At 64.4% G+C, this 115,343-nt stretch carries 87 protein-coding genes, 2 tRNA genes and 1 pseudogene (2 of these 90 running past the window's edge); 67 read left to right on the top strand and 23 right to left on the bottom strand.

Features of this window, described 5'->3' with window-relative positions; all coding sequences use genetic code 11:
* On the top strand, positions 1 to 50 hold the end of the coding sequence (locus GFD25_RS00855) for a ubiquitin-like protein Pup (RefSeq protein ID WP_163228996.1). It extends 148 nt beyond the left edge of the window; only the last 50 of its 198 coding nucleotides appear in the window; its start codon lies beyond the left edge, outside the window; the stop codon is at positions 48 to 50.
* Entirely contained in the window at positions 50 to 1,507 is a 1,458-nt protein-coding gene (gene pafA, locus GFD25_RS00850) for a Pup--protein ligase (protein ID WP_163228994.1), read from the top strand. The genes GFD25_RS00855 and pafA overlap by 1 nt, the downstream gene beginning before the upstream one ends.
* Before the next feature lie 94 nt (positions 1,508 to 1,601).
* On the opposite strand, the gene GFD25_RS00845 is transcribed toward pafA, so the two are convergent.
* The 3 genes from GFD25_RS00845 to purB all read right to left on the bottom strand — a co-directional run bounded on the left by GFD25_RS00845 (position 1,602) and on the right by purB (position 6,084).
* Positions 1,602 to 1,883: an HU family DNA-binding protein gene (locus GFD25_RS00845; protein ID WP_163228992.1), complete on the bottom strand. Its 282-nt coding sequence runs from the start codon at positions 1,881 to 1,883 to the stop codon at positions 1,602 to 1,604.
* 157 nt (positions 1,884 to 2,040) lie between these two features.
* A complete protein-coding gene (locus GFD25_RS00840; protein ID WP_163228990.1) occupies positions 2,041 to 4,569 on the bottom strand; it encodes a lysylphosphatidylglycerol synthase transmembrane domain-containing protein in 2,529 nt (842 codons plus the stop codon).
* A gap of 78 nt (positions 4,570 to 4,647) precedes the next feature.
* Positions 4,648 to 6,084 (bottom strand): adenylosuccinate lyase, encoded by a 1,437-nt coding sequence (gene purB / locus GFD25_RS00835; protein ID WP_163228988.1) that lies wholly within the window; start codon positions 6,082 to 6,084, stop codon positions 4,648 to 4,650.
* 54 nt (positions 6,085 to 6,138) lie between these two features.
* Here purB and GFD25_RS00830 point away from each other — a divergent pair, with 54 nt between their 5' ends.
* The 15 genes from GFD25_RS00830 to GFD25_RS00760 all read left to right on the top strand — a co-directional run bounded on the left by GFD25_RS00830 (position 6,139) and on the right by GFD25_RS00760 (position 20,641).
* Positions 6,139 to 6,978: a winged helix-turn-helix domain-containing protein gene (locus GFD25_RS00830; RefSeq protein ID WP_163228986.1), complete on the top strand. Its 840-nt coding sequence runs from the start codon at positions 6,139 to 6,141 to the stop codon at positions 6,976 to 6,978.
* A gap of 286 nt (positions 6,979 to 7,264) precedes the next feature.
* Entirely contained in the window at positions 7,265 to 8,212 is a 948-nt protein-coding gene (locus tag GFD25_RS00825; RefSeq protein ID WP_163228984.1) for an ATP-binding cassette domain-containing protein, read from the top strand.
* Positions 8,212 to 9,084 (top strand): ABC transporter permease subunit, encoded by an 873-nt coding sequence (locus tag GFD25_RS00820; RefSeq protein ID WP_163228982.1) that lies wholly within the window; start codon positions 8,212 to 8,214, stop codon positions 9,082 to 9,084. Before GFD25_RS00825 ends, GFD25_RS00820 begins: the two co-directional genes overlap by 1 nt.
* A 359-nt stretch (positions 9,085 to 9,443) precedes the next feature.
* Positions 9,444 to 10,406: a sensor histidine kinase gene (locus GFD25_RS00815; protein ID WP_163228980.1), complete on the top strand. Its 963-nt coding sequence runs from the start codon at positions 9,444 to 9,446 to the stop codon at positions 10,404 to 10,406.
* Positions 10,407 to 10,612: 206 nt separating this feature from the next.
* Positions 10,613 to 11,632: a carbohydrate kinase family protein gene (locus GFD25_RS00810; RefSeq protein ID WP_163228978.1), complete on the top strand. Its 1,020-nt coding sequence runs from the start codon at positions 10,613 to 10,615 to the stop codon at positions 11,630 to 11,632.
* Positions 11,629 to 12,714 carry an ADP-ribosylglycohydrolase family protein gene (locus GFD25_RS00805; RefSeq protein ID WP_163228976.1) on the top strand — a complete coding sequence of 362 codons (1,086 nt, stop codon included), beginning with the start codon at positions 11,629 to 11,631 and terminating at the stop codon, positions 12,712 to 12,714. The genes GFD25_RS00810 and GFD25_RS00805 overlap by 4 nt, the downstream gene beginning before the upstream one ends.
* A complete protein-coding gene (locus tag GFD25_RS00800) occupies positions 12,711 to 13,316 on the top strand; it encodes an ECF transporter S component (protein WP_163228974.1) in 606 nt (201 codons plus the stop codon). Before GFD25_RS00805 ends, GFD25_RS00800 begins: the two co-directional genes overlap by 4 nt.
* Entirely contained in the window at positions 13,313 to 14,053 is a 741-nt protein-coding gene (locus tag GFD25_RS00795; RefSeq protein WP_163228972.1) for an energy-coupling factor transporter transmembrane component T, read from the top strand. The genes GFD25_RS00800 and GFD25_RS00795 overlap by 4 nt, the downstream gene beginning before the upstream one ends.
* Positions 14,050 to 14,892 carry an energy-coupling factor ABC transporter ATP-binding protein gene (locus tag GFD25_RS00790; protein ID WP_163228970.1) on the top strand — a complete coding sequence of 281 codons (843 nt, stop codon included), beginning with the start codon at positions 14,050 to 14,052 and terminating at the stop codon, positions 14,890 to 14,892. The genes GFD25_RS00795 and GFD25_RS00790 overlap by 4 nt, the downstream gene beginning before the upstream one ends.
* A 1-nt stretch (position 14,893) precedes the next feature.
* Positions 14,894 to 15,748, top strand: a complete 855-nt coding sequence (locus GFD25_RS00785; RefSeq protein ID WP_163228968.1) for an energy-coupling factor ABC transporter ATP-binding protein — start codon at positions 14,894 to 14,896, stop codon at positions 15,746 to 15,748.
* 1 nt (position 15,749) lies between these two features.
* On the top strand, positions 15,750 to 16,688 hold the full coding sequence (locus tag GFD25_RS00780; RefSeq protein WP_163228966.1) for a nucleoside hydrolase: 939 nt from the start codon (positions 15,750 to 15,752) through the stop codon (positions 16,686 to 16,688).
* A gap of 172 nt (positions 16,689 to 16,860) precedes the next feature.
* Positions 16,861 to 17,949 (top strand): substrate-binding domain-containing protein, encoded by a 1,089-nt coding sequence (locus tag GFD25_RS00775; RefSeq protein ID WP_163228964.1) that lies wholly within the window; start codon positions 16,861 to 16,863, stop codon positions 17,947 to 17,949.
* Between the two features lie 62 nt (positions 17,950 to 18,011).
* On the top strand, positions 18,012 to 19,028 hold the full coding sequence (locus GFD25_RS00770; RefSeq protein ID WP_163228962.1) for a ribokinase: 1,017 nt from the start codon (positions 18,012 to 18,014) through the stop codon (positions 19,026 to 19,028).
* Between the two features lie 131 nt (positions 19,029 to 19,159).
* A complete protein-coding gene (locus GFD25_RS00765) occupies positions 19,160 to 20,113 on the top strand; it encodes a nucleoside hydrolase (protein ID WP_163228960.1) in 954 nt (317 codons plus the stop codon).
* Between the two features lie 138 nt (positions 20,114 to 20,251).
* Positions 20,252 to 20,641, top strand: a complete 390-nt coding sequence (locus GFD25_RS00760) for a Fur family transcriptional regulator (RefSeq protein ID WP_163228959.1) — start codon at positions 20,252 to 20,254, stop codon at positions 20,639 to 20,641.
* Positions 20,642 to 20,830: 189 nt separating this feature from the next.
* On the opposite strand, the gene GFD25_RS00755 is transcribed toward GFD25_RS00760, so the two are convergent.
* Positions 20,831 to 24,034: an exo-alpha-sialidase gene (locus tag GFD25_RS00755; RefSeq protein WP_163228957.1), complete on the bottom strand. Its 3,204-nt coding sequence runs from the start codon at positions 24,032 to 24,034 to the stop codon at positions 20,831 to 20,833.
* A 386-nt stretch (positions 24,035 to 24,420) separates the two neighbouring features.
* Here GFD25_RS00755 and GFD25_RS00750 point away from each other — a divergent pair, with 386 nt between their 5' ends.
* Complete coding sequence (locus GFD25_RS00750; RefSeq protein WP_163228955.1) at positions 24,421 to 25,347, top strand: metal ABC transporter solute-binding protein, Zn/Mn family; 927 nt, start codon at positions 24,421 to 24,423, stop codon at positions 25,345 to 25,347.
* A 152-nt stretch (positions 25,348 to 25,499) separates the two neighbouring features.
* Here GFD25_RS00750 and GFD25_RS00745 read toward each other — a convergent pair whose 3' ends face one another.
* The 4 genes from GFD25_RS00745 to purC form a co-directional block, all read right to left on the bottom strand.
* Complete coding sequence (locus GFD25_RS00745; protein ID WP_163228953.1) at positions 25,500 to 26,477, bottom strand: aldo/keto reductase family protein; 978 nt, start codon at positions 26,475 to 26,477, stop codon at positions 25,500 to 25,502.
* 321 nt (positions 26,478 to 26,798) lie between these two features.
* Complete coding sequence (locus GFD25_RS00740; RefSeq protein ID WP_163228951.1) at positions 26,799 to 29,357, bottom strand: Ig-like domain-containing protein; 2,559 nt, start codon at positions 29,355 to 29,357, stop codon at positions 26,799 to 26,801.
* Positions 29,358 to 29,590: 233 nt separating this feature from the next.
* Entirely contained in the window at positions 29,591 to 33,331 is a 3,741-nt protein-coding gene (locus GFD25_RS00735) for a phosphoribosylformylglycinamidine synthase (RefSeq protein ID WP_163228949.1), read from the bottom strand.
* Between the two features lie 87 nt (positions 33,332 to 33,418).
* Positions 33,419 to 34,168: a phosphoribosylaminoimidazolesuccinocarboxamide synthase gene (gene purC / locus GFD25_RS00730; RefSeq protein ID WP_163228947.1), complete on the bottom strand. Its 750-nt coding sequence runs from the start codon at positions 34,166 to 34,168 to the stop codon at positions 33,419 to 33,421.
* Between the two features lie 236 nt (positions 34,169 to 34,404).
* On the opposite strand from purC, the gene GFD25_RS00725 reads away from it, so the two are divergent.
* A complete protein-coding gene (locus tag GFD25_RS00725; protein ID WP_163229041.1) occupies positions 34,405 to 34,770 on the top strand; it encodes a VOC family protein in 366 nt (121 codons plus the stop codon).
* Between the two features lie 106 nt (positions 34,771 to 34,876).
* On the opposite strand, the gene purT is transcribed toward GFD25_RS00725, so the two are convergent.
* Complete coding sequence (gene purT / locus GFD25_RS00720; protein ID WP_163228945.1) at positions 34,877 to 36,175, bottom strand: formate-dependent phosphoribosylglycinamide formyltransferase; 1,299 nt, start codon at positions 36,173 to 36,175, stop codon at positions 34,877 to 34,879.
* A 157-nt stretch (positions 36,176 to 36,332) separates the two neighbouring features.
* Here purT and GFD25_RS00715 point away from each other — a divergent pair, with 157 nt between their 5' ends.
* From GFD25_RS00715 to GFD25_RS00705, 3 genes are all read left to right on the top strand, one after another.
* The gene (locus GFD25_RS00715; protein WP_163228943.1) at positions 36,333 to 37,760 is read left to right on the top strand and encodes an APC family permease; all 1,428 of its coding nucleotides are present in this window, start codon (positions 36,333 to 36,335) and stop codon (positions 37,758 to 37,760) included.
* Positions 37,761 to 37,885: 125 nt separating this feature from the next.
* Positions 37,886 to 38,692: an SDR family oxidoreductase UcpA gene (gene ucpA / locus GFD25_RS00710; protein ID WP_163228942.1), complete on the top strand. Its 807-nt coding sequence runs from the start codon at positions 37,886 to 37,888 to the stop codon at positions 38,690 to 38,692.
* 125 nt (positions 38,693 to 38,817) lie between these two features.
* Entirely contained in the window at positions 38,818 to 40,014 is a 1,197-nt protein-coding gene (locus GFD25_RS00705; RefSeq protein ID WP_163228940.1) for a glycosyltransferase, read from the top strand.
* Between the two features lie 289 nt (positions 40,015 to 40,303).
* Here the strand turns inward: GFD25_RS00705 and GFD25_RS00700 are convergent, their stop codons facing one another.
* Complete coding sequence (locus GFD25_RS00700; protein WP_163228938.1) at positions 40,304 to 41,341, bottom strand: threonine aldolase family protein; 1,038 nt, start codon at positions 41,339 to 41,341, stop codon at positions 40,304 to 40,306.
* Between the two features lie 646 nt (positions 41,342 to 41,987).
* On the opposite strand from GFD25_RS00700, the gene GFD25_RS00695 reads away from it, so the two are divergent.
* From GFD25_RS00695 to gmk, 11 genes and pseudogenes are all read left to right on the top strand, one after another.
* A tRNA-His gene (locus GFD25_RS00695) sits at positions 41,988 to 42,063 on the top strand.
* 316 nt (positions 42,064 to 42,379) lie between these two features.
* A complete protein-coding gene (gene rpsL / locus GFD25_RS00690) occupies positions 42,380 to 42,751 on the top strand; it encodes a 30S ribosomal protein S12 (protein WP_003825774.1) in 372 nt (123 codons plus the stop codon).
* Positions 42,752 to 42,756: 5 nt separating this feature from the next.
* On the top strand, positions 42,757 to 43,227 hold the full coding sequence (gene rpsG, locus GFD25_RS00685) for a 30S ribosomal protein S7 (RefSeq protein WP_163228936.1): 471 nt from the start codon (positions 42,757 to 42,759) through the stop codon (positions 43,225 to 43,227).
* A gap of 29 nt (positions 43,228 to 43,256) precedes the next feature.
* Positions 43,257 to 45,386, top strand: coding sequence for an elongation factor G (fusA, locus tag GFD25_RS00680; protein WP_163228934.1), 2,130 nt, complete (start codon positions 43,257 to 43,259; stop codon positions 45,384 to 45,386).
* A gap of 176 nt (positions 45,387 to 45,562) precedes the next feature.
* Positions 45,563 to 46,762 (top strand): elongation factor Tu, encoded by a 1,200-nt coding sequence (gene tuf / locus GFD25_RS00675; protein ID WP_163228932.1) that lies wholly within the window; start codon positions 45,563 to 45,565, stop codon positions 46,760 to 46,762.
* A 194-nt stretch (positions 46,763 to 46,956) separates the two neighbouring features.
* Positions 46,957 to 47,523 carry an elongation factor P gene (efp, locus tag GFD25_RS00670; RefSeq protein WP_163228930.1) on the top strand — a complete coding sequence of 189 codons (567 nt, stop codon included), beginning with the start codon at positions 46,957 to 46,959 and terminating at the stop codon, positions 47,521 to 47,523.
* A 56-nt stretch (positions 47,524 to 47,579) separates the two neighbouring features.
* Positions 47,580 to 48,098 (top strand): transcription antitermination factor NusB, encoded by a 519-nt coding sequence (gene nusB, locus GFD25_RS00665; protein ID WP_163228928.1) that lies wholly within the window; start codon positions 47,580 to 47,582, stop codon positions 48,096 to 48,098.
* A 94-nt stretch (positions 48,099 to 48,192) separates the two neighbouring features.
* The gene (carA, locus tag GFD25_RS00660) at positions 48,193 to 49,419 is read left to right on the top strand and encodes a glutamine-hydrolyzing carbamoyl-phosphate synthase small subunit (protein WP_163228926.1); all 1,227 of its coding nucleotides are present in this window, start codon (positions 48,193 to 48,195) and stop codon (positions 49,417 to 49,419) included.
* Entirely contained in the window at positions 49,412 to 52,798 is a 3,387-nt protein-coding gene (carB, locus tag GFD25_RS00655; RefSeq protein ID WP_163228924.1) for a carbamoyl-phosphate synthase large subunit, read from the top strand. The genes carA and carB overlap by 8 nt, the downstream gene beginning before the upstream one ends.
* Positions 52,795 to 53,712, top strand: a pseudogene (pyrF, locus tag GFD25_RS12085) (orotidine-5'-phosphate decarboxylase); the annotation flags it as partial. The gene carB and the pseudogene pyrF, both read left to right, overlap by 4 nt.
* 114 nt (positions 53,713 to 53,826) lie before the next feature.
* On the top strand, positions 53,827 to 54,432 hold the full coding sequence (gmk, locus tag GFD25_RS12080) for a guanylate kinase (RefSeq protein ID WP_239512327.1): 606 nt from the start codon (positions 53,827 to 53,829) through the stop codon (positions 54,430 to 54,432).
* 343 nt (positions 54,433 to 54,775) lie between these two features.
* On the opposite strand, the gene GFD25_RS00645 is transcribed toward gmk, so the two are convergent.
* Positions 54,776 to 57,661: a CAP domain-containing protein gene (locus tag GFD25_RS00645; RefSeq protein ID WP_163228920.1), complete on the bottom strand. Its 2,886-nt coding sequence runs from the start codon at positions 57,659 to 57,661 to the stop codon at positions 54,776 to 54,778.
* Between the two features lie 345 nt (positions 57,662 to 58,006).
* On the opposite strand from GFD25_RS00645, the gene GFD25_RS00640 reads away from it, so the two are divergent.
* Entirely contained in the window at positions 58,007 to 58,570 is a 564-nt protein-coding gene (locus GFD25_RS00640) for a TetR/AcrR family transcriptional regulator (RefSeq protein WP_163228918.1), read from the top strand.
* Positions 58,571 to 58,752: 182 nt separating this feature from the next.
* Entirely contained in the window at positions 58,753 to 59,760 is a 1,008-nt protein-coding gene (locus tag GFD25_RS00635; RefSeq protein WP_163228917.1) for a hydroxyacid dehydrogenase, read from the top strand.
* 191 nt (positions 59,761 to 59,951) lie between these two features.
* On the opposite strand, the gene GFD25_RS00630 is transcribed toward GFD25_RS00635, so the two are convergent.
* On the bottom strand, positions 59,952 to 61,049 hold the full coding sequence (locus GFD25_RS00630; RefSeq protein ID WP_338024592.1) for a LacI family DNA-binding transcriptional regulator: 1,098 nt from the start codon (positions 61,047 to 61,049) through the stop codon (positions 59,952 to 59,954).
* 152 nt (positions 61,050 to 61,201) lie between these two features.
* Here GFD25_RS00630 and GFD25_RS00625 point away from each other — a divergent pair, with 152 nt between their 5' ends.
* The 5 genes from GFD25_RS00625 (at position 61,202) to GFD25_RS00605 (ending at position 68,804) form a co-directional block, all read left to right on the top strand.
* Positions 61,202 to 62,338, top strand: coding sequence for a glycerate kinase family protein (locus GFD25_RS00625; protein WP_163228915.1), 1,137 nt, complete (start codon positions 61,202 to 61,204; stop codon positions 62,336 to 62,338).
* 53 nt (positions 62,339 to 62,391) lie between these two features.
* A complete protein-coding gene (locus tag GFD25_RS00620) occupies positions 62,392 to 64,527 on the top strand; it encodes a glycoside hydrolase family 36 protein (RefSeq protein WP_163228913.1) in 2,136 nt (711 codons plus the stop codon).
* A gap of 20 nt (positions 64,528 to 64,547) precedes the next feature.
* Positions 64,548 to 66,209 carry a glycoside hydrolase family 43 protein gene (locus GFD25_RS00615; protein WP_204314717.1) on the top strand — a complete coding sequence of 554 codons (1,662 nt, stop codon included), beginning with the start codon at positions 64,548 to 64,550 and terminating at the stop codon, positions 66,207 to 66,209.
* A 14-nt stretch (positions 66,210 to 66,223) separates the two neighbouring features.
* Positions 66,224 to 67,111, top strand: a complete 888-nt coding sequence (locus GFD25_RS00610; RefSeq protein ID WP_163228911.1) for a sugar phosphate isomerase/epimerase family protein — start codon at positions 66,224 to 66,226, stop codon at positions 67,109 to 67,111.
* A 439-nt stretch (positions 67,112 to 67,550) separates the two neighbouring features.
* Positions 67,551 to 68,804 carry an ATP-binding protein gene (locus tag GFD25_RS00605; protein WP_163228909.1) on the top strand — a complete coding sequence of 418 codons (1,254 nt, stop codon included), beginning with the start codon at positions 67,551 to 67,553 and terminating at the stop codon, positions 68,802 to 68,804.
* Here GFD25_RS00605 and GFD25_RS00600 read toward each other — a convergent pair.
* Positions 68,771 to 69,847 carry a VanZ family protein gene (locus tag GFD25_RS00600; RefSeq protein WP_163228907.1) on the bottom strand — a complete coding sequence of 359 codons (1,077 nt, stop codon included), beginning with the start codon at positions 69,845 to 69,847 and terminating at the stop codon, positions 68,771 to 68,773. The genes GFD25_RS00605 and GFD25_RS00600 overlap by 34 nt on opposite strands.
* A gap of 347 nt (positions 69,848 to 70,194) precedes the next feature.
* Between GFD25_RS00600 and GFD25_RS00595 the strand changes: the two genes are divergently transcribed.
* Positions 70,195 to 71,016, top strand: a complete 822-nt coding sequence (locus GFD25_RS00595; protein ID WP_163228904.1) for an alpha/beta fold hydrolase — start codon at positions 70,195 to 70,197, stop codon at positions 71,014 to 71,016.
* 297 nt (positions 71,017 to 71,313) lie between these two features.
* On the opposite strand, the gene GFD25_RS00590 is transcribed toward GFD25_RS00595, so the two are convergent.
* Positions 71,314 to 72,399 (bottom strand): LacI family DNA-binding transcriptional regulator, encoded by a 1,086-nt coding sequence (locus tag GFD25_RS00590; RefSeq protein WP_163228902.1) that lies wholly within the window; start codon positions 72,397 to 72,399, stop codon positions 71,314 to 71,316.
* 387 nt (positions 72,400 to 72,786) lie between these two features.
* Here GFD25_RS00590 and GFD25_RS00585 point away from each other — a divergent pair, with 387 nt between their 5' ends.
* Positions 72,787 to 74,055 carry an MFS transporter gene (locus tag GFD25_RS00585; protein WP_163228900.1) on the top strand — a complete coding sequence of 423 codons (1,269 nt, stop codon included), beginning with the start codon at positions 72,787 to 72,789 and terminating at the stop codon, positions 74,053 to 74,055.
* A gap of 147 nt (positions 74,056 to 74,202) precedes the next feature.
* Entirely contained in the window at positions 74,203 to 75,600 is a 1,398-nt protein-coding gene (locus tag GFD25_RS00580; protein WP_163228898.1) for a glycoside hydrolase family 28 protein, read from the top strand.
* Positions 75,601 to 75,705: 105 nt separating this feature from the next.
* Here GFD25_RS00580 and GFD25_RS00575 read toward each other — a convergent pair whose 3' ends face one another.
* Together GFD25_RS00575 and GFD25_RS12355 are read right to left on the bottom strand one after the other, a co-directional pair.
* Positions 75,706 to 77,064, bottom strand: coding sequence for an ATP-binding protein (locus GFD25_RS00575; RefSeq protein WP_163228896.1), 1,359 nt, complete (start codon positions 77,062 to 77,064; stop codon positions 75,706 to 75,708).
* 357 nt (positions 77,065 to 77,421) lie between these two features.
* Positions 77,422 to 77,550 carry a hypothetical protein gene (locus GFD25_RS12355; RefSeq protein WP_275575567.1) on the bottom strand — a complete coding sequence of 43 codons (129 nt, stop codon included), beginning with the start codon at positions 77,548 to 77,550 and terminating at the stop codon, positions 77,422 to 77,424.
* A gap of 252 nt (positions 77,551 to 77,802) precedes the next feature.
* Here GFD25_RS12355 and GFD25_RS00570 point away from each other — a divergent pair, with 252 nt between their 5' ends.
* The 4 genes from GFD25_RS00570 to GFD25_RS00555 all read left to right on the top strand — a co-directional run bounded on the left by GFD25_RS00570 (position 77,803) and on the right by GFD25_RS00555 (position 81,269).
* Positions 77,803 to 78,837 carry a LacI family DNA-binding transcriptional regulator gene (locus GFD25_RS00570; protein WP_163228893.1) on the top strand — a complete coding sequence of 345 codons (1,035 nt, stop codon included), beginning with the start codon at positions 77,803 to 77,805 and terminating at the stop codon, positions 78,835 to 78,837.
* 171 nt (positions 78,838 to 79,008) lie between these two features.
* Positions 79,009 to 79,662: a YczE/YyaS/YitT family protein gene (locus GFD25_RS00565; protein WP_163228891.1), complete on the top strand. Its 654-nt coding sequence runs from the start codon at positions 79,009 to 79,011 to the stop codon at positions 79,660 to 79,662.
* A gap of 142 nt (positions 79,663 to 79,804) precedes the next feature.
* Positions 79,805 to 80,989 carry a hypothetical protein gene (locus tag GFD25_RS00560; RefSeq protein WP_163228889.1) on the top strand — a complete coding sequence of 395 codons (1,185 nt, stop codon included), beginning with the start codon at positions 79,805 to 79,807 and terminating at the stop codon, positions 80,987 to 80,989.
* 207 nt (positions 80,990 to 81,196) lie between these two features.
* Positions 81,197 to 81,269: transfer RNA gene (locus GFD25_RS00555), tRNA-Ala, on the top strand.
* A gap of 153 nt (positions 81,270 to 81,422) precedes the next feature.
* Here the strand turns inward: GFD25_RS00555 and GFD25_RS00550 are convergent.
* The gene (locus GFD25_RS00550; RefSeq protein ID WP_163228887.1) at positions 81,423 to 82,118 is read right to left on the bottom strand and encodes a nitroreductase family protein; all 696 of its coding nucleotides are present in this window, start codon (positions 82,116 to 82,118) and stop codon (positions 81,423 to 81,425) included.
* Between the two features lie 178 nt (positions 82,119 to 82,296).
* Here GFD25_RS00550 and GFD25_RS00545 point away from each other — a divergent pair, with 178 nt between their 5' ends.
* Positions 82,297 to 82,701, top strand: coding sequence for a pyridoxamine 5'-phosphate oxidase family protein (locus tag GFD25_RS00545; RefSeq protein WP_163228884.1), 405 nt, complete (start codon positions 82,297 to 82,299; stop codon positions 82,699 to 82,701).
* Between the two features lie 146 nt (positions 82,702 to 82,847).
* On the opposite strand, the gene GFD25_RS00540 is transcribed toward GFD25_RS00545, so the two are convergent.
* Together GFD25_RS00540 and GFD25_RS00535 are read right to left on the bottom strand one after the other, a co-directional pair.
* Entirely contained in the window at positions 82,848 to 83,390 is a 543-nt protein-coding gene (locus GFD25_RS00540; protein ID WP_163229035.1) for a DNA-deoxyinosine glycosylase, read from the bottom strand.
* A 27-nt stretch (positions 83,391 to 83,417) separates the two neighbouring features.
* Positions 83,418 to 84,167 (bottom strand): response regulator transcription factor, encoded by a 750-nt coding sequence (locus GFD25_RS00535; RefSeq protein WP_163228882.1) that lies wholly within the window; start codon positions 84,165 to 84,167, stop codon positions 83,418 to 83,420.
* A gap of 130 nt (positions 84,168 to 84,297) precedes the next feature.
* Between GFD25_RS00535 and GFD25_RS00530 the strand changes: the two genes are divergently transcribed.
* From GFD25_RS00530 to GFD25_RS00505, 6 genes are all read left to right on the top strand, one after another.
* Entirely contained in the window at positions 84,298 to 85,104 is an 807-nt protein-coding gene (locus GFD25_RS00530) for a histidine phosphatase family protein (protein ID WP_163228880.1), read from the top strand.
* 87 nt (positions 85,105 to 85,191) lie between these two features.
* Positions 85,192 to 86,142, top strand: coding sequence for a magnesium transporter CorA family protein (locus GFD25_RS00525; protein ID WP_163228878.1), 951 nt, complete (start codon positions 85,192 to 85,194; stop codon positions 86,140 to 86,142).
* The gene (locus tag GFD25_RS00520) at positions 86,139 to 87,059 is read left to right on the top strand and encodes a transporter substrate-binding domain-containing protein (RefSeq protein WP_163228876.1); all 921 of its coding nucleotides are present in this window, start codon (positions 86,139 to 86,141) and stop codon (positions 87,057 to 87,059) included. The genes GFD25_RS00525 and GFD25_RS00520 overlap by 4 nt, the downstream gene beginning before the upstream one ends.
* A 46-nt stretch (positions 87,060 to 87,105) precedes the next feature.
* Complete coding sequence (gene leuS, locus GFD25_RS00515; protein ID WP_420837533.1) at positions 87,106 to 90,093, top strand: leucine--tRNA ligase; 2,988 nt, start codon at positions 87,106 to 87,108, stop codon at positions 90,091 to 90,093.
* Positions 90,094 to 90,514: 421 nt separating this feature from the next.
* Positions 90,515 to 91,147 (top strand): ComEA family DNA-binding protein, encoded by a 633-nt coding sequence (locus GFD25_RS00510; RefSeq protein ID WP_163228872.1) that lies wholly within the window; start codon positions 90,515 to 90,517, stop codon positions 91,145 to 91,147.
* 140 nt (positions 91,148 to 91,287) lie between these two features.
* Positions 91,288 to 93,069 (top strand): ComEC/Rec2 family competence protein, encoded by a 1,782-nt coding sequence (locus GFD25_RS00505; protein ID WP_163228870.1) that lies wholly within the window; start codon positions 91,288 to 91,290, stop codon positions 93,067 to 93,069.
* Positions 93,070 to 93,176: 107 nt separating this feature from the next.
* Here the strand turns inward: GFD25_RS00505 and GFD25_RS00500 are convergent, their stop codons facing one another.
* Entirely contained in the window at positions 93,177 to 93,632 is a 456-nt protein-coding gene (locus GFD25_RS00500; RefSeq protein ID WP_163228864.1) for a Panacea domain-containing protein, read from the bottom strand.
* A 146-nt stretch (positions 93,633 to 93,778) separates the two neighbouring features.
* On the opposite strand from GFD25_RS00500, the gene GFD25_RS00495 reads away from it, so the two are divergent.
* From GFD25_RS00495 to GFD25_RS00470, 6 genes are all read left to right on the top strand, one after another.
* Entirely contained in the window at positions 93,779 to 94,759 is a 981-nt protein-coding gene (locus GFD25_RS00495) for a RelA/SpoT domain-containing protein (protein ID WP_163228862.1), read from the top strand.
* Positions 94,760 to 95,132: 373 nt separating this feature from the next.
* Positions 95,133 to 96,197: a LacI family DNA-binding transcriptional regulator gene (locus GFD25_RS00490; protein ID WP_163228860.1), complete on the top strand. Its 1,065-nt coding sequence runs from the start codon at positions 95,133 to 95,135 to the stop codon at positions 96,195 to 96,197.
* A gap of 236 nt (positions 96,198 to 96,433) precedes the next feature.
* On the top strand, positions 96,434 to 97,822 hold the full coding sequence (locus GFD25_RS00485) for an ABC transporter substrate-binding protein (RefSeq protein ID WP_163228858.1): 1,389 nt from the start codon (positions 96,434 to 96,436) through the stop codon (positions 97,820 to 97,822).
* A 72-nt stretch (positions 97,823 to 97,894) separates the two neighbouring features.
* Entirely contained in the window at positions 97,895 to 98,812 is a 918-nt protein-coding gene (locus GFD25_RS00480) for a carbohydrate ABC transporter permease (protein ID WP_163228856.1), read from the top strand.
* Complete coding sequence (locus GFD25_RS00475) at positions 98,812 to 99,789, top strand: carbohydrate ABC transporter permease (protein ID WP_163228854.1); 978 nt, start codon at positions 98,812 to 98,814, stop codon at positions 99,787 to 99,789. Before GFD25_RS00480 ends, GFD25_RS00475 begins: the two co-directional genes overlap by 1 nt.
* Positions 99,790 to 99,933: 144 nt before the next feature.
* Positions 99,934 to 100,830 (top strand): family 43 glycosylhydrolase, encoded by an 897-nt coding sequence (locus tag GFD25_RS00470; protein WP_163228852.1) that lies wholly within the window; start codon positions 99,934 to 99,936, stop codon positions 100,828 to 100,830.
* Between the two features lie 116 nt (positions 100,831 to 100,946).
* Here the strand turns inward: GFD25_RS00470 and GFD25_RS12350 are convergent, their stop codons facing one another.
* Positions 100,947 to 103,808, bottom strand: coding sequence for a transglutaminase domain-containing protein (locus GFD25_RS12350; RefSeq protein ID WP_163228850.1), 2,862 nt, complete (start codon positions 103,806 to 103,808; stop codon positions 100,947 to 100,949).
* 123 nt (positions 103,809 to 103,931) lie between these two features.
* Positions 103,932 to 104,966: a LacI family DNA-binding transcriptional regulator gene (locus tag GFD25_RS00460; RefSeq protein WP_163228848.1), complete on the bottom strand. Its 1,035-nt coding sequence runs from the start codon at positions 104,964 to 104,966 to the stop codon at positions 103,932 to 103,934.
* Positions 104,967 to 105,312: 346 nt separating this feature from the next.
* On the opposite strand from GFD25_RS00460, the gene GFD25_RS00455 reads away from it, so the two are divergent.
* From GFD25_RS00455 to GFD25_RS00440, 4 genes are all read left to right on the top strand, one after another.
* Positions 105,313 to 106,650: an ABC transporter substrate-binding protein gene (locus tag GFD25_RS00455; RefSeq protein WP_163228846.1), complete on the top strand. Its 1,338-nt coding sequence runs from the start codon at positions 105,313 to 105,315 to the stop codon at positions 106,648 to 106,650.
* 153 nt (positions 106,651 to 106,803) lie between these two features.
* Positions 106,804 to 107,748: a carbohydrate ABC transporter permease gene (locus GFD25_RS00450; protein ID WP_163228844.1), complete on the top strand. Its 945-nt coding sequence runs from the start codon at positions 106,804 to 106,806 to the stop codon at positions 107,746 to 107,748.
* A 1-nt stretch (position 107,749) separates the two neighbouring features.
* Entirely contained in the window at positions 107,750 to 108,694 is a 945-nt protein-coding gene (locus GFD25_RS00445) for a carbohydrate ABC transporter permease (protein ID WP_163228842.1), read from the top strand.
* Between the two features lie 100 nt (positions 108,695 to 108,794).
* Positions 108,795 to 110,321, top strand: a complete 1,527-nt coding sequence (locus tag GFD25_RS00440; protein ID WP_163228840.1) for a glycosyl hydrolase family 28 protein — start codon at positions 108,795 to 108,797, stop codon at positions 110,319 to 110,321.
* A gap of 44 nt (positions 110,322 to 110,365) precedes the next feature.
* On the opposite strand, the gene GFD25_RS00435 is transcribed toward GFD25_RS00440, so the two are convergent.
* Entirely contained in the window at positions 110,366 to 112,036 is a 1,671-nt protein-coding gene (locus GFD25_RS00435) for a GH39 family glycosyl hydrolase (RefSeq protein ID WP_163228838.1), read from the bottom strand.
* 407 nt (positions 112,037 to 112,443) lie between these two features.
* Here GFD25_RS00435 and GFD25_RS00430 point away from each other — a divergent pair, with 407 nt between their 5' ends.
* The 3 genes in view from GFD25_RS00430 to GFD25_RS00420 are tightly spaced (at most 57 nt apart) and all read left to right on the top strand, a layout consistent with a single transcriptional unit that may run on beyond the window.
* The gene (locus GFD25_RS00430) at positions 112,444 to 113,595 is read left to right on the top strand and encodes a Gfo/Idh/MocA family protein (RefSeq protein WP_163228836.1); all 1,152 of its coding nucleotides are present in this window, start codon (positions 112,444 to 112,446) and stop codon (positions 113,593 to 113,595) included.
* Between the two features lie 57 nt (positions 113,596 to 113,652).
* Complete coding sequence (locus GFD25_RS00425; RefSeq protein WP_163228834.1) at positions 113,653 to 114,873, top strand: DUF993 family protein; 1,221 nt, start codon at positions 113,653 to 113,655, stop codon at positions 114,871 to 114,873.
* A 22-nt stretch (positions 114,874 to 114,895) separates the two neighbouring features.
* Positions 114,896 to 115,343, top strand: the 5' portion of a protein-coding gene (locus GFD25_RS00420) for a sugar phosphate isomerase/epimerase family protein (protein WP_163228832.1). It continues 398 nt past the right edge of the window; the window shows 448 of its 846 coding nt (coding positions 1–448); the start codon lies at positions 114,896 to 114,898; its stop codon lies off the right edge, out of view.

Here is a 115,343-nt window from a genome sequence, read left to right as displayed (position 1 = left end):
CCAACGCCGAGGAGTACGTGAACAGCTTCGTGCAAAAAGGCGGCGAGTGATGCCGCAGCTGCGCGACAGCGGCAACAGCGGCCGTGAGGCGGCCGTGGCGCAATCCCCGCAGTTCGAGGGATTCGCGCGCATCTTCGGCGTGGAGACCGAATACGGCGTTTCCGTGACCGGTGCCGACCGGCCGATCGACGCCGGTCAGGTCGCGATGATGATGTTCCGCCCGATCGTGTCGCGTTCACGTTCCACGAACACGTATCTGACCAACGGTTCGCGGCTATACCTCGACGTCGGCTCGCATCCCGAATACGCGACCGCCGAGGCACGATGCCCGACGGATGCGCTTGCGCAGGACCTGGCCGGCGAACTCGTGATGCGCAGGCTTGCCGCCCAAGCCCAGGAACGGTTGCGCGAATCCGGCCACGGCGAGGCGTTGCGCGTGCACGTGTTCAAGAACAACGCCGACTCGGCCGGCCACTCGTTCGGATGCCACGAAAACTATCTCGTGCGCCGGTTCGTCTCGCTCGAACAGGTCGAGCACGAGTTGCTGCCGTTCCTCATCACCCGGCAGATGTATACGGGCGCCGGGCGCGTGACCGGCGACGGGTTCGAGATCACGCAGCGCGCAGACTATCTGGACGAGGCCATCTCCTCGGCGACCACGCGTTCGCGGCCGATGGTCAACACGCGCGACGAGCCGCACGCCGATCCGGAGGAGTTCCGCCGACTGCACGTGATCATCGGGGACTCCAACCGTTCGCAATGGGCGACATGGATGAAACTCGCCGTGACGCATCTCGTGCTGTGCGTGATCGAGGAATCGGCCCGACTTGGCAAGCCCAGCGGTTTCGAGGCGTTCGCGCTGGCCGATCCCGGCGAGGCCAACCGTGCGGTCAGCGGCGACCTGACCTGTCGCACGGCCCGTCTGGCATTGGCCGACGGACGCGAGATGGGCGCGCTCGACATCCAACGCGGCTATCTGCGGATCGTGGAACGGTTCATGGCCGATCATGCTCGGGCAATGGATGAGGCGATGCCGCGGGACGGCGCGGGGCATGCGCTCGAACAATGGCGGGACGTGCTCGGACTGCTCGCCGACGGGCGCGGCGACGAACTGGCCGACCGCGTCGACTGGGCCGCGAAACTGCGCCTGTTCGACGCCCTGCACGCCCGTCACGGACGGATCGCGCAGTCGAAGCTCGAACAGCTTGACATGGACTATCACGACATCGCGAACGGTTCGCTGTACGAGTCGATGCTGCGTCGCGGCGCCATCCGGCGCCTGTTGGACGAATCGGAGGCGCAACGGGCGCTGACCGAGCCGCCGTCCGACACCCGCGCCGCGCTGCGAGGCCGGTTCGTCGCCGCGGCGCTGGATGCCGGCGCGCAGTTCTCCTGCGACTGGACGCGGCTGACGCTGGCCGGTTCCTCGCATCACGAGGCCGTAATCCTCGACCCGTTCCGCGCCGAGCCGACCGAGGACTACGAACGGCTCATGCGGGCCCTGTAGGCCTTGTGCCCTGCCCATAATGCAAAAGCCCCGACCTCCATGGTCGGGGCTTATTCTCGTCTGCCATTGCCGAGAAGCGGCAGTGCCGGAAAACTTACTCGGTCACGGCCTTCTTCAGCAGGGAGCCGGCGGAGATGCGCACGCCGTAGGTGGCCGGGATTTCGATGGTCTCGCCGGTGCGCGGGTTGCGACCGGTGCGGGCGGCGCGCTTGACGCGCTCAGCGGAGAACAGACCGGTCAGCTTCAGGCCTTCGCCGGACTGCATGGCCTCGATGAACACGTCCTGGAAAGCGTTGACAGCCGCCTCGGCCTGGGCCTTGGTCAGGTTGGACTTCTGGGCGATCTTCGAGACGAGATCAGACTTGTTGTATGCCATAAAGCATCCTTCTTGAGTCAGGGGATGGTCCTCCTAGGTCGAACCATCCACACGTTCATACTGAATAATAGCGCACGATCGTGTCAAATGCCGCCATTTTCAAGGGTTTTCGCGTGAATTTGCCCCGAAGGGGGCACATTTGCGCTCCGACAGGGCATCAGATGAGATTGCGCCGGTCAAGCCAGCGCATCGCGGCCGCGCCGAGCGGAATACGCACCCAGAAGAACACCACGCGGTACAGCAGCGTCGCCGACAACGCCACGCCCGCAGGCACTCCCATCGCGCCGAACGACACCGTCAGCGCCGCCTCGACGCCGCCCAGGCCGCCCGGGGTCGGCACCGACGAGCCGACCGCATTGGCGATCATGAAGATGAAGAACGTCTCGATCGGATTGGTCATCTGACCGAACGCGAGCAACGCCACCCAGAATCCCAGGCCGGTGGCGATGTTGAGCACCAGCATGCCCGCGATGCTCGGCAGCAGCTTCGCCGGATCCGACAGCGTATCGGCCAGCTGGCGCGCGTACGTGCGGACCAGCGGCAGCACGGTTCCGGCGACGAAACGGCGTACCGGCGGTATCATCATCGCCACGGCGAACGCCATCAGCACGATGCCGAGCACCACGATCAGCGTATTGGTCGGGATCATGCTGCTCAGCGCGTCGCTGCCAGTGAACAGGCCGACGATCACCGTCAGCAGCACGGTACCCGCGTAATACACCACGAGCACCGCGCCCATCAGCGCCGTCGCCGTCGTATTGCGATACCCGCTTTTGCGCAGGAACTGCAGGTTCACGAACGCCGGCCCCACACCGGCCGGCATCGACACCATCGCGAAGCTCTGCGCGACCTGCGACATGAACACGCCCACCGGGTCGCGTCGGTCGCGCTCCATGAACGCGCCGAGCTCCAACGACGAACCGAGCCAGGCGACCAGGCCGAACAGCAGACAGATGGCGGCCATCGCCGGATTCGCGTTGCGCACCGCATGGATCACCTCGTCGGGCTTGAGCTGCGTGAACACCACCGATACGGCCACGACCAGCAACGCCATGCCGATGAACGAACGCAGGCTGAACCGTGACAGCGTGACCGGTTCGACCGTCTCGGCCGTATCCTGCGGCGCGAGATCGCGCAGCCGGGCACGCAGGTCGTCGAGCAGACGGGAATCCCAGCCGTCCAGAGCGCGCGTCGCCTTCGGCACCGCCGCCTTCTGCACGAACGGAATAAGTTCGGCAAGCGTGTCGACGCCCCATACGTGGCGACCGGCGGCGACCGCGCGTTCGGGGCCGATCAGTGCCGCCAGCAGCGACAGCAGCTGCACTTGGTCAAGCGCCACGTTCGCCGGCGTGCTCGCGTCGTCGCCGTTCTGCCAGCCGGCGATGATCGGCGTGCCGGACTCCAGCCGCGCCAACGTGTCCGGTGTGATGCGCCGATGCGTGTACCCGCGACGGTTCGCCACCGACAGGAACCGCATGAGCGCGACCGCGTCCTCGTCGCTGATCGTGTTGCGATTGCATTCGTGGATCGCATCGCTGCCCTGCAGCACCAGGATCGAGGATTCGCCGGTGTCGGCCACGCCGTAGACGCGCGGCGTGGGCAGACCGCAGTTCTTGAGTCCCAGAAGCATCGCCATATGGTGCTGCGTCGCCTCGCGCGGGGAACGGTCGCGCCTGGTGGATACGCCCGTGAACCGGATCCACCGCCACAGCTGGCGCATGTAGCCGGCGGTATGCAGTTGGCTGTCCAGCACCGAGATCACGAAATGCCGGCCGCGATCGTCCTCGGCGTCATACCGACGCGAGCGTTCGACCAGATCGTCGTCCAACGACACCCGGGACACGCCGCCCGCCGCCGGATCATCGCTGTCGATATGCCGCGACAGGCGGACCAGATGCAGGTCGATGCCGGACAGGGTCTGCGCCAGCTCCGCGCCCCACACGCCCTGGTTCTTCGTGCCGACCGTGAACCGCAGCAGCATGCCGATCAGACGGCCCGCGGCGAACGACACCAGCACTCCGGCCACGGAATTGACCGACAGCAGGACCAGCAACGCCGCCACGGTGTACAGGATGTTCCAGCCCCATTTGACGGTGGAGCGCGTGCGCCGGGGACCCGCCGAGGTCAGCAATGCCGCGGCGCCGGCGTAGAAATCCGGCAGCAGGCTCGAACCGGTCCAGCTGTTCGGCGAACTGAGCGCCGCGACCAGCGTGCCGTCGCCGAAACGGGACACGGCAAGGGAGATGCCCCACGCCGCACCCAGACCGCCGAACAACGCCAGCACCGACAGCGCCGCCTGCATCCACGCGCGGCCGATCAGCAGCTGCGCGACCACCATCACGACGATCGAGACGATCGCCAGCTGCTGCAGCAGCGTGGTCGGCAGGTCGACCATCCAGTTGAGCGCCTGTCCGGCGGTATGCGCGTCCGATTCGACGCCCATGGTGATGCCGCGCAGGTACATGGCCGACAGCATCGCCACGGCGGCGAGCAGCACGGAGGCGCCGGCGCGCAGCAGATCGCCGAAATCGTGGATGCGTTTCGGCGGCACGTCCTCGATGAGCGGAGCATCGGGCGTGTCGCCCTCAGGTGATGTTGCGGATGATGCAATGTGCGCAAAACGCGATTCCGCCGGCGAGACGGTGATCTCGTCGGCGGAATCGGTCGCTTGTTTCTGATCGGTCATCAGAGCCCTTCGCGATTGGCTGTATGTTGTGGTGGGCCGGCCGCGGCCGTCGAATCAGGCCCGGCCGGACCGGGATGGTCAGCGGTCGAACGCGACCAGCTTGCTCGCCACACCCGTGTACGTGGCCGGGGTGAGCGCCTTGAGACGCGCGGCGGTTTCGGGGTCGAAGGACTGCTGGTCGATGAACTGCTCGACCTGTTCCTTGTTGATCTCGTGGCCGCGCATGAGCTCCTTGACCTTCTCGTACGGCTTGTCCATGCCGGGCAGGCCGCGCAGCTCGCAGGCGCGCATCGCGGTCTGGATCGGCTCGCCCAGCACCTCCCAGTTCTCGTCCAGCTCGCGCGAGATCACATGGTCGTTCGGGTGGATGGACTTCAGGCCGCCCATCAGGTTGTACAGGGCCAGCTGCGAGTAGCCGAGCGCGGAGCCGATGTTGCGCTGCGTGGTCGAATCGGTCAGATCGCGCTGCCAACGGGACTCCACGAGCGTGGCCGACAGGGTGTCGAGCAGCGAGCAGGAGATCTCGAAGTTCGCCTCGGCGTTCTCGAAACGGATCGGGTTGACCTTGTGCGGCATCGTGGACGAGCCGGTCGCGCCCTTGACCGGCACCTGAGCGAACACGCCGCGCGAGATGTACATCCACACGTCCACGCACAGGTTGTGCATGATACGGTTCGCATGGGAGACGGTCGAGTACAGTTCGGCCTGCCAGTCGTGGGATTCGATCTGCGTGGTCAGCGGGTTCCAGGTCAGGCCCATGCGGTTCGTGACGAACTCGCGGGAGACGGCGATCCAGTCGACGTCCGGGCAGGCGGCCAGATGCGCGCCGAACGTGCCGGTCGCGCCGTTGATCTTGCCCAGGTACTCCTGGTTTTCGATGTGCCTGAGCTGGCGGTTCAGGCGGTAGACGTAGACCGCAAGCTCCTTGCCGAGCGTGGTCGGCGTGGCCGGCTGGCCGTGGGTGAGGGACAGCAGCGCCTTGTCCTTGTACTCCTCGGCCTTGTCGGCGAGGTGGTCGATGATCTCCTTGAACGCCGGGGTCCACACGTTCTCCATCGCGTTCTTCACGCAGCGGGCGATGGACAGGTTGTTGATGTCCTCGGACGTGCACGCGAAGTGCACGAGGGTCTTCAGGGCGTCGTTGATGTTGACGAGTTCTTCCGGGGCCTTGTCGATCTGGTCGTCGATGTAGTACTCCACGGCCTTCACGTCGTGATGGGTGACGGCCTCGTGCTCGGCGTGCTGCCTGATGCCCTCGGCGCCGAAGTCCTCGGGGATCGCGCGCAGGAACGCCTTCTCGGCTTCGGTGAACGGCTTGACGCCGTCGATGATCGGCTGGTTGCCGTTGCCGTCGAAGCCGTTCGCCAGCAGGATCATCCATTCGACCTCGACGCGCATGCGTTCGCGGTTGAGGGCCGGCTCGCTCAGGTATTCGACGAGCGGGGCGGTGGCGTTGTGGTAGCGACCGTCAAGCGGGGTCAGTGCGATTGCGGGGGAAATGTCAGTAAGCTTCATGGATTCTAGGGTACTTCCAGCCGTGAACCGGGCGGTGTCGTATGCTGATTGACTGTGAACGAAGCGCGAATACTGGTGATCGAGGATGATGCGGACATCAACGAGGTGGCCTGCACGCGTCTGGAGCGTGCCGGATACGACTGCACGGCCGCGTACTCCGGATCGGAGGCGCGACTGCTGCTGGATCGTGCGGGATCGTCGGCTGATCGTCCTGACGCCGGCAACGTTGCCGACTGCGGGTTCGACTGCATCGTCACCGATCTCATGCTGCCCGGATTGAGCGGGGAGAAGCTGGTGACGATGCTGCGCGAGCGTGGCGCGGGCGTGCCGATCATCGTGATCTCCGCGCGTGACACCGTCGCCGATCGTGTGGCGTTGCTGAAACTCGGCGCCGACGACTATCTCGTCAAACCGTTCGATCTGGACGAGCTCGTCGTGCGGGTGCAGGCCCAGCTACGCGGGCGCGGCTACGGGTATGGCGGCTCACCCACCGCGGCTCGATCCGATCTCGACACTGCCCGGTCTGCCCTGACGAAGGGATCATCGGCGCAACCGGCCGTGGGAGCGAGCGGTTCCGCAACCGCGGACGACCGCGCACGGCTTCTCGCCGCCGGCCGCTGGACGCTCGACCCCGCCGCCCGCACCTTCGTCGTCGACGGGCAGCCGGTGGCGCTCACCAACACCGAGTTCAACATCATCGAACTGCTCATGGCGCATCCCAACACGGTCTTCACCAAACAGCAGGTGTACGAGCTGTGCTGGAAAGAGCCGTACATGGTCGACGACAACACCGTCACCGCACATGTGAGTAAGATCCGCGCCAAGCTCAAGCCCTCCGGCACCGAGTCATACATCAGGACCGTCTGGGGACTCGGCTTCAAGCTTGACGTGTGAGCGCGCGACGTGAGGTATGCGACGAACCTTCACTATGTTCGAGCTATCGACGCATCGATGCGAACATAGTGAGGATTTTGGCGGTCCAATCGTCACTATGTTCGAAGTGGTGTCGTGATCGATGCGAACATAGTGAAAGTTTCCGGGGAGGCAAGCGTCGAGCCGTGGATCGTCATACTTTCGCAAGACTTTCGTGAGACTCTCGCATGAGGCGCGTGGCGATTGCGCAAGATCCGTTCCGTACAGTGAGGGGCATCATCCGGAACACTGAGGGAAAGGAACGGCGATGGACGCGATACGCATACGATCGCTTGCCAAACAGTACGCCGGCAAACGCGTGATCGACCATTTCGACATGACCGTGCCGCAGGGCGCGATCTACGGATTCGTCGGCAAGAACGGCGCCGGCAAGTCCACCGTCATGAAGATGACCGCCGGACTGGCCATGCCGAACGACGGCGAGATCACGGTATTCGGCCACGCGGGCCACGGAACCGCCCACGCGTCCGGCGGCGTGCGGCGCGTCGGCGCACTGATCGAAAACCCCGGCCTGCTGCCGCACATGAGCGCCTTCGACACGATGATGGCGCAGGCGCTCGCGCTTGGCGTGGCCGACCCGAAACCCGTCTGCCGTGACCTGCTCGATCAGGTCGGCCTCGGCAACACCGGCCGCAAGAAGACCGGCGGATTCTCGCTCGGCATGAAGCAGCGTCTCGGACTCGCGCTCGCCCTTGTCGGCGGCCCCGATCTGCTGCTGCTCGACGAGCCGCTCAACGGGCTCGACCCCGAAGGCGCGCGCAGCATGCGCAACTATCTCGTGCGACTCAACCAGCAGCGGGGCATCACCATCGTCGTCAGCTCGCACGTGCTCGACCAGTTGGAGCGCATGTGCACCCACTACGGCGTCATCGCGAACGGCCATATGGTGCGTGAAATGACCGCCGAACAGGTTCAGGCCGAATGCGGAGACAGCCTCACCGTACGCACCGCCGACACCGCGACCGCGCTCGCGATCCTCGAGGAACGTCTGCCGAACAATCCCGCCGCCCCGGTGCGCTTCGCGGCCGAACCCGACGGTTCGATCACCATCTGCGGCGGCTTCGATGCGGCCGAAGTCTCGCGCCTGCTGCATGACGCGAACCAGACCGTCCTCGAACTGTCCGCGAAGTCGCGCGACATGGAGGATTATTTCGTCGCCCTCATGGACGACGCCCGCACGGAAGGGAGCCGATGATGTTCAACCTGTTGCGTTCCGACCTGTATCGTCTCATTCACGGCCGCAAGTTCTGGGTCGTCACCGTACTGGTCGTCCTGCTGACCGCAGGCCTGCTCACCACGCTGATGCTGCTCGGCGCCGGTGCCGGAGCCGAGCAGACCGACACCGACGGCATTTCGGTCACGACCAATGCCGTCTCCGGATTGGCGGCATCCGCCCGCATGATGGATTCGCATACCGCGATGCTGTCCAGTTCGGGACTGGGCAACGGTTCCGTGCTGTCCATGATCGTCGCGGTGCTAGCCGTGCTGGCGGTGATGGATGACTGGGATGCCGGTTTCGTCAAGAACCTCATCGCCGGGCGTCGTGGCCGCACGCCGTACATTGCCGGCCGGCTGCTGCTGTCCGCACTGCTGGCCGTGTGGAACATGGTCGTGACGATCGTCTCTCTGGAGTTGTCATGCCTCGCGCTCGGCGTCCGGTATCGCCATGCGGAAAGCATCGGCGTCTACCTGGGATTCTGCGGGCTGAGGATGCTGGGCGTGGTCACATTCGTGCTGATCGTCGTCGCGTTGGCGATGATCGTGCGCAGCAAGGCGTTCGGCGTCGCCGCCGCGGTGCTCGTCGGCGCGGGCATCATGGGATCGATGCTGAACATCGTCCTGTCGGCGGTCGCCATGTACGCGCCGTGGGTCGGGCGGCTGGCGCAATGGCTGCCGTCGAACAACGTGAAACTGTATGTCGACGGTGCGGGTCTGTTCGCCACGACGGCCGGCGGCATGTCGCTCGGCATGCCGGTCTGGGCGCACGCGCTGATCTGCTTCGCCGGCTGGATCGTTCTGTCCGTCGGTGCGACGATCCTCGTCAACCGCCGTCGCGACGTGTGCTGAGCTTCGGCTTGGTCTTAAAACGTACTCGCATCTGCTGAAGTTCCAGCGGTGGCCGCGGCCGACAGACATATCCTATTCCCGACACGCTCCGGGCCGCTCGGCCAAGTCATACGGTCGTGAACAGGATATGTCTGTCGGCCGCTCGGTAACGTTGATAAGTCACGTGGGCCGAACTCCGGTTGAGTTTCGCAAAACGCAAGGGTTGTTCGCAAGAGAGCGTGGGACGGCGGGATGCATATTGTGACCGTAAAGACTTGGCCAGAGCGGCCTGGAGCGTGTCGCAATATGCATCCCGCCGCCCCACGCGGTTACCGCTGGGGATTGAACATGCGATGAGCGGTACAACGTAGGATGAAGACATGGTGATTGTGGGGCTGCTGGTCGGGCTGATCGCAGGGATCGCGATCGGGGCGGCGGTGTATGGACGCGAGATGCGGCGAATGGCCGGGTTCCTGCGCGATCGGCCAGCGGGGAGCAACGCGCGGCTGGGCGTGGAGTTGCCGGGCGGGGCGAGCCGTGAGCTGGCTCGGGCGATCAACGCGCAGCTGGATGAGATACAGGCCGAACGCATCGCCGCGATGTCCAAGACGCAGGAGTTCCAACGTGACCTGTCGTCGTTGGCCCATGACGTGCGTACGCCGCTGATGGGCGCGCAGGGTCATATCCAGCTGGCTATGGGGGATGCCGGCGTTTCCGAAGACGCGGCGACGGATGGTGCCGCAGGAATGCGGTCATCCGGGGACGACGGTCGCGAACGGCACCTGAAAGCGGCATTGCAGCGGTTGGACGACATGCGCGGCCTGCTCGACCAGTTGTTCGCCTATGCGCGGGCGAACGATCCCGACCGCACGTTCGACTTGGAGTCGGTCGCCGTGCAGCCGCTGGTGGCGGAAGTGCTCGTCGGTCATTATCCCGAATTCGAGGAACGCGGGTGGGAGCCGACGGTTGCGTTCGATGACGAACGATTCGTGTTGGAAGCCGACCGGACGGCGTTGCGACGCATCGTCGACAACCTTGTCACCAATGCGCTGCGTCATGGCAGCGGGGCGCCGACGGTCGCACAACACGGGGATGCCGTCACGTTCTCCAATCCGATCAGCGACGAGGCCGCCGCCGACATCGACCCCGACCGTCTGTTCGATCGGTTCTATCAGGCCGACGATTCGCGCGGCAAACGCGGCTCCGGTCTGGGACTCGCCGTCGCGCAGTCGCTCGCCCGATCCATGCGGCTGAATCTGGCCGCCGACATCGTCCGTGGCCACGACGGGGAAGCGGCCGAGCTCGTCATCGCCGTTGAACCGATGCCGGGGCGACAGGGATAAAAGGCGACCGTTCGCCATGACCTGTCCCATTCCGCATAGGTTGCAGCGCGGCCGGCATGTCGTTGATCATTGCTGCAGTGCGTGACGGGATCGTATGGTGAATTGACGGAATTGCTAAAACGTTATATCATCGTGCTTAACAATGATGTAACGTTTTAGCAACGGTGAAGTCATAGCATATTCATCTCACTGGAGAGAGGGAAGATATGAACGAAGCGAAACCGAACGCGACGATGCCGGCCGCGGCTCATACGGACATCCTCGCCGTATGCGGCATCGCCCTCGACGTCGTGGCGAAGGTGGACCATCTGCCGGTTCTGGACGGCTTCTGCTCGGTGCTGTCCACGCAGCGCCAGTACGGCGGCGGTGGCATGAACGTGCTCATGCAGGCCAGCCGGATCGGTGTGCGCACGGGCATCGTCACGAAACTCGCGAACGACGCCGACAGCGACTTCCTCATCGCCAACATGGACAAACTCGGCATCGACCATCGCGGGGTCGTGCGCCGGCCCGGCGACTACAAGGCGCCGACCTGCCTGATCTACGTCGATCCCGAAGGCCGCAAGATGATGGTCGGCGATATGGAACGTCTGCCCGGACCGATCGTCGAATCCGAATTCCCGTTCGACCTGATCGCGCAGACCGACGTCGTCTATCTCGACTTCAACCCCGCGCCGCTCACCCCGATGATCGCCGAAACCGCCAAACGACAAGGCAAAACCGTCGTGCTCAACTTCCAGGACGGTCTCGACTCGGTGACCGGCCGCGGCATCACGGCACAGCAAACGCTGGACATGCTGCGGTATGTGGACGTGTTCGCGCCCTGCCAGGAGGCGATCCGCGCGCTGAGCGGCACCGACGACGTGGACGGCCAGTTGGCGTTCATCCGGCAATACCACCGCGGCCTGGTCGTGCTGACGCTCGGCGAGCGCGGCGTGGTCGCCTTCGACGAACAGGATCGCCGGACCGAAATCCCCGCATACGGCATCGACCCGGTCGACACCACCGGCGCCGGCGATTCGTTCATTGGCGCGTTCATGACCGAATATCTCGTCCGCAGGCATCCGCTGGCGCAATCCCTGCGCTATGCCACCGCCTGCGCCGCGTTGACCTGCACGAAGCTCGGCGCGCAGTCGTCCCCGACGGCCGGCCAGGTCGACGCGTTCATCGCGGAACGAGGCCTGCCCGGCGTTGCGGAACCGTCCCGGGAGGAGGCCCGCGCATGACCGGAACCACGACCGCATCGGCACGGCAGGCCGTAAGCCGGCATGAAGCCGCCCGTCGCATCCTCGTCGGCGTCGCCTACGGCGATGCGATGGGCATGCCCACCGAAACCCTCACGCAATCGCAGATCCGCTCGCGGTTCGGCCGCGTCACCGGCTTCCTGCCCAGTCCGCACGGCGACGACATCCCGTTCGACCGCGATTTCGCCGCCGGGCAGGTCACCGACGACACCGACAACACGCTGATGCTGTGCCGCATGCTCACCAGGACCGGCGGCAGGATCGACGCCGACCTGTTCGTCGCGGAACTGACCGACTGGCTCGACCGCGACCCGACCAGCGCGTTCGCCGTCGGGCCAAGCACCAGGCGGGCGCTTGAGGCGATCAAGGCCGGCGTCCCGCTCGATCAGGCCGGACGCATGGGCACCACCAACGGCGCCGCCATGAAAATCGCGCCCATCGGCATCATCGACGCCCATCGCGGCCTGCCGCGGCTCGTCTCGGACGTGACCGCCGTGTGCATCCCCACGCACAACACGACCGTCGCCATCCAAGGCGCGGCCGTTGCGGCCGCCTGCGTCGGATACGGCATGCGCATCGCGACGGGCGACGGAACCGTCGACTGGGACGAATGGTACGGCCTGATCGACGACGCGTTGCGCGAGGCGGCGCGCTACGGTCACGCCTATCCGAGCGCCGACCTGGCGTGCCGCATCGCCTACGGTCGCGAGCTTGCCGACGGCGAGCGCGACGACGCGCGGTTCGAGGAGAGGCTGTACTCGTTCATGGGCACCGGCCTGGAAACGAGCGAGACGATCCCCGCCGCGGTCAGCATCGCGTACCGGTACCGCGGCGACCTGCGGCGAGCCGTCGAATGCGCGGCCAACGCGGGCGGCGACACCGACACGATCGGCGCGATCTGCGGCGCGATGTGCGCCGGACTAGGCTTCGACCTGCCGGACGACGCGGTCCGCACGCTCGAAGAAGTCAACCAGGTGGATTTCGACGCCGTGGCGACATCGCTCGTCGACGCGTGCGGCGCCGGGGAAGAAGAACACAACCATACAGAAAGGAGCGCGCAATGAAACGAGGGATTCGCTACGATTTCTCGCTGCTTGCCCTGCTGCTCATACCGGTGGGAGTCTCGATGAGCGTGGTCGGCTACCAGCTGTCCACGATTCTCAAGTTCCCGATCTTCATCGACCAGATCGGCACGGTGTTCGTGTCGATGATCGGCGGCCCGTGGGTCGGCCTGGTGACCGGCCTGATGGGCAACGTGGTCAACGGCATGCTCAATCCGGTTTCGTTCGCCTACGCGTTCGTGTCCATGATCATCGGCCTGGTCTCCGGATTCCTGTCGCGCTGGAAGTGGTACACCAACATCTTCGGTACGATCGCGGCCTGCTTCGTGCTCAACGAGTGCTCCGCGACCGTCGCGGCAGTCGTGACGATCTTCGTGTTCGGCGGCGTCACCGGCGCCGGCTCCGACCTGGTCACCGCGGCATTCCTGGCCGCCGGCGGCGCGCTCGTGCAGTCCGTCCTGTCGACCAACCTCATCACCGGCATGGCCGCCATGATCATCGACGTCGGCGTCAGCTGGATCATCCTGCGCCGCCTGCCCGACCGTTTCCTGGTCAAACTCAACTACGGCATGCCGTACGTGCGCAACAGGAAGGCCCTCGCATGAACAGCGCAATCGGCAAACTCTACCCGTCCACCAAGTTCTGCTTCATCCTGCTGGTGATCATCGCCAGCATCTTCACTCCCGGCCACTGGTTCCAGTACGCGATGTTCCCGCTGTTCGCGGTGCTCAGCCTGTTCAGCGGCACGTTCGTCAAGTACCTCAAGGCGTACCTGTCGTCCATCCTGCTCATCGTCGTGCTGATCTTCGCCGTGCAGGTGTTCATCGTGCGCTACGACGACACCACCCCGATCTGGGCGTTCATCGGCTTCTCGCAGACCGGCCTGACCGCCAGCCTCGGCATTACGTCGAGGATCGCGGCCATCTGCGCGGCCATCATGTGGTTCTTCCAGGTCACGTCCACCAAGGACATGGTCTACGCGATGGAACGCGCCAACTTCCCGAAGAAGATGACGTTCGTGATCATCTCCACCATCCAGATGGTGCCGCAGATGTCCGCGCTGTCGGCCACGATCCTCGACGCGCAACGCTCGCGCGGCATCGAGACCGAAGGCAGCCTGATGACCCGCATGAAGGCGTTCGTGCCGATGCTCGGCCCCCTCGTGCTCTCGCTGATCCAGCAGACCGAGGAACGCGCCCTCGCCCTGCAGTCGCGCGCCTTCCTGTTCAAGGCCCGCAAAACCTCGTTGTACCAGATCGACAAGCGCCCGGTCGACACGGTCATCCAGATCGTGTGCCTGGCGGCGTTCGTCGCCTATGTGGTGTGGATGGTGATCGCATGACCAGTATTTCGCTCAAGCACGTCAGCTACCGGTACCCGCTCGATACGAACAACGTGATCGACGACATGTCGTTCGACATCGAACAGGGCCGCACGTACGCGCTCATCGGAGCCAACGACTCCGGCAAGACCACGGTGTGCAACATCATCCGCGGATTCATCCCGCGCTTCTACCGCGGCGACCTGACCGGTTCGGTCGAGATCGACGGCAAGCCGGTCACCGACTTCGACGACGCGCAGCTGACCACCATGATCGGCTACTCCTTCCAGAACCCGTTCACGCAGATGAGCGGCGTCAAGGACAACGTGCGCGAGGAGATCGCCTACGCGCTCGAAAATCTCGGCGTGCCCCGCGACGAGATGATCGAACGCGTCGACGCCATGATCGAACTGCTGCACCTGGAGGCGCTCGCCGACAAGAACCCGTTCGAACTGTCCGGCGGCCAGAAGCAGCGCGTCGCGCTCGCCGCGGTGCTGGTCACCGACCCGGGCATCGTGATCCTCGACGAGCCGACCTCGCAGCTCGACCCGAAGGGCACCGAGGACATCTTCGACATCGTCGAACTGCTCAAGAGCCAGGGCAAGACCGTCATCCTCGTCGAACACAAGATCGACCTGATCGCCCGCTACTGCGACCAGGTGCTGCTGCTCGACGGCGGCCGGCTCGTCATGAACGGCCCCGTGCACGAGGTGCTCACGGATCCGGCGGTGCTCGACCACGGCGGACAGCTGCCGCAGGTGGCCCGCTACTACCTCGAACGCAACCGGCGGTTCGGACGGCACGATCCCATCCCGCTGACCGTCGAGGAAGCGGCCGCACAGGAACGGAAAGGACGCTGACATGGCATACCTCGAACTGAACGACGTGACGTTTGCCTACCCGAACGGGTTCACCGCCATCGAACACGTGTCGATGAGCTTCGAACTCGGCGAGGCCGTGGCCATCATCGGCCAGAACGGCGCCGGCAAGACCACCACGGTCAAGCTCATGAACGGCCTGCTCAAGCCCACGCAGGGCACCGTGACCGTCGACGGCGAGCCGACCGAAGGCCGGTCCACCGCCTCGATCGCCGCCAAGGTCGGCTACGTGTTCCAGAACCCCAACGACCAGATCTTCCAGGACAGCGTGCGCAAGGAGATCGCCTACGGCCTGGTCAAGCGTGCCGGCAGGAACGCCGACCGCGCGGCCATCGACGCCAAGGTCCGCGACGCCGCCGAATGGTGCGGCCTGACGGACGAGCTCGACACGCACCCCTACGACCTGCCGTTCTCCATGCGCAAGTTCGTCACCATCGCCGCGACCATGGTCATGGACCCGCAGGTGCTGATCCTCGACGAGCCCACCGCCGGACAGGACCGCACCGGCACCGAACGCCTCGGCCGTCTCATCGAGCATGTCCGTGGCCAGGGACGCACGGTCATCACCATCACGCACGACATGGAGTTCGTCGCCCGCGAGTTCAGGCGCGGCATCGTCATGGCCAACAAGCACATGCTGATGGACGCGCCGGTCGCCGACATCTTCTGGAACGACGAGGTGCTCGCCCAGGCCAACCTGCAACGCCCGTACATCGCCCAGCTCGCCGAGACCCGCGGCCTGCGCGGCGTGCTCACCATCGACGACCTGCTGGCGCGCGACGCGCAGGCGTTCGCCGGTGCGCCCGGCGCGTCCGTTCCGTCGGCTGCGGAGGCGTGACATGCGGCAGGTGATCATCGACTGCGATCCCGGCCACGACGACGCGCTCGCGCTGATGACCGCGCTCGCCAACACGGACGAGCTGCGCGTGCTGGCGGTCACCACGATCGGCGGCAATCAGACGCTGGCCAAGGTCACCGCCAACGCGCGGCACATCCTCGGCCTGCTCGGCTCCGACGTGCCGCTGGCGTCGGGACAGGACCGCCCGCTCGTCAAGCCGTTGCGCTGCGCGCCCGAGGCGCACGGCGACAGCGGCATGGACGGCCCCGCGCTGAGCGGCTACGACCATCCGCTCGCCTCCGACAACGCGGTCACGTTCATGCATGACCTCATCATGGACGCCGACGGGCCGGTCACCATCGTCGCGCTCGGCCCGCTGACGAACGTCGCGCTGCTGCTGCGCACCTTCCCCGAGGTCAAGGATCGCATCGAGATGATCAGCCTCATGGGCGGCGGCATCGACCACGGCAACAGCACGCCGCTGGCCGAGTTCAACATCTACGTCGACCCCGAGGCCGCGCACATCGTGTTCGCGTCGGGACTGCCGATCGTGATGGCCGGACTCGACGTGACCGAGCGGGCGCAGATCACGCTCGACGAGATCGATGGTCTGCACGGACGCGGTCCGATCAGCGAGGTCGCCTACGAACTGTTGAGGTTCTACAGCGAATCCGGACACCAGTTCGGCTTCGTCGACAGCCCGATCCACGACCTGTGCGCGGTCGAGTACCTGCTCGACCCGTCGCTGTTCCACGGCGAGCGCCGCCATGTGGACGTCGTGACCGACGAAGGCGCGGCTCGCGGGCTGACGTTCGTCGACGCGCGTCCCAAGCCGGCGTTGCCGGACAACGCGCTGGTGCTGACCGACGTGGACAGGGAAGGGTTCGTGGCGCGACTGGTCGACGCGCTCGCCGTGTTGGACGCGCGGGCGGTGGGCTGATCTGACGGGACGGTTGCGTGGCCGGGCGACGGTGTGTTGCCGGGGCAAGCCGGTTGCGCGGCCGGTCCGGTCGCCGGCGGTTTCCGTCCGTCGGCCGGTTGCCCGGTCGCCGCGTCCTGTCGTAATCTGGACGGTGCGGCCGGGCGGTCCCGCATGAGGTGAAGGAGTATCCGTGGCATATGTGACGATCCGCGATGTGGCGCGTGGCGCCGGCGTTTCGATCACGGCGGTGTCGCAGATCCTGCACGGCAAGGGACGGTTCTCTCCCGAGACGCGGCGGCTTGTGATGGACACGGTGGAACGGATGGGCTATGTGCCCGATCAGCGCGCCCAGTCGATGCGTTCGAATGACATGACGACGGTCGGGCTGCTGGTGCCCGACCTGCGTAACCCCTACTTCGCCGACCTGGTCGCGTCCATGGAGGACGACCTGTACCGCCATGGCGTGTCCACGCTGATCGGCACGTCGGCGGAGAGCGCGGAACGTCAGGACGCGTTCATCGCCAATCTGCTGGGCCAGCGCATCGACGGCGCGATCGTCGTGCCCCAAGGCGTCGATTCGCCGGGCATGAAGTCGCTGGTGGCCTGCGGCATGCCACTCGTGTTCGTCGACCGACGGGTGCCCGGCATCGACGACGTGCCGTTCGTCGTGTCCGATCCGAGGCCCGGCATCGAGGCGGCGGTGGAGACGCTGACCCGTCTGGGACATCGCCGTATCGGCTTCGTGGCGCATTCCTCACTGGGCTCGTTCAGCATCAACGAACGCGAGACCGCGTTCCGTGAGACGGCGGCGCGACTGTTGCCGGCCGGCGGAGGCGTGGTCGTCGATTGCGCCGGGACCTACGCGTCGCGACGACGGGTGGTCGACGAGCTGCTCGAAGCCGAGGTGACGGCCATCGTCTGCGCGTATTCTCCGGATACGGTCACGATGCTCGGACTGCTGGCCGCGCGCGGCATCCGCATCGGTGCCGACCTGTCGGTGGTGTCGTTCGACGACATCGACGAATTCCGGCTGATGGTGCCGCAGATCGCGGTGATCTCGCAGCAGGCGGACCGGATGGGGCGCATCGGCGTCGACATGCTGCTGCGACGGGTGAAATCGAGTGACGGCGGCGAGCGGACGGAACCGGCTTCTGGCGCCGTGGGCGGAACGGCTCGCGATGGCCGAACCGACGACGATCGCATCGGCGATATCCATTACGTCTCCACGGTGTTTCTGGAACGCGCTTCGGTGGGGGCTGCGCCGAACGTCTCCGCATAATGTTTCACGGACTGTTTCCTGAGTTTGCCGCATTGTCGAACGAATTGTCGAAAGGACTGATCATGAGCGATGCATCCGAAACCCTCGGATTGCTGGACCGCATCCATGGCACGGTATCCGTGGTCGGCTCGATGAACGCCGATTACACGGTGACGACCGAACGGCTGCCCGGGCCGGGGGAGACGGTCAACGGCTCCCCGCTGCGCATCCTGCCGGGCGGCAAGTCCGGCAACCAGGCCGCGGCGGCCGCCCTGCTCGGCGCCGACGTGCGCATGTTCGGCGCGGTCGGTTCGGATGCGAACGCCGATTTCCTGCTCGGCAAGCTGACGGACGCCGGCGTCGACGTCAGCGGCGTGCGCCACGTCACGGGCGCGAGCGGCACGACCGTCATCACCGTGGACGCGAACGGGGAGAACACGATCGTCTACTCGCCCGGATCGAACGCAAGCGTGGACGTCGAGTACGTCACGTCGGCGCGCGACGCGCTGACCGAAGCCGACGTGCTCGGCCTGTGCCTCGAAAGCCCGATCGACACCGTCACCGCCGCGGCCCGGCTGTGCCGCGAGTCCGGCGTCACGGTGCTGCTCAACGATTCGCCGTTCACGCCGGTCCTGCCTCCCGAACTGATCGCCGCGGCCGACATCCTGCTCGTCAACGAGCACGAGATGGCGCAGCTGCTCGGCATCGACGAGCCCGCCGACGGCGACTGGAACGGGTTCGACTGGACGGCCGCCCTGGAACGTCTGCGCGCGTTCGGCTTCGAGAAGGCGATCGTCACGCTCGGCGGCGACGGATCGGTGGTGCTCGACGCCACTGCCGCGGGCAGGTCTTCCGCAACGGCCGGCGACCCCCGCGTCACGCGCATCGCCCCGGTACGCGTCGACGCCGTCGACACGACCGGCTGCGGCGACTCGTTCATGGGCACCGTGCTCGCCGGACTCGCCTCCGGCTTCGAACTGCACGAGGCGGCCCGGCTCGCGTCATACGTCTCCGCATACGCGGCGACCGGACACGGCGCCCAAGCATCCTACGGTACGGCGGCACGCATTCGCGAACGCTTCGGCGGCGATGAACGGTAGCTGAATTCCTGTTGCCGGGCCGGCAGTTCGTCTTCCGTCGGATCGATGCCGGCACTACTGTGAATGCATAGATACATATGTCGGATATGTACATATGTCGGATATGACGACCATGGCAAGGGAGGCCATCCATGAAGAAAATCATCCTCGATCTTGACACCGGCATCGACGACACGCTGGCGATCGCCTACGCATTGGGCAGCGGCGAAGCCGAACTCATCGGCATCACCGGCACGTACGGCAACGTGACCGTCGACCAGGGCGTGCGCAACTCGCTCGCCGTCACCGACCTGTTCGGACATCCCGAAGTGCGGGTGTACCGCGGCGTCGACCATCCGCTCGCACGCGACACGTTCTCGGTGAGCGAGGGATCGGCGTTCATCCACGGCGCCAACGGCATCGGCGAGGTCGAGATCCCCGATTCGAACCGTGAGCCGGAAACCGAGTCGGCGGTCGACTTCATCGTCGACGCGGCCAAGACGTACGGCAAGGAGCTCACCTACGTGCCGACCGGCGCGCTGACCAACATCGCCACCGCGCTGCGCAAGGCGCCCGAGATCCGCAACCTGCTGGGCGGCATCGTGCTCATGGGCGGCGCGCTCACCGTGCCCGGCAACGTGAACGCCTGGACCGAAGCCAACATCTCGCAGGATCCCGAGGCCGCCGACTATCTGTTCCGTTCGGGCGTGCGCTCCGAGATGATCGGCCTCGACGTGACCATGCAGACGCTGCTCACCCGCAAGCAGACCGCGCAGTGGCGCGATCTCGGCACGCCGGCCGGCGCGTTCCTCGCCGACATGACCGACTACTACATCCGCGCCTACGAGAAGACCGCGCCGGGCCTCGGCGGCTGCGGGCTGCACGACCCGCTGGCCGTGGCGGTCGCGCTCGACCCGACGATCGTGGCCACGCTGCCGATCAACCTCAAGGTCGAGCTCGACGGGCCGACCCGCGGCCGCACCATCGGCGACTACGACCGGCTCAACGACCCGTTCAAGACGACCAGCGTTGCGGTAGCGGTCAACGTGTCGCGCTTCCTCGACGACTTCATGGCCCGCGTCACGTCCGTGGCCGCGGGAAAGTGACCGCGGGGGATTCGCGGAGGTCGCGGCGCGGCGGCTACATGACCGGCACGATCGCGCTATTATCATTAGCTGACGATTAATGATAATACTGTCGACGGGACGCGCCGCGTCCGCCGGCCGAGGCCAAGGAAGTGGACGATGACGGGACCGGAACGGCACACCCGGCAAAAGGACGCCGTGCTGCGGCAGCTGCGCACATGCGATGATTTCGTCTCCGCGCAGGAACTGCATCGCAAACTCGACGACGAAGGCGTGAAGATCGGGCTGGCGACCGTGTACCGGCAGCTCAATGCGCTCGCCGACTCCGGCGCTGCCGACACGATACGGTTGGACGGCCAGCAGCTGTTCCGGCTGTGCGGTGACGACGGGCACCACCATCATCTGGTGTGCCGCCGGTGCGGCAAGACCGTGGAGATTGATCCGCCGAGCGAGGCGTGGGTGCGCAAGGTCGCCGAAGGGCATGGGTTCACCGTCGAATCCCATACGCTCGAGGTGTTCGGTTTGTGTCCCGATTGCCAGAAGGACTGATCGTTGTTGACATTGCTGGCATGTCCGCGCGATGCCGTGTCGTCATGGCGGCGACTTACGTCGCCGCGTGCGACCTCCTTCGGACGGTGAAGCCGACCTCGATCGAAGGGACCAACGGCAGTGAGGCTGGCGGTAGCCTTGGTCCTCTCACGGAGGGGGCCAAGGCTACCGCCGCAGGTTGAGGGCGTGTTAGGCGCGACGACGGCGGATGACCGTCATCATCCCGGCTGCAGCGGTCATTGCTATCACGGCAATGACCATCGTGGCGATTGACGAACCGGTGTTCGACAATGCCGGCTTCTTAACCGGCGTCGTCGGCGTGGACGGCTGCTCTGGCTCAGGCTCCGGCTCGGGATGAGGATCAACCGGCGTCGTATCCTTCGCCTTGACCGTCACCTTGAACGTATCCTCCTTGGAAGGATCCGCCTTCAACCTGACGACGACCTGCACCTCGCCGGCCCGCTCGAACGGCTTGGACAGATCAACCTCACCTCCGGCGTCAAGATACGAAGCGGTCACGGTCACATCCTTGAGCTCGACCGGCTGTTCGGTGTCATCCGACATGAACGCGGTCACCGTGAGCTCTCCGAACGTCTCGCCAACCGTGTACTTACTCTTCGCGCTCGCGCCGATCGAGTCGATCGTCGGAGTCGGGGTTGGGGTCAGGTCAGCGACGACGATCTCGAACGTGGCGGTCGCCTTCGGGTCAGCCGTGGAGGTGACGGTCACCTCGAAGGTGCCGGCTTTCGCGAACGGTTCGGTCAGGCTGACCTCGTTGCCTTCGGCATCCACGGCCTTGACCGTGTACTCGTCGCTCGCAAGCTCCTTGATGTTCTTGTCGGACATGGTCGCGAAGACCTTGAGGTCGGTGAACTTTTCGCCGACCTTGTACTGGTCCTTTGCATCCGCCGTGATCTTCTCGATCGTTGGCGCAACCGGTTCCGGCTCCTTCTCGGTCACGTTGATATCGACCGTGGAGTCGTCGAAGCTGCTGAGCGTGTCGTTGTCCATTGGCGTGGTGCCGGTGGCGCTCACGTTGACGCCGTTCGCATAGGTGCCGGTGAACTTGATCGTGCCGGTGACCTTCTGACCTGACTGAGCGGAATCCGGCACATGCACGGTCACGTCGACGGTGGCGGTCTTGCCGGCTTCCAGTCCGCCTTCGACGGTCGCATCGTCGGCGGTCCAGCCGGTCGGCAGATCGGCGATGGCCGCCTTGAGCATGGTGTAGTCGTCGGAGCTGTTGTTCTTCACCGTGACGGGCACGGTAACGGTCTTGCCGCCTTCGGTCACGGATGCGGCGTCGGCGGTGGCGGTCACGTCAAGGTAGCCGAGCCATGCCATGCTGAACGGCAGGTACATCATCTCGTGGCTATCCACGCCGCTGCCGTTGACCCAATCGCCTTCGTAGAGCATGGCGTAGCTGCCATCCTGCAGCACGGTCGTCACTGAATACGCCATGCTTTCGGACTTGTACAGCTTGCCGCTGGACCAGGTCTTGCCGTCGTCGAACGAGATGCGCACAACGCCGTTCTTACGCCCGACGTTGTTGGCCTGCGGACCCGAGAACAGCAGGATCTTCGCCTTGGCGGAGTTTTCGGGAGCGTTCGGGTAGGCGCGCAGAATATGCGCATTGTTGTTCGGATCGGGCAGCTGCTTGTCTTCCGTCACGGCACCGTAGGTCTGGCCGCCGTCATGGGAGATGGCGATCTTGCGGTAGCCGGCAGTGCCCGGACGGGCGTTGACCATCACATCGCCGTTGGAAAGCTCCACGACCTTGTTCTCGTCCATGTTGGTGGAGTCGATCACGCCGCCGACCTTCCACGAGTCGCCGTGGTCGTCGGAGTAGATCGACACCGCATAGTTGATGCTGCCGGTGGCGGGCTTGACGGCGAACTGCTGGATCAGTCGACCCTTGTGAGCGCCGTACTTGAGCTGGATGCCGGCACCGGAGGTGGCGAAACGCGACTTCCATGTGGTTTCATGGCCGGCGGTCACCTGATCGGTGATGATCTGCGGTTCGGACCAGGTTTCGCCATTGTCGGTGGACTTGGTGACGGCCGCTTGCAGCACGTTGCGGTTCGTCGGGTCAACACCGACCTGCGAGTTGGCGAAACCGGCGTTGTACGACTTGACGAAGAACAGGAAGATCGTGCCGGTCTCGCGGTCCACCATGAACGACGGATCGGAGTATCCATGCCTGCTGGTGGTGTTGCGGCCTTCGGCGACCATCTTCAGAGCGCTCCACGACTTGCCTTGATCGTCGGAATAACGCATCACGATGCTGTTCGGGTTCGGGGCGTCGCCACCTACCGGGCGCAGATCCCATGCGGTGAGCATGCGGCCGATATTGGTTTCCGCGATTGCGGGAATGCGGTAGCTTTCGTTGGCGCCGAGCTGCCTCGCCTTGGCAAGGTAGCGGGATTCGCCATCCTTGTACGCCTTGGCGATGGAGGCTTCATCCTTGTCGGCGGCCTTGATGGTGACCGGCGTGGAGGTGACGACGATGTTGTCTTGCAGCACCGTACCGCCTTCGCGGTCAGTGGTGGCCTGGAACAGGGTGGTCGGGGTAAACGTGCCCTTGATCACGTCTTCCGCGCTTATGGTGTGGTAGGCGAGGTTCGTGTTGTCGCATTGGCTGGTGCCCTTGGCGGCAAGTGTACCGATGCGGCAGTTGGCGGTAGCGGTCACGTCGGTGTTCGTCAGGTTGGAGTCCTTCGGATACACGGCGATCTGACGATCGGACGTGTTCGTGTACTCGAACTTGTAGCGAATCTTCTGGCCGACGGTCAGGTTCTCGCCGAGGCCATCCACACGAGTGGCGGTCACGGTCAGGTACTTGGCGTTCGGATCGGGCGTGGTGACGGTGACCTTCGAGCTTGTGACGGTCACGGTCTGCAACGTGTCGGCAGCGGTGGGTTTGGCGTCGGCGTTCGTCGTGGCGACCGCGGTGAAGGTCGGCGTGAAGCCGCCGGCCGTCTTGTCCGCTTCGGTGACGACATGGGTGGCCTTACCGGAACAGCTCTGCGTTGTGCCGATTCCGAGATTGCGCCAGCGGCACACCGGATGGCCTGCGGTGCTGGCGTCCAGCACTCCGCTGAGGTTCGACTCGGTCGGATACACGGTGAATACCTTGTCGCCGATGTTCTCATAGGAGATGTCGTAGGTGAGCGTCGCACCCACGGAGACGGACTCACCCAGGTTGTCGGTGCGGGTGAGCGTGAGCTTCATGTAGGTGCCGGATGTCGAGTTTTCGTCGGGAATCGGGTCGGCGGCAGCGGCGGTCATAGCGCCAGCTGGCAGGATGATGAGCATCGCGGTGGCCACAATCAGCGCCCATAGGCGTTTGATCGGGTTCGTCCGTGCCGCATGCGCTGCACGTGAATGAGCCATAAAGTTCCTTTTCTCCATTGCACGCCCGGCCCGGCCGCTTGCCTTCCCTGCTTTCGCATCTTCGCTGACGCGGGACGGCCCCTTTGCCGTCGAACGTTTCTTGTTTAGTATGTTGCTCTTGAATTATCGGCGGAAAATCAAGTTTTTTCACCGATAGACTCTGATTATAGTACACAACATGAACGAAATAAGATCCCCTCTGGCTCTATGGGGCGACGGTTCGCGCCTGATATGAAACGCCGAAGCTATCGATAATGAGAATGGGTCTCGTTATGATGTATGGTATTGGTCCGGTGGTAAGGAAGACCGCGGGCGCCGGGAACCGAAAGCCGGCGACCGTGCATTCCTTATCGAATGTCATCATAACGAGAGGAAAACCAGACATCATGTCCATCAAGCGTTCATCGATCATCACCCGCATCGCGGCAGCCGCCGTGGCCGGCATCACCGTCATCTCGCTCGCCGCCTGCGGTTCGGCCTCTGCCGCCAACGGCGGAACGGCATCGTCCGGTGACGGCAGCGGTAGTGGCACGATCGAAGTCGTCGCGTCCATCAACCAGTGGGGATCCGTCGCGGCCGAACTCGGAGGCGACCACGTCGACGTCACCAACATCATGACCAAAACCAACGTCGAAGCGCACGACTACGAGCCGACCAGCCAAGACGTCGCCAAGTTCCACAAGGCCGCCGTCGCGATCGTGAACGGCGCCGACTACGATCCGTGGGCGTCCAAGGCCGCTGCGTCCACCAAGGCGACGCTCGTCGACGCGGCCGACACCGCCGGCATCAAGGAAGGCGACAACCCGCACGTCTGGTTCTCCGCCAAGGCGCGCAACGCGACGGCCGACGCGATCACCGCCGCCTACCAGAAGGCCGACCCGACCCACAAGGACGATTACGCGCAACTCAACAAGGACTGGCATGCCAAGGAGGATGCGCTCGAATCGAAGATCAAGGACGCTTCCGCCAAAACCAAGGGCCTGCCGTACGCCGCGACCGAATCCGTCGCTTGGTACCTCGCCGACGATCTCGGCATGACCGACGCGACGCCGACCGGCTATGCGCAGGCGTCCGCCAACGAAAGCGAACCAACCCCCGCCGACATCAAGGGCTTCCAGGACGCGCTCAAGGGCGGCGACATCAAGATGCTTGTGTTCAACACGCAGGAAGCCAGCTCCATCACCGATCAGATCACATCCGCCGCGAAGGCCGCCGACGTGCCGATCGTCGAACTGACCGAGCAGATGTCGTCCGAATACGACGACCTGCTCGACTGGATGGGCGCGCTCGTCGACCGCTTCGCCGCGATCTGACGGACCCCGTCAGCTGCCGTGGTTGCCTCTCGCCGATCGTCTCCCGGCGAGAGGCAACCGTCATATCGCCATATTGGCGATGATATGCGTATCGGCAGTGTCCCGCCGGAGGATTCGACGGGACACTGCCGACGTTTCGTATGTTCGGCGGATCAGCCGACGTGACGCTCGAAGCGCTTGAAGCCGAGAATCGCGTCGATCTGCTTGAGGGCGTCGGCGGGCAGCTCCACACCGGAGGCCGCGATGTTCGATTCGAGCTGGCTCGGCTTGCTCGCGCCCACGATCACGGAGCTGATGACCGGCAGGCGCAGGATCCACGCGAGCGCCAGCACCGGCATCCTCAGGCCCAGTTCGTCGGCGATCCTGCTCAGCTGCTCGACCTTGTCGAGGTTCTCGTCGGTGAGCAGGTCGTTGATCTGGTGATCCGACTGCCACGTTGCGCGCGAACCGGCCGGCAGCGGCTGGCCCTTGCGGTACTTGCCGGTCAGCAGGCCCTGCGCGAGCGGGGAGAACGGCGTGATGCCGATGCCGTAGCGTTCGCACGTCTCGATGATCTCGTGCTCGATGTAACGGTCGACCATGTTGTACTGCGGCTGGACGACCGTCAGCGGGTGCAGTCCGCGCTCGGAGATGATGCGCTTGGCGCGTTCGAGACGCGCGGCGCTCCACTCCTCGGACACGCCGTAGTACAGGATCTTGCCCTGGTCGACGAGGTCGCTCAGCGCCTGCAGCGTCTCTTCGAGCGGCGTGGTGGTGTCGAAGCGGTGGCAGTAGTACAGGTCGATGTAGTCGGTGCCGAGGTTCTTCAGGCTGCGCTCGCAGTTGTTGAAGATGTGCTTGCGGCTCAGGCCGCGGCCGTTGACGCTTTTGCCGGTGCCGAAGAAGACCTTGCTGGAGATGACGAGGTCCTCGCGGTCGTGCTTGGCGATGAACCGGCCGAGGAAGCGCTCGGCGTCGCCGCCCGAGTAGGCGTCCGCGCAGTCGTAGAAATTGACGCCGGCGTCGAATGCGGCGTCGGCGATGGCCATCGCGTTGTCCACGGCGGCGGTGTCCTCAAGCCGGGTCATCCAGCTGCCGAGCGCGATCTCGCTCACCTTGATGCCGGCCTTGCCCACGTTGCGGTACTTCATTGATGCTCCTTGGTGTGTGATGGGTATCGGTTCCGCCGTGACGGTACGCGGCGTTGTTGAATCGTGTCACCACATACCATAGGGCTTCAAGTCCACTTGAACGCAACCGTGCGACACGCCGGATGCGGGCTTCCGGCCTCGCTCGCGAGGCCTTCCCCGGATTTCCTGATGACCTTTCCTGGGAAACTCACGCCAAGGGGCCATGCAAAAAGACCTTCCTGGAAAACTCTCCCGAAAGGGTGGTTGGGCGAGAGTTTCCCAGAAAGGTCTCATGGTTGGGGCGTCAGCTGGCCGGGAGGCAAGTGGCGCCGTTTGTCGGGCTCAGTGCCTGTGCGCGGCACGGCGCTTGATGATGAGCGCCGTCACGCCCGCGGCAAGCACGATCACGGCGACCGTCAGTACGGTCGCGATGGCGGAGCCGGTGCTGCCCAATGCCTTGGACGGCTTCGCGGCGTTCGGCGTGGCGTTCGCCGTCTTGCCGCCGTTGCCGGTCTTGCCGGGCTGGGTCGGCTGGTTCGGGTTGTCGCCTTCACCGGGCTTGCCGGGCTTGTTGTTGTCGTCACCCGGCTTGCTGGCAGGCTGCGCGATGGCGAACGTCACCTGCTTTGAGGCGCCCTGACGGGTGCCCATGTGCTGGGTTACGGTCAGATCGTTCTGTGCGGCGGTCGCCGGGGTCTTCAACGTGACCGTCCAGGTGCCGTCCTCGGCTACCTTCGCATCGCCTTCGGAGGAACCGCTGACAGTGATATCCGCGCCGGGAACGCCCTTGCCGGACAGCGACGTCACCGAGCTGCCCTCGGGCAGGCTGGACGCCGGCTGGTCCGTGACGGAGAGCGTTCCGTCGGAGGAGATGTCCGGTCGGGCGAGCAGCCAGTCCTTCGACGTGGTGGGGTGGTCGATGATGCGGACCTCGCCGATGCCGCCGTTCCAGCCGTTATCGACTGTGTCGTTGGTCATGCCCGCACCGAGCAGCCATGCCTTGTCCTTTTCGAAGCTCATGCCGCCGCGGTTCTGGGAGGTGCGGATCATCGGTACGCCGTTGATGTACATGGTGTTCATGCCGGTGGCCGGATCGTCCACGACTGCGATGTGCATCCAGCGGCCGAGCGGGACCTCGCTGGACCAGGTATCCCAGGTACCCTTGGACGCGTCCGCCGGCAGGTCGGACCATTGGATCTCCCTCAGGTTCGAGATGCCGAGCCATGCGGCCGCGGCGGTGCCGTCCCACTTGTCGTACGGGGCGTTCGGGATGCGGGAGCGGTTGCCGGTGCGGGTGAGGATCTTCGTCCACTGGTTCTTCGCCGCGGACCAGTCGTCGCTCACCCTGACGAATGCCTCGATGGTGTAGCCCTTGGACAGGTCGGCGTTGTTGACCGCCGCGTCCGCGGCGGTGCTCAGCGCGCTGTACCGGCCGGTCGAGTTGTCGCCGACGAAGGTCAGCGACTTTCCGGCGGACGAATACTGGTCATGGTCGTCGCTGACGGTCACGTCCCCGTCCTGCGCGGTGGCCGACTTGGTTTCGTCGTTGGTCAGACGGTGCAGGTCGTTGCCGTTGCCGCTCGCGTCCTTGACGGTCATGTCGCCGGTCACGGCCTTGCCGGACTGCAGGTCGTTTGCGCGCCAGAACGCCAGTGTGCCGGGCACACGCGTGTAGTCGTCGGTGGAACCGGGCTCGGCGATGGACTCATCGTCCGCCGGGGTGCCGGGGAATCCGTCGAGGATCGACGCCTGTGCCTTGGCCAGCAGGGAACCGGTGCTGCCGGTGCCCGCCTTGAAGTTCGGGTTGAAGCTCTTGAAACGTTCGGTGTAGTTGATGTCGATGCTGTACTGGCGGTTGGTGTCGGTGAGGACCGGCTTGTCATAGCTGGTGAGCTTCTTGCCGTCCTTCGCCTTGCTGACCACCCATGGGGAGATGGTGGTGAAGTTGAACTGGTTGTGGGTCAGATCGAACTCGCTCAGGCCCATGTAGCCGTCGCCGCCCTCGTAGGACATCTGGTAGTCGATGAGCACCTGAATGACGTCCTTGCCGTGGGCGTTCTTGCGGACCTTCTCGGTGGAGCCGTGGAAGTGTCCGTTGATGGTGAGGAAGATCTGGTCGTTCTGGGAGATGAACTTGTTCCACAGTTCGCCCTGCTGCAGGATCGGGTCGACCGGGGTGACCTGGTCGGCGGCGATATTGAGCAGATCATGCGTGGTGACGATCGCCGGCAGGGTGGGGTGGGCGTCCAGCACCTTCTGGGCCCAGGCGATGGTGTCGTCGGAAATGCGCCATGCGAACGCGAACACCAGGAACTGCTGTCCCTCGGCCTCGAAGATATGGTACTGGCTCATGCCGGTGGAATCGGAACCCTGGTAGGTGGAGACGTGCTGCGCACGGTTGGGGCCGAACCACTTCACGAACGGCTCGTTCTTGTAGTCCAGCTGGTTGTCGTTCACGTCGGCGTTGGTCACATCGTGGTTGCCGGGCAGGATCGAGTACGGCGTGTTGGTGTCGTCCAGCGTCTTCATGGCCTTGTCGGCGGCCTGCCACTCGTTGTCCTTCCAGTACTGGTCGACGATGTCGCCCAGCTGCGTGGTGAACCTGATGTCGAAATCGTTCTTGTGGTCGGCGATCCACTGGGTCTGCACGTCGAACGGGTTCTTGCCGTATTCGGGGACGAAGTTGCTGTCCGAGTAGCGGCTGTAGAACTGCGTGTCCGGGATCACCGCCATGGTGAACCGGGAACCGTTCTCGGCCGAGCCGGGCGCGGTGATCTGCGGTTGCTGCGGTTCGTCCGCGATCGCCGTCTGCGGGGAGGCGATGCCGACGGACGCGATCATGGCCAGTGAACCCAGCGTGGCGACCGCAGTCGCCGCGAGGTTTCGAATGCTGATGTTCATGTCGTTCCTTCGCTCTGTGCCGTCGCATGATACGCGACAGCCATCAGCATAGAAGCGTCATGGCAACGCCCGGTGATACGGCATCGTACGTGACGCGTATGGCAGGCGAATTTTCCGCGACGGTTACGTCGCGTCCGTCCGCAGAGCATGCACGAGTATGCGAAAAGTCCCGTGCCCTGACGAACAGGGATCACGGGACTCAATCTGCGATACGTTCCGCCGCTATGTGCCGGTCAGGCGGCGAAGTATTCGACGCCGGCCTCGAACAGCGGCTGGTACTTGTTGCCGGGGACGTTCACGTACAGGCCGTTGCCGGAACGCTCCGAGTGACCCATCTTGCCGAACACGCGACCGTCCGGGCTGGTGATGCCCTCGATCGCGAGCAGCGAGCCGTTCGGGTTCACGTCGAGGTCCATGCCGGGCACGCCGGACTCGTCCACGTACTGCGTGGCGATCTGGCCGTTGGTCTTGAGCAGGTCAAGCACCGGCTCGGACGCGACGAAACGGCCTTCGCCGTGGGAGATCGCGACCGTGTGGATGTCGCCGACGGAGGTCTTCGCCAGCCACGGGGACAGGTTCGACGCGACGCGCATGCGCACGAGGCGGCTCTGATGGCGACCGATGGTATTAAACGTCAGGGTCGGGCATTCCTCGGTCATCGGCACGATATCGCCGTACGGCACCAGACCCAGCTTGATGAGCGCCTGGAAGCCGTTGCAGATGCCAAGCATCAGGCCGTCGCGGTTCTTGAGCAGGTCGCGCACGGCCTCGGTGACGGCCGGAGCGCGGAAGAACGCGGTGATGAACTTCGCGGAACCGTCCGGCTCGTCGCCGCCCGAGAAACCGCCGGGGATCATCACGATCTGGCTCTTGTTGATCTCCTCGACCAGAGCCTGCGTCGACTCGGCGACGGCGGCCGGCGTGAGGTTGTTCACGATCAGCGTCGACACGTCCGCGCCCGCTCGTTCGAACGCGGCGGCCGAATCATACTCGCAGTTGTTGCCCGGGAACACCGGGATCACGACATGGGGCTTCGCGACCGGAGCGCCCACGTACACGGTCTTCTTCGGCGTCTCGAACGTGACCGTCTCGGTCGTCTTGCCCTTGTCGGCGCCCTTGGAACGGTACGGGAACACGGATTCGATGCCGGACTCCCACTCCTCCTGGACCGCGTCCAGATCAAGCGTCTCGCCCGCGGCGCGCAGCTCGTACGCGGCGGTCGTCGTGCCGATCTCGCCGATCTCGACGAGGTTCGACGCGGCCGGCAGCTTCGCGTCGTCCGCCAGCTCGACGATGAACGAGCCGTACGCCGGCGTGAACAGATCGTCCACGGCGATGCCGTCGTTGAGAGCGACGCCGATGCGGTTGCCGAGCGTCATCTTGAACAGCGCCTCGGCCGTCGCGCCGTAACCCGGCGTGGACACGGCCAGCGCGTCGTGGAAGTCGGTCAGGTTCTCGACGATCGAGAACGCCTCAAGCAGCGCGTCCTTGTCCGGCGTGATGCCGTCAGCCAGATAACGCGGCGCGATGCGCACGACGCGGTGGTCGGCGCCCTTGAACTCCGGCGACGTGGCGCGCTTCATGCTGCCCACGGCCACGGCGAAGGAGATCAGGGTCGGCGGCACGTCGAGATGTTCGAACGTGCCGGACATCGAATCCTTGCCTCCGATCGCGCCGGCGCCGAGATCGATCTGCGCCATCAGCGCGCCGAGCACGGCGGCGGTCGGCTTGCCCCAGCGTTCCGGCTCGTCGCGCAGCTTCTCGAAGTACTCCTGGAAGCTCAGATACGCCTTTTCATGCTCGAAGCCGGCGGCCACGAGCTTGGCGAGCGACTCGACCACCGACAGATAGGCGCCGGTGAACTGGTTCGCGGACATGATGTACGGGTTGAAGCCCCACGCCATCGCGGACGCTGTGGTCGTCTCGCCGAACACCGGGAACTTGGCGACCATCGCCTCGTTCGGGGTGAGCTGGCGGCGGCCGCCGAACGGCATGAGCACGGTGCCGGCGCCGATCGTCGAATCGAAGCGCTCGGACAGGCCCTTGTTGGAAGCCACGTTCAGATCGGTCACGACCGCGCGCAGACGATCCGCGAGCGAGCCCTCACGCCAAGAGGCCGGCGTCTGATACGCCTGCTGCTCTTCGACGTGCACGACCTGATGCTTGGACGCGCCGTTGGAGGCGAGGAACTCGCGCGAGAGGTTCACGATCTCGTCGCCGTTCCACGTCATCACCATGCGCGGATCCTCGGTCACGGTCGCGATGACCGTCGCCTCGAGGTTCTCCTCGCGGGCATAGCCGAGGAACTCGTCCACATCCTCGGCGGCCACGTCCACGGCCATGCGCTCCTGCGATTCGGAGATCGCCAGTTCGGTGCCGTCAAGGCCCTCGTACTTCTTCGGCACGGTGTTGAGATCGACGTACAGGCCGTCCGCGAGCTCGCCGACCGCCACGGACACGCCGCCCGCGCCGAAGTCGTTGCAGCGCTTGATCAGACGGCACGCGTCGCCGCGGCGGAACAGGCGCTGCAGCTTGCGCTCGACCGGCGCGTTGCCCTTCTGCACTTCGGCGCCGTCCAGTTCCAAAGACTCCACGTTGTGCGCCTTGGATGCGCCCGTCGCGCCGCCGATGCCGTCACGGCCGGTGCGGCCGCCGAGCAGGATGATCTTGTCGCCCGGGGCCGGGGTCTCGCGGCGCACATGATCGGCCGGGGTGGCGGCCACGACCGCGCCCACCTCCATGCGCTTGGCCACGTAGCCCGGATGGTAGATCTCGTCGACCTGACCGGTGGCGAGGCCGATCTGGTTGCCGTACGAGCTGTAGCCGGCGGCAGCGGTGGTCACGAGCTTGCGCTGCGGCAGCTTGCCTTCCAGCGTGTCGGCGACCGGCACGGTCGGATCGGCGGCGCCGGTGACGCGCATCGCCTGGTACACGTAGGAGCGGCCGGACAGGGGATCGCGGATGCAGCCGCCGATGCAGGTGGCCGCGCCGCCGAACGGCTCGATCTCGGTCGGATGGTTGTGCGTCTCGTTCTTGAACAGGAACAGCCAGTCCTCGTCGTGGCCGTTCACGTCCACCTTGACCTTGACCGTGCAGGCGTTGATCTCCTCGGACTCGTCGAGGCCCGTCAAGATGCCGTTCTTCTTGAGCCATTTCGCGCCGATCGTGCCCATGTCCATCAGGCAGACGGGCTTTTCGTCGCGGCCCAGCTCGCGGCGCAGCTCAAGGTAACGCTCGAACGCGGCCTTGACGGTCGCGTCGTCGATGACCACATCGTCGAGTTCGGTGCCGAACGTCGTGTGACGGCAGTGATCCGACCAGTACGTGTCGATGACCTTGATCTCGGTGATCGTCGGCTCGCGCTTCTCGGCAGAGAAGTACTTCTGGCAGAACTCGAGATCCGCCAGATCCATCGCGAGGCCTCGCTCATCGATGAACTTCTGGCCGGCGGCCGCGTCCATCTCGTTGAAACCGGCGATGACCTCGACCTTGCCCGGCGTCGGCACGGCGGTCTTCAGGGTCTCCTTGACGGCAAGGCTCGCCTCGCGGGCCTCGACCGGGTTGATCACGTAATGCTTGATCGCATCCACGTCCGCGTCGGTCAGCTCGCCGGACAGGGCGTACAGTTTGGCGGAACGGACGGTCGGACGTTCGCCCTGCGAGATCAGCTGGATGCATTCGCTCGCCGAATCGGCGCGCTGGTCGAACTGTCCGGGCAGGAACTCGGTGGCGAACACCTTCGCGTCGCCGAAGTCGGGCAGGTCGTTGGAGACGACATCGACCTGCGGCTCACTGAACACGGTCGGCGTGGCCTGGGCGAACAGCTCGGCGCTGATGCCCTCCACGTCGTAACGGTTCACGATGCGCACGGACTCGAGTCCGGTCATGCCGAGGATCGTGCGCAGTTCGCCGGCGAGCTGCTGCGCCTCGACGTCAAAGCCGGGCTTCTTTTCCACGTACACGCGAAAAACCATGGAAATCCTTTCTTGCAAAACTCTTGGGATCGTCAAATACAACGAAAACGGCTCCCTCTGATGGCAGGGGGAGCCAGGAAACGGATGTCAGGCGACTTCGATGCCTTCGGACTTGGCCAGCTCGGCCAGACGGCCCTCGATCTCCTCGTAGGCCGGGATGATCGAGCCGAGACCGCGGCGGAACAGATCCTTGTCGAGGTGCTCGACCTTGCCGGAGTGATCGCGCTGGTCCCACAGGCGGCAGGAATCCGGCGTGATTTCGTCGGCCAGCAGCAGCGTGCCGTCGGAGGCGCGGCCCATTTCGATCTTGAAGTCGACGAGCTTGACGTCGATCTTCGCGAAGATGTCGATCAGGGCCTCGTTGATCTTGCGGGCCAGCGGGGCGATCTCGGCGAGGTCCTCGCGCGTGCACACGCCGAGCGCCACGAGATCGTCGTCGTTCACGAACGGGTCGTGCAGATCGTCGTTCTTGAGGAAGTACTCGAGCACCGGCTCCTTGAGCGGCAGGCCCTCCTCGACGCCGAGACGCGAGCAGAAGTGGCCGGCGGCGGTGTTGCGCAGCACGATCTCCAGCGGGAACATGTCCATCTTGCGCACCAGCTGGGCGGTGTCGTTCACGCGCTTGACGAGGTGGCTGTCGATGCCGCGGGCCTTGAGCAGGTCGAAGATGATGGTGGTGATGAGGTTGTTCAGACGGCCCTTGCCGGTGAAGTCCTCCTTCTTCTCGCCGTCGCCGGCCGTCGCGGTGTTCTTGTATTCGACCCACAGGATATCCGGGTCGTCGGTTGCGTACAGCTGCTTGGCCTTGCCCTCGTAGAGCTTTTCCAGTTTCTCCATGATCGCCTTTCAAATCAGCGGAATTTCTGGGTGAACTAACGGTAAAAGGGTACCAATAAAGGGCTACAACCGGGGCGTTTCCGGAGTGGCATGACGCCGTTCGCGCCGCTCGTCGTCCATGCATGGGCGCGGCATTCCGGTCACGGTGGCGTACGCAATGCGGACGGCGACGTTGACGGCATCGCTGATCGTGCTACTACTGGCCATGTCACAGTGTTGTGGAAGAGAGGTCCATGATGATTGATCATATTGTGCTGTTCGTGTCGGATGCGGCCAGAAGCGCCGATTTCTATGAGAAGCTGCTCGCGCCGGTGGGATATGAGCGCAAGGACGACCCTGAGATCGGCACGTTCTTCAGCAACGGCGAGGACGGAGACCTCATCTTCCTGATCGTGCCGCGTGACGACCAGCCGGTCCAGCCGGTGCACGTCGCGTTCCGCGCCCACAACGAGGACGAGGTCAAGGCGTTTTACGAGGCCGGACTGGCGGCGGGCGGCACCGACAACGGCGCTCCCGGCCCGCGCCCGAACTACGGTCCGACGTATTACGCCGCGTTCATCCACGACCCCGACGGCAACAACATCGAAGCCAAGATTTCGTGAGCGGGTCGCCTTTGGCGTTGCGAAAAGCCCGTGGGGCGTTCCTCCGAATGATTCGTGCATTCCGGAGGAACGTCCCACGGGCTTTTCTCGTGTCAGCCAGTGTCGGTTAACGTACGGTGATGTCGAGCGCATCGGCCACGTGGGCGGCCTTGGCGCGGGCGTCGTCCGCGGACGAACCGATCGCCAAGGCGACCGCCATGCGGCGATGCCCGTGCACCTCGGGCTTGGCGAAGATGCGCAGATCAGTGCCCGGTTCGGCCAGCGCGCCCGGCACGTTCGAGAACTCCGCCTCGCCGTCGCCCGCCACGACGATCGCATGGCTCGCCGCCACGGCGCCTTCAGGCATCGCCAGCGCCACATGGCCGGCCGTCACCGGCAGACCCAGGATCGCCCGCGCATGCAGCGCGAACTCGCTCAGACGCTGCGAGATCATCGTCACCATGCCGGTGTCATGCGGGCGCGGGGAGACCTCGTTGAACAGCACCGAACCGTCCGTGAGCACGAACAGTTCCACACCGAATACGCCCCAGCCATGCTCGCCGGTCGCCGCGGACTTCGCCACCAGCCCCTCGACCGCACGGCGCGCGATCGACTGCGCCGTCTCCAGCACGCCGGCATCCGTCGCCGCAGGCTGCCACGATTCGCGGTAATCGCCCGATTCCTGACGCTGCCCGATCGGCGCGCAGGTCACGATCCCGGCCGACGACGATACCGTCAGCACGGTCAGCTCATAATCCAACGGTGCCAGCGCCTCCACGATCACGCGCGACACATCGCCCTCGCCGGACGCGCGCCGACCCTCCTGCGCCTCCGTCCACGCGGCGTCGATCGCATCCGCCGACCGCACGACCGACTGGCCATGACCGGACGAGCTCATGATCGGCTTGACCACGCACGGGTAGCCCACCTCGAGCGCCCCCGCACGCAGCTCATCGAGCGATCCCGCGAACCGATACGGGGTGGTCGGCAAACCCAGCTCCTCGTGCGCGATCACGCGCAGGCGCTCGCGATCCATGCAGATCGCCGCGATCTCGGCGCTCGGCACCACCTGAATGCCGCGTGCGGCCGCGGCCGCCAGCTCGCCCGTAGCGATCGCCTCGACCTCCGGCACGATGATGTCCGGCCCGACCTCGTCGAACAGCGCGCGCAGCTGATCCGCGTTCGCCATGTCGAGCACGCGGTATTCGTGCGCCACCTGCTGAGCGGGGGCGCCCGCGTACGAATCCGCCGCACACACCCATGCGCCGAGACGCATCAGCTCGATCGTGACCTCCCTGCCCAACTCGCCCGCGCCGAGGAACAGCACGCGGGTCGGCCGGGCGCCCAGCGGCGTGCCGAGCATGCGGCCGGGCGCGACGGGGGAGTGGGTCGATGCGGAAACCGGGGAAACATTCATATCGCTCATGTCCTTCATTGTGCCATCGAGGGGTGCCAGCAACGCCGCGCCGGCTTGCGCGCCGCCGGCAAGCGTCGTACAGTGTCGGGCTATCGATGGAATCCGTACGGAGGACGACGGCGTCTTCCGGTCCCATCGGTCCCTGACGCAGTATGGGAGGGATCATATGGCGGATACGACGCAGAAGTCGAAATCACCCGGCTCGGGACTGCAGAAAAGCCTCAAGCTCATTTTCGTCTACACGGTGGCCACGGGATGCATGTTCACATATGTGAGCTATTGGGATTCCGTGTTCTTCAGCTATTGCGGCGCGGGAACGTTCCTCGCGTTCGCTCTGATGACGGTGGCCATCCTGCCCACGGCGCTCGTCTACAGCGAGATATCGCCGCTGTTCAAGACGGCCGGCGGCGAGCTGATCTACAACACCGTCGGCATCAACAAGCACGTCGGGTTCCTCGCGTCATGGCTCATCATGGCCGCGTGGATCTCGGTGCCGCCGGCCGTGGTGATGGCCATTGCCACGTACATCGGCAAGCTGTTCTCGCTGAACCTCACGTTCCAGGTGACCGTCGGCATCGGCGTGGCGATCCTGCTGCTCGTCTTCATCATGAGCCTGCAGGACATCCAGTTCCTCGTCAAGATGCAGGCCGGATGCCTGTTCGCGAACATCGGCACCACGCTGATCACCGCCGTGCTCATCCTGACGTCCGGACACTGGTCGATAGCCAACGTGCTCGACCTGTTCTCGTTCTCCTCGCTCGACTCGTCGATGGGCATCCCCGCGTGGATCATCGGCATGGCGCTGCTCATCACCCCGTACTTCGGATTCGAGACGGTGCCGCAGATGGTCGAGGAGGGCGACTTCCCGATCACCAACACGAAGACCGCCATCTGCGGATCGGTGCTCACCTGCGGTGCGATCTACACCGTGTTCTTCTTCTGCGTGGCCGGGCTCGCGCCGGTGCATGACCTGCTGGCGGGAGACGCGGCCAACGGCTTCATGACCATCACCGCGATGGAGAACCTGCTCGGATGGAAGGTCTGGCCGGTCATCTACGGCCTGGTGTCGATCCTGCTCGGCATGACCGCGTCGATCCTCGGATTCTGGATGTCGACCGTGCGCATGCTGTATTCGATGGGCACGAAGAACTTCCTGCCGGGCGCGTTCACCAAGGTGAACAAGCATCAGCAGCCGATCCTGCCGAACATCTTCCTGCTGGGCATCAGCCTCGCGTTCATCCTGCTGCAGAACGCCGGCAGCTTCATGAACGACTTCTTCAACCTGATGTCGTTCGGCTGCGCGTGCGCCTACGCGCTGACGATGATCTCGGCCGTGCGCATCCGCCACAAGCATCCCGAATGGTACCGCAACAACGGCAACGTGGTCCGCGGCGGCGACGCGACGCGCATCCTCGCGATGGTCATCATGATCGCCATCGCGTTCTTCTGCACGCTCGGACAGGGAATCGGCTCGTGGATCTCGTTCGGCGTCTATCTCGGCGTCGGCGCGGTGATCTGGCTGTGGATGGTGCTGGTGCGCTGGAAGAAGTCGCCGGTCATCATCGAAACGCCGGACGGCGAGCAGGAATTCTGAAACCCGCCGTCGGCCGGTCGTCGGCCGAGCCGACCCGGTCGTCGGTCCGGCATCGGTCCGGCGCCAGTCGATCGTCCGACGATTCAATCGTCCAAATAAACAATCCAATGCAAAGGAGCATCATCATGGTTCAGCCCAAACTCGAAGGCAAGGTCGCCATCATCACCGGAGCGGCCGCCGGACTCGGCGAAGGCATCGCCGAAACCTACGTCAAGTACGGAGCGAAGATCTGCATGGTCGACCTGTCCGCCGACGTGGACGCGACCGCCGACCGCATCCGCGGCATGTATCCGGGAGCCGAGATCGTCACCGCCGTCGCCAACGTGGCCGACCGCGCGCAGATGGACGCCGCGGTCGCGAAGACCGTCGAGGCGTTCGGGCCGATCAACGTGGCCTGCTGCAACGCCGGCGTGTGCCGTCTCGCCCCGTTCGAGCAGATGAGCGACGAGATGCGTGATTTCCACATCGACGTGAACATCAAGGGCGTATGGAACACCTGTCAGGCCGCTATCCCCTCCATGCTGTCCAACGGCGGCGGTGCGATCGTGATCGCCTCGTCGGTGACCGGCGACATCGTGGCCGACGCGGGCGAGGCCGCCTACGCGATGACCAAGGCCGCGCTCGTCGGCCTGACCAAGTGCCTGGCGGTCGAATACGCCGACCGTCACATCCGCGTCAACTGCTCGCAGCTCGGCTATGCGCGCACGCCGATGGTCGAGAAGATGGCCGTCGAGTCGAATCCGGACGATCCGGAGGCGGCGATCAACGACATCGCGGTCGGCGTGCCGATGAAGCGACTCGCCAAGCCCACCGAGGTCGGCGAGCTGTTCGCGTTCCTCGGCAGCGACGAGGCCAGCTACATCACCGGTGCACAGATGGTGATCGACGGCGGCAGCACGCTGCCGGAGACCATGAGCATCGGCACGAACTGACGGGCCCATCCTGCGCATTCCGCCTGATTGCGCACGGACGCCGTACCGGGACGATCGCATGTTCCGGCACGGCGTCCGTGCGTGTGGCCCATGCCGGCGGTCGGCGGCGGCGATAGGATGGAGCAATGCTTGAGAACAAGGCAGGATCAGGCGATACCGCCGCCGAGACGGAACAGCCGAGGCTCGACCGCCCGCTGACCATCGCACTCGTCATGGACACGATCGGCAACAAGGGCAACGGCACGTCCAATTCGGCGCTGCAGTATGCGCATGAACTCGAACGGCAGGGCCACCATGTGCGTCTCGTGGGCATCGGCGCCCCCGAATATCCGGCGCGCGTGAGCCGCGTGCCGATCGTCTCGTGGGTTGCGGCCAAACAGCAGATGCAGTTCGCCGAGCCGAGCGAAACCCTGTTCCGCACCGCCTTCCGCGGCGTGGACGTCGTGCACGTCTATCTGCCGTTCCGTTTCGGCCGCCACGCCGCGCGGGCCGCGCGCGCCATGGGCATCCCGGTCACCGCCGGATTCCATTTGCAGCCCGAGAACGTCACCTATTCCGCAGGGCCGCTCAAATACGTGCCGGGCATCTCGAATTTCCTGTACTGGCTGTTCAAGACATGGCTGTACCGCGGTATCGGCCACATCCACGCGCCCACGGAGATGATCGCCGGCCAGCTGCGCGCGCATGGGTATAAGGCCAAGCTGCACGTGATCTCGAACGGCTACACGGCCCGGTTCACGCCGAAGACGCAGCGAGTCGCCGGAGAGCCGGTTCCGGTCCCGTTCCGCATCGTCGCGTCCGGGCGTCTCACCCATGAAAAGGACCATATCACGCTGATCAAGGCGATCGCGCGGTGCCGTCACGCCAAGGACATCGAACTGACGATCTGCGGCACCGGGCCGCTGCAACGCTACCTGCGGCTGCGCGCGAAAATGCTGCTGGCGCGTCCCGCGTCGATCGGATTCCACAGGAACGACGACATGCCGGCGCTGCTGCGCTCGTGCGATCTGTTCGTGCATCCGTCGATCGTGGACATCGAATCGCTGAGCGTGATCGAAGGCATGGCATCCGGACTGGTGCCGGTGATCGCCTCGTCCGAACTGAGTGCGGCCGGACAGTTCGCGCTGCTCGCCGAATCGTTGTTCCCGGTACGTGACGTCGCCGCGCTCGCCCAGCGCATCGACTGGTGGATCGACCATCCGGACGAACTGGCCGCATGGGGCGCGCGATACGCCGAGCATACGAAGGAGCATTATTCGGTGGAGGCGTCCGTCGCGAAGTTCGTGGACATGGAACGCGAGGCGATCGCCGACGCCGACTGACGCCAGGCAGCGAGGATTCCGATTCATTCCGATTCGGGTTAGGCCCGCATCCCGAGCCGGGGCCGACCCGAATCGTCTTTTCCGCAAACCTTGAGGCAGATTTGGCCGATCAACGAGGTCTTTCCTCAAACTTTGAGGCAATCGCTCGACGTGCACATGCCGAAAACCATCCTGCATGGGCCGGATTGGTGCTTCACGCAGCGGGACACCTGCCTCAAGGTTTGCAGAACGACCCATGCGGCAAGCGGAATCCGCCTCAAGGTTAGCGAAAAGCTTCGCGACCGGACTATTACAGCAGCGCGAGCAGCTCCTCGACCTGCGCCTCGGTGGTGGACCAGCTCGTGCAGATGCGCATCACGACATGGTCCGCGTCCGCCTGTTCCATGAAACCAAGACGGACTCCGGCTTCGAGGCGTGTGCGGGTCGCGTCGTCCAGCGTGATGAAGATCTGGTTCGTCGGCGCGTCGAAGGTCAGCGTATAGCCCTTCTCACGCAGCACGGCGCGGATGCGGTCGGCCGTCTCATTCGCGTGGCGGGCGATGCGCAGGTACAGTCCGTCGGTGAACAGCGTGTCGAACTGCAGTCCCAGCAGCCAGCCCTTCGCCAGCAATGCGCCGTGTTGCTTGATAAGCGTGAGGAAATGCCTCGGCGTACCGCTGAACTCGCCGTGGTGCGTGAACACGACCGCCTCGCCGAACAGCGCGCCCACCTTGGTGCCGCCGATGTAGAACACGTCGGCGATGCGGGCGAGATCGGCGAGCGTCACGTCGTTGCCGGTGGCGGTCAGCGCGTAGCCGAGGCGCGCGCCGTCCACGAACAGCGGCATGTCGTACTTGTGCGCGACCTCGGCGATGCGCTCGAGCTCGTCCTTGGTGTACAGCGTGCCGTATTCGGTGGCCTGCGAGACGTAGACGGAACTGGGGAAGACCATGTGCTCGTAGTTGCCGTCCGCATAGAACGTGGCGCAGTACCGGTCGAGTTCGTCGGCGTCGATCTTGCCGTTATGCGCGGGCAGTGTGAGGACCTTGTGCCCGGTCGCCTCGATCGCGCCGGCCTCATGGACGTTCACATGGCCGCTGGTCGCCGCGACGACGCCCGCGTACTGCGGGGTGATCGAGTCGATGACGGTCTGGTTGGTCTGGGTGCCGCCGACGAGGAACCACACGTCCGCGTCCGGCGCGCCGCATGCCTCGCGGATCTTCGCCTTGGCCTGCTCGCAGATGTCGTCCGAGCCGTAGCCGGGGAACTGCGTCGAGTTCGTCGCGGCGAGTCGGTCGAGGATCTCGGGGGTGGCTCCGCAGGAATAGTCGTTTTCGAAGGACAGCATGTCGGCTCCTTGGGCAAATGCGGCCGCGCTGACGGCGGACGACGCGTGACGATGACGCACACGAGTCTACTCCGGGCCGTATCGGTCGGGCGGCGGCCATGCGGAGAGGCCGGGGTTTGGTCTGGCGCGCATATGCGAAGCGGCGGCCCGTACGGATGATCGTACGGGCCGCCGCTTCGGAAGGAGGTTGTCTCTGTCGTTTTCCGCGCCGCCTTGCGCGGACCAATGCCACTTGTCTGGACTGCCATGTGGATGGGTGATGCTGCGACCCGGCTTTCGCCGTACCACCTTGTCGCTTTCTTTGTGTTCTGTTATCGGAAGGCGTTGCGTTGGCGATATGCCGTGGCGCTTCGTTGCTACCTGAAGGATTCCCTACTGGTTGGCAACTCCGGCCTTCATGTGACATTATACATGATATGTGACAGGTTCGCCTGTTGTTTGAGAGGCTTTTATATCAATGTTTTCAACTGTTTCATTGGGGATGAAGTAGTCGAACAAAACCGCACACAATGACGGATAATCGTGGTGAAAACAAACAAAACATGTCTTACCTGCGTGTCGCGACACGCGGAATTGCCATGGGGAAAAAACTCATGTATAGTATCCATCCGTTGCCTGATTCTAGTCCGCTGGAACAGTCCACATGGTGGATATAGCTCAGTTGGTAGAGCATCTGATTGTGGTTCAGAAGGTCGCGCGTTCGAGCCGCGTTATCCACCCCATCAAACCCGGAACGAGAGTTCCGGGTTTTTGCGTTTCGACGATCGCGTTCTCTGGCGTGTCGTTTGTCCGACGGCGACGTATCATAATAATTCGTGTGTGCCAACGGCATGCCTTATGTGACAGGCATGCGGGTTGGGATATCCCGTGAATCGACTGGATCGCGCGCAGCAATGCGGACTGTGAAAGAGGATCGGGCCATCGGGCCGGTGGACTGTGGCTATCTTTGACCGATGATCCGTCGATCAGTGGGCAAAGTGTGGGCGCAGTGTGGCGGTCGCACGAAGACAAAGAAACCACTGAATCGGAGAATTCAAGTTGCCTACTATTGAACAGCTCGTCCGCAAGGGACGTTCGCCGAAGCCGAAGAAGTCGAAGACTTTGGCGCTGAAGGGCAGCCCGCTGCGTCGCGGCGTGTGCACCCGTGTCTACACCACCACCCCGAAGAAGCCGAACTCGGCTCTGCGTAAGGTCGCCCGTGTGCGCCTGTCCTCGGGCATCGAAGTCACCGCCTACATCCCGGGCGAGGGCCACAACCTGCAGGAGCACTCCATCGTGCTCGTGCGCGGCGGCCGTGTGAAGGATCTGCCGGGTGTGCGTTACCACATCGTGCGTGGCGCGCTTGATACCCAGGGTGTGAAGGACCGCAAGCAGGGTCGTTCCCTGTACGGAGCAAAGAAGGCGAAGTAAGAGATATGTCACGTAAAGGACCCGCTAAGAAGCACCAGCTGCTGCCCGATCCGATCTACGGCTCGACCGTCGTGGCCCAGCTCATCAACAAGATCCTGCTCGACGGCAAGAAGTCGATCGCCGAGGACATCGTGTACTCCGCGCTCGACATGATCAAGGAAAAGACCGACCAGGAGCCGGTCGCCGTCCTCAAGCGCGCTCTGGACAACATCCGTCCGTCCCTCGAGGTGCGTTCCCGCCGCGTCGGTGGCGCCACCTACCAGGTCCCGGTCGAGGTCAAGCCGAACCGCGCCAACACGCTGTCCCTGCGCTGGCTGACCGACTTCTCCCGCGCCCGTCGCGAGAAGACCATGGCTGAGCGTCTCGCCAACGAGATCCTCGACGCCTCCAACGGCCTCGGTGCTTCTGTCAAGCGCCGCGAGGATACTCATAAGATGGCTGAGGCCAACAAGGCCTTCGCTCACTACCGCTGGTAATTTCCAAGAACGAGAGCTAAGGAATAGCAATGGCACTTGACGTGCTTTCGGATCTGCACATGATCCGCAACATCGGCATCATGGCTCACATCGATGCCGGTAAGACCACCACCACCGAGCGCATCCTTTTCTACACCGGTAAGAACTACAAGATCGGTGAGACCCACGATGGCGCCTCGACGATGGACTTCATGGCTCAGGAGCAGGAGCGCGGCATCACCATCCAGTCCGCCGCCACCACCTGCTTCTGGAACCGCCAGACGCACGACACCAAGGACAAGTACCAGATCAACATCATCGACACCCCGGGCCACGTGGACTTCACGGCCGAGGTGGAGCGCTCCCTGCGCGTTCTCGATGGTGCCGTCGCCGTCTTCGACGGCAAGGAAGGCGTTGAGCCGCAGTCCGAGACCGTGTGGCGTCAGGCCGACAAGTACGGCGTTCCGCGTATCTGCTTCATCAACAAGATGGACAAGCTCGGCGCCGACTTCTACTTCTCCGTGCAGACCATCAAGGACAAGCTCGGCGCCAAGCCGCTCGTCGTCCAGCTGCCGATCGGCGCCGAGAACGACTTCGCCGGCGTCGTCGACCTGATCCGCATGAAGGCCTACGTGTGGAACGACGTGTCCACCGACCAGGGTGCCCACTACGACACCACCGATATCCCGGCCGACCTGCAGGACAAGGCCGAGGAGTACCGCTCCCAGCTGCTTGACGACGTGGCCGAGGCCAGCGACGAACTGACCGAGAAGTACCTCGAGTCCGGCGAGCTGACCGAGGAAGAGATCCGCGCCGGCATCCGCCAGCTGACCATCGAGCGTCGCGCCTACCCGGTGCTGTGCGGTTCCGCGTTCAAGGACAAGGGCGTGCAGCCGATGCTGGACGCCGTCATCGACTACCTGCCGTCCCCGGAGGATGTGCCGTCCATCAAGGGCTTCAAGCCGGGCGACGAATCCGTCGAGATCGACCGCAAGCCGCTGACCTCCGATCCGTTCGCGGCCCTCGTCTTCAAGATCTCCACGCACCCGTTCTACGGCAAGCTCGTGTTCGTGCGCGTCTACTCCGGCGCCGTCAAGCCGGGCGACAACGTGCTCGACTCCACCAAGGGCAAGAAGGAGCGCATCGGCAAGATCTTCCAGATGCACGCCGACAAGGAGAACCCGGTCGATGCCGCCGAAGCCGGCAACATCTACACGTTCGTCGGTCTGAAGAACGTGTCCACCGGTGATACCCTGTGCGCCGAGTCCGCCCCGATCTCCCTCGAGTCCATGACCTTCCCGGACCCGGTCATCCAGGTGGCCGTGGAGCCGAAGACCAAGGCCGATCAGGAGAAGATGGGCATCGCCCTCGCGAAGCTCTCCGACGAGGATCCGACCTTCCAGGTCACCACCGACGAAGAGTCCGGCCAGACCCTGATCGCCGGCATGGGCGAGCTCCAGCTCGACATCATCGTCGACCGTATGCGCCGCGAGTTCAAGGTCGAGTGCAACGTCGGCAAGCCGCAGGTCGCGTACCGCGAGACCATCCGCAAGGCCGTGATGAACGAAGTGTACACCCACAAGAAGCAGACCGGTGGTTCCGGCCAGTTCGCGAAGGTGTTCATGAACTTCGAGCCGCTCGACACCGAGGCCGGCGAGACGTTCGAGTTCGTCAACGAGGTCACCGGCGGCCACATCTCCGCCGAGTTCATCGGACCCATCGAGGCCGGTGTCAAGGAAGCCATGGAGTCCGGCGTGCTCGCCGGCTTCCCGGTCGTGGGCGTCAAGGCCACCGTGTACGACGGCCAGATGCACCCGGTCGATTCCTCGGAAATGGCCTTCAAGATCGCCGGTTCCATGGCGTTCAAGGAAGCCGCCCCGAAGGCCAAGCCGGTCATCCTCGAGCCGATCATGGCCGTGGAAGTCCGTACGCCGGAAGAGTACATGGGCGATGTCATCGGCGATCTGAACCAGCGTCGTGGCAACATCCAGTCCATGACCGACGCCACCGGCGTCAAGGTCATCGACGCCAAGGTCCCGATGTCCGAGATGTTCGGCTACATCGGCGATCTGCGTTCCAAGACCCAGGGCCGCGCCATGTTCACCATGCAGATGGACTCCTACGCCGAGGTCCCGAAGTCGGTCTCCGACGAGATCGTCAAGGCCCAGCGCGGCGAGTGACACGCGGGGTCACATTGTGAGATGACAGTGTCTCCAGTCAGCGCTAATATCGTGTAGCGCTGACTGGGTTCTGGCTCCAATGTGGCACATAACCCAGAAACCCAGTAAACTGTAGCGAGTGCCCCGGGCCACGAGCTTGGGGAGCCCTACACGAGACGTCCAGGAGGACAAAAGTAATGGCAAAGGAAAAGTACGAGCGTACTAAGCCGCACGTTAACATTGGTACCATCGGCCACGTCGATCACGGCAAGACGACCCTGACCGCGGCCATCTCCAAGGTCCTGCACGAGGAGTACCCGGATCTCAACCCGGAGTACGACTTCAACCAGATCGACGCCGCTCCGGAAGAGCAGCAGCGTGGTATCACCATCAACATCGCCCACATCGAGTACCAGACCGCGAAGCGTCACTACGCTCACGTGGACTGCCCGGGCCACGCCGACTTCGTGAAGAACATGATCACCGGCGCTGCCCAGATGGATGGCGCCATCCTCGTTGTGGCCGCCACCGACGGCCCGATGGCCCAGACCCGCGAGCACGTGCTGCTCGCCCGTCAGGTGGGCGTCCCGAAGATCCTCGTCGCCCTGAACAAGTGCGACATGGTCGACGATGAGGAGCTCATCGAGCTCGTTGAGGAAGAGGTCCGTGACCTCCTCGACGAGAACGGCTTCGATCGTGACTGCCCGGTCATCCGTCTGTCCGCCTACGGCGCTCTGCACGATGACGCTCCGGATCACGAGCACTGGGTTGAGCAGGTCAAGAAGCTCATGGACGCCGTCGACGAGTACATCCCGACCCCGGTCCACGACCTCGACAAGCCGTTCCTGATGCCGATCGAGGACGTCTTCACCATCTCCGGCCGTGGTACCGTCGTCACCGGTCGTGTTGAGCGTGGCCAGCTGGCCGTCAACACCCCGGTCGAGATCGTCGGCATCCGTCCGACCCAGCAGACCACCGTCACCTCCATCGAGACGTTCCACAAGACCATGGACGCCTGCGAGGCTGGCGACAACACCGGTCTGCTGCTCCGTGGCATCAACCGTACCGATGTCGAGCGTGGCCAGGTCGTGGCCAAGCCGGGCTCCGTCACCCCGCACACCAAGTTCGAGGGCGAAGTCTACGTGCTGACCAAGGACGAGGGCGGTCGTCACTCGCCGTTCTTCTCCAACTACCGTCCGCAGTTCTACTTCCGCACCACCGACGTCACCGGCGTCATCGAGCTGCCGGAAGGCGTCGAGATGGTCCAGCCGGGCGATCACGCGACCTTCACCGTCGAGCTGATCCAGCCGATCGCTATGGAGGAGGGCCTGACCTTCGCCGTGCGTGAAGGCGGCCACACCGTCGGCTCGGGCCGTGTCACCAAGATCCTCGCCTGATTTTCATCAGAGAGATCATGACACGCTTGAACTAGCGTTCTAGGAAACCCCCTGAATCCGAATAGGTTCAGGGGGTTTCCTTATATTGGGAGATATCGGGAGCGTGGCGGAAACGCCTGTATAGGCGGTATGGCATAATAGCCAAGGCTATTTTCAGCTTCACGAACATTCAATCAAACGATAGGTGAGTAATCGTGGCACAGACTACCAATGACATCAAGAATGGTTCCGTTCTGAACCTCGACGGCCAGCTGTGGACCGTCACCAAGTTCCAGCACGTCAAGCCGGGCAAGGGCCCCGCCTTCGTGCGCACCACCATCAAGAACGTGCTCTCCGGCAAGATCGTCGACAAGACCTTCAACGCGGGCATGAAGATGGAATTCGAGACCGTCGACAACCGCAACCTGCAGTACTCCTACGAGGACGGCGAGAACTTCGTCTTCATGGATATGACCACCTACGACCAGATCTACATCCCGCAGTCCCTGGTCGGCGATCAGGCCAAGTACCTGCTTGAGGGCACCGACTGCATCGTGTCCTTCCACGACGGCACCCCGCTGTCCGTCGAACTGCCGGCCTCCGTGATCCTGACCATCACCCACACCGAGCCGGGCCTGCAGGGCAACCGCTCCAACGCCGGCACCAAGCCGGCCACCGTCGAGACCGGCGCCGAAATCCAGGTCCCGCTGTTCATCAACGAGGGCGAGAAGGTCAAGGTCGATACCCGCGACGGCTCCTACCTCGGCCGCGAAAACGGCTGATAGCCGGAACGAACCGCTGATCCCGCCAGCAAGAGATCAAAGGAATAGAGAGCTTCATGGCACGTTCCACCGCCCGCAAGAGGGCTCTGAACACGTTGTACGAAGCGGACGAGAAGGGACAGGATATCCTGTCCCTTCTTGCTGAGCGCATCGCCGAGCCGGGCGCGCAGACTCCGCTTCCCGATTACGCCATCGATATCGTGCGCGGCGTCGCCGAGCACCGTCGCGACATCGACCGTACGCTCAACGACCATTCCACCGGTTGGAAGGTCTGGCGCATGCCGGTCGTCGACCGCAACATCCTGCGCATCGCCGTATGGGAGATCCTGTTCAACGACGAGGTGCCCGACAAGGTCGCCATCGACGAGGCGTTGGGTCTGGCGAAGACCCTGTCCGACGACGATTCCCCGGCGTTCATCCATGGCCTGCTCAGCGCGATCTGCACCGACAAGGACGCGGTGATCGCGTCGATCGGCCAGGATTCCAAGACGGAGGGCGACCGCAAGCCGGACGCCGATCCGTCCGTCGACGAGTCGGGCGAGGCCGGCGAATCCTCGACCGGCGAGTCCGAATAAAACAGTGCAACTTGCGGCTTCGCGCGGGTTCCACGAGTCCCCGCCGGCCGCTATCGTGAAAGACAGTTGACCCGAGATATTTGAGGGGGTTTTGGTGAACCAGATTGATTCCGAAGCCGTGAGTTTTTCCCCTGATGACGCCGTTCTTGTTCTTGAGGACGGGCAAGTGTATGTGGGGGAGCCTTATGGCGCGCTTGGGACCACACACGGCGAACTCGTGTTCGCGACCGGCATGACCGGTTACCAGGAGACGCTGACCGACCCGAGCTATGACCGTCAGATCGTCGTGCAGACGTTCCCGCACATCGGCGACACCGGAATCAACCAGGAGGATCCCGAGTCGTCGCGCATCTGGGTCGCCGGCTACGTCGTGCGCGATCCCAGCCCGATCGTGAGCAACTGGCGTGCCACCGGCTCGCTTGACGACGATCTCAAGCGTGAGGGCATCGTCGGCCTCAGCGGCATCGACACCCGCAAGCTCGTGCGTCACCTGCGCTCCGCCGGCGTGATGCGTGCGGCGATCTTCTCCGGCGACGCGCTGCTCGACGAATCCGGCAAGCCGCGTTCCGTCGCCTCCATGCTCGACGAGGTCAAGGCGACCCCGCAGATGAAGGGCCTGAGCCTCTACGACGAGGTCAGCACCAAGGAGACGTACACCATCGAACCGTGCGGCGAGTTCGAAGGCAAGCAACCGCTGTTCACCGTCGCGGCCGTCGACCTCGGCATCAAGGCCATGACCCCGCACCGCATGGCCGAGCGCGGCTGCCGCGTGCACGTCGTGCCGTCCACCGTCACGTTCGAGGAGATCCAGAATCTCAACCCGGACGGCGTGTTCTTCTCCAACGGCCCGGGCGACCCGGAGCAGGCCGACCCGGAGGTCGAGCTGCTGCGCAAGGTGCTCGACGCCGGCTACCCGTTCTTCGGCATCTGCTTCGGCAACCAGCTGCTCGGCCGCGCGCTGGGCTTCGGCACCTACAAGCTCAAGTTCGGCCACCGCGGCATCAACCAGCCGGTCAAGGACCTGACCACCGGCAAGGTCGAGGTCACCGCGCACAACCACGGCTTCGCCGTGGACGCCCCGATCGGCGACCCGGTGGACGCCCCGTACGGCAACGGCAAGTACGGCAAGGTGTTCGTCTCCCACATCGACCTCAACGACGACGTGGTCGAGGGCCTGCAGTGCGTGGACATCCCCGCATTCTCCGTGCAGTACCACCCCGAGGCGGCGGCCGGCCCGCATGACGCCGCATACCTGTTCGACCGTTTCGTGGACCTGATGAAGACGGCGAAGACGACCAAGGAGGAAAACCGCAATGCCTAAGCGTACGGACATCAAGTCGGTGATGGTCATCGGCTCCGGCCCGATCGTGATCGGACAGGCGGCCGAGTTCGACTATTCCGGCACCCAGGCATGCCGCGTGCTGCGTGAGGAAGGCATTCGCGTCATCCTGGTCAACTCCAACCCGGCCACCATCATGACCGACCCGGAGATGGCGGACGCCACCTACATCGAGCCGATCGCCACCCCGATCCTTGAGCAGATCATCGCCAAGGAACGCCCTGACGCCCTGCTGCCGACCCTCGGCGGCCAGACCGCGCTCAACGCCGCCATGGCGCTCGGCGAGGCCGGCGTGCTCAAGAAGTACAACGTCGAGCTGATCGGCGCTTCGCTCGAGGCCATCGACCGCGGCGAGGACCGCGAGCTGTTCAAGAAGGTCGTCGAGGAGGCCGGCGCCGAGTCGGCCCGCTCGCGCATCGCGCATACCCTGCGCGAATGCGACCGCATCGCCGAGGAACTCGGCTACCCGCTGGTCGTGCGTCCGAGCTTCACGATGGGCGGCCTCGGATCCGGCATCGCGCACAACGAGGAGGAGCTGCACCGCATCGCCGGTGCCGGCATCCACTACTCGCCGACCGACGAGGTCCTCATCGAGGAGGGCATCGAAGGCTGGAAGGAATTCGAGCTCGAGCTCATGCGCGACCGCAAGGACAACGTCGTGGTCGTCTGCCCGATCGAGAACGTCGATCCGGTCGGCGTGCACACCGGCGACTCGATCACCGTCGCCCCGGTGTTCACCCTCACCGATCGTGAATACCAGAAGCTGCGCGACATCGGCATCGCGATCATCCGCGGCGTGGGCGTCGATACCGGCGGCTGCAACATCCAGTTCGCCATCCACCCCGACACGGGCCGCATCATCGTCATCGAGATGAACCCGCGCGTCTCGCGTTCGTCCGCCCTCGCATCCAAGGCCACGGGCTTCCCGATCGCCAAGATCGCGACCAAGCTGGCCCTCGGCTACACGCTCGACGAGATCCGCAACGACATCACGCAGTCCACGCCGGCCTCGTTCGAACCGACCATCGACTACGTCGTGACCAAGGTGCCGCGCTTCGCGTTCGAGAAGTTCCCGGGCGCCGATCCGAGGCTCACCACCTCCATGAAGTCCGTCGGCGAGGCGATGGCCCTCGGCGGCAACTTCCAGGAGTCGCTCGGCAAGGCCATGCGCTCGATCGACAAGCGTCACATGGGCTTCAACTGGGATGGCGAGAAGCCTTCCGCCGATGAGGTCGCCGAACTGCTTCAGGCGATCACGATCCCGACCGAGCACCGCTACCTGCAGATCATGCGCGCCCTGTGGGGCGGCGCGACCGAGCAGCAGATCTTCGACGCCACCAAGATCGACCCGTGGTTCATCCGCCAGTTCACGCTCATCAACGACATGGCGCTTGAAGTGCGTTCGGCGGAAACCCTGACGCCGAAGCTGCTCAAGAAGGCGAAGAAGGCCGGTCTGTCCGACCTGCAGATCGCGCATCTGCGCGGCCTGGGCGACGAAGGCGAGAACACCGTGCGCGAGCTGCGCTGGAACTACGGCCTGCGTCCGGTCTACAAGACCGTCGACACCTGCGCCGCCGAGTTCGACGCGGTCACGCCGTACTACTACAGCTGCTATGCCGACGAGACGGAACTGCGCAAGCGCGATCGCGAGGCCGTGATCATTCTCGGCTCCGGCCCGAACCGCATCGGCCAGGGCATCGAGTTCGACTACACCTGCGTGCATGCGGTGCAGGAGCTCGGCAAGGACTATGACACGATCATGGTCAACTGCAACCCGGAGACCGTGTCGACCGATTACGACATGTCCGATCGTCTGTACTTCGAGCCGCTGACCTTCGAGGACGTGCTTGAGATCTACGAGGCCGAGAAGAAGATGGGCCCCGTCAAGGGCGTGATCGTGCAGCTCGGCGGCCAGACCCCGCTGTCGCTCGCCGCACGCCTCAAGGCCGCGGGCGTCCCGATCCTCGGCACCACGCCGGAGAGCATCGACCTGGCCGAAAACCGTGAGCTGTTCGGCGAAGTGCTCAAGAAGGCGCACATGAACGCGCCGCGCTACGGCACCGCGCTGTCGCTCGACGAGGCCCGCGAGGCCGCGCACAACATCGGCTACCCGGTGCTGGTGCGTCCGAGCTACGTGCTCGGTGGCCGTGGCATGGAGATCGTGTACGACGACGCCCAGCTCGTCAAGTACGTCAACCGCGCGCTCGACGAAGCCAAGGCCGACACGGTCGTCTCCGGACGTCTGCCCTCCCCGCTGCTCATCGACAAGTTCCTGCAGGACGCCATCGAGATCGACGTCGACGCGCTGTTCGACGGCGAGGAGCTGTACATCGGCGGCATCATGGAGCACATCGAGGAAGCCGGCGTCCACTCCGGCGATGCGGCCTGCACCCTGCCGCCGTCGACGCTGTCCGACGACCAGATCCGCCGTCTGCGCGAAGGCACCTACGCCATCGCCAAGGGCTGCGGCGTCAAGGGCCTGATCAACGTCCAGTACGCCTTCATGGCCAACACGCTGTACGTCATCGAAGCCAACCCGCGTGCCTCGCGCACCGTGCCGTTCGCGTCCAAGGCCACCGGCGTGGCGCTGGCCAAGGCCGCCGCCCGCATCATGGCCGGCGAAACCGTCGCCGACCAGCGTGCCAACGGCCTGCTGCTGCCCAAGGGCGACGGCGGCATCATGCACCGCGGTCAGCAGGTCGCCGTCAAGGAATCCGTGTTGCCGTTCAAGCGCTTCCGCACCCCGGTCGGCAAGACCGTCGACGTGCTGCTCGGACCCGAGATGCGTTCGACCGGTGAGGTCATGGGCTTCGACCGCGACTTCCCGCACGCATTCGCCAAGAGCCAGCTCGCCGCCTACGACGGCGGACTGCCCACCGGCGGCAACGTGTTCATCTCCGTGAACGACACCGACAAGCGCCAGCTGCCGATGGTCGCCGTGCGCCTCAACGAGCTCGGATTCACGATCTGGGCGACCGAAGGCACCGCCTCCGTGCTTCGCCGTTACGGCATCGACTCGAAGATCGTCGACAAGATCAACACGCGCATGGACACCGATCCGGACGCGCCGATCATCGTCAAGCATGCGGAAGGCAGCATCGGCAAAAACGTCGTGGAACTCATCGAGGACGGCGACATCGACCTGATCCTCAACACGCCGAACTCGCGCGGCTCGCGTTCCGACGGATACTCCATCCGTGCCGCGGCCATCGCCGCCGACATCCCGCAGTTCACGACGATGACTGAATTCCAAGCCGTGCTCATGGCCATCGAAGCCGTCAAGAAGAACGACTACCAGATCATGAGCATCCAGGAGCATTCACAGCAGTTGTTCGCAATGGAAGGTCGGGATAACCAATGACCAGTAGCCTCAGCAGTGAAGAGCAGCAAGCCCAGCGCTCGGATTTCGGTCTGCGCCTGAGCAATTCGATGGCCAAATACGGCCCGTTGTGCGTAGGAATCGACCCGCATCGCAAGCTCCTCACTGACTGGGGCTACAACATTGATGCCGAAGGCGCGGAGCTGTATGCCATGCGCATGCTGCAAGCCGCGTCCGGCCGCGCCGCAGCGGTCAAATTCCAATCCTCGATGTTCGAACGGTACGGTTCGAAAGGCATCGCGGCGTTGGAACGCGTACTGTACGCGGCGCGGCAGATGGGCATCATCACGATCGTCGACTGCCTGCACGGCGGTCTTGCCACGACGATCTCGGCGATCTCGGACGCCTACTTCAAGCCCGGCGCGCCCCTGCTCGCCGATGCGATCACGCTGCTGCCGTATTACGGCGCACGATCGCTCGGCGGCGTGATCAACGACGCGCTCGACAACGGCCGCGGCGTGTTCGTGGCGTCGCTCACCTCCAATGAGGAAGGCGCCAGCCTGCAGACCGCCATCCGTCAGCGCGGCGACTACAAAGGCAAAACCGTCGCGTTCGGCGTCGCCAGCACCGTGCAGAAATTCAACAACGGCATCAGCGGCATGGGCTCCGTCGGCCTTATCATCGGCGCGACCATCGGCCAGTGGATCGACGACAGCGGCATCGACCCGTCGCAGTTCACCGGCCCGATCCTCTCTCCCGGCTACGGCTGGCAGGGCGCCGAAGCCAAGGACCTGCGCTCCGTCTTCAAAGGCACCAAAGGCAACGTGCTCGTCACCGTGTCGCGTTTCATCGCCTCCCATGGTCCCGACATCAAATCGCTTGCCGAAGCCACCGACGCCATTTCCATCGACGTACGTCAAGCCCTGCTCGAAGCCACCGAAGACGCGCGCCGCAACGATGCCACCACCCTCAAGCCGGACAACACCGACACCCAGGAACTTACCGCCGTCAGCCGTGCCGCCGATCATACCGACACGGCCACCGGCCACACCGACACCAAGGACGACCATATGAACAGCGACGAACAGGCCCTGCGCGGAGGACGACTGCTCGTACTCACCGGCCCCGCAGGCGTCGGCAAGGGCACCGTCGAAAACGCGTTGCGCAAAAAGCACCCCGAAGTCTGGGTATCCGTCTCCGCCACCACCCGCAAGCCCCGTCCCGGCGAAGTCAACGGTCTCAACTACTGGTTCATGAACGATGACGAATTCCTCTCCAAGGAAGCAGCCGGGGAATTCCTCGAAACCGCCGTCGTCCACGGCCTCGCACATTACGGCACGCCCCTCAAGCCCGTCGAGGAGCACCTCGCCGCCGGCACCCCCACCATCCTTGAAATCGACCTCCAAGGCGCCCGCCGCGTCAAGGAACGCGCCAAGGAACTCGGCATGGAAGTCCTCTCCGTCTTCATCGCCCCGCCCAGCTTCGACGAACTCGTTCGCCGTCTCACCGGCCGCGGCACCGAAACCGAAGAGGAACGCAACCGCCGTCTCGAAACCGCCCACACCGAACTCGCCGCCGAAGGCGAATTCGACGTCACCATCGTCAACGACAACGTCGACAGGGCGGCGGAGGAGTTGTGGCAGCTGCTCGCCAAAGAATACGGAATCAGCGAATAACGGAGCGTCCTCGTCGTTGCTCCTCGGTCAACGTACCCTTCGTACGTCTTCCCTCGGTGCGCCTAGAGGACACACGCGTTACTCGCTGATTCCGCGGGAATGCACAGCACGCCTTCGGTTTCGGACGGCGGTCTCCGCATGTGTTATTCAGCGATTCCGCGGTGAGCGCCATGGCTTCTCGGTCGCGGTACTCAGTACAGTTTCCCTCCGTACATGCTCTGATCAGAAATCCGATGAGATGTATGACGTGTGACAGGGTGAAACACAAACTCGGTGTGCGAACAGATCAGGGGGTGTATCCAAAGGATACACCCCCTGACTCATATCCAGAATCGGATGAGGATCATTCGCCCACGGTCACGTTCGACCAGCCGTCCGCGTGGCGTGCGGTGCGAACGCGCAGGAGCACGCAGCCGGCGCCCGCGACGGTGAGGATCGCGGTCAGGCCGAGCATGACGCTCGCATCCGCGCCCGTCGACGACAGGGTCTTCGTGCCGGTGCCGGTCTTCACCGTCCGCTCCGCCTCGGCCTTCTCCTGTTCGGTCTTGGTCTTGTCCTTTTCGGCCTGATCGGCCTTCGCGGCCGCATCCTTCTCGGCCTTCCTGGCGGCTTCGAGTTCCTTCACGCTCGCGTCACGATCCGTCCTGGCCGTATCGTAGGCGGTTTTCGCGGTCGCATACGCCTTGTCCGCCTCCGTCTTCGCGGCGGTCGCCTTGGCGAGACGATCCTGAGCGTCCTTGAGAGCCTGGTTCGCCTTGTCGAGCGTGGCCTGCGCGTTCTCGTACCGGTCGATGAGCGCGTTCGCGGCCTTCAGGCTCGCCTCGCCCGTCGCACGATCCCTGACCGCCTGATCGTAAGCGTTCTGCGAGGCCGTGATCGTCGCGTCAAGCTCCTTGATCTTCGCGTTCAGCGCGTCGAGTACGTTCTGCGCCTTGCCCGCCTGCGTCTGCGCGGCCTTGAGATCCGTTTCGGCCTGCGATTTGGCGTTCTGAGCGGCCGTGAGACGATCCTGCGCGTCCTTGGCGGCCTGTTCGGCCGCTTCGATGCGCGTCTGCGCGGCCGTCCGGGAGGCCTGCGCGTCCTGCGCGTCCTTGTCGGCCTTGTCGATCAGGGTCTGCGCGGCCTCGACGGCCTTGGAGGCTGTGTCCACCTTGGCCTGCGCCTTGTCGACGGCCGTGTTCGCCTCCGTCAGCCTCTCCTGCGCGGCCGTGTTCGCGGCCTTCGCGGTCTCGTACGCCTTGCTCTTCGCCGCCTGATCCTCACGGGCCTTGCGCAACGCCTCGGCCTTGTCGGCCTGCGCGGCCAAAGCCTTGTCGTACGCGTCCTGCGCGGCCTTGACCTTCGCTTCCCGTTCGGCGAGCGTGTCCTGCGCCGCCTGGAGCGTGTCCGCGGCCTTGCCGGCCGCGTCCTTGGCCGTCTGGAGCGCGGTCTGCGCGTCCTTGGCGGACTGCTTCGCCGTATCGGCCTTGGCCTGCGCGTCCTTCGCGTTCTGGCCGGCGTTCTCCAGCTTGGAGATGTACGCGTCGAGCAGCTTCTCATACTCGTCGACCGTGAGGGTCACGTCGTCGGTCGAGTATTTGCTGCCGAAGTTCTGCGCGTGAATGCCCTGCCTGGCGTTCGTGCCGACGCCGATCAGCGTCGCGTTCTTGTCGATCACGTTCAGATAATGGCCGACCTTCGAATAGATGTCGGGATCGATCTGGGACAGCTTGTACGGATCGTCCTTGTACTTCTCCAGATCTGGGTTCTTGGCGACCTCCTCATCCCAGATCTGCTTCTCCTCGTCGTACCAGCCTCGCAGCGGATTATCGTAACCCCAGGCGAGGTTCTGGCTGTAGGAGTAGTAGTTGTGGCCGCCTTCCCCGAACGTCTGGTAGTCCGCGGCGATCTGCGACCATGCGAGCGTGTTCGCGCCGACCTTCAGCTCGCTCAGGCCGAGGCTTTTGCGGATCTCGTTCGTGTCCTTCATGACCTGGATCGCGGCCTTCATGTTCTTCAATGCGCGGGCGCTGTCCGCGTTTCCGGTGCCCTTCGCGTAGAATTCGAGTCCGGATTCCTCCATCTTGGAGAATGATTCGAGGGCCTGCGTCCAGCCCTGCTCCTCGTAGAAGCCCTTGGCTCCCTCCGTGATCTTCGAGGATGCCTGGTCGGCGGTCTTCCGCGCTTCGTCGGCCTTCGCCTGAAGCTCGTCGGCCTTCGCCTGCTTGGCGGTCGCGTCCGCGCTCTTCTCCTCTACGGCCCTGTCGGCCTCATCCTTGGCCGCCTGCGCCTTGTCGGCCGCGGTCTGCGCGTCCGACCGGGCCTGCTTGGCCGCGTCCAAGGCCTCCTGGAGCTTGACGAGATCAAGGGAGTCGTTCTCAAGATCCTTGACGAACCTGTCGGCCGCGTCCTTGGCGTCCTTCGCGGACTGTTCTGCCCTGGCCGCGGCGTCGGCCGCGGTCTGCGCCTTGCCGCGCTCCGCCTCCGCGTTCGCCTTGTCCGCTTCCGCCTTGGCCTTGTCCGCGGTCGCGGCCGTCTTCGCCGCTTCGGCGTTCGCCTTGTCCGTCTTCGCCTTGTCGGCCGCCTTGCCCGCGTCGGCGAGATCCTTCTCCGCCTTGGTCTTGTCCGCGTTCGCCTTGTCCAGATCGGATTGCGCGGCCGTGGCATCCGCGCCCGCCTTGTCGACGCGCGCCTGCGCGTCCGCGACCGTCCTGTCCGCCTCGGCCTTGTCCTTCTCAGCCGTGGCCTTGTCCGCCTCCGCGCCGGCCTTCGCGCTTTCCGCGGCCGTCTTGGAGTCCTGCGCGTCCTTGGCGGCCTGCTCCGCGGCCTCGATCTTCGTCTGCGCGTCCTTGGCGGCCTGCTGCGCCTCCGCGAGCTTGGCCGGCGCGTCGGCCGCATCCTGCGCGGCCTGCTGTCGGGCGGCCGTAGCCTCGTCGACGGCGGTCTGCGCGGCCGACTGATCCTTGGCGGCCTGCTGACGGGCATCCTGCGCCTCATCGAGCTTCGCCTGCGCGTCCTCGAGAGCCTTCTGCGCCGCGTCGGCCTTCGCCTGCGCCTCCGGGACGCCGGTCGTCACGGTGCTCACATGCGCCTGCGCCTGTTCGAGGTTTTTGCGCGCGTTCTCCAGCGACATCGCCGCCTGCTCATCCGCGGTCTGCGCGGTCTCGTCGGCCATGGCGACCTGCGGGGCCGCGAGCGTCGCGACCGTAAGACCGGCCGCGATCAGAGCCTTCTTCTTCCCGTTATCCATACCCATGTTCGCCTTTCTCATGCGATTCGTGCAAAGGGTCGACGCCGCGCATGCGTCCACGTCGACCCAAGGGCTTTATGACCCCGACTTTTAGGGGGCATGTACGTTATATTATGTCGCCCGCTCATGCGCCATGCCGATCATTTCAATGCTGGGCATCTACGGTCTCTGCTGGCGGAAAGAAAACATCGCGCCCCCTCCTTTGAATCCACCCCCTCTTTCTTGGTCACGAGGGCGGGTGTCGGCTTCTTTTGGGTCGGACCGGAGAATGCGCGCGTTATGCGGCGATGGTTCCCGCCCCGAATTCGTGTACGAGTGTACGTATCGTCGTGTAGGGTCGGAGCCATGACCGATGACCACGCCGCCAGAACCCGCCGGTTCGACCCGGAACGCCGACAGCGCATCATCGACGCATGCCTCGACGTGATCGCCGAACGCGGCGTGGCCGGCGCCTCCCACCGCGTGATCGCCGCCGCCGCGGACGTGCCGCTCGGTTCGATGACCTACCATTTCGACGGCATGGCCGACCTGCTGCACCAGGCCTTCGACCAGTACGCGCAACAGTGCATCGACCGGTTCGCCGCGCGCATGGCCGGCGCCGCGACGCCGCAGGAGGCCTGCGATGCGATCGCGGACCATATCCTGGGACGCGACCTGCTGGGAACGCAGCGGGAGCTGAACATCAACCTCGAGTTCTACACGCTCGCCGCGCGCGACCCCGCGTACCGAGACATCTCCGAAAGATGGACCGCCGCCAGCCGCAGACAGATCGAACGGTTCTTCGACCCGCCCACGGCCATGCTGGTCGACGCGATGATCGAAGGCCTGACGCTTCACCTGGCGCTTGGCGCCATCAAGCCGGATCCGCAGGCCATACGCGCCGGCCTGCGCCGCGTGACATGCGCGTGACGGACCGGCGTCGGGGCGGCGGAACGCTCGTCGGATGTCTCGCCGCCGTCCATGTCTGATTGACTCTTTCGGTAAGGGCTTACTTTTTGTGAAACATCATGCTTTATATGGTGTGTTGCAGACTATGTGATAATATAGTCAATCAAGAACGGAAAACGCTTTCCAATGAAGGAGTATCACGTATGAGTGAGTCCAAGCCGAACGTCATTCTCACCATGCAGCCGCCGGAGCTGGTGAACAAGCTCATGAACGACACGCAGTGGGACCGTCTGAACGCCGTAGCCAACGTCGACCGCAACGTCATCACCGATTTCCACGTCGAAGGCCTCGACGACCGTCTCGCCGCCGCCGACTACATCTTCTCCGGCTGGGGCCCGGACGCGCGCATCGACGCCGAGACGCTGGCCAAGATGCCGAACCTCAAGGGCATCGCGGCCGCGGCCGGCAACGCGTGGCGACTGCTCACCCCGGAGGCGCTCGAGGCCGTCAAGCAGCGCGGCATCCAGATGTCCAACTCCGGCTACGTCAACGGCATCCCGGTCGCCGAATACTGCATGGCGATGATCCTCATGGCCAACAAGGACTTCTTCCGTGCCGAGCGCATCTACCGCGAGCGTCGCGAGTACATCAACCGCGAGGTCGAGTTCCCGACCGCCGGCAACTACGAGAAGACCGTGGGCCTGGTGACCGCCGGCTCCCGCATCGCGCGCCACCTGCTCGGTCTGCTCAAGGGCTACCGTCTGAACGTGCTCGCCGAATCCCGTTCGATGAGCGAGGAGGAGGCCGTTTCCCTGGGCGCCAAGAAGGCCGATCTTGAAACCGTGTTCCGCGAGTCCGACATCGTCTCCCTGCATACGCCGAGCCTGCCGGCGACGCAGGGCATGATCGGCGCGAAGTACTTCAAGATGATGAAGGACGGCGCGTGGTTCATCAACTCCGCCCGCGGCGCCGTGGTGGATGCGGACGCGATGATCGCCGAGCTGAAGACCGGCCGCATCAACGCGATCCTCGACGTGACCGACCCGGACGAGCCGCTGTCCGCCGATTCCCCGCTGTGGGACATGCCGAACGTGATTCTCACCCCGCACATCGCCGGTTCCGAAGGCACCGAGCTGCAGGGCATGGGAGAGAACGTGGTCAACGAGCTGACCCATATGATCAAGGGCGAGCCGCTCGAATTCGGTGAGTGAGTCCGGTCGGGCCGAACGGTCGGCCGTCGTCGTTTGCGTGACAGACCGGAAACGGCCGTAACCGAGTGCGGATGATGATCCGCGATTCGGTTACGGCCGTTTTCCGTTGTCGGGACAACCGTAAGCGGGAGACGAAGTCGTGATATGGACTCAGTTGCGGCCGCGAGATCGGAAATCTCGGATGTCCTCGCCTAACGCCGCGGCAGGGATTCGCGCAGCACGATGTCAGGCGCGCTCTGCACGAAGATCAGGCGATTCGCCGGCGTCGCGGATTCGGATTCGTCCCGGTCGGCCATGACGCAGTCGACCGCGGCCTGTCCCATTTCGGCCAGCGGCAGGTGCACGGTGGTCAGGGACGGGTGCACGTCCGCGGAGTAGGGGATGTCGCCGAAGCCGGTCACGCCCACGTCCTTGCCGGGTTCGATGCCGTTGGCGCGCAGCGCGGTCATCGCGCCGATGCCCATCACGTCGTTCAGGGCGATGATGACGTCCACGCCGGCGCCGTCGTATGCCGCGTGGTCGCCGGCGGTCAGCAGTCCGGTACGTGCCATCTGCATCACGGCCGCGTAGCCCTCGGTGCGGCTGAATCGTCCATTGGCGATCGCCGCCGGGTCGACCGCAATGCCGGCCTTGCCGAGCACGTCCATCACGCCGGCGAGCCGTTCACGCGACGAACGGTGGTTGTCGTCTCCCTTGAGGATCGCGGGACGCGTGTATCCGGAGTCGACCACGAGTTTCGCGATCGCCCGCGCGCCGACCTCGTTGGCCACGTCCACGGCGGGGAACGGCAGGTTGCGGTTCAGGATGAACACGGCGCGACCTCCGGCGGCCTCGTACTGCCTGAGCTCCGCCTCGAGCGCGGCCCGTTCCGGCGCGTCGACATATTCGCTTTCCGAAATGATGATGCCGCGCGGACGTGTCGCCGTCGCCTTGCGCACGGCCTCCAGCTCCTCCTTGGGACCTGCGGCCACGCCGATCGTGACGGAGATGCCCTGCTCGCCGGCCGCCTTCACCACGCCCTGCGACACGGATGCGAAATACGGGTCGGAGATGTCGGAGACGAGCAGCACGATGTTCGGCGCGGTGCCCTTCGCCACGGCCTGCGCGTACGCGTTCGGGCGGTAATTGAGCTTCTTCGCGGCCTCCATGACCTTCACGTACGAGTCGTTGCGCACCTTGCGCGTGCTGCCGTTGAGCACGCGGGATGCGGTGGCGATGGAAACCCCGGCCTTGGCGGCCACATCCATCAGCGTTGCGGGGGAGGCCGCCTTGTCGTTCTGCTCTGCCACGATGTCACTGTCCTTCGTTGCACTTCTTTGGAAAACAGTTTTAAGCGTTTACCAGTATAACGTAAGTTTCTGTACGGTCTCCGATATCTCGGTCGGGTAAAACAATGGTAAGCGCTTTCCGATTCGGCGTGTCGTGCGGTAGGCTGGTAGCCATGACGCGATATGTATGCGCTCCCGACTCCTTCAAGGAGAGCCTGACCGCCAACGAGGCCGCACAGGCGATGGCACAGGGAATACGACAGGCCGACCCGGACGCCGAGATCCGCATGGTCCCGATGGCGGACGGCGGCGAAGGCACGGCACAGGCATTGGCCGACGCGACCGGTGGCACGATGCGTCGCACCATCGCGCACGATCCGCTCGGCCGCCCGATCGCCGCCCGATACGCGATGCTCGGCGACGGTACGACCGCGGTCGTGGAAACCGCCGAGGCCAGCGGCCTGGCATTGCTGGCCCCCGACGAACGCAACCCGAAGATCGCCACCTCATACGGCACCGGCGAACTCATCCGGGCCGCGCTTGACTCCGGCGCGACGACCGTCATCGTCGGACTCGGCGGCAGCGCCACCAACGACGCCGGAGCCGGCATCCTCAAAGCGCTCGGCGCGCGACTGCTCGACGCGGACGGCCATGACCTCGCGCCCGGCGGCGCCGCGCTCGCCGAACTGGAGACGATCGACACGAGCGGACTGGACGAACGGCTGAACGGCGTGGAGATCATCGCCGCGTGCGACGTGACCAACCCGCTGACCGGTCCGAACGGCGCCAGCGCCGTGTTCGGCCCGCAGAAAGGCGCCTCCGCAAGCGACGTCGCGTTGCTCGACCGCGCGCTGACCCGCTTCGCCGAGATCGCGGGCCGCCAGCTGAACATGGACGTCGCCGCATTGCCGGGCGGAGGAGCGGCCGGCGGCATCGGCGCGGCCCTGCTCGCCTTCCTGCATGCCGAATTCAAGCCGGGCATCGACCTGGTGATCGACCGTACGGGACTGGACGAGGCCGCGCAATGGGCCGACGTCGTGTTCACCGGCGAAGGATCGATCGACTTCCAGACCAAATTCGGCAAGACCCCGGCCGGCGTGGCCGCCGTCGCCAAACGGCACGGCAAGCCGGTCATCGCCATCGCCGGACATATCGGCGACGGCATCGGGGAACTCCACGAGATCGGCATCGACGCGGTCTTCGGCATCGCGCCCGGCGCGGCCGGCCTCGACGAACTGCTGCGCGCCGCCGCCGCGAACGTCACCCGCACCGCCGAACAGGTCACCCGTCTGCTGAACATCGCGAGATAACCATCCATTTGGGATAACGTTCATCGATAACCGTTCATCAAGGACCTCGAATCATGCGAACCACATTGGCAACCGTCGCCTGCGGTGACCTCGCCGCCGTATACCGCCGCGACGAGACCGGCGTCGTCGAACTCGTGCTGTCTCCGGCCGACAAGGTCGCAGACATCGTGCGCGACGACTGCGCCGCCGAACCGCTCGTCCAAGCCAAGATCATCGGCGACGACTATCCGTTCGGCTTCAGCCAAGGCCGCACCATGCGCAACGCGACCACCGTCACCAAACACATGACCTACGGCGAGCCCGTCGTGCGGCGTGACGAGACGGCCGGCGACGTCACCGTCATGACAACCATTGTCGACGACCGCGGCTGGCACTACGAGCACACGCTCACCATGACCCCGGCAAGCCGCGCCGCCGAAATCCGCACGGCCGTCGTCAACGACGCTGCCGAGCCGGTCACATTCGAAATGCTTTCCAGCTTCACGCTCGGCTCCATCTCGCCGTACGCCACCGGACTTGACCCCGAAAACCTGACCCTGCACCGGCTGCGCAGCACGTGGAGCGCCGAAGGCCGCGTGCTCTCCCAGCCGGTCGAGGACCTCGAACTCGAACCGAGCTGGCAGAAGTACAGCGCGAACTCCGTGCGCTTCGGCTCGATCGGCAGCTTTCCCGTGCGCGAATGGGCGCCGTTCGTCGGCGTGACCGACCGACGCGCCGGCGTGACTTGGGCGGCGGCGACCACGCACGCGTCCAGCTGGCAGATCGAAGCGTACCGCCGCGACGACGGGCTGAGCCTGTCAGGCGGCATCGCCGACCGCGAATTCGGCCAGTGGACGCACGCGGTACGGCCCGGCGAGCGCTTTGACGCGCCGTACGCGGTCGTGACGGCCGTCGTCGGCGGCGTGGACGAGGCCGCGCAGGCCGTGGCCGGCAACGTGCGCAAGGACCTCGACGTGCCCGCATGCGAGGACAGGCTGCCGGTGATCTTCAACGAATTCTGCTCGACGTGGGGATGCCCGAGCGAGAAAAGCGTCATCGAACAGCTCGACGCGGTCAAGGCGCTCGGCGTGGAATACTTCGTGATCGACGCCGGATGGTTCGACGACCAGGCGTTCGAGTCGGCCAGCAAGTTCGGCAAATGGGAGGTCAGCGAAACCGCGTTCCCGCACGGCATGAAACCGGTGGTCGACCGCATTCACGAGGCCGGATTGAAGGCCGGCATCTGGTTCGAGTTCGAGATCGCCGGACGTGAGGAGCCGGACTGCTTCGACAAGTCCGAATGGCTTCTGAAGCGCGACGGCCTGCCGATCACCTCGGGCAACCGCCGCTGGTGGGACATGCGCAACCCCGAGGTACAGGAGTATCTGGCGCACAGGGTCATCGACTTCCTCAAGGACAACGGCTTCGACTACATGAAGGTCGACTACAACGACACGATCGGCATCGGCTGCGAGACGCCGGGCGACCCGCACGCGTCGCTGGGGGAGGGCCTGTACGACCAGATCCAGGCGTCGCAGGCGTTCTTCCGCCGCATTCGCGCCGAACTGCCCGATCTCATGATCGAGCTCTGCGCGTCCGGCGGCCACCGGCTGGTCCAGAGCTTCATGACCATCGGCGCGATGGCCAGCTTCTCCGACGCGCACGAATGCGACTACATCCCGGTCGTCGCCGCGAACATGCACCGCATGATCCTGCCGCGCCAGTCGCAGATCTGGGCCGTCGTACGCGACGAGGAGCCGGACGACAAGCTGTACTACCAGATCTGCTCCGGACTGCTCGGCCGCCTGTGCTTCAGCGGCGACGCGACCGCGTTCGCCGGTCGCAAGAACGAGATCATCCGCGACGGCATCGCGTTCTACCACGCGGCCGCGCCCGTCATCGACCGCGGCGAATCCCACTGGTACGGGCCGCGGATCGGCAGCTACGCCCATCCGAGCGGCTGGCAGGCCATCGTGCGCGACGGCGAAACCGGCACTGCGGCCGACGGCCGCACGCTCGTTGTGCTGCACACGTTCCACGATGCGCCGTCGACGATCACCGTGCCGATCGACGGCAATGATGACGCCGCCGCGCGCATCGCCCGCACGTTCTACCGCGACGGCGTCACCGTCACGCTGGACGACGGCATGCTCACCGTCTCCGGCCTCGCCGACTTCGACGGCGTCGCCGTACTGCTGAACACGAAATAACGCAAAGGAGCCGCAAACCAATGACCACGATGATCACCAACCCGATCCTTCCTGGCTTTCACCCCGACTCGAGCGCGCTACGCGTCGGCGACGACTACTACATCGCCACCAGCACGTTCGAATGGTGGCCGGGCATCGACATCTACCATTCCAAGGACCTCGTCAACTGGGAATGGATCGCCTCGCCCGTCAACCGCGAATCGCAGGTCGACCTGCACGGCAACTATGACTCCGGTTCCCTGTGGGCGCCGCACCTGAGCTACGCCGACGGCAAGTTCTGGCTCGTCTACACCGATGTGAAAACCTACGCGCCGTTCAAGGACACGCTCAACTACGTCATCACCGCGCCGAGCATCACCGGCCCGTGGAGCGAGCCGCACTTCCTGACCGCCTCCGGCTTCGACCCGGCCATCTTCCACGATGACGACGGCCGCAAATGGTTCCTCAACATGCTCTACGACTACCGTCCGGGCCATCAGATGTTCGCCGGCACCGTCATCCAGGAATTCGATCCGACGACCATGAAACTCATCGGCGAACGCAAGCACTTCTACAAGGGCACCAAGCTCGGCGTATGCGAAGGACCGCAGATTCTGAAACGCGACGGCTGGTACTACCTGCTGTGCGCGGCCGGCGGCACCGGCTACATGCACGCCGCCACCGTGGCCCGCGCCCGTTCGCTCGAAGGCCCGTTTGAGGACAGCCCGTACACGCCGCTGATGACCACGCGTGACGAGCCGAACAACCCGCTGCAGAAGTCCGGTCACTGCTGCTTCCTGGAGATCGGCGACGAATGGTACGTCACGCAGATCTGTGGCCGTCCCCTGACCGAGCGCGGCAACTGCACGCTCGGCCGCGAAACCGCGATCCAGAAGATCTACTGGACCGAGGACGGCTGGCCGCGACTGATCAACAACACGATCAGCCCCGACCTCAAGGTTCCGGCCCCCGCCATCGCGCAGGGCGTCGTGCAGCGGACCGACCGCTCCGAACGCGTCGAATTCGAGGTGGACCGCGTCGCGCAGGCTTGCACGCCGCTCACGTCCGTGACCGATCCGGCCATTCCGCCGAGCCTGAAGACCCTGCGTGGCGCGCTGGATGCGGAGAAGGACTATTCGCTTACCGCACGCCCCGGCTGGCTGCGCCTGTACGGTGACCAGTCGCTGCGATCGCAGCATCATCAGGTGCTGTTCGCCAGGCGTTGGGAGGCGTACGACTTCGACGCCGAGACCGTGCTCGATTTCGATCCGACCAACTATCAGCAGATGGCCGGGCTGATTCTGTATTACGACACGCAGAACTGGATCTACGCGTATGTCTCCTTCGACACCGAGGGCACCGACAGGCGCATCATCCAGGTGCTGCGCTGCGATCACGAGGATCTCGAATACGGTTCCGAGGCGATCACGCTTGAGGATGGCCCGGTGCGCATCCGCGTGGAGGTGCGGCGCGATAAGGCGCACTTCCGCTTCGCGCAGGGACCGAACATGTACGCCGACAACGCCGTATGGCATGCGATCGGCGGCGCCCAGCCGGCCGACCACATCAGCGACGACTACGTCGAGCGCACGATCAAGGGCTGCGCGTTCACCGGCGGCATGGTCGGCCTGTGCGCCCAGGACATGGACGCCAAGCGGTCGCACGCCGACTTCCAATACTTCGACTACCAGGAACAACACTGAAAGGAACATGAATCATGACATGGGAACTGGCCGCGTCGACCCTCGGCGCGCCGTACGACACGATGGACGAACTCGCTCATACGTTTGTGGCGACCGGCGTCAAGCGGATCGAAGTCGCCGTCGGTGACGAGATGAAGTTCACGATGGCTTCCACGGACGACGAGCTCAAGGCCATGCGCGACGAACTTGCCGAGAAGGCCGGCGTGACCATCTTCGGCGTCGACTCGCGCGTGCAGGTGTGCAACACCGACCGCGACGAGGACGAACTGGTCGAAAGCCTCGAACACTGCCTGCACATGGCGTCCGTGCTCGGCGCGAAGTTCGTCCGCGTCTTCCCGACCGCGCCGCTCGAGCCGAGCTGGGATCCGGACCGTCTGCCCGGCATGGTGCTGCCCAAGGGCATGAACCTCGCCGGCGTGTCCGAGCGCGGCGCCGAGATCATCGCCAAGGCCCTGCCGACCGCGGACAAGCTCGGCGTGCAGCCGCTCATCGAAACGCACGACAGCCACACCAACGGCGAGCGCAACGCGATCATCCACTATTACCTCGATAAGATCGCGCCGGGCAACCAGGCCGGTTCCATCTGGGATCTGGCCCACCCGTGGCGCGTCGGCGAGGCGCCGGCCACCACGTTCGAATACCTGAAGCCGTATCTGGTCGGTGGTCGCGGCCTTGTGCAGATCAAGGACTGCGCGTTCCCGGGCGACCAGACCCCGGTCTTGCAGGGCACCGGCCGCGTGCCGCTGGCCGAGTGCTGCAAGCTCCTGAAGGACGGCGGCTACACCGGCCCGCTGTCCCTGGAATGGGAGCGCCGCTGGTATCCGCAGGTCGAGCCGCTCGAGGAGGCCCTCGTCGCCGCCCGCAAGGCCATCGAGGCCCTGCCCGCCGAATCCCAGCTGTGATCCGCAGCCGATCCGGTATGTACAGCCGATCCCGCGCACGACGCAACGGATCGGCCATCATTCGTCGGTACATCAGGCCGTAACTCAACAAGACAACGAATCCGTCATTGAGTTACGGCCTTTTCCGTCTCCGAAGCGACCGTAACCCAATGACGAGAATGACGAGGCATCGATCGTACATGAATTCGTCATGTTGCGGAAAGTATTGGAAAGTGTCGGAATAAGCTTGTTGAAAATTGGTAAAAGTGTAAAAAACGAGTATATGAAATTATGAAAAATGCGAAAAACTGTGTAGTCAAATTGTAGAAAAATGCAATCCGTCGTAGTATGTGTATGAGGCCAATAAGATACGCGGGTGGAAGGCGTCTGATACATGGCATTGAAACGCAAGGCGTACGAACGCTTCGAGTCCTGGAGACGGGACAAGTCGAAGCAGGCGTTGCTGGTCACGGGCGCTCGTCAGATCGGCAAGACGTATCTGGTGCGCGAATTCATGCGGTCGCATTACCGCAGCCGAGTTGAGATCAATCTTGCCGATGACAGTGCGGCACGCTCGTCGTTCGCCGCGGCGACGGATGCAGACGATCTGATGCTTCGCATTTCCGTGGCCGCCAGCATTCCGCTGGTGCCTCACGAGACGGCCATATTCCTTGATGAGATTCAGGAATGCCCGAACGTGATGGAGCACATCAAATTGCTGATCGACAAGGGCGAGTATGACTTCATTCTGTCCGGCTCGCTGCTCGGGGTGAAACTGGAAGGCGTGGACGCGTTGCCTGGGGGATATCTCACACAGGTTGAGATGTTCCCGCTGGATTTCGAGGAGTTCTGCTGGGCTAACGGTCTGCCGGAAGAAGCATGGCGGATGGCGCGCAAGGCATTCGCCGATCGCACGCCGGTGGCGGATTTCATTCATGAACGGTTGCTGAAGCTGTTCCACCGCTATTTATTGGTTGGCGGCATGCCCGATGCGGTCAACGCGTTCCTGAAGAACGGCACCATCGATCAGGTGCGCGTGTCTCAGTCTGAAATCATCCGCGTATACAAACGGGACATCGCCAAGTATGCGCCTAAGGAGAACCGGCTGGTCATCCAGAACATCTACGACCTTGTTCCCAGCGAACTGACCGGCACCAGCAAACGGTTCAAGTTCAGCTCGATCGAGAACGTCAAGCGGTTCGATCAGGTGACGGACGAATTCCTATGGCTGATCAATGCGGACGTGGCGATCGCCACGTATAATGCGACGGAGCCAAGGCATCCGTTGCTCATCTCGAAGAACGACAGTCGGTTCAAGCTGTTCTATTCCGATGTCGGACTGCTGACTGGTACGTTCATCAAGCGCGCATCCATCGATCTGCTTGACGGCAAAACCAACATGAATGTCGGCGGCGTGTATGAGAACGCGGTGGCGCAGGAACTCAACTCGCATGGATTCACCACATACTACTGCGCCAGCAAACGTATGGGGGAACTTGATTTCGTAACCGAAACGGCCGACGGGCGAGTGCTGGTGTTCGAGATCAAATCCGGATCGTCATATCGGACCCATGCGTCGCTCGATCATGCGCTGGATTCGCCGAACTGCGGCATAGACGAGGCATACGTGCTGGCGGAAACGAACGTTGAGATCGTAGGACGGGTGACATACCTGCCGATCTATATGGTTGCCATGTTCGACGTCGATGATTGAACGTCCGCCGGCAGCAGGTCGTAGGGCATCTGCTTCTTGACCCAGTAGAAGATCAGCAGCACGAACGTGAACAGGCCGGACAACGGGATCAGGCGTGCGAACACGACGATCGCGAACACCGCGGTGCGTGCCGCGTAGAACAGCATTCGCCGCCAGCCGGACCGTGGCCGCGTCTCGCAGGTCATGTGCGTGAACCCGCCGCCGAGCGTGCGTCCGCCGCGCATCCACGGCACGAGCAGTTCGAAGACGAGCAGCGCGCCCAGCGTCGCGATGTCGGAGAACGTGACGTCGTTGCCGAACACGTGGCCGACGGCCGGAATCGACTGCCATATCGCGATGTCGCGCACCACGAACATGTCGTACAGCACCGTGGCGAGCATGGTCGTCGGCATCGCCACGGCCGTGACCACCGTCAGATCGATCGCGTACGTGATGCAGCGGCGTAGGAATCCCGGCTGCGTCACCGTCGTCAGATCGTTCGCGCGCGGCGGCACGAGCCGGTCGAACAGTTTCGCCGCGGCGTAGCCGAGCACGGCGCCCAGCGTGTTCGTGATGAGATCGTCCACGTCGAACAGCCGGTACGAGCACGGGTAGAAGCCGAGGAATCCGGTCAATTGCAGTGTTTCGATCATCAGGCTCGTCGCGAAGCCGACCGGGATCGCCGCGGCGAGAGGCCAGCGGAACACGCGACCCATGATGAAGCCGAGCGGCAGGAAGAACACGACGTTCAGGGCGAGCTGCATGATCGCGGCCAGGCCGTCGGTGCGGATGTCGCCGACGAACTGCAGCGGGTTGAGCTGCGGCGCCAGATGATGCGCGGCGCAGTAGGCGACCGGATCCTCCGGCATCGGGTACAGCGTGAAGCACAGCAGGCCGATCGCGTACAGCACCGTGCCGTACGCGACGAGCGCCTGCGAAAAACGGATGCGGTTGTAGCGGTGATACAGCAGAGCCAGCACCGGCACCGTGAGCACGGCCGACACGAACGGCCACAGCGCGACCGCCAGCATGAACGGCCGGCTGAAATACAGGATATATCCCATGGTGTTTCCCTCGTCTCTCGTGTGCGCCGGGGTCTCCCGTCATCCTGGGACGTCCGGCGTCTTTCTGCCACTGTAGACGATCGGACGTCCGATCGCGCTCGTGCGCGGGGATGACCGCGATCGCGGACATCCGCGGGAACGTCATCCGACGGGAGGAGGAGCGCGTGGCCGGGACGGCGACGGTTCCGCGGAACGCCCGTCGCGCGGCATCTTCCGGACACAAGATTGGAAAACGCTTTCCAATGGGGTAGGATAGCGGATGTACCAAGCGTTCCGTATCCGCGCGTTCCGGGCCATGGCGGCCCGGCGCACGGAAACATCCCTCGTGAAAGGCGAACGGCGAAAACATGAGCGTTCAACAGATGTACGTGATCCCGGTCCACGGATGGGCTGGCTCTCCGCGCGTATGGGATTTCGTATCGTGGCCGGACGACTGGACCGTCCTGCCATATGAACTGCCCGGTCATGGCACCCGGCGCGACGACAACCCTGCCGGACCGGACGCGCCGTTCACGATCCCGGCCGCGGGCGAGGACCTGGCCGACTTCATCCGCCGCAACGTGCCGGCGGGCAAGCGGGCGCTGCTCATCGGGCATTCGATGGGAGGCCAGCTCACGCTGCACGTGCACGTGCATCATCCCGAACTCGTCGCCGGCGAAGTGGTGATCGATCCGGCGCTCGGCGCGAAGGCCGACGAGGTCGCGGGCCAGCCGGTCATGCTCAAGGCGTTGCGCGACGACGCCTGTGACACGATCGAATCGTTCATCCAAGGCGCGTTCTCCGCATACACCCCACAGCGCATGCGCGAAGCCGTCGTCGCCGACATCCGCCGTGCTGATCCTCGTGCGCTCGCCGACTACTACCAGTCCGAATACATGGATCCGGAATCGTTCGGCAACTGGGACCCGGCGATCGCGATGATGAAGCGCCGCACCAAGCCCACGCTCGGCATCTACACGACGCCCGCCCGCGCCGATTTCGAGCGCACCGCCGGCACCAGGGACGTGTCGATCTGGTCCGGCGGCCACGGCCACTTCCTGTTCCTCGAGGATCCGGTGCGGTTCGCGGACGAGGTCGTCAGCTGGGCCATCAGCCGCGGAGTGTACGAGAACGTCGGAGCCGAACTGCGGCTCGTCACGGCTGCGTCCACAGGCACAAGCCTGTCCTGATCGATCGTCGTCGTTGCCGCGGGAGTCGAGACCGTAACCCGGCAACATCGCGATCCTATTGTTGACTTATGGTCGTTGTCCGACGCCGCAACGACCATAACTCGACAGGAACGCATGTCTGTTGTTGAGTTACGGCCGGCATACGTACGACGGGGCATGCGTGACGGTGTGATCGCGCTGGTGTAATCGGATCAGTGCGATCACACCAACATGGTCGGACCGGCGTGGTCGGGGATGAGTAGTCGGATCGGCGTGGCCAGACGGCACCATCGGGCTGATACGGTCAGAACAGAGCGATCATGCGTGAGGAGGCACGATCGAGTCGCGCGCGGTGAACGTGACCGGGAAGACCGGGTGGTCGCCAAGTTCGACGGGCAGGCGCAACGCGAGCCGGGCGGCATAGTCGCCGACCTGCTCGTACGGCACGCAGACACTGCTCAATGGCGGCGTGACGGTGTCGTCGGTGGACAGGTCGTCGAATCCGGTGACGGACAGGTCATCGGGCAGCCGCAGTCCGAGCTCCCGGGCGATCCGGTACACGCGGTATGCGGCGAAGTCGGTGACGCAGACGATCGCGGTCGGCCTATGGCCTGTGTCTTGCGACAGCAACGCGCGGATGGCCGGATCGAGCTCGTCGCTGACGTTGGCGGAATGGATCACCAGCGGATCGTCGGCATCTGTCATGAATCCCCGATCGAGCATCGCGTCCCGGAACCCGAGGAAGCGTTCATGGGCGCTGGTGCGATCATCATGGCCCAGAAACGCGATGCGCCGGTGACCGGCGTCCAGCAGCGCACGTGTGGCCAGAACGACGCCGTGCCGTTGATCATAGGAGACGGAAGGTGCGTCGTCCAGTCCTGGCATGCGGGGACTGCCACATAGCACCAGCGTCGCCTGTACCGCGGCGAGCGTGTCCCGGTAGTGGGTGAAACGCTGAAGGCAGGCCTCGTCCATGTTGCGCGAGCCGACCATCAGCACGCCGGCGGCGCGTTGCCGGGCGAGCATGGACACCGCGTCCTGCGCCGCCTGCGGATCGTTGCGCGTCGCGTTCATCAACAGCATGGCGTCATGCCGTTTGGCGACCAGATCGACGCCCTGCGCGATGCGGGCAAACGGCTCGGCGAGGAACGCGGTGGTCATGAACGCCAGGGTTTTCGTGCCCACGCCCATCATCGACTGAGCGAGGCCGTTGACCACGTAATGGAGTTCGAGCGCGGCCTGTTCCACGCGGACACGGGTGCGCTCGCCGATGCGGGGATTGCCGGCCAGCGCGCGTGACGCGGTGGAGACGGATACGCCGGCGAGCCGGGCGACGTCCTTCATCGTCGCGCCGCCGCTGGCGCGCGGGCCGGACGTGGTCGATGGGGACGTGGACTGTGTCATTGGATATCGCTTTCCTCGCCGATGCGGTGATGATTACCGGTGCCTGTGCGGATGCCGCTTGACGTTGGCCGATGTCGGATGGTTGTGCGGCGATCGGTGATGCCGCGCGGTGCGGGCTCGCCATGTTGCGATTATGGCCGATGGTCGAGGTGTTTGCAAGCGTATCGCCGAAGTGTCGGAAGATCGGGGGAGGAGAGAGGCGAGCTTTGGCAAGCACTGCGAAACGCCGATTTGCAACTAGTTGCACAATCTTGTATATTCATCAACTGGAAAGCGCTTACCGAGATGATTCGATAAGTGCATGGCATCGACCGGAAAGCCGATGGCGGAACCGGGAGATGGGCGTCAACAACGACCGAACAATCCGTACAGCAAAGGAGCGGACTGATGAGCTCTGCAATAAGCGACACGATGGATGCGACGCAAGCCGCCGTCCAAGGCCCGAAAGACACGGGCAAATTCCCCTGGCGCCCGTCGATGGCGCAGTTCTTCGCCACCATCGGCTGGTATGCGCCGTTCTTCGGCATCTCCGCCGCGCTGCTGCCGGCGAAGCTCGCCGCCGTGGCCCCCGACCAGAAGGCCGACCTGCTCGCCCAGAGCACCACGATCGCCATGTTCATCGCGATCTTCGCCGGCGTCATCTTCGGCGCCCTGTCCGACATGACCCGCACCCGCTGGGGAGGCCGCTCGCCGTGGATCATCCTCGGCGCGATCTTCGGCACCATCGGTCTGCTCGTCTTCGCGCTGAGTTCCAACATCGTCGTCGTCATGCTCGCCTGGTTCTTCTACGTGGTCTGCTACAACGCGATCATGTCCGCCGGCATGGCGTGGATGCCCGACCTGATCCCGGTCAAGTACCGCGGCTCGGCATCCGCCATCTTCGGCGTCGCCACCCAGATCGGCCTCAACGGCGCCCAGTCGCTCGGCTCGCTGTTCATCACCAACGTGCCGACCGGCGTGTTCGTGCTGCTCGTCATCTCCGACATCCTGCTGTTCATCGCCGTCGTCGTGTGCAGGGAGCCGTCCAACCTCGACAAGCCGCGCGGCAAGTTCGACGTCTCCCAGTTCAAGGACTTCCTGCCTCCGATGCACGCCGGCCGCGACTACTGGTTCGCCGCATTCGCCCGCTTCATGTTCATGATGCCCGGCGGCATCGGCACCTACCGTCTGTTCACGCTGACCGACTACATGCACCAGTCCGACGCGGACGCCGCGAGGTGGATGAGCTTCATGGCCCTGCTCAACCTCATCCTCGCCGTCGTCTCCGCCGCCATCGCCGGCCCGCTCGCCGACTTCTTCAAGACCATCAAGATCCCGTGCGCACTCGCCGTGTTCGCGGTCGGCATCCCGTGCTGGCTGCCGTTCTTCATCCCGAACCCGCTCATGTACACGATCTACGTCGCGTTCTCCGGCCTCGGCGGCGGCATCTTCATCTCCCTCGACCAGGCGCTCATGACCTCCGTGCTGCCGAACAACGAAACGGCCGCCAAGGATCTCGCGTTCCTCAACGCGGCCGGCACCGTCGGCCAGCTGCTTGCCCCGCTGCTCGCGTTCGCCGTGCTCAAGGCGTTCGGCTACGCGGGCCTGTTCCCGATGGGCTTCATCGTGCTCACCCTCGCCGCGATCTCGATCTTCGGCATCAAGCGCATCAAGTGATGCGGTTCGGCGGCCCGTCCCACGCATGGGGCGGGCCGCCGTTCCATGCTTCCTGTACTGAAAAACGTTTGCCGATGTGGTGCGGATCATGCTCCCGGCGATGATCCGGCCGCACGGCGCCTACGACACATCGCAAAGGATCGGACCATGACGATCAATACCCAACATATCTACAACGTCCGTGATTTCGGAGCCGTCGCCGACGGCATGACCAACGACGGCCCGGCGATCCAGGCCGCGATCGACCGGGCCGCGGCGAACGGCGGCGGCCGCGTCGTCCTCGCCGGCGGCACGTTCCTCGCCGGCATCATCAGGCTCAAGTCGAACGTCACGCTGGAGATCACCGAATCGGCGACCCTGCTCGCCAGCCCGGACATCAACGACTACGCTGCCGACGTGCACCGCAACCGCTACCGCAACGAGACCGCGCTCGACCGGTGCTTCATCTATGCCGAAGACGCGCACGACTTCGCGCTCGTCGGCCGCGGCACGATCGACGGCAACGCGACCGCCTTCCCGAACGAGGGCTCCATCTACCGGCCGATGATGATCCGCATGCTGCGCTGCCATAACGTGCACGTCGAAAACCTGCGCCTCTACGAATCCGCCGCATGGACGACCGCGTTCCTCGACAGCGAATACATCTGGATCCGCGGCCTCGACATCAAGAACGACAAGCGCTACAACGGCGACGGCCTTGACTTCGACGGCAGCGCGCACGTGTTCGTCTCCGACTGCTACGTGCGCGGCACCGACGACAACTTCTGCCTGCAGTCCAGCAGCAAGGACTACCCGGTGCATGACATCCACGTCACCAACTGCGAGTTCTCCGGCGTGTGCGCGGGCATCCGCATCGGACTCAAATCCATCGGCGACATCTACGACGTGACGATCTCGAACTGCACGCTCGATCATGTCTGGCGCGAGGGCATCAAGCTCGAATGCACCGAAGGCGGCGCGATCAGCGACATCTCGATCAGCGACATCGTCATGCGCGACGTGACCCGCCCGATCTTCGCCGTGCTCAACAACCGTTTCGAACTCGACGACTACGGCACGTCGGTCGAACTGGACCACATGCCCGAGATCGGCACGATGGCGCGGATCTCGATCAGCAACGTCACCGCGACCGACAGCGAGGAGATGGCGAACGTGCACCGTCGCTTCACCGACGACGTGATGGGCGAACCGAAGTTCGCCGGCATCCGCTTCGACGCAGCGGACGGGCATCCGATCGAGGACGTGACGATCGACGGGCTGCGGTACACGTTCATCGGGGGAGTGAAGACGTCTGACATTCCGCCGCTGAACGACTATCCGCGGCTGGTCGACAAGCTCGTCGAGCCGGACGTCAAGTCCAGCGAGAACTACTGGCCGGACTGGTCGCGCACCGCGTTCATGGACCTGCGCAACGTGCACGGCCTCGACCTTGCGCGGGTGCGGCTGCGGTCGATCCGTCCCGACGAACGCCCCGCCGTGCTGCTCGACGGCTGCACGACCTACGCCGAACCGGACATCGTCGTCAACGGCGAACGGGCGAGGTGACGCGCGAGCCGCAACGAACGAACGGTCCCGTCATGTGTGATACGCATGGCGGGACCGTTTCGCGTTCTGAGGACTGCCGGACCGTTCGTTCCTGGGTCGGTCTTCTTATGGCAAGGCGCTCAGATCCACCGTGAACGGCATGGATTCGGGAAGACGTTCCGGCTGCAGGAACATGGTCATGTACAACGGCAGATAGGTGATCGGGCCGTCCTCTGCGATGTTGCCTTTGCATAGGACATATGCCTCGTCGAGCCCCCATTCTCTTACCTGCAGCACGTTGTCGAGTGCCTTGTGTTTCGTCCAGTCGTTGCCTGACTTGACCTCCACGGGAATCACGCGCGTTCCCGACTGCACGAGAAAATCGACCGCGCCATACTGTTTCGAATCGAAATAGTGCGGAACGAAACCCTGTGTGGTCAGCTCCTGTGACACGATGCTTTCGGTGATGCTGCCCATGTTCGTTTCGAGATCGCCCTGCAGCAAGGCGAACTGCGCATTGTCCATCGTCGCCGCGCACAGCAGACCGGTGTCGCCCATGAACAGCTTGAACAGGTTCCTTTTCTCGTTGGCCGTAAGCGGCGCGGTCGGCGACTGCACGTTGTAGCACGGCAGCGCCACGCCGGCGTCGGCCAGCCACATGAAACTGTTGGCGTATCGGCTCTGACGGGCGTTCTTGTCGATTCCGGCCAGAATGAATCGTCGGTTGTGATCGTCCAGTTGGGAGGGGATCGCGTCGAAGATCGCCCTGATTTTTGATCGGTCGGTCTTCTCCGCGTATTTGGCGATGTCCAGACGATACAGGTTGAGCAGATCGCGCTGCAGGGCAACGACCTGTGCGATGTCATGCGTGTCCACATAGCGCTGCACGGCATCCGGCATGCCTCCGACGACCATATACGCCTGGAATAGTCGGCTCATGGTGCGGTGTACGGCGTCGCTGACCGGACGCCGTGCCGCGAAATGTTCGCGCAACATGTCGAAGGTGCTGTCCTGCACCCCGTTCGCCCGGCAGAACTCCTCGAAATCCATGGGGAACATCCGATGCCGCTCCTCGAACCCGACCGGATAGGACGGGACGTCCCTGACCCGAACGCCGAGCAGTGATCCCGTTTCGACGTAGTCGAACCGCCCGTCCTCGACGAGGAACTTGATCGCGGTGCGCGCCCGAGGGCATTCCTGTATCTCATCAAGCAGGACAAGAGTATTGCCGGGCTCCAACGGCGTACGCAGGTAGGCGGTCAGATTGGCGATGATGGTCTCGGCATCCAGCGGCCCCGCGAAGATGTCGCCGGCGTGAACGTCGGTCAGGAAATTGAGTTCGGCGAAATGCGTGTAATGCCGTTTGGCGAACTCTCGGACCAGGGTGGTCTTGCCGATCTGGCGTGCTCCGGTCAGTATCAGCGCCTTGTGGTCGCGGTTGCTCTTCCATGCTTCGAGAACGTGCCATGCCTTGCGCTCAAGCATTGTCGATCCTTATGTTGTCACGTTTTTCTCTATTTTGAGAGTCGATTTGTAACGTTTTTCGGATTGAGCGACTCTTGTCAAGAGTGGAAGACTCGTTGCATTACGTGGCAGAGGTGACGGGCGGGGTCGGCGATGTCCTATTGATCGGGGCTTTGCGGAAAAGAACGATATATGGGTGGACGCCGTTGTCCGGGTATGTTCTGTTATCGGATCTTCGGTTATGGTGTGCGGGATCTTTCGATGCCGCATGGTGGTCATGGACGGTTTGCGATCATGACCGCGGAGTAAGCGAAGCGAGGCGTTCGACCGTTGTCGTCATGTGGGTCGTTCCTCGGGTCTCCGTCGAAGTCGAATGGTTCAGCGGGCGGTCTCGTTGGCGTCGTTGATGAGGTCGTTGAGCACCTTGGTGTTGGCGAAGCTGTGCTGGGCCATCGCGTTCGCGCCGTAGAGAGCCAGACCGCGGAGCATGGAATCCTTGATGGACATGATGTTTCCTTTCGTAGTGCGTGCATCGTTTGACGTACGCGTTTATCTGTTGTCGGCTCCATTTCTGAAACCGGTTTCAGAATAGCGCATGTCTCGGACCGACGCAAGAGGTCGTCGTCGACGACGGCGTTTCGCAATGGTTACAATGGGTTGCGGCACTAAGGAAGACATGAGTTACGCCATGGGCGTGACCTGCGCGAAACGAAACCGTAACGCATGAAACGCGGGCGGAAGAAAGGGCGGAAACCGTCGATGGCGAGAACCACGGGACATACCAGGCCGGTCATCAAGGACGTCGCCGCGCTCGCCGGCGTCTCCGCGCCCACCGTATCGCGCTATCTCAACGGCACGGTCAACGTCGCCGAGGACAAGCGCAACCGCATCGCCGCGGCGATCAAGCAACTCGGCTACGAGCCGAGCGTCGTCGCCCGCGCGCTGTCCAACCGGGAGATGGATACGGTGGTGGTGTTCGCCGCCAATCCTGACGCGTTCTCCACGTCGGCCACGAACCACGGCGCCGAGGCCGCGGCCCGCAGGCGCGGATTCCTGCTCAACATCGTTTCGCTCGACGAATCCGACATGGGGTCTCTCGAACAGCGGGTGCGCATGGGCCTGGCCGTGCGCCCGGCCGGTGCGATCGTCTACGAATACGACCGTTCCGGCATCGAGGCACTCAACCACATGCCGAAGGACCTGCCGTTGGTCGTGGTCGGCGGCAGCTTCGGCGACGGCGACTATCAGGTCGTCAATGCGGAACGCGACGGCGGGCGATGGATGACGCTGCACCTGCTCGATCTGGGACACCGTACCGTTGTCCACGTCGGCAGACGCGAGGGGCCGACCGACAACACGCGCACGAACGGCTGGCGCGATGCGCTTGAAGAGCGGGGGATCGCGGTGCCGGAGCCGATCGTCGTGCCGGACGATGATCTGGACGTGGCGGTGCGCGTCGGACGTGAACTGGCGTCGCGCGACGATGTGACCGCGGTGTTCGCCGGCAATGACGAGACGGCGATCGCCGTGATGAAAGGGCTGCGGGAGGGCGGTCGACACGTGCCTGACGACGTGAGCGTCGTCGGCTTCGACAACCGCAACTTCGCGTCGATGTGGCAGCCGGCTCTTTCCAGTTACACGCAGAATTTCCATGAGATGGGACAGCGGGCGTTCGGCATGCTGTACGAGCAGATACAGGCGCGTCGCGGAGGCGCCGCGGTGCCTCCGTCTCGGGTCGAGGTGGTGCAGGGGCGGCCGTGTCTGCGTGATTCGGAGCGTGCGATCGCGCGCTGAAGACGAGTGCGAAAAAGTCGGTTTTGGCGCCGCTTAAGGTAAGCGTTTGCAATAAATGCGGTATATTTCACATTGATTTACCGAGTATTTGACTTTTTAAATGGTAAGCGCTTTCCAAACTGTGTTATAGTGACATGCGGATCCATGGAATGTACATGAAAAGAGGACGGCATGCCATATTTCGTCAAGCGGATGCTCTGCTTTCTGGCCGGCATCGCCATCGAGGCGTTCGGCATCGCGCTCATCACGAAGAGCGACCTCGGCACGTCGCCGATCTCCGGCATCGCATGGGTGACGACACTGCGCTTCCCGCATATCAGCTTCGGCCTGACGACCTTCGCCGTGAACGTGATCTTCGTCCTCATTGAAGTGGTGCTGTTGCGTCGCGACTTCCACGTCATCCAATACCTGCAACTGGCGGTCACGTTCTGGTTCTCCGCCATGATCGACGTCGGCATGTTCATGCTCACGTGGTTCGTGCCGGTGGCCTGGTGGCAGCGCTGGTGCGGATTGCTGCTCGGTTGCGCGATCCTGGCCCTCGGCATCTGCATGGAAGTCGCTCCGGGGCTGATCATGGTTCCCGGCGAAGGCGTCGTGAACGCGTTCTCCATGGTGACCAAGGCGCGGTTCGGCACGATCAAGGTGTGCTTCGACGTGTCGCTGATCATCGTCGCCGCGGTGCTCTCGTTCGCGTTCTTCGGTCGGATCGAGGGCCTCGGCGTCGGCACGGTCGTCGCCGCGGTCATCACCGGGCAGATCGTCAACCTGCTCAACCGCCATTTCGAATTCGTTCCCGCTCGCCAGCCAGCGAAGGCCTGCGCCTGACCGGCGTCGCCGATTCGGTGCGACGCCGTACCGTGCCGGTTTCGAACGGCTTGTGAAGATTGTGCCGAGAACATGTGACGGTTACGTTGTTTTCACCCAAGGCTCAGCCAGTCGCCATGAATCGTCGCTATTGTTGCGATGCGTGAGGAATTTTTTCAAGGGCATTTCGATAACGTCGCTGGCCGCCGGCGCATTGGCCGCGGTCACCTCGTTCCTGTTGTCGGCGAAAATCGGCATGGCCGGGTCCGTGATCGGCGTGGCCGTGGGCTCCATCGTGTCCGCCGTCGCGACGCAGATCTACAAGAACGTGCTCAGCGCGTCGGGTGAGAAACTGCAGAACGTGACCGGCGTCGGCTCGTCGTCCAAGGATGACGGAAGCGACGGAACCAAAGCCGCGACGGATGACGCGACCGAAGTGATCGCGCCCGGAGCGTTGCGTGCCGAGACGCGATCCGCGGGGGCGTCCGATGATGCGACCCGCGTCATCAGCTCCGCCGCGATCGGCGGGATTGCCGGGAACGGCGCCGATGCCACGACGGTGATGCATCCCGTCGCCGGAACCTCGACCGAAGGCCGTGTCGTCGAGGGCTCTGCCGGGAACGCCGCCTCCCGCGGCGGTGAGGCAAGGCGTGCATCCGGTCATGCGGGCCATCTGTCCGCAGCGGCGACCGCCGCGGCATCCGCCGACCGGCAGAAGCGCGTCGCGATCATCGTCGCCGTGGTCAGCGCACTGATCGCGGTCGCCGTGACGGCCGGCATCATCATGCTGGTCACACGCGGACAAGGCACCGATACGGTGGTGCGTGACCTGGTCGGCACCACGCAGACTCCGAGTCGCCCATCCGTCGACGTGCCGGATCAGCAGAAGCCGAACGGCACGGACGGTACGACGGGCGGCGATACGACGAATGATGGCACGACCGACGGCACTGCGAACGGCACGACGAATGACGGCACGACCGGCGGCAGCGGTTCCGGCAATGATTCCACGAACGGTACGACCGGCGGTTCGTCGTCCGGCACCGGTTCGTCGTCCGGATCCGGCAGTTCGTCCGGCGGTTCGTCGTCTGAGTCCGGCGACTCGTCCTCGTCGAACGGTTCGAACGGCACAAGCGGTTCCACCGGCTCGGAAGGCTCCGGCGGCACGTCTTCGGGATCGGCAGGCTCGTCCGACTCCTCATCCGGCGGTTCGTCCGGTTCCGGTTCGTCGGACGGATCATCATCCGGCAGCAGCTCGTCCGGTTCGTCGTCCGGGTCCGGCGACTCGTCCTCGTCCGGTTCCGGTTCGTCGTCCGGTGATTCCTCGTCGTCCACAAGCGGACAGTGAGTGACGGACCTGCGACCAAGCGGTCGGGTGGCACAAGGTGAATAGGGGCCTTTGCCGTCCGACCGCTTGGTTTTCTCGTGGTCGGGGGCATGCTGGTCGGGTTGGCTCCGGCATACGTGCCCTGTCGCGACACGCCACGGTTTGCGGGTGCGTGATGTTCGTCGTATGCTGTCACAGGTTCGGCAATGAACCGATAACCGAATATTTGGGGCTATGGCGCAGCTGGTAGCGCATCTCCATGGCATGGAGAGGGTCAGGGGTTCGAATCCCCTTAGCTCCACAGATAACCCGGAATCGTTGGAATATCAACGGTTCCGGGTTTTTCGTATTCCGTCGCCGACAAGACCCGTCGAGACCCGTCCCGCGGCGCTTCCGGCGGGTTGCGGCCGTCGTAAGCCGGCAAACGACCGCAACCCGACACGACGATAGGGGCCTACGCCCATGCGAACCGGTCGCCGCCGGCCCCCAGTTCGAAATGCAGCCTGGCGACGCCCAGGCAGATATGCGCCTGCACGCCGTCCAGCGCCTCGGCGCGCACGGTACGGCCGTCGTCCAGCAACGTGAATCGAAACGGTTGCTTGCCCAGCGCGCTCGGCGCCAGCTGCACCGCCTCAAGACCATGCACGAACCAATCCGGCGCATCCTCGAACGCACCGGATTCGAGTGCGCCCAGTTCCTCGACCGGCTTGCTGCGATGCGGGCGTCCCGCACGCGCGCCATGGCCCACCGCGATCGCGGCCGGCATGCGCTCGCCCTCGCCGATCGTCCAGCGTCCCTCATGGTCGCCGGTCTCATGCAGCACGACCCAGCCGGTATCCAATCCGAGCCGCACCGCCTCCAACGCCAGACGTTCGCCCCAGTAACCGACCTTCTCGTCCAACGCGTCCGGATCGTCGCCGTCCCGGCCGATCAGCGCGATGCAATACCGCACGTTCCTGAACCGTCCGTAATGCGTCGGGCATCCGCCCAACGCGTCCGTATCGTCGTGCACGAGCTGGATGTCGAGGCCGCCGTCCGCATTGGCCTGCGCGACCGCCTCGCGCAACGCGTCCAGCGCGTCGTCGTCGATCGGCTCGTCGGTGTAGTCGCGCACCGCATGGCGGGCGCCCATCGCCTCGATGATGTCCATAGGATCTCCCTCGCAAATATGCGGCCCGCGGCCGTCGTCGTCTCCATCCTAGCGGCGCGGATGCCCGCCACGGACCCCGTGAGATTACTCACAGCCGAAACGGGCGGCGAACGGGCGCCGCGTGGCGTAATCTGAAAGACGACGCATACGCAAGACGCATCATGAAAGGATGGCCATTATGGCAACGCTCACCGCAGAGATGAAGACGTTCATCGAAAACAATCTGGGCTGGATCTCCACCGTCGACAAGGACGGCCAGCTCGACCTCGGCCCGAAGATGAGCCTGTTCGTGCTCGACGACAACCACATCGCCTACCACGAGCGCACCTCCGGCCAGGCCTACGAGAACCTCAAGAACGGCTCCCCGCTGGTCATCGCGTTCGCGAACCTCGCCGAGAAGAAGGGCTACCGCTTCCGCGGCACCGTGACCCTGCACTCCGACGACGCGATCTACGAGGCCCAGGTCAAGGTCGCCGAGGAGAAGGGCACCAAGAAGCCGGCCGTCATCCCGGTGCTCGAAGTCACCGAGATCCAGGACCTGTCCTCCGGCGCCACCGCCGGCAAGACCATCGAAAAGGACTGACGTTTCGTCGTGGTCCGGTATCGCAATCCGGTGCCACCGCAGTTCGACAGAGGCGCCGTCTTCCCCGCGGGGAGACGGCGCCTTCGCATATCCGGCCTCCGTCGTGCCGCTCGCCGATGAACGACGCGGTCGGTGATCCTGCCCGGTCAGACGTTGACCGGCACGCCGGCCTGCCGGAACGCGTCGCCGTACGCCACGACGAGATCGTCCAGCCGCATGGCCGCGTTCGCCGGACTGGTGGACGGCAGCTGAATCATCGGCACGCCGATGCCGGCCGCGTCGAGCGTCGGCGTGATGAGACGACGATACAGCTGACCTGCCTTCGCGCCGGTGACGACGACGAGGCCGACCTCGGAACCGCGCAGGATCGGCGCGATGTCGTTCGGCACCGCGTTGCGGATGGACGCGTCGGACGCGCCGACGATGTCGCACGAGGCGATCACGTCCCACAACGCGACGTGATGACGCAACGCGAACGCCGCACGGGAGACGGGGGAGTCGCCGGGAACATCGGACGGATCGGCGGGATTCGCGAACAGCGCCGCCATCACCGGCCAGAACCGGTTGCGCGGATGCATGTAATAGAACCCCGCCTCACGCGATTTCGGGCTCGGCATCGAACCGAGCACCAACACCCGGGATTCGGCATTCCATACAGGACCGAACCCATGCTCCACATGCATGACCATGACCGGCTCTCGATCTCCCGTCATCCGTCAACGGATTCGGTACTGGTGACCATGCTGGGTGATGAAGAATCCAAGCCGACGCAGCTTGCGCGTCAGCGAATACAGCGTCGTATCCATCACCGTGCGCTGGTCGGCGAATCCCGCGCCGTCGCCGAACACGATCCGGGACAGGTCATCGAAGCTCAGGAACTCGCCGTTCGCGCGCACCAGCGCCTCCAACGCCGAATACTCGCGCGGCGACAGCGCGATCGGACGGTCCGTGCCGCGATAATAGGCGCGCTGGGCGTGCGTGTCGAGCGTCAGATCGCCGTGGATCAGCAGAACGGGATCGTCGGCCGTCGCCGTGCCTTCGTGTCGCGCGCCACGCTGCAGCAGGGATATGTAGGACAGCAGTTCGGCGTCGCCGAACGGCTTGACCACCGTGACGTCCGGAACCAACGTCGACGGGCCGGCATCGTTGGATCCATCGACATTGGTTCCGTTGGCTTCGGCCGGCTTCGCCGACGGCGTCGACAGCAACGCGATCCGCGGCCGCACGCCGAGATCCTCGCCGCTGCGCCGCGCGTCGTCCAGCCTGTGCGCCAAGCGCTCGACCATGTTCTCGCCGGCGAGATCATCCACGATCACGGCGTCGAACGGCAGCATCGGATAATCCTTGAACAGATCGTCCAACTGGCCGACGGACGTGGCGACCGTGACCTGATGGCCGGCCGTCTCCAATGACCGCTCCAATGCGGACGCCAACGGCATGCTGCCGGTCACCACGAGCAGATCCATGAGCCGCCTCCCATCGGGTTTCCTACCCAGCACTATAGTCCGCGGACCGTCCGGCAGGGGAGCGGGACGCAAGATGCCAGCCTGCCGATATGATGGCGGAGGAACGTGCCGAAGACGACGGGAGCGGACGATGATCGACGAAGTGGTGATGCTGCGGCACGGACGGACCGCATACAATCAGGCAGGACGGCTGCAGGGCCAGATCGACGTGCCGCTCGACATCGTCGGCCAATGGCAGGCCGACATGGCCGGACTCACGCTCGCGCAATGCTACTACTGGGCGAAAATCGGCGTCGTCGCACGCGAACCCGACCGTCTCGCGCAGCCCGGACCCGACGCCGCCGAACGCAGCGACATCGACGAATACCGCAACGCGTCCGCCGCACGCCGTCGCATGGCCGTCATCTCCTCCGACCTGTTTCGCGCGCAGCAGACCGCGCACGCCTTCGCCGACCTGCTGGGACTGACGGTCGAAGTCGACCCGCGTCTGCGCGAACGCAGCTTCGGCCAGTGGGAAGGCCTGACCCGCGACCAGATCCGCGCCATCGACGAGGACGCGTACGCCTCATGGCGGCGGCACGAAGGCGGCGAACTCGCCTACGGCGTCGAAAGCCGCGAGGCGACCGGACGACGCGGCGCCGAAGCGATGCGCGCCATCATCGACGACCACCGGTACGCCGACGAGCCGACCACGCTGATGGTCGTCGGCCACGGCTCATGGATCGCCGCCACGATCGAAACGCTGATCGGCATGCAGGTCAACTCGCTCGACAACCTCGGACGCATCCGCAACGCGTTCTGGAGCCGGCTGTCGATCCTGCGCGACATGAACGGCGTCGCGACCGGCCGGCCCGTCTGGCAGCTCGAGGCATTCAACGAATCGGCCCCCATCGCCCGCCACGTCGACTGGGAAAACGGGCCCGAATGGCTGCGGTAGCGCTGTCGCACCGTAGGGACTATCCTTGACACGGTTTGTTCGGCGCCCATAAGGCGCGATGTGCGGTGAGAGGCAGGTGAACGAGACATGTTGAGAATCTTCAGCACCATCAACGGCCAAGTGGAGCAGATACAGAAACCCGAAAACGGTTCATGGATATCGCTGAGCGAACCGACCGACGTGGAACTCGCCACCATCGCCCAGGAAACCGGCATCGACCTGGCCGACCTGCGCGCCCCCCTGGATGACGAGGAACGCTCGCGCGTCGACGTCGAGGACGACTACACGATGGTCATCGTCGACATCCCCACCGTCGAGGAACGCGGCGGACGCGACTGGTACGAGACCATCCCGTTGTCGATCATCGTCACGCAGAACCTCATCATCACCGTCTGCATGCAGGACACGCCCGTGCTCCACCCGTTCATGGAAGGCACGATCCGCGGATTCAACACGTTCATGCGCTCGCGGTTCATCCTGCAGATCCTGTACCGCAACGCGACCATGTACCTGCGCTACCTGCGCATCATCGACCGCGAAAGCGACAAGCTCGAACTGAAGCTGCGCCATTCCATGCAGAACCGCGAGATCGTGATGCTCATGGAACTGAGCAAGACCTTGGTCTACTTCACCACGTCGCTCAAATCGAACGAAATCGTGATGGAGAAGCTCACCACGCTGAGCCGCATCAAGAAATACCCGGACGACGAGGACCTGCTCGACGACGTCATCACCGAAAACAAGCAGGCCATCGAGATGGCGAACATCTACAGCGGCGTTCTTGCGAACATGACCGACGCGTTCGCCTCGATCGTGTCCAACAACCTGAACAACGTGATGCGCATCTTCACGATCATCTCGATCACCCTGTCGGTGCCCACGCTCATCTTCTCCATGTACGGCATGAACTTCCAGGAAGGCATGCTCGGCATGCCGCTGAGCGACAAGCCGTGGGGCTTCGCCGCCATCATCCTGATCTCGGCCGCGTTGTCCGCCGTGGTGACATGGTTCCTCACCCGTTCGCGCATGTTCAAGTGACCGGCCTTCGCCGTGCGGCCGCTGCGGCGTGCGCCGTCGCGCTGCTCGCGTCGCCGCTGGCCGGATGCGGCGCGGATCCGTCTTCGACATCCGCGGCCGCTTCGTCATCGGGCGCTTCCGGGACGGTCGGCGCGACCGCCGGCGCGTCCGGACTGCCGCAGGGGCCGACGGTCGCGATCGGCGTCGCCGACGACCTGCCCGGCCTGGGGGACCGGCATGACGGCGCGTACTCCGGATTCGACATCGACGTGGCCTCGTATGTGGCCAACGCGCTCGGCTACGCGGACAAGCAGATCGTCTTCGTGCCGCTCAAACCGAACGAACGCGCCGCGGCACTGAACGACGGCGACGTCGACATGGTGGTCGCCGGGTATGCGATGACCGACGAGGCTTCGCGCGGGGTGACGTTCGCCGGGCCGTATCTCGAAACGCGGCCCGCGCTGCTGACGCACGACGATGCCGATCCGTCCGCGCGCATGACCGTCTGCACGGTGAACGGCACGGCCGTGCAGACGATGATCGGGAACCGTGACGGCGCGGCGACGCGCGCGTACGACACGTACGGACAGTGCATGACCGCGCTGATGGCCGGTTCCGTCGACGCGATCGCCGGAGACGACGCGACGTTGCCCGGGCTGATGCTCGACCGACGTGGCGGATACCGCATCGTCGATGGCCTGATGGACGGCGACGGTTCGACGGGACCCCTCGACGGCGACGGTTCGGACGGCGCGCTGCGGTACGGCATCGCCGTGCGGCACGACCGCGACGAGCTCGCCGAACGGATCGCAGACGCATTGCGCGACATGATCGACGACGGGTCGTGGCAACGGTTCGTCGACGCCGATCTCGCCCCGCTCGGGTATCGGCCGCGGGAGGCTCCCTCGCCGCGGGATATCGCCCATATCACGGGTTGACCGGAAAGCGCGGAAAACCGCGCAAGTGTCCAGTTGCATGGCAATAATGCACCGTATGGCTAATGAGAAGAACACCGCCGCTCAGGCGGCCGAAGTCCCCGCCGAGCCGTCGTTCCGCTACAACGCGACGCTCGCCCAGGACATCGAAACCAAGTGGCAGAAGAAGTGGGACGACGAAGGCACCTTCTGGGCCGCCAACGTCAACGGCGATCTCAAGGACGGCAAGGGCCGCAACGCGGACGGCCGCCCGGCCTTCTTCGCGATGGACATGTTCCCGTACCCGTCCGGCAAGGGCCTGCACGTCGGCCACCCGCTCGGCTACCTCGCCACCGACGTGGTCTCGCGCTACCACCGCATGAAGGGCGAGAACGTGCTGCATGCCATGGGCTACGACGCCTTCGGCCTGCCGGCCGAGCAGTACGCCGTGCAGACCGGCCAGCACCCGCGCATCACCACCGAGCAGAACATCGCCAATATGCGCCGCCAGCTGCACCGCATGGGACTGTCTTTCGATAACCGCCGCTCGTTCGCGACCATCGACCCCGGCTACGTGCGCTGGACGCAGTGGATCTTCTCGCGCATCTACGACGCGTGGTACGACGCGGACGCCAAGAACCCGAGCGGCTCGCAGGGTTCCGCCCGTCCGATCAGCGAGCTCGTCGCCAAGTTCGAGAACGGCGAGAAGGCCATTCCGGGCCACGAATCCGACGGGGTCGCGTGGGGCGATCTGAGCGAAGCCGAACAGCAGGACATCCTCAACGACTTCCGTCTCGCCTACATCTCCAAGTCCCCGGTCAACTGGTGCCCGGGTCTGGGCACCGTGCTCGCCAACGAGGAAGTCACCGCCGAAGGCAAGTCCGAGCGCGGCAACTTCCCGGTGTTCCAGCGCGAGCTGCGTCAGTGGTCCATGCGCATCACCGCGTACGGCCACCGCCTGATCGAGGACCTCGACGGCATCGACTGGCCGGAAAAGGTCAAGCTCATGCAGCGCAACTGGATCGGCGAGAGCCACGGCGCGTCCGTGCACTTCACCGTCGCCACCGCCGAGGGCGACAAGGACATGGAGATCTACACCACCCGTCCCGACACCCTGTTCGGCACCACGTTCGCCGTCGTCTCCCCGGAGCACGACCTGCTGCACTACGTGCCCGCCGAGTGGCCGGCCGACATCCCGGAATCCTGGAAGGGCGGCTACGCGACCCCGGCCGAAGGCGTCAAGGCGTACCGTCTGGCCGCCGAATCGAAGACCGCGAAGGACCGCGTCGAGGAAGCCGGCGAGAAGACCGGCCTGTTCACCGGCCTGTACGCCACCAACCCGATCACCGGCGTGAAGCTCCCGCTGTTCACCGCCGACTACGTGCTCATGGACTACGGCACCGGCGCGATCATGGCCGTGCCGGGCGGCGACCAGCGCGACTACGACTTCGCGACGAAGTACGGCCTGCCGGTCATCTACACCGTTCAGCCGCTGCCGGAATCCGGCGACGACCTCGCCAACTACGAGGGCAAGGCCCCGTTCGTCTCGCACGACGGCATCGTCATCAACTCCGCCGTCGATGCGACGTTCGCCAAGGGCGACGCGCTCTCGCTCAACGGCCTGCGCGTCGACGACGCGATCGCCAAGGTCAACGCGTGGCTTGAGGAGGCCGGCGTCGGCAAGGGCACCGTGAGCTATCGTCTGCGCGACTGGCTGTTCTCCCGCCAGCGTTACTGGGGCGAACCGTTCCCGATCGTCTACGGCGAGGACGGCACCCCGCACCTGCTGCCGGACTCCGCGCTGCCGATCAACCTGCCGGACGTGCCCGACTACCAGCCGCGCACCTTCGACCCGATGGACGCCGAATCCAACCCGGAGGCGCCGCTGAGCCGCAACGAGGACTGGGTCAAGGTCGAGCTCGACCTGGGCGATGGCAAGAAGACGTACTACCGTGACACGAACACCATGCCGAACTGGGCAGGCTCCTGCTGGTACTACATGCGCTACATCGACCCGACCGACACGGCCCACATGGTCGAAAAGGACGAGTTCGACTACTGGATGGGCCCGAACCACAACAAGTACTCGGGGCCGGAAGGCGGCGTGGACCTGTACGTGGGCGGCGTCGAGCACGCCGTGCTGCACCTGCTGTACTCGCGCTTCTGGCACAAGGTGCTCTTCGACCTCGGCTACGTGGATTCGGCCGAGCCGTTCCACAAGTTGTTCAACCAGGGCATGATTCAGGCGTTCGCCTACACCGACGACCGCGGCCAGTACGTGCCGGCCGCCGAAGTCGAGGAGGGGCCGGCCGGCGCCGACGGCGAACCGACGTTCACCTGGCACGGCGAGCACGTCAACCGTGAGTTCGGCAAGATGGGCAAGAGCCTCAAGAACATCATCACGCCGGACGACATGTACGAGAACTACGGCGCGGACACGTTCCGCCTGTACGAGATGAGCATGGGCCCGCTGGCCGACTCCCGTCCGTGGAACACGCGCAACGTGGTCGGCGGCATGCGCTTCCTGCAGCGCCTGTGGCGCAACGTCGTGGACGAGAACACCGGCGAGGTGCACGTTTCCGAGGACGCCCTGGACGCGAAGACCCTCAAGGCCCTCAACAACACGATCGCCGAGGTGACCGAGGAGATGGAGGGCATGCGCCCGAACACCGCGATCTCCAAGCTCATCGTGCTCAACAACCACCTGACCTCGCTCGGCACCGTGCCGCGCGCCGCCGTCGAGCCGCTGATCCTCATGCTCTCGCCGATCGCGCCGCACATCTGCGAGGAGCTGTGGGCCCGACTTGGCCATGCGGAATCGCTCGCTCATGAGCCGTGGCCGGTCGCCGACGAACGCTACGTCGGCCAGGACACGGTGACCGCGGTCGTGCAGATCAAGGGCAAGATCCGCGCCAAGCTTGAGGTCTCGCCGGACATCGACCCGGCCGAGCTTGAGAAGATGGCGCTTGAGGCCGTCGCCGACCGTCTCGGCGGCAAGACGCCGCGCAAGGTGATCGTCAAGGCCCCGAAGATCGTCTCCATCGTGCCTGCGGAGTGATTTCGCCCATCGCACGCATGGCGGGTGTTGCGGATCCTGCGAGGGTCGTGGTGTCGTGACGGGTTGTGGATAACCCGTTGTGGACAACCGCCGACCGTTCGACCACATGACCCGTTTCGGCTGGACAAGGTGCCCATGCATCCCTCACTGTGGATGCATGGGCACCTTGCATATTGGCACGATCGGCGCGGCGACGGCCGACGGCGGCCGGGCGACGGCCGCGCGGCGGTTGGGCGCATTGGAGCGTCGGAATCCGTCTGAGCCACGGACGCGGGGAAGCGGTATTGCGCTGCATCCGCCGCCTCCGCCTGCTTGTGGTGAGGCACAGGCCGCCGTGATGCGGCCCCGTACGCGGGACCTGGCATCACCGCCGTCCGCCCGGTCCGAAGCACAGGCCGGTTCACGTACCTCCGATATGCGAATGCGGTCGTCGCTGGGCGACCTGTCCGGCGTGCGTCAATCGGATACCGCGCATGAGGAACACCGGTTGCGACGCGACCTGCCGCGGATCGCATTCACGCCGACGCATGCGGCCGGCGCGATCCTGCTGCTGACCATATTGCTCAGCGCCAGTCTGACCATGCTCGTGCGGCAGGCGATACGGTACGATGCCGCACTGACCGCGGCGAACGCCGACACGTTGACATCCGTGACGCTTGACAAGTCCGGGATTGCCGGTGCCGACGGCCGGGGCGGTGACGGTACGAACGGTACTGACGGTGATGAAGGAAGAGGTGAGCGATCAGGCGCGGATTCCGACGATGGTACCGGTGATCGCGGCGGCGATGACACTGATGGCGGCGGCGATGACGACTATGCCGATGACAATGATGCCGAGACGAATCCGCCTGCGGACGATGGGCGAATCGATCTCAACACCGCGACGTCGGAGGAACTGCAGACCGTCAAGGGCATAGGGCCGGTCACGGCCGAACGCATACTGGCGCACCGAAGGCAGATCGGCCGGTTCACCAGCGTCGACCAGCTGCTCGACGTCAAGGGCATCGGCGCGAAAACACTTGCCAAGATCCGCGACGGGGTGACGGTGCGATGAGCGTGTGGCGGACATCACGGCAAGGAAACCGGGAACGGTGGGATTGGCGGGAACGGCGGGATTTGCGGATTCGTGAGCAGGCGAGCCGCGAACAGGGGAGCTGCGACCGTCGCATGCTTCCCGTCGCGCTCATGGTATGGATGGCAAGTCTGGCCGCCCATCAGACGTTCATGCTGCTCATGACGGGCGAAAGTGACCGGCTGGCCCTGATCGTGGCCGTTGCGGCCATGGTCGGCATCGGCGTCATGACCGTGGCGAGCCGTGCCGGACGGCGTGACCATGACGGGCCGGTACGTCGTCGAACGGACGGCGTTCGCGCAGGCGCTCGGCCGGAAGCATTCGCCACGGGATTGCATGACGTGGCTCCGACGATCACGGTACTGGTCATCGCCATGCTGCTGTCCGCGATCGCCGCCTTGTCGGCGGACTTGACGCAATGGCATGATCCCGCCAGCCGTCTTGTACGGGAATCCGGCGAATCCTTCGTAGTCGCGACCTTGCGCGTCTCCACGCCGGCGACCGTGTCCGACCTTCGTGACGCCGACTGCCAGACCGACGCCGCGCTACGATCATTGGCGACCGGTACCGTCATCCGGCCGTCCGTCATGCCGGTGCGCCTGTTCGCTTCCGGCCGCGATTGCGCGGCGCTCGCCGACGGGGCGGCCCTCCGTGTGCGCGGTACGTTGCAGGAAGCCCGGTTCGGCAAGCGGCCGTTGTGGATCGTCGCCGAACGCGTCGGCAGCGATCGGTCCGCGGTCGACGTCATCCGCGCACCGACCGTCATCGCACGGACGATCGCGCATATGCGGCAATCGTTCTTCGACGTCACGGAGCGGCTTTCCGACCAAGGTCGCGTACTGGTGCCGGGACTGACGCTCGGCGTGCTCGGACAGGACCACGTCAACGTCGTCGGCGGCGTCGCCCTGTCGACGGAGGACACGACGCGTCCCGTATCCGGGGCAATCCGGCCGTCGACCGTCGACGACACGTATGCCGGCATGGTCGAGGACCAGTTCCGCCGATCCGGCATCATGCACCTCATGGCCGTGTCCGGCGGGCATTTCCTGCTCGTTGCCGATCTTGTCCGCCGCCTGTGTGCCAGACTGCTGCTGCCGCGCCGGTTCGTCGCCGGTTGCGTGGCGGCAGCCTATCTGATGCTCGCTGCGACCATGTACCCGTCCGATTCGGTATTGCGCGCGCTGGTCATGGGCCTGTTCGGCGCGGCGGCCATGTTCGTCGGGCGGCGGGGCCAGTCGATGAGCGCGCTGAGCTGGACGGTGATCGGCGTAGTGCTGGCGGATCCGGCGATGGCCCGCAGCTACGGATTCGCGCTGTCATGCGCCGCCGTGCTCGGCATCGTGCTGTTCTCCGGGCCGATCGGCGAACGGCTGGGCGCGTTGCTGCCGCGGTTCGTCGCGGAACCGTTGGCGATGACCGTCGCCGCGCAATCGTTGACGCTGCCGATACAGATCCTCATGGAACCGGAACTGCCGCTCGCATCCGTGCCGGCGAACCTGCTGGTCAGCCCGTTCGTGGGATTCGCCACGATCGCCGGACTGGCGTCGTTGCTCGTCTCATGGGCAAGCCCGCAATGCGGGTTCGCGCTCGCGTGGATCGCCTCCTGCGGCACTCAGGTGATGGAACGCGTCGCCGCATGGCTCGCCTCGGGACGCTACGCCGTGATCCCATGGGGCGACGCACTGGCCGGCGGTCCGTCCGGCAACCTGCCCGCCGCACTGCTCATGCTCGCCGTCGAAGCCTCGTTCGCCGCCATGTTCATCCACGGCGTCAGGCGCCTTCGTCGGCTGCGCGATCCCGACCCCGGTCTGCCGGGCGAACCCTTCCGTCCGAGTCCGCGCACGCGCATCGCCCTCTGGTTCGCCCACACCACGACATTCCTTGAGAAAGGTTGGAAGCAATGAAAGATGCGAAAGCCGGGCCCTATCATGACACAGGGTCACTGGCTTTCCTCTGGTTCACCCGCAGGCGGCCAGCCTCAGCCCATATTCTGCAATGGACCGCCGGGTCCTTACACGGTACCGGACGGTATGACGGGATTGGCCTTGTAGTAAGTCGCCATACTGCTCTTGCTGATCACCGTGCTGCACGATGCGGATGCGGGCAATCCGCTGCGGGCAACGAGCCAAGGTTCCTCGCTATGGGTGCGGGTGCTGAGCTGGTTGCCGGTCTGCGCGGCGAGTACGGAGCACACGGCATCGATGATGGTTCGTTCGTCGCCATTTGGCATGCCGGGAATAACGGGCAGTTCTCCGTCGCGGATGATGAACTTGCCGCGGTGCTTCGCATACAGTGCAGTGCATACCGGACCACCGCGCCAGGCTTGAAAATCCTCGTCGAACAATGGAGCCCCATGGCGAGACAGCGATTCCGCCTGTGCATAAAACGCCAATTTCTGTAGTTTCATGGTGGTCATCGGTCCATATTCGTGAAGAATATAGGCGGCCACATCGGTGATGGTTGCCATGGTGCTCCTCCTTTCCGGAAGCTATATTGTAGAGCCTGACTTCAGACAACGGCATGCTGCGCGTCAGCAGGAGTAGGGCAACCGCCGCTGGTCGGATTCTCGGTTCGAACTCGCGGTGCGAGGACGCGTCCGAGTATTCTCGTGAAATGGTGATCGCGCAGCGGTGGCGTGCCCAGCATGTCGAGCCGACCGAGCGGTGTTTCGCCAAGGTTCTGGAATGCTCTCGGAACATACCGCAGTCTGTGGCGACGTTTCGGATGAAACGTATGGTTTCCATCGTACGTAAGCTTCGGCGGCCGAATACGCATTTCAAACTCGGGGAACTGGATGATATTGGCGGTTGTCGTCTGATCGTGGAATCAATCGGGCAGGCCGAGAAGGCGGCGACATGGCTTGCGGCAAATCTGCCGTTAAAGAACGGGGCCGCCGATAAGGACTATATTGCGCGGCCGCAGGACAGCGGATACAGGTCCCGGCATCTATTGTGCAACGTCGTATCCGATTCGGCTTCGTATCATGTCGAGGTGCAGATCAGGACCCGTCTGCAACATTGCTGGTCTACTGCGGTGGAAGCGGCGGGAGAAATCTACGGTACCGAATATAAGAGTCCCGCGGTGCGAGCCGGCGCCAACGGTGATGATGAGCAGCGATTGTGCTTCTTTAAGATCGTGTCCAGCCTATTTGCGCTGGAAGAAGGTTCGCCGCAGGTTCCCGGATTTGAGGGAGACCGCGCCATGCTGGTTCATCGGCTGCGTGATCTTGAATGCACACGGGGATTGCTGGACGACCTCGGAGCCGCGGTGGATAGCGTGTTCGTCACGGACGTCCCGGAAGTGTCATCCGAACTGTTTCTGCTGAAGCTTTCCAGGGAGAACCAATATCTTGACGTCGATGTTTTTCCCGTGAACGAGCTTGAAGAGGCTCTTCGCCGGTACGATGCGGTGGAACGGTGCATCGAGATTCCCGATGTCGATGGCATGATGAGCGGTGAATCCGGCTATGACAATGCCGTATTGGTGTATGCGCGCGATGCGGAGCAGCTCGCCGTTGCCTATCCGAACTATTCCACGAACGTACGATACTTTCTGAACAAGGTGGAGGCATATCTGCGGCCGTTCACGCAATGACGGAATATGTGCGGGGCGTGTTGATCGCCGTTGCATGACCATAGATCGACGATTGAGGTTTTGCGAAACTAACGATTGTATAAAGGCTCTGTTAAACCAAAAATGACATGCGAACAAGGAGAGAGAGTCATCCCTTGCATGTCGAGACGGTGTCGTTTTCTTGGACTGTGATCCGGGGGAGGGCGATGAGCTGCTTCGTTGTTGCGGGCTTGCCATGGCCGGCGATTCCATGCGCGTTGGCGGATAACGGACATCCTATATGTGTTGACGTTAACACCCTAGTGATTCTGCGATAAGCTGGGATCGTCGTGGTGATGCGAGCATAAATGAGGTGTGAATGATGTCCGATGAACACGATGACGTCAGCGTCGATATGAACGATATGAATGTGCGCAAGCCGTCGGTCGCCGAGGCGAAGCCGCAGTCGGCAAGCAAGCCTGTTTCGATCCGCGACGTGGCGAAACTCGCCGGCGTCTCGATGCAAAGCGTCTCGCGTGTCGCCAACGGTAGCCCTTCGGTCAGCCCGCAGATGCGCGAGCGCGTGACCCGCGCCATGACCGAGCTTGGCTACCGGCCGAGCCGCATGGCGCGCGCCCTGCGATCCGGCCGCACCAAGATCATCGGCATCATGGTCGAAAAACTGGAAACAGCGGGTTCGGCGCTCATGCTGGAAAGCACTATGGCCGCGGCTTCCCGCAGCGGATACGGTCTCACCCTGCTGCCCGCCAAGACCAGCGACCATCAGTCGCTCATCTCCACATCGCCGTTCGTAGCCAGCCTGAACGTGGACGGCATCATCGCCAACAACGGCGGCGCAATCTGCGCGGAGCTTGACGAGCTGTTCCCCGGTCTGCCGGTCGTGTCGGTCGGTGCGGTGCCAAACCCGAGTCTCGACTGGTCGTCAGTCGACATGGACCAGAACCTGATCAGTGCGCTGGCGGTCGAGCACCTGTTCGGGCTCGGGCACAAGACCGTGTATCACGTCGGCGGCATGGCCGGCTCCGGTGCGGCTCAGTACCGTGCCCAGGCGTGGGCGCGTCTGCTGCGCGAGCACGGCTGTGCGGTGCCGGCGTTCGAGTATGCCGGATGGTGGGCGGACGACGGCTACCGCGCCGGTCTTAAGTTGGCGGAGGATCCGGCCTGCACGGCGGTGTATTGCGCGAACGACACGTTGGCGGTCGGCGTGATCAAGGCGCTGCGCGACCGCGGCCTGCGTGTGCCGGAGGATGTGAGTGTGGTCGGCGTGGATGATTCGATCGGCGGATACTATGCGGGCAACGATCTGACGACCGTGCGGCAGCGGTACGACGTGGCCGGCGAGGAGCTGGTGCGGCTGCTGCTCGACCGGATCAACGGCTCGGACAAGCCCGAACATGTGCTCGTCGGCGCCGATCTGATCGTGCGTGGCACCACCGCGCCGTACCGGCCGCGGGCGTAGTCGTCGTCGGCGCCGTTTTCTTTGTCGGCGTTTCGACTGCAAACACTGGATTGTAGCGGTATAGAACAAAGGCTTTACCATGCGGAAGTTGACGTTAACATCCTCCTTGTGTTAACGTCAACATCAGGAAAGGCGAAAACCTTCCTGACAACACAACATGCGGCCGTCGCAGTAGACGACCGATGGTTCCGGGGAACTTCGAGGATGGGGCGAGCCGGAAAGGTGAAGGAGAACACATGTCAACGAAGATGAAGGCAATCGTGGCCGCGGCCTCCGCGGCGGCAATGGCTCTCACGCTGGGTGCCTGCGGTTCGGGCAACGGCAATGGCGGCGCGGCTGGCGCCAAGACCGCCGTGAGCTACTCCGATGTCGAGGCCGCCCTCAAAAGCGACAAGGACATCAACCTCACGATGTGGGCATGGTCGTACGACACCATGAAGCCCAGCGTCGAGGCGTTCGAGAAGAAGTATCCGCACATCAAGGTCGACTTCGTCTCCACCGGCGCGTCCGCCGACCACTACACCAAGGTCCAGAACGCCATCAAGGCGAAGAAAGGCCTGCCGGACATCATCCAGCTCGAGTACGACGCGCTGCCGCAGTACGCGGTGCAGGGCGCGCTCGTCAACCTCGCCGGTGACGGCATCGACGAGAACATCGGCAAGCTGTACAACGACGCCGCGTGGAAGAACGTGCACGTCGGCGACGGCCTGTACGGCATCCCGCAGGATCAGGCTCCGGTCGCCGCATGGTACCGCACCGACATCCTCAAGCAGTACGGCATCGAGATCCCGACCACGTGGGACGAGTACGAGCAGGCCGGCATCAAGCTGCACAAGGCCGACCCGACCAAGTACCTCGGCTTCATCGACACCTCCGGCAACCGCCAGTTCATCCAGATGCTGCACGCCGCCGACGCCACCCCGTGGACGGTCGACGGCCTCAAGGACATCACGCTGAATCTCACCAACGACAAGTCCAAGAAGGTCGCCGAGTTCACGCAGCGCCTCATCGACGAGGGCGTGCTCGCCGCCGTGCCGTCCGGCACCGACGAGTTCAACCGCGCCTTCGCAGACGGCAAGTACGCCTCCTGGATCGACGGCTCCTGGCGTGGCGGCCTGTTCGCCACCGGCAACCCGGAGCTCAAGGGCAAGCTCGCCGCGGCTCTGCCGCCGAGCTGGGGATCCTCGGCCGACGACGTGCAGGTCGGTGAGGCCGGCGGCTCGCTGCTGAGCGTCACCACCACCGCCGACACCAAGGAGAAGCAGGCCGCCGCGCTGGCCTTCATCAACTGGGTCAACTCCGACCCCGAGTCCATCGACGCCTTCCAGACCGTCGGCGGCTCCCTGTTCTGCGCCGCGAAGTCCTTCCAGTCCGACTCCAAGTACGCCGAGGTCGACGACGCGTACTTCGGCCAGAAGGTCAACGAGATCTACTTCAAGGCCGCCGAGAAGATCAACACCAACTGGTCCATCCTGCCGTACAACAACCAGATGGACTCCGACTTCAAGGACATCGTGGTTCCTCAGATGAAGGAGGGCGGCGACATCTCGTCCGCGCTCGCCAAGTTCCAGGACAAGCTGAAGACCTACGGCACCGAGCAGGGCTTCAACGTCACCGCGAAGTGATCCCGTCCGCCCGCGCCCCTCACGGTCTGTCTGTAAGGGGCGCGGGCATGCCATCAGAGATTGGAAGTCACCATGACTGCAGCAACCGCATCCGCGCCGGCAAAGGCACGGAAAACAAAAGTCAAGGAGCGTCAGGATTGGATCGGCATCCCGTTCTGCCTGCCGTACGTGATCGTGTTCCTGTTCGGCACGATCATCCCGCTGTTCTACGCACTGTATCTGGGATTCTTCAAGCAGCAGATGATCGGCGGATCGTCGTTCGTCGGATTCGCGAACTACCTCAAGGCGTTGAAGGACACGCTCATGTGGACCGGCTTCGGTCGCGTGTTCCTCTACTTCTGGATCCAGACGCCGCTCATGCTCGCGCTCGCCCTCATGGCCGCGCTGATGCTTGACTCGCAGCGCATCCGCCACATCGCCATCCCGCGCATCCTCATGTTCCTGCCCTACGCCGTCCCCGGCGTGATCGCCGCCATGATGTGGGGCTACATCTACGGCAACGACTACGGCCTGTTCGGACAGGTCGCGCACGCGCTCGGCGTGCAGGCCCCGAACATGTTCGGCAGCCAGCTCATGCTGTTCGCCATCGCGAACATCGCCACCTGGTGCTTCATGGGCTACAACATGCTGATCTACTACTCCTCGCTGCGCGTCATCCCCGAGGAGCTGTACGAGTCCGCACGCATCGACGGCGCGTCCGAGCTGCGCATCGCATGGTCGGTCAAGATCCCGCAGATCCGCGGATCGGTCATGATGACGCTGCTGTTCTCGCTCATCGGCTCGTTCCAGCTGTTCAACGAACCGAACGTGTTGAAGACGCTCGCACCGGAGACGATCAACAGCTCGTACACGCCGAACATGTACACCTACAATCTGGCGTTCACCAGCCAGGACGCGAACTACGCGGCCGCCGTATCGCTGATCGTAGGCATCATCACGATGGTGCTCGTCGCCATCGTCAAGGCCATTGGGAACAGGTGGGATAAGTAATGAGTGCCGCAACCGTTTCGCCACGCAAGGCAAGCCGCGAGGAGAAGCTCGCGAAGCAGGACTGGAAGAACCGCCAGCGCAACATGCGCCGCGCCGAAAAGGCCGCGCAGCGCCTCAAGCTCACCGGCAGGCAGCGCGTCATGAGCTGGCTGCTGCACATCATCATGGCCGTCATGGTGATTTACTGCCTCGTGCCGCTGCTGTGGCTCGTGTTCTCGAGTACGAAGACCAACAGCGGCCTGTACAACTCGCCCGGCTTGTGGTTCGCCGACCAGAACGTGTTCTTCCAGAATATCCACGACACGTTCACGTTCAAGGACGGCGTCTACCCGCGCTGGCTGCTCAACACCATCCTGTACGCCGTGGCCGCCGGCCTCGGCTCAACGCTCATCGCCACGTTCGCCGGCTACGCGGTCGCCACGATGCGCTTCCCGGGCCGCAACTGGCTGCTGTGGATCACGCTCGCGTTCATGTCGATCCCGGGCACGGTCATCACCGTCCCGCTGTTCCTCATGTACTCGCAGGCCGGTCTGGTCAGCACGCCGTGGGCGGTCATCCTGCCGCAGCTGAGCAACCCGTTCGGCCTGTACCTGATGATCATCTACGCACAGACGTCGATCCCGATCTCGCTGCTTGAGGCCGCCAAGCTCGATGGTGCGAGCCAGTGGACGATCTTCTGGAAGATCGGCTTCCCGCTGCTGTCCCCGGGCTTCGTGACCGTGCTGCTGTTCGCGCTCGTCGGCGTGTGGAACAACTACTTCCTGCCGCTGATCATGCTGCAGGACACCAAGGACTACCCGCTGACCGTCGGCCTGAACGTCTGGCTGAAGATGGGCAGCGACACCTCGGTGAAGGAGCTGCCGAACAACCTGATCCTGACCGGATCGCTCATCGCCATCGTTCCGCTGATCATCTGCTTCCTGTTCCTGCAGAAGTACTGGCAGTCCGGCCTCGCCGCCGGCTCTGTCAAGCAGTGACGCAGTGACCACAGGGGCGACGGAGGTACGCCCGAATCGAGCCGCGAACCTGTGCTTGCGCGGGTTCGCGGCTCGAACCATATCCGAACGCATATACGACACATATGGCCGCATCGCATGACGATGCGGAGGAAGGAATCATCCATGACCACCGTAACCATGCGGGGCGCATGCCTCGCGCATGACGACACCGGAGCAGTCGCCCAGCTGCACGGCCTCGGCATCCAGCAGTTCGACGGCACGTACTACGCGTACGGCGAGAACAAGGTGAACGGCAACCTGTTCCAGGGCGTCGCCTGCTACACGTCCGATGATCTCGCACACTGGCACAACGCCGGCATCGTGCTCGCGCCGCGCGCCGAGGGGCTGCTCGCCGCCGACACGATCGCCGAACGCCCGAAGGTGCTGCGCTGCCCGTCCGCCGGCGAATACGTCATGTACATCCACGCCGAGCGCGGCGACTACAACTACGCGCACGTCGCCGTCGCCGTCGCCGACAACCCGCTCGGGCCGTTCCGCTTCCTGTTCTCGATGCAGCCGTTCGGCAACATCTCGCGCGACATCGGCGTCTTCCAGGACGACGACGGCGCCGGCTACCTCATCTCCGAGGACCGCGAGCACGGCACGCACATCTACCGCCTGTCCGACGACTACCATTCGGTCGTCGAGGACGTGGTCTGCCTGCGCGGCACCAACTACCGGTACGGCTACGAGTCGCCGACGATCGTCAAGCACGACGGCCTGTACTACTGGTTCGGCTCGCAGCTGACCGGCTGGGACTGCAACGACAACATGTTCGCGACCGCGGCCGACCTGCACGGTCCGTGGAGCGAGTGGAAGGCGTTCACGCCGGCCGGATCGCGCACGTTCGACTCGCAGTGCGATCTCGTGCTGCCGCTGCCGGACGGGCAGTTCCTGTACGTCGGCGACCGCTGGCAACCGAAGGATCTCGGCAACTCGCCGACCCTGTGGTTGCCGATCCGCATCGGCGGCGGACAGGCGTTGCTCGAATGGCATGACGAATGGACGTACGAACGCTGACCGCCGCGATGATCGGCGTTATCGTAGATCATCGGCGGCTGTTCGGCGGTAGATAGGCAATGACCTGTGGGGTGACAGAGAATGCTCTCCGTCACCCCACAGGTCATTCAGCGAACTCAGTACTGGCCGGACTGGGAGGCGAGGGTCCATCCGTCGTTGAAGGCGAAGTGGTCGGTCACCTCGGACTTGTCCTTGAGCTGGTACTTGGTGTCGGCGTAGTTGCCTTCATCGTCCCAGGTGGCGTCGATGACCAGCCACTTGCCGTCGATCTTCACGTAGTTCCATGCGTGGCTGACGCTGTAGCCGGTGACGTTGCCGGACACCACGCGGGTGTCGAGGCCGGCGGCCTTGCCGAGGATCTGGTAGGCGTACGCGTAGGACATGCACACGCCCTTGCCGCTCACCATGCCGTACGGGCTCCACGCGTCGGGGAACTTCTGCACGGATTCCACGCTTTCGTAAGCGCTTTCCTGTGTGTCTCCCTTGTCTGCGACGGCATCGTAGTCGTAGGTCATCTTCTCGGCGAGGAACTGTTCGATGGCGATGGCCTTGTCGCGGTCCGAGCCTTGGAACCTGCCCTTGTTCTCGTCCACGAAATCGGCGATCTTCTGCTGGCGCTCGCGGTAGTTGTCCGGGTACTTCACCCACATCACGGTCTTGTCGCCCTGCTTGCGGACCGTGTACCTGATGCCCGAGGAGTCGGTGCGCACGTACGGGTTCTGGTAGATCAGCTCGTACATCACGTCGTCCGTGCTCACCTGGTAGTCGTCGGTGGCGTACTTGGTGACGTCGATGACCTCGTGGCCGTTGAGGATGTTGTTGGCGAGGTACTTGCCGTAGTCGGTCGACGCGTAGTTGAAGTACGGGGATTCCTTCGTGTCCGAATCGATCTTCTTCGTGTCGTATCCGTTCCAGTCGACGTTGCTGACCGCGTTGATGCGGTCGAGCACGCCGCCGGCCTTCGGCAGCGCCTGGAGCGCGGCCTGCGTGACCTTGGAGAAGATCGGGTTCAGATCGCCCTCGTAATACAGGCGTCCGGTGTTCGTGATCTTCGTGCCGGGCGCCGAGATCGTGAACTTCCAATCCGCGTCGCCGGTCTTCTGCAGGTCGCTGAACCGGCTGGGGATCGTCGCCGTCGAGCCGTTGGCCATCGTCACGAAGGTGTAGACGTACTGCTGCATGTTCTCTTCGAGGGTGTTGTCCTCGCCGAACACGCCCTTGAGGCCGTAGATCCACTGGCGGTGCTGGGTCTGGTTGGCGACGCCGATCGGGATCGACGGCACGATGTCGTTCGCGTCGACCGCGCGCCAGCGGCTCTCGTGGCCATCGGCGTCCACTCCGGACACCACGAAGTACAGCTTGCCGGCCGAGTCGGGGTTGTACGACCCGCCTGCCTCCTGCAGCACGTTCGCGCAGTATTCCTCGGAGCTGTCCGCGCATGCGTCGATGTAGTCCTGGTCCTCGACGGCCAGCGAGTGGAACGCCTCGTTCTGGCTGTAGGTCGTTTCCTTTTCGTCGTTGAGGAGCTTGCTGGACTTGACCTTGTCGTAGTCCTTCGACAGCAGTTCGGTCGTCGTGGACGATCCGATCTTGGTGATCGTGGTCTGTTCCTCGCTGAAGTTGTCGTCGCCGGGCTGGCCGACCTGCGGGCGGACGATGTACGTGTACACGTTGTACGACTTGGCGCCGTCGAGCGCGTCCCACGAGATGTCGACGCCGCCATCGGAGTTGACGACCGGCGTGATGTTCCGGACGGGGGCGAGCTGTTCGACGTCGGCCGGGTTGATGACCTTGAAGAACTGCACGATCGGCTTGGCGAGCTTCTTGCCGTCCGCGCCCATGTACTGCACGTAATAGTAGCCGTCGGATGGCAGGAGACCGCGTTCCTTGCCGACGCTGTCGCCGTGCTGCATGTAGTCGGGGATGTCCATCGTGCCGCTGATGTCGATGGTGCCGTTGCCGTCCTTGTCGTCGATCGGCGTGCTGGCGAACACGCTGGTCGGGATCGGCACGGACAGCGAGGCGTCCTGGTAGATCCGCGCGCAGTCGTACACCGTCATGTCGGTGCCCTTGAGCTTGAACGCCCAGTAGTCGTCGGGCACGACCGACGCCTTGCCCTTGAGGGTGATGCGGAACTCGTGGTAGATGTCGACCGCGATCGGCTCCTTGAGATCGTACTGGTCGGCCGACAGCGCGCCGCCGTACGCCTGCTCGACGGTGGGCAGCGCGGCCTTGGCGGTCTTGTCGCCGCCGTTCATCGCGCGCACCGCGAACACGGTGCCGACGATGATGGCGATGACGGCCACCACGGCGACGATGATCAGCCACCATTTCGGCTTGCGGTTCGGCTTGTCTTTGCCGGGCTTGCCGGCGTGCGCTCCGCCCGGACGGTTGCCGGGCCCCTGCGGCGGGAACGGCTGACCGGGTTGCGGCTGACCCTGCTGCGGCTGTCCGGCGAACGGTTGGTTCTGCTGGCCGGCCGGTGCCGGACGCTGTCCGGGGAACGGCGACTGCTGTTGTGGCTGGGCGGGCTGTGGCTGGGCGGGCTGGCCCGGATACGGCTGGCCCGCAAACGGCTGTGCGCCGGACGCGGGGCGCGGCTGTCCTTGGAACGGCTGCTGGTGCGGCTGCCCGGCGGGATACTGTCCGGCGTACTGCGGCCGGTACTGTTGCGGCGCGGGCTGTTGGTGCGGCTGCTGACGATACTGCGGCTGCTGTCCGTACGGTGCCTGCCCGTAGCGGGGCTGCGGTTGCCCGTATGCCGGCTGCTGCGGTCCCTGATGGTACTGTTGCGGCGCGTACGGCTGCTGCGGATACGGTGCCTGTGCCGGCTGTTGCGGCACGGGCGTGGGCTGCTGCGGTGCGTTCGGTTGCGATGACGGCTGCTGCTGCGATGCCGGTGGCTGCACGGCCGGCGGCTGCTGCGTCGGATCGGGTTGGCCGGCGTCGGCCGTCGCGTCGTCGTGTGGTTCGGACATGGAAAATCCCCCTTGATCATGGTGATGATCTCTCACCGCCCGATTGTAGTGGTTCCGTGTGTCGAACGCCATGGTCCTTTTGAGAATCGGCTCCGGTCCGAGGTCCGGTCCGGGATTCGCCGGCTACTGCCGGCCCACGGTGGATTCGCCCACGCGCAGGCGGTAGCCGACAGTGACGTGCTGCGGGGTATGGTCGGCGTCTTCGGCGGGCGCGTTGATGCGGTTCATGAGCAGTTCGACGGCGCGCGAGGCGATCTCCTCCATATCCACCTCGATGGTGGTCAGCGAGGGCGAGCCGTATCGCGCGGTGTTGATGCCGTCGAATCCGACCACGGCCACGTCCTCGGGCACGCGCACGCCGCATTCGATGAGCCCGCGCATGAAGCCGAGCGCCACGGTGTCGGTCGCGCAGATCGCACTGTCGAAGATGCGGTGCTGTTCGACCAGTTCGTGCGCCTTGAGCCGGGCGACCTCGATGTCCCATGCCTGCAGCGGCACGATGCGGGATTTGGCCAGGCGGTGGCCGTTGTCGGCGAATCCTTCGTAACAGCCGGTAAGGAGTCGGTCGTTGCCGGACGCGCCGGCCATCGCGTCCTTTTTCGTGCGCGGCTTCGCGCCGATGATCAGCGGGTCGGACTTGCCGGTGGAGAACAGGTGGCCGATCAGCGTGCGCATGCCGTCCTCGCGCGGGTTGAGCACCGTGTCGTAGGAAGTGACCGCGGCGTCGTCCAGGATGACCGCGGGACGGCCCTTGCTGAGCATGGCGATCTCCGACTCCGGCACGCCGGCCGAACACAGGATCATCCCGTCGCTGTACTGGTTCGACATGCTGCGCAGGAACGCGCGTTCCTGCTTGGTGGAGTAGCTGATCTGCTGGATGAGCGCCTGCATGCCGTGCTTGAGCGCCTGCGTGCTGATGACGTACGACAGCGTGGCCGGGTATTCGCGGCTGAGTTCGAACACCGCCACGCCGATGATGCCGCTTTTGCCCTGGCGCAGCGCCTTGGCGGCCAGATTGCCGGTGTAGTGCAGCTCCTCTGCGGCCTTGCGTACGCGGGCGGCCGTCTCCTCGGTGACCTTGGAACTGCCTGACAGTGCATATGAGGCCGCCGCGGGGGAGACCCCGGCGGCAAGCGCGACGTCGCGTAGCGTGACCATGACCGAATACCTCTTGGTGTGATGGCGGACATGCGGACCGAACGGACCGCGAACTGTCTGCCAGTATAGCCCGTGTAGTGAACAATTCACCGGTGAATAGATTCACTTGTGTTGATATATGGATAAATATGCTACCTGCCGGCGTTGAGGCGTCGTGAGTGAGAATGATGCGAAACGCCTCAAATTAAGCCAATTGTAAGCGTTTTCCTTCTCTGGCTTGACAAAGTGATTCCGTGGTGTTGTAATTGAAACCGTTCACTGGTGAAAGGATTAACTGAGGATTCTTGATCCGGTGGTGAAACAGCAACAACGAGGTGTTTCACACCCAAGTGAAGGAAAAGGAACAATGAAGCGTTCACACAACATGGCAATGCGCGTCGGCGCCGGCATCGCGGCCGTCGCCACCCTTATGGGCATGGCCGCCTGCGGCTCCACCAACAACGCGGGCGACACCGCCGCCACGTCCAACGGTCCGACCGAGATCGAGGTCTGGACCTGGAGCACCACCGGCCAGCAGCAGGCCGAGGCCTTCAACAAGTCGCAGAACGAGGTCAAGGTCAAGGTCGTCCTGCAGGCGTCCAACACCGCCCAGCAGCAGAACTTCCGCAACGCCTTCGAGGCCAAGAAGAGCCTGCCCGACCTCGTGCAGGGCTTCGCCCCGCTGACCACCAACGTGGCCAACGGCTGGGCCGAGGACATCACCGACTCCATCCAGCCGATCCTGGGCATCTTCTCCGACGGCGCCAAGAAGAACGCCGAGCTCAACGGCAAGTACTACGGCATCCCGGTCGCCCCGGCAGGCCAGTACAGCATCTCCAACACCGACGTGCTCTCCAAGTACGGCGTCGACGCCCCGAAGACCTGGGACGAGCTGCTCGCCCTCGGCAAGAAGTCCAACGCCGACGGCGTGAAGATCTTCAACCTCGCCGGCGAGGATCCGTCCGTGCTCATGCAGCTCGCCCAGGAGGCGGGCGCCAACTGGTTCTCGATCGACGGCGACAGCTGGAAGGTCAACTTCCTCGACGAGGGCAGCACCAAGGCGGCCGACATCATCCAGCAGATGATCGACGGCAAGATGGTCTCCAACGAGACCTGGACCGACACAGGCTCGCTGTACAAGTTCTTCGACTCCGGCAACCTCGCGTTCATGACCACCCAGTACTGGTCCGTCCCGAACTTCAAGACCAACATGCCGAACACCTCCGGCAAGTGGAAGATCTCCGCCTACCCGGAGATCGACGGCACCGCCAAGGTCCCGGGCATCGTCACCCAGGTCGACTTCGTGCCGAAGGGTACCGACAAGGCCCACCAGGAAGCCGTCATGAAGTGGGAGAAGTACATCAACTCCGACGAGGGCATCGAAGCCGGCCGTGACAAGGCCTCCAACACCGTGCCGCTGCCGACCGGCCTGTCCGGCGACCTGACCAAGTACGTCAAGGCCAACATCCCCGACGGCTTCTACTCCAACCCGGACGACGCGGTCGACATCATCAACACCGCGACCAAGGACGTCATGGGCGGCTTCAACCTCGGCCCGGACTACGACGCCTGGTTCCCGGAGCTGCAGGACCAGTGGGGCAAGGCCGTCAACGGCCAGATCACCGTCAAGGAAGCCCTGAAGAACACGCAGGACTTCGTCGCCAAGGACCTCAAGTCCAAGGGCATCAACTACACGGTCGACTGACCCGGTCCGCGGTCCGGTCTCCTGACCGACACTCCAAGGCCGCAGCGGCAAATCTCCTCCTGCTGCTGCGGCCTTGCCATGCGAGGGGACGGGGCCGCACCCCCCATCCAAACCCAATCCGTTCCGTTTTTCCGGTTGTAAGGAGCAAAGCAGATGTCGAACGCGAAATCCGCGCCGGCCACGCCGCAGTCGCCCAAGCGCGGCGGACACATCTCGTGGCGTACGCTCGAGGCACTCAAGGGAGCCTCGTTCACCTGGCCGTTCCTGGCAGGTTTCATTTTCTTCGTCATCATCCCCGTGGCAATGGCGTTGCAGGTCTCGCTGTATTCCAAGCAGAAGTCCGGCCTGGGCCTGGGCGAGGCCACCACCAAGTTCGTCGGCATGCAGAATTTCGTCGAAGCCGTCAAGGACGTCACGTTCTGGACCGGCCTCGGCCGCGTCGCCCTGTACGCGATCATCGTCGTGCCGCTCACCCAGCTGCTGTCGATGGCCATCGCGCTGCTCATCGACGCATCCAGCAAGCGCATGGCGAGCCGCTTCCGCATCTTCCTGCTCCTGCCGTACATGACCCCGGGCATCGTGGCCACCACGATCTGGATCTACCTGTACAGCCCGTCGGTCGGTCCGCTCACCCCGTTCTTCAAGATGTTCGGCCTCAACGTCAACTTCTTCTCCTCGGGCATGGTCTGGGGCTCCATCGGCCAGATGGCCATCTGGGGCGGTCTCGGCTTCAACATGCTCATCATGTACGGCTCGCTGCAGGCCATCCCCGGCGAGATCATCGAGGCCGCGCGACTCGACGGCGCGTCCGAGCTGCGCATCGCCGTCTCCATCAAGGTCCCGTACATGCTCACCTCCGTCGCGCTGACCACCATGCTCAACATCATCGCCACGGTCCAGCTGTTCGACCAGCCGTTCCTGTTCCGCTCGGTCAGCCCGCAGACCATCACCAAGGACTTCACCCCGGCCATGATGATCTACAACCAGGCGTTCCAGGTTGGCAACCTCAACTACGCGACCGCGCTGTCGATCGTCCTCGCCGTGATCATGGGCATCGCGTCCGCCATCATCTACAAGCTGCAGAATCGGGAGAACTGACATGAGCGCCGCAACGCAACAGTCAACTGGCATCAAGAAGTCGCTGTTTGACCGCGGCGACAAGCGCCGCGCCTCCCAGGAGGTCGGCGAATCCACCGCCAACCAGGCCAAGGGCGCCTCCAAGTGGGGCGTGCTCGCCGTCCTCATCATCCTCACCGTCTACGCGGTCGGCCCGCTGTGGTGGCTCATCGTCTCCGTTACCAAGAACAAGCAGCAGCTGTACACCACGAACGGCCTGTGGTTCGCCGAGAGCTTCAACCTGTTCAAGAACCTGCACGACCTGTTCACCTACCAGGACGGCATCTACGGCCAGTGGCTGTGGAACACCATCTGGATCTCGCTCGTGTGCTCCGCCGGCGTGACGATCATCACCGTGACCGCCGGCTACGGCCTCGCCAAGTACAAGTTCCACACGCGCGGCCTGATCATGGGCATGATCATCATCTCCTTCCTTATCCCGGGAACCCTGCTGACCGTGCCGTCGTTCATCCTGTTCAACAAGGTCGGCCTGTACGACACCTGGTGGGTCATGCTGCTGCCGGGCATGTTCACGCCGATGAACGTCTACCTCGCCAAGGTATACGCGGAAGGCTCCGTGCCGACCGAGCTCATGGAGGCCGCGCGCGTCGACGGTGCCGGCGAGTACCGCATCTTCCTGCAGATCTCCTCGCGCCTGCTGGTCACCCCGGCCGCCACGATCTTCCTGCTGTCCTTCGTCGGCAACTGGAACTCCTTCATGTGGCCGATGATCTTCCTCAAGGACTACCACAAGTGGACCGTCATGCTCGGCCTGCAGTCGTGGATCGCCCGCGGCACCGACTCCCAGTACGATCTGACGATCCTGGTGCTCACCGGCGCGTTCATCTCGATGATCCCGGTCGTGCTGCTCATGATCGCGCTGCAGCGCTACTGGAAGTCCGGCGTCACCGTCGGCAGCCTCAAGTAGGCGTCCGCGGCCGGCCGCCGCAAGCCAACGCACCTATACGATGCGATTCCGGGCTTCCTCCGTCAAGGGGAAGCCCGAACCATATGAAAGGACGTTTCCCATGACAACGAAGCAGGCCGACGATCGCGTTCGCGTGTATCCGGCTCCTTCCGAGGCCGTACTGCGCGACGAGTACGCGGTGCGCGTGCGTCCGCTCGCCGCCGGCGCCGCCGGCGCCGCGGACGGCGCGTTCGACGACGCGGACGACGACGGCTGGATCGCCGTGCCGGTCTACCGCGTGCGCGTCGACATGCACGACCCTTGCGAATCGTCGATGTGCTTCTTCGACTTCGACGGCCGCGTCGAGGTCGAAGTGAGCGTCAACGGTTGGTACGAGATGTACCGCGCCGACATCCGCCCGCTCTCGCTCGGCGTCGAACCGCACGTCGTCGGCCGCAGCCGTCTCGTATTCACGCTCGACCGCCCCGCGAACCTGAGCGTCGAGCTCAACCGCACGCGCGACCACAACCTGCACGTCTTCGCCGGCGCGCTGCCGCATGAGCCGCAAACGGCCGACGTGACCGTGCGTGGCTCGCTCACGGGCCCGAGCACGCTCAGCTGGTACGAGGTCAACGAGTCGATCGCCGCGGCGCTCGCGTCCGGCAAGGAGCGCGCGACGGTGCTCATCGAACCCGGATACCATTACATCGCCGACGGCCTGTGGCACATCCCGTCGCACACCGACGTGGTGTTCGCGCGCGGCGCGGTGGTCGAGGGCTCGCTCGTCATCGAACACGCCGAGGACGTGCACGTGCACGGTCGCGGCGTGCTCTACCTCAACGATTTCAAGCGGTTCGCCGGCACGAACGGCATCCTCGTCGGATTCAGCCGCGACGTGACGGTCGAGGACCTCGTGCTCGTCAACCCGCCGCACTACTCGGTGTTCATGGGATCGTCGAAGGGCGTCACGATCCGCAATCTCAAGTCGTTCAGCTGCGAGGGCTGGTCTGACGGCATCGACATGATGGCCTGCGAAGACGTGGAGATCGACGGCTGCTTCCTGCGCACGTCCGACGACTGCATCGCCGTGTACGGCTCGCGCTGGCAGTACCGTGGCGGCTCGCGCAACGTCCGCGCGCACGACTGCACGCTGTGGGCCGACGTGGCACACCCGATGATGATCGGCACGCACGGCGACCACGAGCACGACGGCGACGTGATCGAGAACGTCGGCTTCGAGAACATGGACGTGCTCGAGCACAACGAATATCAGGCCAACTACTTGGGCGTGATGGCGATCAACGCGGGCGACAAAAACGTCGTGAGGGACGTCGCGTGGCGCGGCATCCGCATCGAACGCATCACCCACGGACGCGTGCTCGACATCGAGACCAAGTGGAACAAGGACTACAACCCGGCCGCCGGCCGTCTCATCGAGAACGTGCGCATCGAGGACGTGGACGTGACGACCGGCGCCGTGATCGCCGGGGACGAGGAGCCGTCGCTGGTCGGCGGCTACGACGACGCCCATCCGGTGCGCGGCGTGCACGTGCGCGGCATGCGCCGCGGCGGCAAGGCCTGCACAAGCCTTGAGGAGGCGAACATCCGGGTGATGCCGGGCGCGTCGGACGTGACGGTCGAGGCGTGAGCCGAATACGCGACGCGTGAGCGACACGGCCGTGTCGGAGACCATCAGAGGCGTTCGACCCGCACCAGCGACACGGCGTGCGCCGGCATGACGAACCACAACGTCGCCGGCCGGCCGGACTCGCTTACGTCGAGCGTCAGCGGTTCTCCGATCGTCTCCAGTCCGTCGGCCTGCTTGATCGTCGCATACTTCCGGTCATCCGGGTACTTCGGGCTGCCCTGCGCAAGCCAGACGGCGTGCGCGTTCGAATGACAGTCGTCGATACGGTACTGGACGACGCGATAGCGGCCTTTGCCAAGCCCGTCGAACCGCAGTTCAACGTCGGTGACGCCATCCTCGTCGATGTCGTCGCAATGCGCGTACACCAGCGTGCGCAGGGAACCGTCGTCCGCGCGCGAGGCGAACCCGTCGATTGCGGTCTGCGCGCCGGCGCCCGTGTAATGCGAGGGCGCGGCCTCATCGAAATCGGGGATCAGCCTGCGGTCACAGGCGGGATCGGGCGCACCGTCGCTGCGCAACGGCAGCCCGTGCGATCCCATGCGCGCGAGCATGGCGAACAGGTTGAACACCGGCTTGGCGATGCCCTGCGTGGCAAACGTGCGCGTGCCGGCGAAGCATTCCTCCTGCGGGAACATGAACGCCCATGCCAGCGGGCGCACGTGGACGCCGAACTCGCGCGAAAGATCGCGGATGCGGCTGTAGGCGGCCGCCACGTAGGACGCGTAGTATTCGGTGTTGCGGTAGCGCATGTTGGGATTGTCGGCGATGCCGCCCGCCGACCAGCCGTCGGGATCGGCCTCGGAGACCACCACGTCGAGATCGTCGAAACCTTCCTCCCTGGCCAGTTCGAGACCGAAACGCACCTGATGGACGAGACTGCCGACGCTGGGCACCGCCTTCGCCGCGGTTACGTCGGCCGGGAACACCGAGCCCTTGGCGTGGAAGGTGATGAAGTCAAGGCAGGCACCGGTCGCTCCCGTGCAGGCGTTGCGGCCCTCACGGCAGTGCCGGAGGAAGGCGCGCATCAGGTCGCGGGCGCCGTTGTGTGCGAAGATCCCCGTGCATGCCGGGCCCGACAGCCGCGCGTCCGGCAACGCCTCATGCAGCGCGTGCTCGGTGAAGTCGTACAGTGTGCAGTAGTCCTCGGCGGTGCCGGACCAGTAGCAGATGTCCGGTTCGTTCCACAGTTCGAAATACCATGACGCGATCTCGCTTGCGCCGTACCGTCCGGCCAGATGGCGCGCCACGGCGAGGATGAAGTCGTGCCACTTGCGGTAGTCGGCCGGCGGGTACGTCCAGCCGACCTCCCGGTAGACGTCCATGCCGGCAAGCGACGGCTGGTTGCGGTAGGCGGGATCGGCCAGGGCCTGGGGCATGAAGCCGAGTTCGACGAATGGCTTGTTGCCCGACGTGAGGATCGCGTCGAGGATGAGGTCGTAATAGGTGAAGTCGTAGATGGGATCACCCTGCGCGTTCTCGCGGTAGACGTTCGTGGAGCCGAACTTCTGGGTGCCGTTGCAGCTGCCCGTGCAGAACATGAAATGCGTGCGCACGTAATACGGCGCGTCGGACAAGGTTCCGAACCTGGCGAGCAGCTGGCGGCCCTCGGGCATGTAGGTGTAGTTGCATTCGTCGTATCCGATGAAGTTCCAGGAGTGGTCCAACGGGCCGAGATCATGTGCGGTATCGACGGTGATATGACAGGTGTTTGCCATGGATGGCGCTCCTTGGTGCGGGCTTCGTAGGCGACGCTGCGGTGTAACGATTAACTCATCGCCAAGTGTAGGCCTGGTGTGCGGCGTTCTCAACTGGGGTGGCCGGCGGGATGGGGCGGGCTGCGCCATGGTTGCGCGGGGCGTCGCCGACGGTCGATATCGGACGGTGTTGTGCAATCGCTTACCTTGTCTTGGCGAATGCTGATATGTCGATTATTTCTGCGTGTCATGGGTTTTGTGATTTGCGTTACATGCTGACGCTGTGTATATTGGACATTAATGGAAAGCGCTTACCAAGAGGTGAATGACAGGTTCCAATCGAAACCTGAGGTCGGACATCGTCTGGCATGCGCGTGACAGGGAACCGTGACTGCAAAGCCGCAATCAGCGAAAGGAAACGAACTGACATGGCAGACAAGACCATCGGCGTGATTCTCAACGGCGCGACCGGGCGCATGGGATACCGGCAGCACTTGTGCCGCTCCATCCTGCCCATCATCGAACAGGGAGGCGTGGAACTCGCGGACGGATCGCGCGTCCAGCTCGACCCCATCCTCGTCGGACGCCACGAGGCCAAGCTCAAGGAGGCCTCCGAGAAACACGGCGGCCTCAAGTACACCACTGACCTCGACTCGGTGCTCGCCGATCCGGCCTACCCGCTGTACGCCGACTTCCTCGTCACCTCCGCCCGTCCGGACGCGATCAAGAAGGCCATCGCCGCCGGCAAGGACATCTACACCGAAAAGCCGATCGCCGAAACCTACAAGGACGCTCGCGAACTCGTCGAACTGGCCGAGAAGGCCGGCGTCAAGACCGGTGTCGTGCACGACAAGCTGTTCCTGCCGGGACTGCTCAAGCTGCGCCGCCTGATCAAGTCCGGCTTCTTCGGACGGATCCTGTCGGTGCACGGCGAATTCGGCTACTGGGTGTTCGAGGGCGACTGGCGCGCCTCGCAGCGTCCGAGCTGGAATTACAAGAAGGAGCTTGGCGGCGGCATCATCTCCGACATGTTCCCGCACTGGAACTACGTGATCGAAGGCCTGTTCGGCCACATCAAGTCCGTCTACGCCGAAGCGAAGACCGAGATCCCCGAGCGCTGGGACGAGCGGGGCAACAAGTACGACGCGACCGCCGAGGACGCCGCCTACGCGATCTTCGAGCTCGACAACGGCATCACCGTGCAGATGAACTCCTCGTGGAACACGCGCGTCTACCGCAACGAACTGCTCGAATTCCAGATCGACGGCACGCGCGGCTCCGCGGTCGTCGGCCTGTTCGGCGCCGAGATCCAGGTGCGCGACGTCACCCCGAAGGCGTTCTGGAACCCGGACGTTCCGGACCCGCACGACTACATGGCCGGCTGGCAGGAGATCAACACCGACGAAACGTTCGAGAACGGCTTCAAGGCGCAGTGGGAGGAATTCATCCGCTCGCTCACCGAAGGCACCGACTACCCGTACGACTTCGCCTCCGGCGCGCGCGGCGTGCGGCTGGCCGAACTCGGCTACGAATCCGCCGCCAAGGGCGCGAAGGTGCTCGTTCCGGAAGGCCGCTACTGATCCGTTGATCGTTCCGGTTCCTTTCCGGGAAAGGAGCCGGTTCAAAGGAGCATGAAGATGACTGCATTCACATTGATCGACAAGAACGGCGAGACTCGCACGGTCGAGGCGAACCCGGCCCCCGCGTTCGCCAAGCCCACGCATCCGCTCACCTCGCGCGTCGCCTACGCTGCGGCCCACGTCGTGCCGCTCGCCTGGGCCGACAACACGCCGGGCCGGCCGGCCGAGGTCGACTGGGACGCGACGATCGGATTCCGACGCATGGTCTGGTCATGGGGACTCGGCGTCGCCGACTGCATGGACACCGCGCAGCGCAACCTCGGCATGGACTGGGAGGCCACCGCCGAACTCATGCGCCGTTCCGGAGCGGCCGCCCGCGAATACGCCGCCAAGGAAGGCTGGGGCAGAAGCGTCGCCGACCTCGTGTCGGTCGGCGTCAACACCGACCAGCTCGAGCAGGGCGGCGACTACACGCTCGCCCGGATCGTCGACGCGTACCTCGAACAGCTTGCCGTCTGCGAGGAGGCCGGCGACGGTCCGGTCATCATGTGCTCGCGCCACCTGTGCCGCGCCGCGCGGTCCGCGGCCGACTACGTCAAGGTGTACGACGAGGTGATCGGCGCCGCGAAGCAGCCGGTCATCCTGCACTGGCTCGGCGAGGTCTTCGACGCGCAGCTGCACGGCTACTTCGGCTCGCCCGACTGGCGCGAGGCGTCCAGGACCGTGCTGACCATCATCGAACACAATCCCGGCAAGGTGCGCGGCGTGAAGATGTCGCTGCTCGACGCCGACTCCGAACGCTACATGCGCGCCATGCTGCCGGAAGGCACGATGATGCTCACCGGCGACGACTTCCACTACGTCGACCTCATCAAGAACGCCGAACAGGACGACCCGCGCGCCGGCGGCCGCGCCGTCATGCACTCCAACGCGCTGCTCGGCGCGTTCTCCGTGCTCGCCCCGCACGCCTCCGCCGCCATCCAGGCATTGGACCGCGGCGACGAGGCCGAATACGAGCGCATCCTCGAACCCACGCAGGCGCTCGCCCAGCAGGTGTTCGTCCACCCGACCGAGTTCTACAAGACCTCCGTCGCGTTCATGAGCTGGCTCAACGGCCACCAGCCCGCCTTCCAGATGGTCGGCGGCCTGCAGTCCGCGCGCAGCCTGCCCAACCTGAGCCGCGTCGTCGAACTCGCCAACGACTGCGGCGCGTTCGAGCAGCCCGAACTCGCGGCCGAACGCTGGAACGTGCTGCTCGCCATCAACGGCATCAAGTAAGCGTCATTAAGGAAGCAATATCATGACCAATCCGATCCTGTCCATGAACCAGGCGACGATCAAGCACGCCGACCTCAAGCAGACCATCGACACGCTCACCAAGGCCGGCTACCGCAGCGTCGGCCTGTGGCGAGAGCCCGTCGAAGCGGTCGGCCTCAAGGAGGCCGTCAAGATGGTCGCCGACTCCGGCCTGCGCGTGTCCACCATGTGCCGCGGCGGCTTCTTCACCATGCCCGAAGGGCCGACCCGCCGCGCCTCCATCGACGACAACCGCAAGCTCATCGAGGAGACCGCCGCGTTCGGCTGCAAGGCGCTCGTGCTCGTCGTCGGAGGTCTGCCGGAAGGATCCAAGGACCTCGCCGGCGCCCGCGGCCGCATCGAGGACGCGCTGTTCGAACTCGAACAGGATGCGCTCGACGCCGGCGTCACGCTCGCCATCGAACCGCTGCACCCGATGTACTGCACCGACC

The organism is Bifidobacterium aerophilum, assembly GCF_010667685.1.
Lineage (GTDB): Bacteria > Actinomycetota > Actinomycetes > Actinomycetales > Bifidobacteriaceae > Bifidobacterium > Bifidobacterium aerophilum.
Note: the sequence above shows the minus strand (reverse complement) of the source record. Positions and strands in the feature narration are given on the sequence as shown.

Excerpts from the sequence above, each read along its gene's own strand:
- leuS (WP_420837533.1), top strand. The coding sequence starts at position 87,106 with ATGCACCGTATGGCTAATGAGAAGAACACCGCCGCTCAGGCGGCCGAA.
- GFD25_RS00615 (WP_204314717.1), top strand. The coding sequence starts at position 64,548 with ATGACCACGATGATCACCAACCCGATCCTTCCTGGCTTTCACCCCGAC.
- GFD25_RS00620 (WP_163228913.1), top strand. The coding sequence starts at position 62,392 with ATGCGAACCACATTGGCAACCGTCGCCTGCGGTGACCTCGCCGCCGTA.
- GFD25_RS00825 (WP_163228984.1), top strand. The coding sequence starts at position 7,265 with ATGGACGCGATACGCATACGATCGCTTGCCAAACAGTACGCCGGCAAA.
- GFD25_RS00500 (WP_163228864.1), bottom strand. The coding sequence starts at position 93,632 with ATGGCAACCATCACCGATGTGGCCGCCTATATTCTTCACGAATATGGA.
- GFD25_RS00580 (WP_163228898.1), top strand. The coding sequence starts at position 74,203 with ATGACGATCAATACCCAACATATCTACAACGTCCGTGATTTCGGAGCC.
- GFD25_RS00590 (WP_163228902.1), bottom strand. The coding sequence starts at position 72,399 with ATGACACAGTCCACGTCCCCATCGACCACGTCCGGCCCGCGCGCCAGC.
- tuf (WP_163228932.1), top strand. The coding sequence starts at position 45,563 with ATGGCAAAGGAAAAGTACGAGCGTACTAAGCCGCACGTTAACATTGGT.
- GFD25_RS00765 (WP_163228960.1), top strand. The coding sequence starts at position 19,160 with ATGAAGAAAATCATCCTCGATCTTGACACCGGCATCGACGACACGCTG.
- GFD25_RS00485 (WP_163228858.1), top strand. The coding sequence starts at position 96,434 with ATGTCAACGAAGATGAAGGCAATCGTGGCCGCGGCCTCCGCGGCGGCA.
- GFD25_RS00535 (WP_163228882.1), bottom strand. The coding sequence starts at position 84,167 with ATGGATCTGCTCGTGGTGACCGGCAGCATGCCGTTGGCGTCCGCATTG.
- GFD25_RS00490 (WP_163228860.1), top strand. The coding sequence starts at position 95,133 with ATGAACGATATGAATGTGCGCAAGCCGTCGGTCGCCGAGGCGAAGCCG.
- GFD25_RS00510 (WP_163228872.1), top strand. The coding sequence starts at position 90,515 with ATGCGGTCGTCGCTGGGCGACCTGTCCGGCGTGCGTCAATCGGATACC.
- GFD25_RS00795 (WP_163228972.1), top strand. The coding sequence starts at position 13,313 with ATGAACAGCGCAATCGGCAAACTCTACCCGTCCACCAAGTTCTGCTTC.
- GFD25_RS12350 (WP_163228850.1), bottom strand. The coding sequence starts at position 103,808 with ATGTCCGAACCACACGACGACGCGACGGCCGACGCCGGCCAACCCGAT.
- GFD25_RS00840 (WP_163228990.1), bottom strand. The coding sequence starts at position 4,569 with ATGACCGATCAGAAACAAGCGACCGATTCCGCCGACGAGATCACCGTC.
- GFD25_RS00755 (WP_163228957.1), bottom strand. The coding sequence starts at position 24,034 with ATGGCTCATTCACGTGCAGCGCATGCGGCACGGACGAACCCGATCAAA.
- GFD25_RS00595 (WP_163228904.1), top strand. The coding sequence starts at position 70,195 with ATGAGCGTTCAACAGATGTACGTGATCCCGGTCCACGGATGGGCTGGC.
- GFD25_RS00780 (WP_163228966.1), top strand. The coding sequence starts at position 15,750 with ATGCGGCAGGTGATCATCGACTGCGATCCCGGCCACGACGACGCGCTC.
- GFD25_RS00625 (WP_163228915.1), top strand. The coding sequence starts at position 61,202 with ATGACGCGATATGTATGCGCTCCCGACTCCTTCAAGGAGAGCCTGACC.
- GFD25_RS00585 (WP_163228900.1), top strand. The coding sequence starts at position 72,787 with ATGAGCTCTGCAATAAGCGACACGATGGATGCGACGCAAGCCGCCGTC.
- GFD25_RS00455 (WP_163228846.1), top strand. The coding sequence starts at position 105,313 with ATGAAGCGTTCACACAACATGGCAATGCGCGTCGGCGCCGGCATCGCG.
- GFD25_RS00735 (WP_163228949.1), bottom strand. The coding sequence starts at position 33,331 with ATGGTTTTTCGCGTGTACGTGGAAAAGAAGCCCGGCTTTGACGTCGAG.
- GFD25_RS00645 (WP_163228920.1), bottom strand. The coding sequence starts at position 57,661 with ATGGATAACGGGAAGAAGAAGGCTCTGATCGCGGCCGGTCTTACGGTC.
- GFD25_RS00640 (WP_163228918.1), top strand. The coding sequence starts at position 58,007 with ATGACCGATGACCACGCCGCCAGAACCCGCCGGTTCGACCCGGAACGC.
- GFD25_RS00460 (WP_163228848.1), bottom strand. The coding sequence starts at position 104,966 with ATGGTCACGCTACGCGACGTCGCGCTTGCCGCCGGGGTCTCCCCCGCG.
- GFD25_RS00815 (WP_163228980.1), top strand. The coding sequence starts at position 9,444 with ATGGTGATTGTGGGGCTGCTGGTCGGGCTGATCGCAGGGATCGCGATC.
- GFD25_RS00545 (WP_163228884.1), top strand. The coding sequence starts at position 82,297 with ATGGCAACGCTCACCGCAGAGATGAAGACGTTCATCGAAAACAATCTG.
- GFD25_RS00430 (WP_163228836.1), top strand. The coding sequence starts at position 112,444 with ATGGCAGACAAGACCATCGGCGTGATTCTCAACGGCGCGACCGGGCGC.
- GFD25_RS00745 (WP_163228953.1), bottom strand. The coding sequence starts at position 26,477 with ATGAAGTACCGCAACGTGGGCAAGGCCGGCATCAAGGTGAGCGAGATC.
- GFD25_RS00435 (WP_163228838.1), bottom strand. The coding sequence starts at position 112,036 with ATGGCAAACACCTGTCATATCACCGTCGATACCGCACATGATCTCGGC.
- GFD25_RS00700 (WP_163228938.1), bottom strand. The coding sequence starts at position 41,341 with ATGCTGTCCTTCGAAAACGACTATTCCTGCGGAGCCACCCCCGAGATC.
- GFD25_RS00770 (WP_163228962.1), top strand. The coding sequence starts at position 18,012 with ATGAGCGATGCATCCGAAACCCTCGGATTGCTGGACCGCATCCATGGC.
- pafA (WP_163228994.1), top strand. The coding sequence starts at position 50 with ATGCCGCAGCTGCGCGACAGCGGCAACAGCGGCCGTGAGGCGGCCGTG.
- GFD25_RS00575 (WP_163228896.1), bottom strand. The coding sequence starts at position 77,064 with ATGCTTGAGCGCAAGGCATGGCACGTTCTCGAAGCATGGAAGAGCAAC.
- GFD25_RS00790 (WP_163228970.1), top strand. The coding sequence starts at position 14,050 with ATGACCAGTATTTCGCTCAAGCACGTCAGCTACCGGTACCCGCTCGAT.
- GFD25_RS00475 (WP_163228854.1), top strand. The coding sequence starts at position 98,812 with ATGAGTGCCGCAACCGTTTCGCCACGCAAGGCAAGCCGCGAGGAGAAG.
- fusA (WP_163228934.1), top strand. The coding sequence starts at position 43,257 with ATGGCACTTGACGTGCTTTCGGATCTGCACATGATCCGCAACATCGGC.
- GFD25_RS00530 (WP_163228880.1), top strand. The coding sequence starts at position 84,298 with ATGATCGACGAAGTGGTGATGCTGCGGCACGGACGGACCGCATACAAT.
- GFD25_RS00715 (WP_163228943.1), top strand. The coding sequence starts at position 36,333 with ATGGCGGATACGACGCAGAAGTCGAAATCACCCGGCTCGGGACTGCAG.
- GFD25_RS00845 (WP_163228992.1), bottom strand. The coding sequence starts at position 1,883 with ATGGCATACAACAAGTCTGATCTCGTCTCGAAGATCGCCCAGAAGTCC.
- GFD25_RS00760 (WP_163228959.1), top strand. The coding sequence starts at position 20,252 with ATGACGGGACCGGAACGGCACACCCGGCAAAAGGACGCCGTGCTGCGG.
- GFD25_RS00635 (WP_163228917.1), top strand. The coding sequence starts at position 58,753 with ATGAGTGAGTCCAAGCCGAACGTCATTCTCACCATGCAGCCGCCGGAG.
- GFD25_RS00470 (WP_163228852.1), top strand. The coding sequence starts at position 99,934 with ATGACCACCGTAACCATGCGGGGCGCATGCCTCGCGCATGACGACACC.
- GFD25_RS00440 (WP_163228840.1), top strand. The coding sequence starts at position 108,795 with ATGACAACGAAGCAGGCCGACGATCGCGTTCGCGTGTATCCGGCTCCT.
- GFD25_RS00820 (WP_163228982.1), top strand. The coding sequence starts at position 8,212 with ATGTTCAACCTGTTGCGTTCCGACCTGTATCGTCTCATTCACGGCCGC.
- GFD25_RS00495 (WP_163228862.1), top strand. The coding sequence starts at position 93,779 with ATGGTGATCGCGCAGCGGTGGCGTGCCCAGCATGTCGAGCCGACCGAG.
- purB (WP_163228988.1), bottom strand. The coding sequence starts at position 6,084 with ATGAAGCTTACTGACATTTCCCCCGCAATCGCACTGACCCCGCTTGAC.
- purC (WP_163228947.1), bottom strand. The coding sequence starts at position 34,168 with ATGGAGAAACTGGAAAAGCTCTACGAGGGCAAGGCCAAGCAGCTGTAC.
- GFD25_RS00570 (WP_163228893.1), top strand. The coding sequence starts at position 77,803 with ATGGCGAGAACCACGGGACATACCAGGCCGGTCATCAAGGACGTCGCC.
- GFD25_RS00540 (WP_163229035.1), bottom strand. The coding sequence starts at position 83,390 with ATGGTCATGCATGTGGAGCATGGGTTCGGTCCTGTATGGAATGCCGAA.
- GFD25_RS00750 (WP_163228955.1), top strand. The coding sequence starts at position 24,421 with ATGTCCATCAAGCGTTCATCGATCATCACCCGCATCGCGGCAGCCGCC.
- GFD25_RS00565 (WP_163228891.1), top strand. The coding sequence starts at position 79,009 with ATGCCATATTTCGTCAAGCGGATGCTCTGCTTTCTGGCCGGCATCGCC.
- GFD25_RS00810 (WP_163228978.1), top strand. The coding sequence starts at position 10,613 with ATGAACGAAGCGAAACCGAACGCGACGATGCCGGCCGCGGCTCATACG.
- rpsG (WP_163228936.1), top strand. The coding sequence starts at position 42,757 with ATGTCACGTAAAGGACCCGCTAAGAAGCACCAGCTGCTGCCCGATCCG.
- GFD25_RS00740 (WP_163228951.1), bottom strand. The coding sequence starts at position 29,357 with ATGAACATCAGCATTCGAAACCTCGCGGCGACTGCGGTCGCCACGCTG.
- ucpA (WP_163228942.1), top strand. The coding sequence starts at position 37,886 with ATGGTTCAGCCCAAACTCGAAGGCAAGGTCGCCATCATCACCGGAGCG.
- GFD25_RS00425 (WP_163228834.1), top strand. The coding sequence starts at position 113,653 with ATGACTGCATTCACATTGATCGACAAGAACGGCGAGACTCGCACGGTC.
- GFD25_RS00525 (WP_163228878.1), top strand. The coding sequence starts at position 85,192 with ATGTTGAGAATCTTCAGCACCATCAACGGCCAAGTGGAGCAGATACAG.
- GFD25_RS00445 (WP_163228842.1), top strand. The coding sequence starts at position 107,750 with ATGAGCGCCGCAACGCAACAGTCAACTGGCATCAAGAAGTCGCTGTTT.
- nusB (WP_163228928.1), top strand. The coding sequence starts at position 47,580 with ATGGCACGTTCCACCGCCCGCAAGAGGGCTCTGAACACGTTGTACGAA.
- GFD25_RS00550 (WP_163228887.1), bottom strand. The coding sequence starts at position 82,118 with ATGGACATCATCGAGGCGATGGGCGCCCGCCATGCGGTGCGCGACTAC.
- GFD25_RS12355 (WP_275575567.1), bottom strand. The coding sequence starts at position 77,550 with ATGTCCATCAAGGATTCCATGCTCCGCGGTCTGGCTCTCTACGGCGCG.
- GFD25_RS00800 (WP_163228974.1), top strand. The coding sequence starts at position 12,711 with ATGAAACGAGGGATTCGCTACGATTTCTCGCTGCTTGCCCTGCTGCTC.
- GFD25_RS00600 (WP_163228907.1), bottom strand. The coding sequence starts at position 69,847 with ATGGGATATATCCTGTATTTCAGCCGGCCGTTCATGCTGGCGGTCGCG.
- GFD25_RS00450 (WP_163228844.1), top strand. The coding sequence starts at position 106,804 with ATGTCGAACGCGAAATCCGCGCCGGCCACGCCGCAGTCGCCCAAGCGC.
- GFD25_RS00725 (WP_163229041.1), top strand. The coding sequence starts at position 34,405 with ATGATTGATCATATTGTGCTGTTCGTGTCGGATGCGGCCAGAAGCGCC.
- GFD25_RS00480 (WP_163228856.1), top strand. The coding sequence starts at position 97,895 with ATGACTGCAGCAACCGCATCCGCGCCGGCAAAGGCACGGAAAACAAAA.
- gmk (WP_239512327.1), top strand. The coding sequence starts at position 53,827 with ATGAACAGCGACGAACAGGCCCTGCGCGGAGGACGACTGCTCGTACTC.
- purT (WP_163228945.1), bottom strand. The coding sequence starts at position 36,175 with ATGAGCGATATGAATGTTTCCCCGGTTTCCGCATCGACCCACTCCCCC.
- GFD25_RS00505 (WP_163228870.1), top strand. The coding sequence starts at position 91,288 with ATGGCAAGTCTGGCCGCCCATCAGACGTTCATGCTGCTCATGACGGGC.
- carB (WP_163228924.1), top strand. The coding sequence starts at position 49,412 with ATGCCTAAGCGTACGGACATCAAGTCGGTGATGGTCATCGGCTCCGGC.
- GFD25_RS00705 (WP_163228940.1), top strand. The coding sequence starts at position 38,818 with ATGCTTGAGAACAAGGCAGGATCAGGCGATACCGCCGCCGAGACGGAA.
- GFD25_RS00610 (WP_163228911.1), top strand. The coding sequence starts at position 66,224 with ATGACATGGGAACTGGCCGCGTCGACCCTCGGCGCGCCGTACGACACG.
- GFD25_RS00805 (WP_163228976.1), top strand. The coding sequence starts at position 11,629 with ATGACCGGAACCACGACCGCATCGGCACGGCAGGCCGTAAGCCGGCAT.
- GFD25_RS00785 (WP_163228968.1), top strand. The coding sequence starts at position 14,894 with ATGGCATACCTCGAACTGAACGACGTGACGTTTGCCTACCCGAACGGG.